We start from the raw sequence: 111,002 nt of genomic DNA, 5'->3' as shown, positions 1-111,002 counted from the left end.
GCGGCGGCCGCCCACAAGGGCGAGAAGCTGGAATGGCGCACCTCGATCGTCGACCTCATGAAGGCGCTCGACATCGATTCCAGCCTCGCTGCGCGCAAGGATCTTGCCAAGGAGCTCGGGTACGGCGGCGACATGAACGACTCGGCCAGCATGAACGTCTGGCTGCACAAGCAGGTAATGTCCAAGCTCGCCGCCAACGGCGGCAAGCTGCCGCCGGAGATCAAGCACTGACCCGCGCCGGGTCGTGCCGCAGGGGCCCGCGATCTCACGGGCCCTTTTGCACTCAGGCGACCAGATCTGCATCCTCCGGATGCCTGTCGAGATAGTCGACGACGAAGCCGCAGCCGGCGATCACCTTCCTGCCGTCGCGCCGGATCAGGTCCAGTGCCCCCTTGACCAGTTCGGAGCCGATGCCACGGCCGCGCAGCGCGCGCGGCGTCTCGGTATGGGTGATGATGACGGCCGACGGCGTCAGCCGGTAATTGGCGAAGGCGACGTCGCTGCCGACATCGAGCTCGAAGCGGCTCCTGTCCTTGTTGTCGCGTACCGATGCCGCCATCAGGGATCCTTCCGAAATGCAGATTGCCTTGTGATCTAGGAGGCGAATTCCGTCCTTGCCAAGGTGAGACCAAGGCAGATTGGCGCAGAGGAGATATCCGCAAATGGGTGCGGCCGTGACCGCAGTGCAGTATGGAAATCGTGTTCTGCGAGCATGGTGCGGCGACCGCAAATAATCCTCGATACGGCTCTTGCAAGCCGAACTTCGGTTCCCACGTCCTGGAGAGGACATACGCCCGAATGCGGCCGGCAGGTCGCCAGACATTCGGAGTGTCGTGATCGCCAGCCGCAGACGTATGCCTCTTTTGCAGGAGGGTACGATGTCGGACTCTGGTTTCTTGAAGACTCATCGAACATGGGAGGACTGGTGCGGGATGCTGCTTGGTGCGGCGATCGTGGCTTCGCCGTGGTTTCCCGTTCAGGATCCGGCGATCACCGGGCACCAGACGGCCATCCTCAACACCGTCGCGATCGGTCTGATCGTGTTTGGCCTCAGCCAGCTCGAATACGTCGCCTTGCAGCGGTGGCAAGAGGTGACCACGATCCTGGTCGGGTTGTGGCTCATCGCCTCGCCTTACGTGATCGGCTATTCCGCCGACGGCTTCCTCCGCATCTATCACACGACCCTCGGTGCGGTGGTGGTGCTGCTCGGCATACTCCAGCTGTGGCAGGACTGGGATCAGACTGACCAGGACCTGCTCAAGCATGGGCAATAAGCCGTAGATGCCGGCAGGCCCGCCGGTCATGGGCGGCGGGCCCGTGCACTCATCTTGTTACGAGATCTGCATAGTCCGGGTGCTTGTCGATCCACGCCTTCACGAAAGGGCATTGTGGGATCAGCTTCAATCCGGCGGCGCGGACCTGGTCGAGTGCGCCTTGTACCAGCTTCGAGCCAATGCCCTTGCCACCAAGTTCCTTCGGCACGTCCGTATGCTCGAACGTGATCACGTCGCCATCGAGCTTGTAATGTTCGGTCGCGAGATGACCTTCCACTGCGAGCTCGTAGCGGTGTTGCGCCTTGTTGTTGATGACGTCGCTCATGTCGTGGCCCTCCAGCTGCCAGCCTCGCGCACGAGGCCGTAACGCGCGGTCGGGTCGGCAGGTTTCCGATGCGGTCGTTCGGTTCAATCGGTCGCTTTGGCCAGCCTGGCATCTTCGGGCTGCGGCGGCTGGCGAAGGCAACCCTGGCAGATGACCAGGGAGCGGTTGACCCTGGCGTCCTGCTCGGCCTCGATGCCGTCCTGCGCCTGCCACCATTCCTTCGAATAGGGCTGACCGCCGGCTTGCGACCTGTTGCGCTCGGAGTGGGCGGCGGTGCGCGTTGGTCGTGAAGCAGCGCGCGGGCTGTTGGGATCCTCGCCGGCGCCATCCCAGGCATAACGCGCAGGCTTGAAGGCGGGATCGGAAGCCAGATGCGCCTGTGGCGCAACGGCACATCCGGCAAGCGCCAGCGTGAGCAGGAGGACGGCGGGCGCTTTGATCATGGAATGCACTCTGTACGCGGAGACGGATGGAGGGTGCGCCGATCATGTTTAAAATTCACTGAACAATTGCAGTCGTGGCTGCGACCAACGCCAATGCGATCTCTGATCCTCCTGCTCACATTGCTCGTGGCCAGTGCGCGCGCCGACGACGCAAAGCCGTTCAATCCGGCCGACTATCCACCGGGCGTACAGACCGCGCTGCACTACGCCAATGAGGAATGCGACGCCCAGGAGGGCGGCGAGGTGACCTTCGCGCCAAACACCGTGCGCAAGATCGACCTCACCGGCGATGGCCGCGAAGACTACATCGTCGATTTCCAGGACACCAAATGCGGCGACCGCGAGACGACGTATTGCGGAACCGGCGGCTGCGTCATGAAGATCCTGGTGACGCTGCCGGAGGGCAGGGTGCGCGAGGTGTTTGGCGGCCATGTTCTCCGCTATAGGATCATGGCGCCGCCGTCGAAGCGCGGCGCCGCCCGCACCATCCGCTTCGATCTGCATGGCAGCTTCTGCGGCGGCTTCGGTCCGCAGACCTGCATCAAGCAGAAGACCATCGCGGCGCCGCCGTTTGCGTTCAGGCAGCCGTAGAGCTCGTTCGCAGCCGCCGGCCTTGCAGGGGCGCTGGCGATGGCGATAAATGGGCGGCAATGAGCGGGCAGCTTGTGCGCCGCCCGTCGTCGAAGAGGAAGCCCGATGCAGCCCCTGCGCATGTCCCGCCGCGTCATGAATCTCGCCTACATGCTGACCCAGAATGCGCGGCGGCATGGATCGCGCCCCGGCTTCGTCTGGGGTGACAAGTCCTGGACCTGGCGCGAGATCGATGCACAGGTCTCGGCGCTGGCCGCGGCGCTCGCCGCTCGCGGCATTGCCAGGGGTGATCGCATCCTCGTCCATTCCAAAAATGGCGATGAGATGTTCGTCTCGATGTTCGCCGCGTTCCGGCTCGGCGCGGTCTGGGTGCCCACCAATTTCCGCCTGATGCCGGACGAGGTCAGCTATCTCGCGCAGGCCTCCGGCGCCAAGGCGTTTCTGTGCCATGTCGATTTCTCCGAGCACGCTGCGGCCGTGAGCGGCGGCGCGCTTGAGTTCATCTGGAGCATCGACGGCAAGGCGCCATTCGCGGATATGTCGGTTGCCGAGGCCATGGCCTCGCGGGCAGGAACGGCAGTCGAGAACGTCGCCGTCGAACACGACGACCCCTGCTGGTTCTTCTTCACGTCCGGCACCACCGGCCGTTCCAAGGCGGCCGTGCTCACCCACGGCCAGATGGGGTTCGTCGTCACCAATCATCTCGCCGATCTGACGCCCGGTACGACGGAGCAGGATGCCTCGCTGGTGGTGGCGCCGTTGTCGCACGGCGCCGGCGTGCACCAGCTGATGCAGACCGCGCGTGGCGCATGTACCGTGCTGCTGCCGACCGAAAAATTCGACATCAACGAGGCGTTCCGCCTGATCGAGGCGCATCGCGTCAGCAATCTCTTCACGGTGCCGACGATCCTCAAGATGATGGTCGAGCATCCCGCCGCCGACAAATACGATCATTCCTCGCTGCGCCAGGTGATCTATGCGGGCGCGCCGATGTATCGCGAGGACCAAAAGGCCGCGTTGAGGAAGCTCGGCAAGGTCATCGTGCAGTATTTCGGCCTTGGCGAGGTCACCGGCAACATCACCGTGCTGCCGGCCGCGCTGCACGATCCCGAGGACGGCCCGAACGCGAAGATCGGCACCTGTGGCTTCGAGCGCACCGGCATGCAGGTCTCGATCCAGGACGACGAGGGACGGGAGCTCAAAGCCAACCAGAGCGGCGAGATCTGCGTGATCGGGCCTGCCGTGTTCGCCGGCTACTACGACAATCCCGAAGCCAATGCGAAGGCATTTCGCAACGGCTGGTTCCGCACCGGCGATCTCGGCCACATGGACGAGGAGGGATTCGTCTACATCACGGGACGTGCCTCCGACATGTACATCTCCGGCGGCTCCAACATCTATCCGCGCGAGATCGAGGAGAAGATCCTGACGCATCCGGCGGTGGGCGAGGTCGCCGTGCTCGGCGTGCCCGATGCGACCTGGGGCGAGGTCGGAATAGCTGTCTGCGTTGCGCGCGAAGGCGCGAAGCCAGTGAGCGAAGCGGAGATGGCGGCGTTCCTCTCGCCGAAAGTGCCGCGCTACAAGATGCCGAAGCGGTTCTTCTTCTGGGAGGCGCTGCCGAAGTCCGGGTACGGCAAGGTGCCGAAGCGGATGGTGCGTGACGAACTCGAGGCGCGCGGGCTGCTCGACCTCGACAAAGCGAAGACGGGCTGAGCGCAGGTGATGCGCAGTATCAAGCAGCCGGGCGCGCCAGTCCCGGAACGCATTCAATGGATGGAGGCGAGGGGGCGCGCTTTCGCATTCACGCTTCAAGCGGATCTGCCGCTGCTGGAAGCCGCGCGGCGCGGTTTTGCCGCGGAAGGTTTTGCCGGCGGCGTGCTGAACTTCCGGCGCGGCACGCTTGGACCGTTCGCCTATGTCATGCCGGCGCTGTCGAAGACCGGCGAGAACGCCGCGTTCTACAGCGACACTTACCGGCCCGGCGGCGTGACCCGCACGAAGCTCGGCAGCATGACGCTCGGCATGCGCGACGGCGCGCCGTTCTTTCATTGCCATGGGCTGTGGACCGAGGCCGATGGCAAGGCGAGCGGCGGCCACATGATGCCGGATGAGACCATGGTTGCCGAACCGTTCGAGGTCGAGGCCTTCGGCATCGACGGCGCGATGTTCACCGCCGAACCCGATCCGGAGACCAATTTCAAGCTGTTCGGGCCGGTGTCGGCCGAAAGCACCGGCGCGCGGACGACGAGCCGCGCCTTCGCGCTGCGGCTGCGGCCCAATCAGGACTTTGCCTTCTGCCTCGAAGATTTCTGCCGCGCGCACGGCATCGCGCGCGCGAGGATTCATGGCGGCGTCGGCTCGACCATCGGCGCGCGCTTCACCCATGGCGGCATGACCGAGCCTTTTGCGACGGAGCTTGCCATAACAGCCGGGGCGATCGCGCCCGGCGCCTCCGGCGCGCCGGAAGCCGCGCTCGAAGTTGCCCTGATCGACTACACCGGCGGCATTGCGGAGGGACGGCTGATCCGTGGCGATAATCCTGTGTTGATGACCATGGAGCTGGTGCTCGAGGTGCTGGACTAGTTGCGGCGAGCGGTCAGTGAGCACGTAGCTTGGCAATGGCCAAGAACGTCGATTGACTTATCCCTGAGCCTGATCCCTGAAACAGGTTGAGCAAGGGAGATTGAGCCTGGCCGGTGCTCTGGCTGTTCTTGATGTCATACATGGCGGAGAAACGATTCAACAGCTTTGCAACCTTCGCAGGATCGGACAGGTCCTTGAGCTTCATGAATTTGTCCACGTACTTGGCTTGCCGGTCGATCGGCATCGCCGCCATCTGATCAGGCAAATTGAAGGTGGTCCTGAACACCTCCGAAAGCGCCTTGTCGGCGAGGATGTCGTATGCCGACGTGATGTCGCCCGCCTTTCGCTGGAAGTAGAGCGCCAGGCGCACGCCGGGATTCGTGTCTCCTTGCTGCTGCTCCAGGCTTTGCTGGAGATAGTTCGCCTGTGTTTCCCGGAATTGATCCCGCTTCTGGGGGCCCATCATCGGGAGGCGTGCGACGTTGCCCTTGCCGTCGAAGTTGAACGACGCCACGATGTCGGCAAAGCGGGGATCGCTCTGCGTGTTCGCAAAGCTCTTTGAGTCGTTCAGGTCGGAGGCGAAGATCTTCTTGAGAAAATCGGTGCTGACCTTCCTGGGATCCAAACCCTTGGCCAAGAGAATGAAATCGACCATCGGCCTGTTTGCAAGAAGATCGGACACGCTGTCGATGCCTGCAATCGCCTCCTGATAATCCGTCGCATCCTTGGTCGCCTGTGCCCGAACTGCCGCCTGCTGCTGGGTGCTCGCCGTGCTTGCGCTCTTCACCGCTGAAATGACGTAGTCCTTTGTGATCTTGAGCACTTCAGCAGGGTCCTGGGCTACCAGGGGGGTCGTCAGATTGCCCTTTGCATCGAAATTGAAGGCGCGCGCGAGCTGGACATAGCGATCGTCCTTGAGGGTATGGACGTAGCTCTTGGGATCGCTGAGGTCGCTTTCGAGAACGGCCTTGATCGTGGCCTGGGAGACCTCCTTGGGATCGAGGCCGACGGCGCCCAGCGCAAAGACATACACATCCGGCGTCGATACGAACGCGTCGACCGAATTGACGGTGAGGAGAGCCGTTCTGAATTGCCTGATTGCGAAAGCTTCGTTCAGCGGGCTTGCCGCCGAATAGACGGCCGCCTTGCTGTCGTCGAACCGCTGTTTCGTGATCGTGACATTTGCAGCAGTCTGTGCGGACACGCCTGACGGAAGCGATCCGTCGGGCGAAAACTCGAAGGCGCCGGCCACGTCCACGAACCCGTTAATGGTCGCGATCTGGCCGCTGAGGCCGGAAATGCTGCTCGCGTAAGACTCCAGGTGATGTTTTTCGACCAGTATCTGGACCTTCAACTGGGTCACATTGGCTCCCGGTTGCGATAGTTGCGCCGTGTAGTCGGCTATCCTTGAATTTGCGGCGCTGACATCGGATTGGGCTTGAGCAAGCTGGGCCTTGAGGCCATTCAACTGGGAAGCAAAGGTGGTGTTGACGTAGCTGGTTGGATCGGATGGATCGCTGCGCAGGACCTGACTGATCGTATCACGAGGCCACTTGCTTTGATCGATCCCGTATGCCGAATAGACATAGTCGCGCAGACGGTCGTCGTTCAGGAGTTGGTCTGCGCTTGTGATACTACCGATATGGGCGCTGTAGTATTTCGAGTCGTCAGCAAGTGCATCCACCTGGCTTTTCTTGGTCGCCGTATACAGGCCGATCATCTCATCGGTCTGGTGCTCCGATTGTGCGACCGGCGTGGTGCCGCCGGCGAAGGAGAATGCCGCGGCAAACTCCCGGTACCGCTTGTCGACGAGCTTGTTGACGAAGCTTTTTGAGTCGTTGAGGTCGCTCTCGAGCACTTGCTTCATGAAAGCCTTGGCATACGCCATGTCCTCCAGGCCATATGCCTTCATCGCATAATGATACAGGCGATAGTCCTTCATGAAATCGTCAATGGTTTTCACCTTGCCGATGTTGGCTTTGTAATAGGCGGCCTCCCGCGCGACGTCCGGTTGCTGTTCGACCCGGGTGAGGGACTGCTTGAGATTGTGCGTGATGTAGCTGTAGCTGAAATACGTTGTCACCATCGTGCATTCCTCGCGGCTTTGCAGTCCCGGACGTCCGTCAATCATTGCGGGGTCGCGAGGTGGAAGCTGGCCTCATGCCAGCAAGACTGTCTCGTGGTCACGTTTTTCCAAGACGATTCCGAACTGCAATCTGAGATTTTTCAGCTCGCGCCCAAATTGCGCAGATCAGGTAACGCAGATCGAGTTTATCTCCGGTTGTTTCTGGATGTTTCCCAAATGCAGCTTTCGCGAGGGTTGTGTTCCTGATATGTCCCAATTCAGGGATGGGTCCGAATTGGGAGCTAGCATGAGCCGAAGAAGCGCTCGAACGATCAACCTGCCTGCGCCGTATCTGAAGCGGGTCTGGCTCGATCCGTCGCAAGTTCACCATCGCGAAGCCTATCCGTTTTGCCTGCCTATCTTCCCCGATGATTTCGAGCTCAACTTCGATGCGGCCATCACCATCATCGTGGGAGAGAACGGGACCGGGAAATCGACGATCCTCGAAGGCATCGCAGCGCTCGCCGGCTATGACGATGCCGGTGGCGGCAAGGGGTACAGGCCGGTCGATCATTCCGAAGCGCGCGAGAAGATGGGCGGCCAGCTCTCCAGGGCGCTGCGCGCAAGCTGGCTGCCGAAGATCACCAATGGCTGGTTTTTCCGTGCGGAGAGCTTTTTCTCGGTCGCGCGATATCTGGACAAGGCTGCGCGTGATGCCGGCCAGGTCGGTCCCGATTTCCTCTCGCACTCCCACGGTGAAGGCTTTCTGCGCTTCTTCGAAGAACGCTGCCAACGCCAGGGCATCTTCATCTTCGACGAGCCGGAATCGGCGCTGTCGCCGGCGCGCCAGATCGAATTCCTGAAGCTGCTGCGTCGCATGGAAGAGTCCCGCATCTGCCAGGTGATCATGGCAACGCATTCGCCGGTGCTGATGGCCTATCCAAACGCGCGGCTGCTGCGGCTCGGGAAATACGGCCTGGAGCCAACCACGGTGGAGCAGACTGATCATTACCGGGTGATGCGGGAGTTTTTTGCCGATCCACGCGGGTTCGTGGAGGCGACGCTGGCGGAGTAGGGGCGCACCCGACGCCCACACGCGTGTCCCGGACAAGCTGCAACGCGCGAGCGTTGCGGCGCAGAGCCGGGACCCATATAGCGCCAGGTAAGCTGCGGTGAGATGGGCCCCGGCTCTGCAGCGCACCGCCAAGGGGCGCTGCGCAGCGTCCGGGGCACGAAACCGGTGTTCATCTGTATACTCGAATCTAAATGTCACGCGTGGCTTCGCATTCTCGCGGCACACCGTGCCCGAGCTTTGCGTTAATCGCCGCCCTCAAGAGTGCCGAGGGCGCAGGGAAGGCCGGGTGCCGGCTGGCACCCGCGGTCCACTGTGCGAAAGCGTGTGCTAAAAACACTGCACAGCGGCATACAGGTGAAGCCAAACATCCGGCCTTCCCTGCGCAGTGGTTTTACGGCTTATGTCGTGATCTCCTCGGGGAGCGATGCACTATTGCCCCCGTCGCCTTGCGGATAAGCGACGGTGCGAACCCGGTCGGGCCGCAACGTCACCGCAAGCCTTGGCGCACAGACCCCGGGCGCCAGGACCACACGATTTTGCCGTACGCTGGCTGCGCCCGTCGTGTGCGCGCCTCGTCTGCTCACGGAGTGACCCGCCCTGCAAACCGCCTGCGCGCGACGCTGCCTGCGTCCACCACATTCCCATCCCGCGTTCGTGACGATCGCGATCCGCCCCTCGGCCCGGGCTGGGATGGCCAAAACATGCGACAATTCCGAATTCGAGTAAAGCGAATTGTTTTTGCCGGAGGGAATTGACCCTGGTCTGGCGTGTTTTGCCCGTCGCGCACCGCAACAGGTGGTGTGAATGGCAGGGCCATTGCATGTGCACATTTGGCAGAGGTCGTCATGCCCGGGCTTGTCCCGGGCATCCACGTTCTTGTGCCGAGCGGAAACGCGTGGATGGCCGGGACAAGCCCGGCCATGACGCTGTAGAAGCAGTCGGTGCCCCACAACTCACACCTCACATGCGATTGCCCTGGTGTGAATGGGAGGAGGCCCCGCCACAGCCGCGCCACGAACCGGTCTCCCCACCGTCCAAAAATGCGCTACGATGCTTCCAGCGCGCGTCAAGTCGCGCAGGATCAAGTGAGGAAACGACATGAGGATGACGATGGGACCGGCGATTACCGGGGTGGCGGCGCTGGCGGTGGCGGGGATGGCACTGACGACGGCGTTCGAGCCGGTCTGGGCGCACGGGCCGACCCGGCAGAAGGTGAGGGAATCCATCGAGATCAACGCGGCCCCGGCCAAGGTATGGGCGGCGATCGGCAATTTTCAGGACATGAGCTGGCTCCAGCCCGTCACCAAGACCACGGGCGAGAAGGGCAACGAGATCGGCGCGACGCGGACGCTGACGCTGACTGGCGGCGCAACGGTCGAGGAGGAGCTCTACAAATACGAGCCCGACATGCTGAGCTATTCGTACCGGATCACCAAGGTCGACGTGAAGGTGCTGCCGGTGACCAACTATTCCTCGACGCTGACGGTGTCGCCGGCGCCGGACGGCAAGGCGAAGCTGGAATGGGCCGGCGCGTTCTATCGCGGCTATCCCAACAACGATCCGCCGCCGGAGCTGAGCGACGAGGCCGCCAGGACCGCGGTGAGCGGTCTGTACAAGACCGGGCTCGAGGCGCTCAAGAAGAAGATCGAGAGCGGAAGCTGACAGTGCGGGAGCTGGTCCTGGCGGCGCTCGCCGCCGGCCTTTGCCTCGTCGCTCCTGGCGGCGCGTTCGCTGAGGAGGCGTTCGTCACCAACCAGCTGAGCGAAGACTTGATGGTCGTGGACCTCGCGACGTCGCGCAGCGTTGCGACCATTCCGATCGGCGGCAAGCCGGCCGGTGTCGCCGTCAGCGCGGACGGGCGCTTTGCCTATGTGACGGGTCCCGACGCCAAGGCGGTCACGGTGGTGGACGCGGCCGCGCGGCAAGTCGCCGGGCGGATCGCGGTCGGCGGCGGGCCGCTCGGCATTGCCGTCGCGCCCGACGGCCGCACCGTCTATGTCGCCGACTGGTATGCCGCCGCGGTGCGCGTGATCGATACGGCTTCGCGCAGCGTCACGGCCAGCATCGCGGTCGGCGCCTCGCCATCGGGCCTCGCCGTGACGCCGGACGGCAGGCTGCTGCTCTCGGCCGACCGTGACGACGACAGCGTCTCGGTGGTGGACACCGCGACGCGCCAGCGCAAGGCGATCATCAAGGTGGGTACGCGTCCCTTCGGCGTGACCATCGACGCCGAGGGCAAGCGCGCCTACACCGCCAATGTCGGCTCCGACGATGTCTCCGTGATCGATATCGCGGAGGCCCGCGAGATCGATCGCGTGCCGGTGGGGATGCGGCCCTATGCGGTGGCGCTGACGCAAGGGCGCGGCTTCGTCACGGACCAGTATGGCGGCACCGTCAGCGTGTTCGATCTGGCGAGCCTGAAGCCGATCAAGCGCATCAATGTCGGCGACTATCCCGAGGGCATTGCCGCCACCGCTGACGGCAAGCGCATCATCGTCGCGTGCTGGGAGAGCAACACGCTCAGCATCATCGATGCGGCCGAGCTGAAGGTGATCGGCGAGGTCAAGACCGGCGACGGCCCGCGCGCGTTCGGGGCGTTCTTGCGCAGGACGGAGTAGGGGTGTGTAGGGTGGGTTAGCCTTGCGGCTGCGCGAAGCGCAGTCGGAAGGCGTAACCCACCTCTTTGGATTCCGCGGAGACAGAAGTGGTGGGTTACGCTGCGCAGATGCGCTTTGCGCATCTGCAGGGCTAACCCACCCTACCAGTCTGCGCTAGCGTCGGCGCAATCTCATCCATCCGCTCGAACACATGATCCGGCTCCAGCGCCCGCAGCGCCGCCGGCGCCGCATAGCCCCAGCACACGGCCCCGCAGGCAATTCCCGCGGCCCGCGCCGCCTCGATGTCGCGGACCTCGTCGCCGATCGCGATCACCTTGCCTGGCTCGACACCCGCGCGGCGGATGACTCGGCGGAATTTCGCGGGCTTGCCGAACAGTGACGCAGAGCAATCGAAATGCGCGAACAACGACGCAGCCTCGCCGAGCTTCTCGCGCGCATTGGCTTCGCTGTCCGAGGTCACCAGCGCCAGCTGCACGCCGTTGTCAGCCAGCGTCCGCAGCATCGCCTCGACGCCCGCGAACAGCGCGATCTCGCTGGTTGCCTCGGCCTTCAGCCGCCGCGCATGCCGCGCGATCGCCGGCAGCTTCCATGAGGGGACTTCGAGCCGGGCAAGAATCTCCCGCGTCGAAGCATGCCGCAGCCCCTCGACGTCCTCATCGGCGACGCGGCGAAAGCCGAAGCGATCGGCGACATCGTTGATGGTGCGCAGGAACCAGGGGAAGCTGTCGGCGAGCGTGCCGTCGAGATCGAAGATGGCGAGGGAGTAGGGCATGGAGGTGGAGGTGCCGAGCGGATCGTGCGTCAGGCTGGCCGCGACGCGCTGACAGATATCATTTGAGGTGCTATATTGACGTTCCTAGAGGTGACAGATGTCGGACCTACTGGCAAGGATTACGGTCGATCCGCAGCGCATGCACGGGCGCCCGTGCATTCGCGACCTGCGCATCACGGTTGCCGACGTCCTGGAATTGCTGTCCGCGGGACAGTCGCGCGAGAGCATTCTCGAGGATTATCCATATTTGGAAGAGGCCGACATCGACGCGGTGCTTGTTTATGCCGCCCGTCAGGTCGACCACCCGATCATAGTGGCCAAATAGCTTGCTTTATTTGATCGATGCTCAGCTTCCTCCGGCACTGGCAGAAGCCTTGCGTCGCGCTGGATACGACGCGGCTCATGTGGCCGAGTTCGGGATGGCAAACGCGATCGACGGGGTGATCTGGAACGAAGCCATTTCTCGATCGGCCGTTCTCGTCACCAAGGATCGCGACTTTTCGCTTCTCCGCGTTGCGAAGAGTCAGGGGACCGATCGTGCTGTGGGTGCGCGTGGGCAACATCGACAATCGCACGCTGATCCGCCGGTTTCTAGGCGCCATGCCGCAAATTGCGGAAGCCGTCGCGCGGGGCGAGGCGGTGATTGAATTCGTCGGCAGCTAGCGGGACCGCAATCCGCGGATGTCAACGTTGATATCGAGATCGATGTCGCTGACGCAAGTCTGAGTGGTTCGATGCGAGCCACCTTCATACCAGCGGCCGTCCCGCGCCCGGGCACCACTGACATTTGCCAGCTTCAGGCAGCGCCATTGCGGCAGCGATCCGCTGCTCTCTCCGGCAAATTGCCAGGCCAGCACGGCCTCCTCGCCGGACTTGTTGGTGCCGATGATATGCGGACAGAGCTCGCGATGGCGCCCCTCGTAGACGCAGGTCACCTGGCGTTCGGCGAGGATGGCGTTCCGAAATAGCGCATAGGTCCGGCTTGGCATGGAGATCCCTCCACCTCGCCTTGATTCCGGCTGGTCAAGGCAGCGGTGTTACTCCGCCGCCTCGCTCGTGCTCCTCCGCTTCGGCTTCCTTGCCTTCTTCAGCACCGGCTCCAGGAACTTCCCCGTGTAGCTCCGCGGCGCTTTCGCGATGTCCTCCGGCGGGCCCCAGGCGACGATCTCGCCGCCGCCGTCGCCGCCTTCGGGCCCCAAGTCGATCACCCAGTCGGCGGTCTTGATGACTTCGAGATTGTGCTCGATCACGACGACCGTGTTGCCCTGCGCGACCAGCTCGTGCAGCACCTCAAGCAGCTTCTTGACGTCGTGGAAGTGCAGGCCGGTGGTGGGCTCGTCCAGGATGTAGAGCGTGCGGCCGGTGGCGCGCTTGGACAGCTCCTTGGCCAGCTTCACGCGCTGGGCTTCACCACCCGATAGGGTGGTCGCTTGTTGGCCTACGTGGATGTAATCGAGCCCGACGCGGTGCAATGTCTGAAAAGTCTCGCGGACGCGCGGCACCGCCTTGAAGAACTCGGCGGCCTCCTCAACGGTCATGTCGAGCACGTCGGCGATGCTCTTGCCCTTGAACAGGACCTCGAGCGTCTCGCGGTTGTAGCGCTTGCCCTTGCAGACGTCGCAGGTGACGTAGACGTCGGGCAGGAAGTGCATCTCGATCTTGATGACGCCGTCGCCCTGGCAGGCCTCGCAGCGGCCGCCCTTGACGTTAAAGGAGAAGCGGCCCGGCTCGTAGCCGCGCGCCTTCGCTTCCGGCAGGCCGGCGAACCATTCGCGGATCGGCGTGAAGGCGCCGGTGTAGGTTGCAGGATTCGAGCGCGGGGTGCGGCCGATCGGCGACTGGTCGATGTCGATGATCTTGTCGATGTGCTCGAGGCCCTCGATGCGGTCGTGCGGCGCGGCGCCCTCGCTGGCATTGTTGAGCTTGCGGGCGATGGCGCGGTAGAGCGTGTCTATCAGCAGCGTCGACTTGCCGCCGCCGGAGACGCCGGTGACGCAGGTGAACAGGCCGAGCGGAATCTCCGCCGTGACGTTCTTGAGGTTGTTGCCGCGCGCGTTGACCACCTTGATGGTGCGGCGATGGTTCGGCGGGCGCCGCTCCGGCACCTCGACCTCGAGCTCGCCGGTCAGATACTTGCCGGTCAGCGATTTCGGGTTGCGCATGATCTCGGCGGGCGTGCCTTCGGCGACGATGTGGCCGCCATGCATGCCGGCGCCGGGTCCGATGTCGAGGACGTAGTCGGCGAGGCGGATGGCGTCCTCGTCATGCTCGACCACGACCACGGTGTTGCCGAGGTCGCGCAGCCGCTTGAGCGTGTCGAGCAGGCGGGCGTTGTCGCGCTGGTGAAGGCCGATCGAAGGCTCGTCCAGCACGTAGAGCACGCCTGTGAGCCCCGAGCCGATCTGCGAGGCGAGGCGGATGCGCTGGCTCTCGCCGCCTGACAGCGTGCCGGAGGAGCGGGACAGCGTGAGATAGTTGAGGCCGACGTCGAGCAGGAAGGTCAGGCGCTCGCGGATCTCTTTCAGGATGCGGCCGGCGATCTCGTTCTGCTGCGTGTTCAGCGTCTCCGGCACGTCCGCGAACCATTCGCCGGCCTTCTTGACGGAGAGCTCCGAGATCTCGCCGATATGCTTGCCGCCGATCTTGACGCAGAGCGCCTCGGGCTTGAGGCGAAAGCCCTTGCAGCCCTCGCAGGGGACGTCATGGAAATATTTCGCCAGCTCCTCGCGGGCCCACTCGCTCTCGGTCTCGCGATAGCGGCGGTTGATGTTGGTGATGACGCCCTCGAACGGCTTCTTGGTGTCGTAGGAGCGGACCCCGTCCTCGTAGGAGAACTTGATCTCGTCCTCGCCGGAGCCGTAGAGGATCGCGTCTTTCGTCTTCTTCGGCAGATCCTTCCACTTGGTGTCGAGCGTGAACTTGTAGTGCTTGCCGAGCGCGGTCAGCGTCTGCACGTAATAGGGCGATGAGGATTTGGCCCAGGGCGCGATCGCGCCCTTGCGCAGCGTCAGGTCCTTTTCGGGGATGACGAGGTCCTCGTCGACATGCTGCTCGACGCCGAGGCCGCCGCAGGCGGGGCAGGCGCCATAGGGATTGTTGAACGAGAACAGGCGCGGCTCGATCTCGGGGATGGTGAAGCCGGAGACCGGGCAGGCGAACTTTTCCGAGAACAGGATGCGTTCGGGGCCGCTCTTGTCGTGGATCTTCGCGGTCTTCTTTTTCTCTTTCTCTTCGGCAGGCGCGGCCGCCGGCGTGTCGGCGAACTCGACCACGGCGAGGCCCTCGGCGAGCTTCAGCGCGGTCTCGAAGCTTTCGGCGAGGCGCTGGCCGATGTCGGCGCGCACCACGATGCGGTCGACCACGACGTCGATGTCGTGCGGGAATTTCTTGTCCAGCGTCGGCGCCTCGCTGAGCTCATGGAAGGTGCCGTCGATCTTGACGCGCTGGAAGCCCTTCTTGAGCCATTCGGCGAGCTCCTTCCGATACTCGCCCTTGCGGCCGCGCACGACCGGCGCGAGCAGATAGAGGCGGGTGCCTTCGGGCAGCGCCAGCACGCGGTCGACCATCTGCGAGACGGTCTGGCTCTCGATCGGCAGGCCCGTGGCCGGCGAATAGGGCACGCCGACGCGGGCCCAGAGCAGGCGCATGTAGTCGTAGATCTCGGTCACCGTGCCCACCGTGGAGCGCGGGTTCTTCGACGTCGTCTTCTGCTCGATCGAGATCGCCGGCGACAGGCCGTCGATCTGGTCGACGTCAGGCTTCTGCATCATCTCCAGGAACTGGCGGGCATAGGCCGACAGCGATTCGACGTAGCGGCGCTGGCCCTCGGCATAGATGGTGTCGAAGGCGAGCGAGGATTTGCCGGACCCGGAGAGGCCCGTAAACACCACCAGCTTGTCGCGGGGGATCTCCACGTCGATGTTCTTGAGATTGTGCTCGCGCGCGCCACGGATCGTAATTGCGCGCAGGCTCGACCCCGCGTTCTGTTGTTGGCGCTTCGCCTTGATCACTTCGTCCATCCCGCTGGTCCTTAAGGAATCCAAAGACGCGCGATCGCGCCAATGTTGAAGGCGCGCTTCGCCCGGAACCGGGAACGGCGCCGATGGGTATGGCTGCGAACGTAGGTAGAACGGGGGCGGATTTCCAGTGCGACTTGCGAACCGTCAACGGATTGTTGGCGCGCTGGCGGCATCTGGCAGCAGCGGGCGTGCGGAACTGCGCTGGAGCGTGCCGCCCAAACAAAAAGGCCGGCGCGAGGCCGGCCTTTCGTGACGATGCGACGTCAGTCGTGATCAGTACTTCGCAACCACCGGCGCGCCGAAGTGATAGTTCACGCCGACCTGCACGGTGTGGAAGTTGAGCGTGCCGGAGTCACCAGGGGCGCCAATGCCACCGAAATAGGTCTCGCTGCCGAGGCTGCGATAGAGGTACTCGCCCTTGACCGACCACTGCGGCGCGAAGAATGCTTCGACGCCAGCGCCGACGGTCCAGCCGGAGTGGAACTTGCTGTCCGAGATGGTCAAGGCGCCCGCGGTGCCGCTGATCTTGTTGTCGATCCAGGCGTAACCACCGGTGCCGTAGAACAGGACGTTGTTGACGGCCCAGCCGATGCGGCCGCGCACGGTGCCCATCGCCTCGGTCTTTGAGCTCACGTTCACGAGACCAAGGCCGGGAACGACGCCTGCGACGGAGGCGCTGACGTCCGCCCAGGCGGCGTCGGCCTCAAGGCCGAACACGACGTTGCCGGTCTGCCAGTTGTAGCCGGCGGTGCCGCCGACGAACCCGCCCTTCATTTTCGGGTCGGCGTCGGACTGCCAAGCGCCGCCGCCGACGATACCAAGGTAGAAGCCGGTCCAGTTGTAGACCGAGGCCACAGGCACAGGCGCCTTGGTGTAGGGGCGGGCTGCCAGATCGGCAGCCGAAGCGGGGGCCGCAAGAGCGAATACACAGGCCGAAGCCAACAAAACCTTCTTCATCTTCAACTAAATCCCAGTCCCAGTTTCTGTTATTGCCTTCCGTGACCGGAAGGGCAGCGGACTCAAACGGCCCAACTGGGGTTGTGCTTACACCACCAAAGCCGCAAGTTGTGTCTCCGAAAAGCCACAACGACGCAAAAGGTAATGGTTACTGACTCGTTTCCCCGCGATCAGTGCGCGCCCAAAACAGAAAGGCCGGCGCGAGGCCGGCCTTTGATCTCCAAACAATATCAGCGGGATATCAGTACCTCGCGATCATCGGGCCGCCCCAGCGATAGTTCAACCGGATGAGACCGATATCGACGTCCTGGCCGATGCGATTGGAGGCCGTGAAAACACCGAGCGGAGCCGTGACAAAATTGCCGGATCCGGTGAAGTCGATTGTGCGGTGGCCGAGGAAGATGTGATCGTACTCGAAGCCGACCGACCAGTTCGGCGCGAATCCGAACTCGACGCCCACGCCCACCGTGCCGCCCCAACGGGTCTCGTTGGCCCGGTCGAACTCAAGGCCGGTCGCCACATCGTAGGTCCGATAGCGATCACCGACGACGGCGGCGCCGCCCTTTACGTAGAGCAACACGTTGTTCCAGGCATAGCCGATCTGCCCCGTGATCAAACCGAAAGAGTCGATCGTGGACTGGTTGCGAAGGCCGGACACCGCGCTGATGTTGTCGCCGGTAAAGTCGGCCCAGTTGCCCTGGCCCTCGAAGCCGAACACCCAGTTCGTCGACTGCCAGCGGTAGCCGACCTGGCCACCGACGGTGCCGCCCGTCGCATTGTGGCAGCCCTCGCCGACCAGAACGCCGGTTGCCGGGGTCACGAAGTCCCAGCACTTGCGGCTTGTGCCGCCACCGCCGTTGATACCGATGTAGAAGCCGCTCCAGTCGTAGATGGTGGCAACCGGAGCTGGAGCCTTGGTGTAGGGACGGGCGGCGAGATCGGCCGCGCTTGCGGGGGCCGCCAGCCCCAACGCCATTGCACTGATTGCACCAAAAAGAATCTTATTCATTGCAGTCTCCCCAGTTTCGCCCGCTTCTCGAAGTCCCCGAAGTGGGCTGATCAGGCGCGACGCCCATATGAATTAATTCCGAGGCAACGATAGCCCAAGGAAAGGGCAAAGTCCGTCGCCGAAATGCCACACTCGCGCACTGATCGAAATAGCTGCAACTTGATGAATGTTAAGCGGTTTTCCTTCTTCTCGGGAACCCGGGAAAGTTCCATCGGGTTCCGCGCCATCGGCGTGTGACCAATATCTGTTCAGTGCTTTTGGCGCGAAGAACAAATCTGGAACATAGTCGGGCGGGATGCTATATGTGGGGATAACCTTGGGGGTGGCGGGCTGATCGATGTCCGCAAGCGTATAGGGTCGCACCAACGGGGTGCAGAGGAACGCGGGCAGCGGGATTCGCCCTTTTGAAATTCAGTGGCATTCGGAGTGGAGAGCGGCGATGGCGGGAAGCGTCAACAAGGTCATTCTGGTTGGAAATCTCGGCAAGGATCCTGAAATCCGCCGCACCCAGGACGGGCGGCCGATCGCGAATTTGAGCATCGCCACCTCCGAGACCTGGCGCGACAAAAACACGGGCGAGCGCAAGGAGAAGACCGAGTGGCACCGCGTCGTGATCTTCAATGAAGGGCTCTGCAAGGTCGCCGAACAGTATCTGAAGAAGGGCGCGAAGGTTTACATCGAGGGCGCGCTGCAGACCCGCAAATGGACCGACCAGAGCGGCGTCGAGAAGTACTCGACCGAGGTCGTGCTCCAGGGCTTCAACTCGACGCTGACGATGCTCGATGGCCGCGGTGGCGGCGGGGGAGGCGGCAGCTTCGGCGACGAGCCGGGCGGCGATTTCGGCTCCTCCGGTCCCGTCAGCAGCGCACCGCGCCGTCCCGTCGCCGCCGGCGGCGGCCGCAACAGCGACATGGACGACGATATCCCGTTCTGAGGCTTTGCAATCCCAAGCCTCGACAATCCCAAGCCTCGGCAGTCCCAAGGGCTCGGCAGTCCAAAGGCTTTGCAAACCGAAGCCTTGACAGTCCTAAGGCTCGGTCCGGGACAGGAAGCGGCCGGCTCGGTTTTCGAGCAACCGGACCAGCATGGGGTCCATAAACTCATAGTCGTCGGGAATATCGAGGCAGATGACCCGCTTGCCATGCAGGCTGGACCGGAATCTCCGATTCAGCTTGTTGCGGTGGGCCTTCTCCATGACGAAGATGATGTCGGCCCATTCGACCTGTTCGGAGGACAACAACACGTCTGCGCCGTTCGAGAGGCCGGCCGAGTCGGTCTCGATTCCGGGCCATGTCGAAAAAACCTGCTCTGCGGTCGGGCTCCGGAGGCGGTTGGCGCTGCAGACAAAAAGGACGTTGGTCACCTGACCGCTCCAAGAGAATGATCGGTAGTTTCGGCCGGGTGCCGAACGCTTGCCACTTACACGGCTTTCGATCGGCGCTGGAAGTGCGACGTTCCGTGCCGAACCAAGCAGGAAGCGTTTGCCTTGCACACAGGCTTCGCGCGATGCGGCAGAGCTTCTTACCAAACGACCGGCAGAGCTCGGGTTTCCGGGCTAGCTTCATGCACTGTATGAGCGCTTTGACGGCACGCGATGTGAATGATATTAACTTTATGTTAAGCCTCTTCACATGGTCGGTTTGCCGTTCTGGGGACTCTCCGCATGAGCCTTGCGCCGCTCTTTGAGGCTGCTCCTGCCGTTCCGCTGCACGCTTTCGCAGCCATGGCTGCGTTCGCCCTCGGGATCCTCCAGTTGGCCGCGCCGAAGGGAACGCTGCCGCACCGGGCTCTGGGCTGGGTCTGGGTCGGGTTGATGCTTGTCGTTGCGCTCAGCTCGTTCTGGATCCACCAGATCCGTTTGATTGGTCCGTGGAGTCCGATCCATCTGCTCTCGATCTTCGCGCTCGTGATGCTAGCGTGGGGCGTTTTGGCCGCGCGAAGCCACCGGGTTCGCCGCCACAAGATCACGATGATCTCGGTCTTCTTCGGCGCCCTGGTTATCGCCGGGCTGTTCACCTTCCTGCCGGGGCGGATCATGCATGCGGTGGTTTTCGGGCCATAGCGCGATGGCAAATCGGTCGCCTTGCGCGGCTGTCGCAGGGCTGAAACCGGGCGCGGGAACCATCTCCGAGGCACCCGGTAAGTCCATGAAAAAACGAAGGGAAAAAGCGCTTCCCTTGGCCTTGCAAGGGTGGTTATCAGGGGGGCGATGCGCTATATGATTCCCAGATAAAATCTCACCGGATTCCCCCTTGGCTGACGACGACGACAAGCCCGGCGACCAGCCGGCGCAACCCTCGGACATTCGCCCCGTCTCCATCTTCGAGGAGATGAAGAAGTCGTACCTCGACTACGCCATGAGCGTGATCGTGGCGCGCGCGCTGCCCGATGCCCGGGACGGCTTGAAGCCGGTGCACCGCCGCATCCTGTTCTCGATGAACGAGCAGGGGCACACGCCCGACAAGAAGTACGTCAAGTCCGCCCGCGTGGTTGGCGACGTCATCGGTAAGTATCATCCGCACGGCGACCAGTCGATCTACGACGCCATGGTCCGCATGGCGCAGGACTTCTCGATGCGCGTGCCGCTGATCGACGGTCAGGGCAATTTCGGCTCGGTCGACGGTGATCCCGCGGCTGCCTATCGTTACACCGAGGCGCGCCTGACGAAGGCGGCGCTGGCCCTGCTGGCCGACATCGACAAGGACACCGTCGACTTCCAGCCGAACTACGACAACAACGAGACCGAGCCGTCGGTCCTGCCGGCCAAGTTCCCGAACCTGCTCGTCAATGGCGCGGGCGGCATCGCGGTCGGCATGGCGACCAACATCCCGCCGCACAATCTCGGCGAGGTCATCGATGCCTGCGTTGCTCTGATCGACAACCCTGCGCTCACCATTGAAGAACTCATCAACATCGTGCCGGGACCTGACTTCCCGACCGGCGGTGTCATTCTCGGACGTGCGGGCATCCGCGCCGCCTATCACCTCGGCCGCGGCTCGATCGTCATGCGCGGGAAGGTCGCGATCGAGACCATCCGCAAGGAGCGCGAGGCGCTCATCATCACCGAGATTCCGTACCAGGTGAACAAGGCGACGATGGTCGAGCGCATCGCCGAGTTGGTGAAGGAAAAGAAGATCGAGGGCATCGGCGACCTGCGCGATGAATCCGACCGCGAAGGCTACCGCGTCGTCGTCGAGTTGAAGCGCGACGCCGTGCCGGATGTGGTGCTGAACCAGCTGTACAGATTCACGCCGCTGCAGACGAGCTTCGGCGTCAACATGGTGGCGCTCGACAGCGGCCGTCCGCGGATCATGCATCTGAAGGACCTGCTGGCGATCTTCGTCGACTTCCGTGAGCGGGTCGTCACGCGGCGCACCAAGTACCTGCTCGCCAAGGCGCGCGATCGGGCGCATATCCTGGTCGGTCTTGCGATCGCAGTCGCCAATATCGACGAGATGATCCGCGTCATCCGGAGCTCGCCCGACCCGACTACCGCCCGCGACACCCTGATGTCGCGCGACTGGCCGGCCCGGGACGTCGAGGACATGCTGACGCTGATCGACGATCCGCGTCACCGCATGAGTGCGGATGGCACGATCCGGCTGTCGATGGAACAAGCGAGAGCTATTCTCGATCTGCGCCTTCAGCGCCTGACCGCACTCGGCCGTGACGAAATCCGCGACGAGCTCGACAAGCTCGCCAGCGAGATCGCCGATTATCTCGACATCCTGCGCTCGCGCGAGCGCGTGCTTGATATCATCAAGACCGAGCTTGCCGAGGTGAAGGCGGAGTTCGCCACGCCGCGCCGCACCGTGATCATGGAGCAGGAAGGCGAGGTCGAGGACGAGGACCTGATCCAGCGCGAGGACATGGTCGTCACCGTCTCCCACGCCGGCTACGTCAAGCGCGTGCCGCTGTCGGCCTACCGCGCCCAGCGCCGCGGCGGCAAGGGCCGTTCCGGCATGCAGACCCGCGACGAGGATTTCGTCAGCCGGCTCTTTGTCGCCTCGACCCATACTCCGGTGCTATTCTTCTCCTCGCGCGGCCAGGTCTACAAGGAAAAGGTCTGGCGGCTGCCGATGGCGGCGCCGAACGCGCGCGGCAAGGCGATGATCAATATCCTGCCGCTGGAGCAGGGCGAGCGCATCACCACCATCATGCCGCTGCCGGAGGATGAATCGACCTGGGGCAATCTCGACGTGATGTTTGCCACCACCGGCGGCAACGTCCGCCGCAACAAGCTGTCCGACTTCGTCGACGTCCGCCGCTCCGGCATCATCGCGATGAAGCTCGACGACAACGAGGCGATCGTCGACGTGCAGATATGCACCGAGCGCGACGACGTGCTGCTGACGGCGGCCGGCGGCCAGTGCATCCGCTTCCCCGTCACCGACGTGCGCGTGTTCACCGGGCGAACCTCGATGGGAGTGCGTGGCATCGCGCTTGCCGAGGGCGACAAGGTGATCTCGCTGGCGATCCTACGCCACGTCGAAACCACCTCAGACGAGCGCTCGGCGTACCTGAAGATGCGCCGAGCGGTGGCCGGCGAAGCCGTGGCGGAAGAGGTTCCGGCCGATGCCGAGGCCGAGGAGACGTCCGGCAGCTTCCAGCTGCCGCAGGAGCGCTATGTCGAGATGTCGGCGGCCGAACAGGTCGTGCTGACGGTCTCCGTCAACGGCTACGGCAAGCGGACCTCGTCCTACGAGTACCGCACCACCGGCCGCGGCGGCAAAGGCATCGTCGCCATGAGCGTCAACAACCGCAACGGCAATCTGGTGGCTTCCTTCCCGGTGGAGGATGCCGACCAGATCATGCTGGTCACCGACAAGGGCCAGCTGATCCGCTGCCCGGTCGAAGGCATCCGCATCGCCGGCCGCTCGACCCAGGGCGTGATCGTGTTCGACACCGCCGAGGACGAGCATGTGGTGTCGGTCGAGCACATCACGGAAGAGGCGGAGAGCGGCAATGGCGAGAACGGGAACGGCTCGTAGCTCAAGCAGATCCCGTTAGCTCTCGGTTCTCTGTCGACGGCTGCAATCGATTTGACAGGACCGGCATGGCGCGACGTGCCGGTGTCCGGCCTATGATCGTGGAAGATGCGGCCGGCGCGATGCCTTCCAGCCGAGCACGGCTAGCGGAATTGCCAGTGCTGCCCAGGACAGCGCGTCCCAGCCATCGTCTCCGAACAGCGCTGACGCCAGCCCGACAAGGATGAGCACTCCGAGCAGGAGCGGCCAGCGAAAGATCTCGCCCGTGGTGTGGCGCTTGCGAGTCATGGACGAATTCCGGATGTCGCTGCGGCAGGCGGCCGGTCCTGCGCGCGCGTGGTGATCCGAAGTGATTTGCGCCTGCCGAGCCAGAGATAGACGCCGCTCGCGAGCACGACGATGGCGGCGATGTCGAGAAGCGCCCAGATGATCTTGAGCGGCAGGCCGCCGTAATCCCCGAAATGCAGTGGGCGTGACACCTGCAACGCCCGGAGATACCACGGCAGGCCCTGCGCGGTGACGAGCTGCCCAGTTTCGGCGTCCAGCATCGCGGGCGTGAACAGGCGCGAGGTGATTGGCGTCGATCCCTTGGTCCAGACGATGAAGTGCCGTGGTGTCCCGAACCGCGCGACCGTCGGAAAGATGATGCTGGCCGGCGTATTGCCGTCGATCGCCCGGCGTGCCGTCGCCGCGACGTCATCGACGTCGGCCCATTTTCCAAGCGGCGACTTGCCCAAATGCGGCGCGATCAGCTCCGGCATCACCTCCGCGCGCCAAGCGGAAAACAGCGGCAAGGATATCGTGTTGATGACACCGGTGATGCCGACGGCGAGCAGCCACACCAGCGCCACCCCGCCGATCAAATTATGCAGGTCGAGCCATTTGACCCGCGGAGCGCCCGCACGACGCACCGCGCCGAAGCTGAGCCGACGCATGAAGGGCGCGTACAGCACGATGCCGGAAACGATCGCTACGACGAACAGCAGGCCCATGACGCCGAGAAACAGTTCACCCGGCAACCCCAGGAACATGTCGCGGTGGAATATGCGGATCGCGCTCATCAGGCCGCCCTGCTGCGCGTCCTCACCGATCAGCTCCGCGGTTCTAGAATCGAACGATAGCTTCAGGAAGCGCTGCCCGGGGGGCGCTTCCGGCGTACTCGAGAGGAACACGTTGACGACGTTGGCACGGTCATCGTCCCAGCCGAGCACTTGAAGGTAACGCTGCGGATAGCGCGCTTTGGCGGCGTCGATCAGCCGGCTTAGCGGAGCTTGCGGAGTATCCGCCGGGAGATTCCGGGCTGAGGCCTCCGACTTGAAGAGGTCGTCGATCTCGTCATGAAAGATCAGAGGCAACCCGGTGATGCACAACATCAGCAGGAACAGCGTGCAGATCAGGCTGGTCCATTTGTGGACCAGTGACCACCATTTGACTGACTGTGCCGTCATTCCCATCACCACCGGTAGGTCAGCGTCCCCAACACCGTTCGTCCCAGCGCCCAGCGGCAACCACCGGCCGTGCAGAACGAGACATAGGTCTTGTCGAACACGTTGTTGACGTTCAGCGCCGCGCTGAGGCCCTTCCACTCCTTGCGCCGCATTCCGAAATCGTAGGAGAGCGCTGCGTCGAACACAGTGCTGGCCGGGATCACATTGGCGGGCACGGAGACGCCGGGAACGATGGTGGGAACGGTAAGGTTGTTCGCATTGGTCGTGTACATCTCGTGAATGTATCGGACGCCGCCGCCGAAGCCAAAGCCGGCAGCCAGGCCGTTTTGCACCACGTAGTTGGCCCACAGCGAGGCCGTGTGCATCGGCGTGAGGGCGAGCCGCTTGCCGAAATCGGCGTCCTGGGGCGCGGTGATCCGGTTGTCGAGATAGGTATATTGCCCACGCAGGCTCAGGCCGGGCAGGGGGCTTCCGACCACCGATCCCTCGAAGCCGCGCGAGCTGACCTCGCCGATCTGTGCGGTGGTGTTGGGCGGAACGCCGGGGCCGGTGATGGTGGTCAGGACATTCCGCTGCTTGAGGTCGTAGATGGCAGCCGTGAACATCAAATTGGTGCCGACCGGCTGGTATTTTACCCCGGCCTCATACTGCTCGCCGGTGGTTGGTTTGCCGGGCTGGCCGTTGACCAGCGTGCCGACGCTGGTCGGTTGGAATGACGTCGAGTAACTGACATAGGGCGCGACGCCGCTATCAAAATTGTAGATCGCGCCGATACGGCCGGTCGGTTTCTGATCGTCGTTGAGGACGCGCACGCCAGTATTTTGGGCCAGCGTGTTGCCCTCGGCCCAGTCGTAGCGGATGCCGCCGAGCACGGTCAGCCGCCCGAGCTTCGCCTCGTCCTGAACATAGAGGCCGCGCTGTTGCAGGTGCTGGTCGAGGTTCTGGAACGGCGCGGTCGGAACCAGGATGTTCTGGGTGTAATTCGGTGCCGGAATGTCGAGTGTGTTGGTAGCGGCGAAGCGGGCGAAATTGTTGAAGTCGAATCGCTGGTAGTCGAAGCCGGCGAGCACGGTGTGCTGCAACGGTCCCATGTTGAATTTGGCCTGCAGCTGGTTGTCGGCGGCAAACGTGTCGAGATTCTCGTTGGTCGAGAAGAAGTTTCGCCTGATGGTGCGGCCGTCGACCAACCGAAGCGTGGCACCGGCGCCCGTCGTCGTGAAGGCGCTGGGCTGCACTTCGACATAGTTGAGCTCATTGTGCAGATAGCGCACGTTCTGCCGCACGGTGAAGACGTCGTCGAAGCGGTGCTCGAATTCGTAGCCGGCGGTTGCCTGCTTGTATTTGAGGCTCTCATAGTTGAGGTCGCCGGCGAAGAAATTCCTCGGAATTTGCCCGTAGGTGCCGGGCACCAGCGTGCCCTGGATCGGCAACAGTGCGAAAGCTCCGCCCTTCGGGTCCTGCCGGTAGCTGGTCAGGAAGGTGATCGTCGTGTCGACATTCGGACGCCAGGTCCAGGCTGGCGCAATCGCGAACCTTTGCTCGCCGATATTGTCGACCTGCGTGTTGGCGTTGAGCCCGATGCCGGTGATCCGATAGAGCAGGGTCTTGTCCTTGTCCACGGGGCCGCCAACGTCGAACGCACCCTGAATGCGGTCGAACGAGCCGGTTTGCAGCGAGACCTCGCCGAAGGCCTTTTCGGTCGGGCGCTTGCTCACCATGTTGAGGATGCCGCCCGGCGAGGCCGCACCGTACAGGATCGACGCTGGTCCAGTGATGAGTTCGGCGCGCTCGATAAGATAGGGATCGACGCGCGGAAAGCCGAACGGTCCGCCCTGCAGGCGCAAACCGTCCAGATATTGCTCGACGGTGAATCCACGCGCCCTGACCTCCTGGAAGCGAAAGTCGGTATCGTTGCTGAAATAGATGCCGGGTGCGTAGCGCATGAGATCGCGGACGCTCTGTGCGCGCCGCACGTCGATTTCGTCGCGGGTGATGACGGCGATCGATGCCGGCGTCGAGATGATCGGTGAATCCGTCTTGGTCGCGCCGGAGGCTCGCGTCGCGAGGAAGCCCTTGGTCCCGGCATTGACGCGCGCTGCGGTCTCCACCAGTGCGGAAGGCGCGGGCTGCTGCGATGAGCTGCTCTGCTGAGCGGGGCGCCGGCTTGCATTGCCTCGCGCCGTGGCGTCGCGGCGCGGCTGCACCGGACGTTGTGCGCGTTGAACGGGAGCGTCGACCGTCACCGGCGGCAAGGTGGACGCGCCGGACGGGCCGGCGCTCTGCGCGTTGCCAGGCGTGGCCGCCATCAGCAAGCAGCCGAGTGCGAGTAAGCTCGTGGTGTTCTTGAAAGTGTTACTCGAAAGATGATCCGCACGACCACGCGGGCCGTGTTCAGCGCAGTCCATGTCAGCACCCCATCCGGCGATCGCCGCGCCGGCGGGATGATCATTCTGACCTCACGCGACCTCGCACCCTTGCGCGTGGTAGATGGTCGATATCCGGGGTGTCGAGGTGATCGAATTTTGAATCGCTCGAAGCGTCAAAATTGGAAGCATTCTTAGAATTTCTAAAATACCGAAGCTAACCGATCGAAAGGATGTGGGAATTTGTTGCTGCGCATGTCCAGAAGCGGAGTCAGCAACGATTCAGGCGCGCTCAAATGTCGCACATGCTCGGGACGCGGTTTGATCGAGTTCTATCTCTCGGTGTCGACCAATCATGACCGCAGTCTGCATCGCCTCCAATGGAGCCACCGGCGCGAATGTCAATCGCAACGTGGCAGCGGACCGATCAGATCTCCAACTCGGGCCCGAACTCCGCCACCTGCTTGATCCGGAAGCAAGAGCGCGACCGAGCGTTCGGCGTTGCGCTGGAGGAGGGCGACACACCTTCGCCCGGACCACATGCCCGGAACGTTCTCGCTTGGCAGAATGACCTCGCGCCGATGGAATCAGTAATCCCGGAGAGATCGATGTCGGACGGCTCGCCCTGGCGACCCGATGGCGTGGTGCCAGATGGCGCTATGACGTCGCAGACGTCACAGGCGTCAGAATGGGAGAACTGCAGAATTGGCTAACCGGCTACGGGGTCCGATCGGCAGTCACGAGGCGCGCCTCGCGGACATTGGTCTTCGTGCCGGCGGTGCGCAGGCAGGAGGCCTCGAAGTTCGGCCAGGCCTGCTGCGAGCAGTCCTTTCCAATGTTGCGGATGTCGAGCCGGTCACTCTTGGCCAGCGGCTGCGGCACGCTGGCTTCGACGGTGGGGGCAAAGCCGGGCAGGAGGGTGAGCGCTCCGGCAACACATGCAGAGAGTGCGATCGCTGAAAGGGTCTTGATCATTGACGGTCCCCTGTGATGCGGCCGCTCACGCCCGGTGTGCGGCCCGTCATTCGTTGGCCGGATTAGTAACCATGGCCAGTTTCCGGACGTCTTCGCCGATGCGGGAAATGGTTTCGTTCTCGCTCCGTTTTGTTTCGTGGCTGCCCGGGGACGAAACAAACCAGCCATTGCCGACACGTCCGGCGAGACATTTCCGGGCGACGTGCCAGGAAGCGGGCAAGAAACGGGGCAAGGAACCTGCCCGGCTTGCCGGGCCGGGCCGGGCGCGGTAGGAGGGAGCCATGCCGCGCATTGCCTTCTATCCCGGTTCCTTCGATCCCATCACCAACGGCCACCTGGACGTGGTCCGGCACAGCGCTTCGCTGTGCGACAGGCTCGTGGTCGCGATTGGGGTGCACCCGGGCAAGAAGCCGCTGTTCTCGACCGAGGAGCGGTTGAAGATGCTCCATGACGTCTGCGGGCCCGTGGCAGCCCAGGCTGGCTGCGTGCTCGAGGCTGTGACCTTCGACGATCTGTCGGTCACCTCGGCGCGCAAGCACGGCGCGACGATCATGATCCGGGGCCTGCGCGACGGCACCGACCTCGACTACGAGATGCAGCTCGCCGGCATGAACGAGGCGATGGCGCCCGAGGTGCATACGGTCTTCCTGCCGGCCTCTCCCATGGTCCGCCCGATCACCGCCACTTTGGTGCGCCAGATCGCCGGCATGGGCGGGGATGTCTCGGCCTTCGTCCCGCCGCAGGTCGCGGCACAGCTCAAGGCCAAATTCACGGGATAACGGCCCGCTTCCTTCCTTGATCCCGACCGGAGTTGTCATGATCCGAATTCTCGCAGTTCTTGCCGCGCTTCTGTTCGCGGTGCCGGCGGTGGCGCAGCAATTGCCGGCGAACCTCGACAAGGCCAACGCCATCGTCATCGACAGCACCAAGGGCCGCATCGTCATCAAGCTCAGGACCGACATCGCGCCGCAGCACGCCGAGCGCATCAAGCAGCTCGCGCGGGAGGGCTTCTACAACAACGTGCCGTTTCATCGCGTCATGGACGGCTTCATGGCGCAGACCGGCGACGGCCAGAATTTCAACGGCACCGGCGGCTCGAAGTACCCGAATCTGAAGCAGGAATTCTCCAAGGTGCATTTCGCCCGCGGCATCGTCGGCATGGCCCGGCGCGGCGACAGTGTCGACAGCGCCAACTCGCAGTTCTTCATCATGTTCGCCGATGGCGGCAGCCTCGACGGCCAGTACACCGTGATCGGCGAGGTCGTGCAGGGCATGGATGTCGTCGACAAGCTGAAGAAGGCGCCCCCGGGCTCGGCAGGCGGCTCCGTCACCGATCCCGACAAGATGGTGAAGGTTCAGGTCGCCTCCGACATCAAATAGGAGCGACCATGTCGCGCCGCGGTGGCAAGCTGCTGCTGGTTGCCGCGATGCTGCTGCTCGGCGTCTCCAGCACGGCCGCGGAGGACGCGCAGGTCAACACCATCCAGGACATTTTCCGGCACTTGCTTACCTGCTGGAGACCGCCATCGCCGGCTAAGGCCCGCCCACTCGACATCACCGTCGTGGTGAGCTTTAACCGGGCCGGAAACATCCTGGGCCATCCGAGGATTACCTATGAATCCGCGGAGGCCTCCGACAATGACCGGCTGCAATACCGGATCGCGGTGATGGAGGCGTTGCAACGCTGCACGCCGATGCCATTTACCGATGCAATGGCCGGCGCCGCCGCGGGACGTCCGTTCGCGATCCAGTTCCGCAATCGGAAGACTTCACCCCCAACACAAGAGAGACGAGCATGAGCGTCACCGAAAACACCCTGATCCTCGAGACCACGCAGGGCCCCGTCACTATCGAGATGCGGCCGGATCTCGCGCCCGGCCACGTCGCGCGCATCAAGGAGCTCGTGCGCGAGGGCTTCTATGACGGCATCGTGTTCCACCGCGTGATCGAGGGCTTTATGGCGCAGACCGGCTGCCCGCACGGCACCGGCACCGGCGGCTCCGGCAAGAAGCTGAAGGCCGAGTTCAGCAAGGAGCCGCATGTGCGCGGCACCGCCTCGATGGCCCGCGCCGCCAACCCCGATTCCGGCGACAGCCAGTTCTTCATCTGCTTCGACGACGCCCGCTTCCTCGACAACCAGTACACGGTCTGGGGCAAGGTCACCGAGGGCATGGAGAACGTCGACAAGATCAAGCGCGGCGAGCCGGTGATGAATCCGGACAAGATCGTCAAGGCGCGGATGGCGGCCGACAAGGAATAGTCACTCATTCCGGGGCGCACCTTGGCATGAACCATGGTGCGCAATTGGGCTCCCGAGAATCTCGCGCCACAATCTCGGGATTCCGGATCGCCGCGCTCGAGGCGCGGCGTCCGGAATGACGGCGCTAGTGACACATGCGCACCGACGTCTTCGACTTCGACCTGCCGCCCGAGCGCATCGCGTTGCGTCCGGCGAGCCCGCGCGACTCCGCGAGAATGCTGGTGGTCGAGAAAGGCGCGCTGCGGGATCAGGTCATTTCCGACCTGCCGCAATGGCTGAAGCCGGGCGATCAGCTCGTCGTCAACGACACCAAGGTGATCGCGGCGCAGCTGAAAGGCCGCCGCATCGGCCGCGAGACCGAGCCGAAGATCGAGGCGACCCTGATCAAGCGGCTCGACGGCTCGCGCTGGCAGGCGCTGGTGAAGCCGGCGAAGAAGCTCGCAGCCGGCGACCGCATCCGTTTCGGTAACGAGGGCAAGGTGTGCCTGCTCGGCCATCTCGATGCCGAGGTCGAGGCCAAGGGCGGCGAGGGCGAGGTGACGCTGTCGTTCTCGTTTCATGGCCCGGCGCTCGACCAGGCGATCGCCGATCTCGGCGGCCCGCCGCTGCCGCCCTACATCGCCTCCAAGCGCACGCCTGACGACCAGGATCTTGCCGACTACCAGACCATGTTCGCGGAGAACGAAGGCGCGGTCGCTGCGCCCACCGCCGGGCTGCATTTCACCCCGGCGCTGGAGCAGGCGCTGCGCGCGCGCGGCGTCGGTCTCAACCGCGTCACGCTGCATGTCGGCGCAGGGACGTTCCTGCCGGTGAAGGTGGATGACACCGAAGCCCACAAGATGCACGCCGAGTGGGGCACGATCTCGGCCGAGACGGCGGAGCGCCTCAACGCGGCGCGAAAAAATGGCGGCCGCATCATCGCCGTCGGCACCACGTCATTGCGCCTGCTCGAAAGCGCCGCGAGCGAGGACGGCACGATCCAGCCCTTCGCGGCAGAGACGTCGATCTTCATCACGCCCGGCTATCGCTTTCGCGCGGTCGATGTCCTGATGACCAATTTTCATCTGCCGAAGTCGACGCTGTTCATGCTGGTGTCGGCCTTCGCGGGGCTCGCGACGATGAAGCAGGCCTATGCGCACGCGATCGCGAGCGGATACCGGTTCTATTCGTACGGCGATGCATGCCTGTTGTTTCGGGCGGAGCGGTAGGGTGGGTTAGCCGCAAGGCGTAACCCACCGCCGCGGCCGACCAGGACGTCGTCCTGGCCCGAGGCGTCGATCGGCATCGGGAAGTAGTTCCTGGCGCGATCGTCGACGACCTTCACGCCGGGCGCCTGCGCCATGATGGCGCGGACCTGGTCTTCGGTGATCGGCCTCTCGCATTCGAAGGTGATGGCCTCGCAATGTGCGCGCAGCACCGGCACGCGGACGCAGGTGACGCCGACCGCGATGGTGTCGTCCTCGAAGATCTTGCGGGTTTCCTTGATGACCTTGGTCTCTTCGTCGTTGTAGCCGGTGTCGGGATCGACGGCGGTGTTGTGGTTGAAGAGATTGAAGGCGTAGGGGTGCGGCATCACCCTGGGCGTATAGACCTGCCCGTTGAGGTTGGCGCGGGTGGATTCGACGAGCTCGTCCATCGCGGCGGCACCTGCGCCGGAGGCTGCCTGGTAGGTCGAGATGATGACGCGCTTGATGCGGTTCTGCTGATGGATCGGCCACAGCGGCACCAGCGCGGTGATTGCGGCGCAGTTGGGGTTGGCGATGATGCCCTTGTGGTCGCGGATACGGCTGGCGTTGATCTCGGGGATCACCAGCGGCACGTTCGGGTCCATGCGAAAGGCGGAGGAGTTGTCGACCACCACCGCGCCGGCCTTGACCGCGATCGGCGCGAACTTCCTGGAGATGCTGCCGCCGGCGGAGAACAGGGCGATGTCGACGCCCTCGAAAGACTGCTCGGTCAGCTCCTCGATGACGACGCTCTGGCTACGGAACGACACCGTCTTGCCGGCCGAGCGGGCACTGGCGAGCGCCTTGAGCCTGCTGACGCGAAAGCCGCGCTTGTCCATGGTGGCGATGAATTCGGCGCCCACCGCGCCGGTGACGCCGACAATCGCGACGACGGGATCGTTACTCACTTTGTCCTCCATTGCTTTTGAAATCCAGACAACAAAAAAGCCCCGGACCATCGAGGGCGGGGCTTGCCGTAGAGCTGATGCGTTTTCGTCGACGACTACGCGCGCACGCCTCCCCGGGCCCCTGAGGCCGTGGTGGTTTTGGTCGTGCGTTTGGTGGTCGTGAACATGGCGGCGACTTATGGGGGAGAGTCTTGCGGCCGTCAATGGCTTTTCGCCCCGGTTGGGACCGGGGGAAATTCGTCGCTATCGGGCCCGGGCGCCCGGCGGCTCCAGGATGACCTCCTTGAGGTCGTCGCCGCTGATCACCACGATCGCAAAATTGAGCCGGCCGCGTTCGCGCACGAGGCCGCCGCTGATGGCCTTGCCCGAGGCTGCGCGCTCGGCGACGCGCACGGCATCGGCAAGGCGGTGCCTGATCGCACCGAGCGCTGCGAGGTTGCTGCGGTCCTCGTTGTCGAGCTCGCTGAGGGGCAGGGCGGCCTCGCCACCGACGAGCTCGCCGGTCGCGGCATTGATGGTGTGGCGCCAGATCCGGTCGTTGTGCAGGGTCTTGACCCGGTAGACAGGGACGCCTGAAGCGCCGTCGAAACTCACGTCGGCGGTGGTGGCGCCGGCATGGCGGGCTTCCGCGATCGCCATGGCCTGGCTGATCGTGATCGACGAGCTGCGGAAGCGTTCGATCTCGCGGGTGACTGCCTGGCGGTCTGCTTCGGCATCACCATCTATGTCGTTGTGGAGCGCGGTCGGCGTGTCCGCGGTCACGATCGCCTGCGACGGCGCGGCGAGGAGCAGCGCGGGCAAGGCGATCGCAAGCAGTTGCAAGGTCCGTCGTCTGGCTGTCGTCATGCTCGAAACCTTCGGCCTGCGAGTGTGCCGGATGAACGTAAAGAATTCGCGGCCGGCCTGGGCAAGGCCGGCCGCGGAACGCCACGGCGGGCTCTGCCTGCCGTGACGATCGAAGCGGTCCGGACCTCTTCGGGGCTGGTGAAAAAGCGGCCCGTACCAACTTATAACTAAACAATACCGTATCGTTTTGTTTCGGTCAATGCCGTTGCGACGGCCCCTTGGGGGAAAGAGCGTCAGTTCACGGAATCGTCAGCGGGAGGAGCGGCGGCGTGCCGGACCCTTTGCGGCGTCCCGGACCCGGTCGGCAGGACCCAGGGCACCGGCAAGGAACAGTCTGATCGCGATGCGCATGCGCTTTTCGGCCGATTTCGGCTCGAGCGCCGTTCCGAATGTCGCCAGGCGGTGGGTGTGTCCAACGACGACGTCGAGGAACACCTCGGCTGCGATGGTGGTGTCTTCGACATCGAGCGCACCTTGCGCCACCAGATGGTCGAAGAAGCGCGCGGTGGTGGCGACGGCCTTGAGCCAGCCTTCCTCCTTGCCGAGCTTGGCGACGTCGGGGAAGTTGATGGCCTGCGACGTCATCATGCGGCTGAAGGCGACGGCGTCGGGGCCACAGGTGAATGAGAGCATCTCGCGCCCGATCTCGACCAGCCGCTGCTCGACCGAGATGTCGGCGGCGCTGCTCAGCTGGGTCTCTGCCGCGGCCGACAGCGGCGCGAGCCAGCGCGCGATCTCCCGCCTCAGTACGGCCGCGAACAGCCCGCGCTTGTCGCCATAGCGCGAATAGACCGTGGGCTTGCTCACCCGGGCCGCTTCCGCGACCGCATCGAGCGAGGTCGCCTCGAAGCCGCGATCCAGGAAAAGGCGGGTGGCGACCTCGATCAGCCGCTGGTCGCGCTCGATCGCGGCTGACTTCGTCGGCCGGCCGCCGCGGGATTTCGGCACCTCGCGCCGTGGTGCTGCCGGTTTTGTCCTGGTCGCAGTCAATCCCATGCCCAATGATTCCTGCGCGGTCGTGATATCGGTCATTCGCTCTATATCGCGCAGGAGCGGAGGCGTCATCGCGAATCTGGCCGAATTGGCCATATCGTCAACGGTTTCGGTATTACCTCGTTCCGTCACGCGCATTCACGGAAGCGTCGAGGTCCAGGCCTGGCCGGATGCAGCCTTCTCGTATCCGTACTGATACAGCGCCCGCATATAGGTGGTATCGAACCCTTCGGACGGCGGGGCGGGGTAGTCGCGCGCGATGTAGGAGAGATGGAATCCCAGTCGGTTGCGCTTGGCGAAATCGTACGTCGAGAAGATGATCGAGCGCGTCTGCGATTGGGTGATTGCCGACAGGCTGCGTGAGGCAACGTCGATGGTGCCGTTGGAGACGAGCTCGAAGTTGCGCTCGATCTTCTTGTTGACGAGGATGTAGATGTCCATCATCGCACTGCCGGGCATGCGGCCGCTCTGGAACAGCAGGGCTTCCGGCAATGTCAGCACCGGGGCCGTCACGCCGCCGTCGACATGCATCTCCTGAAACTTGCGGCCCTGGCCTTCGGCATCGATCATGATCGGCGGAAACACCAGGGGAATGCTGGCCGAGGCCGCCATCACGTCGCGAAACAGCTTCAGGGCCTCAGGCGTTCCGACCGCGGCGATCTTGCCCATGTCCCAGATCGCGGTGCGCTGGGTGTCGAGGTCGGTCGTCACCACGAGCAGCTTCCTACCCTTCGCATTTTCGCGCGCGACTTGCGCCAGGATCTCCGGACCGACATAGCGCGCGACCAGCTCGCGCAGCCGCGTGTTGCCGAACAGGCCGGATCCGAACAGCACGCGCATGATGCTGGGATCGTTCAGGAGGCTCTCCGCGATGCCGCTGGTGTAGACCTCCTTCAGCGTGTCGTCATATTGCGGGCCGAGGAACGCAAACGGCGCGATCAGGCCGCCGGTGCTGACGCCCGAGACGACGGTGAAGGTGGGGCGGGTTCTCGCCGCGGTCCAGCCGTTGAGCACGCCGACGCCATAGGCGCCGTCGGCACCGCCGCCGGACAGCGCCAGATAGGATCTCGTCGCGGTGCTGTTGGCCTTCTCGAAGCTGAACTTCGTGACGGGATCGTCGGCGTAGCGCCGGAGGCCGTCGATATCGAGCACGCGCGACGTGCTGGCTTCCGCGGCCGTATAGGGCGTGCGGGGCAGGGAGGTGCAGGCGCCGAGCGCCAAGCTGCACACCAGGACCAGCGATCTGGTCAGGCGGACGATAGTCTGCCTGATCCGGTCACACGTGGAGACGGATGCGTCGGTCGAACATGAAGGGGTGGGCATTGTCGGTGGCTGGCGATCACGCATGTACGACCGCCGGCAAATTCGCCTGCGGCATCCCGTCCAGTCCCCAAGACAAAACTACACGGTATCGTTTTGTTTGGCAAGGGTGGAGAGCGCCGATCCCTCGTGCGAATTGCTGTCCCAGTCTGGAGCATAAATCGGCGGGAGCGCGGTCTGGCGGGTTGATCGGCCTGCCCCGACACGCAATAAGCACCGCCATGAATCCGGACAATGATCTCCCCAATCACTTTGAAGTGCTCGCCGCCGATGGGGCCGCGCGCACCGGGCGGCTGACCACGCCGCATGGCGTTGTGCGGACGCCGGCCTTCATGCCGGTCGGCACCGCCGGTGCCATGAAGGGGATGCATTGGCGCGAGGTGCGCGATGCCGGCGCCGACATCGTGCTGGGCAACACCTACCACCTGATGCTGCGTCCGAGCGCGGAGCGGATCGCCGCGCTCGGTGGATTGCAGCGGTTCACCGGCTGGAACGGACCGATGCTGACGGATTCCGGCGGCTTCCAGGTGATGTCGCTGGCGGATTTGCGCAAGGTCAGCGAGAACGCCGTCACCTTCCGCTCGCATATCGACGGTGCCAAGGTCGAGCTGTCGCCGGAGCGGTCGATCGAGGTGCAGCGTTTGCTCGGCTCCGACATCGCCATGCAGATGGACGAATGCGTGCGGCTTCCGGCCGAGCGCGCCGACATCGAGCGCGCGATGCAATTGTCGCTGCGCTGGGCCGAGAGAAGCAAGCGCGCCTTCGAGAGCGCCCCGGACGGCTACATGCTGTTCGGTATCGTGCAGGGCGGCGACATCCCCCAACTACGTCATGCGAGCGCCGAAGGCCTCGTTACGATCGGCTTCCATGGCTATGCGATCGGCGGTCTTGCGGTTGGCGAACCGCAGGCAGTGATGCTGGCGATGATCGACGAGACCGCACCATTGCTGCCGAGAGAACGCCCGCGCTACCTGATGGGCGTCGGCACGCCGGACGACATCCTCGAAGCCGTGAAGCGCGGCATCGACATGTTCGATTGCGTGATGCCGACGCGCAATGGCCGGCATGGCGTCGCCTTCACGCGCTTCGGCCAGGTGAATCTGCGCAATGCGCGCCACGCCGACGATCCGCGTCCGCTCGACGAAGAGAGCTCATGGCCTGCGGCGCGCAACTACGCGCGTGCCTATCTGCATCATCTCGTCAAGGCGGGCGAGACGTTGGGCGCGATGCTGCTGTCCGAGATCAATATCGCTTATTACCAGTTCCTGATGCAGGGCATCAGAGGTGCGATCGCGCAGGGACAATTTGACGAGTTCTATCAGCGCACGCGCGAGGACTGGGCGAGGGGCGACATCGCCCCGCGCTAGATCAGTTGCAAGTCAACATCAGTTGCAGGTGAAGCGTTGCTTCAGGGCGTGCTTGGTCACGAAGCCATAGCCGCAATTGTCGCAGGTCCAGAGATAGCTGATCATGTGGTCCGAGACGTAGGCTGAAGCTTCGGCGGCGACCATGGAGTCGGCGCAGACGGGACACGTAGGCAACTCGCTGCAACGCGGATCACGCCTTAGCGCTACGGTCGACATCACTTCAGCAACCGCTGACATCGTGGTGACCTCCCTGCTTTGAGACCTAAGTCTAACATAAGCAGAATCAGTTGACGAGGTCGCAACACAAATGCGTAGGTTTTCTGATTTTACCGCTCACGTGATTTTGCGATGCAGCGTATTTAACATGTGCCGCATTGTCGCTTGCGTGTCGCCGCAAGCTGTCTGTAACTGCGCAATGGCCGCGATGGAAGTGCAGATCGTTGCCACAGGGAGTTCATCATGGACGCATCTTCCGCTACGGGTGCAGCGCACCAAGCCGGCCGCGGCCGGATCTATGACTCGATCGTCGACGCGTTCGGCAACACGCCCATCGTGCGCTTGCGCCGGCTGCCCGGCATGCACGGCGTAAACGCGACCATTTTGGCAAAACTTGAATATTTCAATCCTGCAGCAAGTGTGAAGGACCGCATCGGCGCGGCCATGATCATCGCGATGGAGAAGGCGGGCATCGTCAAGCCCGACACCGTGCTGATCGAGCCGACCTCCGGCAATACCGGTATTGCGCTCGCCTTCGTGGCGGCCTCGCGCGGCTACCGGCTCAAGCTGGTGATGCCGGAGTCGATGTCGATCGAGCGGCGCAAGATGCTGGCTTTTCTCGGCGCCGAACTGGTGCTGACGCCGGCGGCGCAAGGCATGAAGGGCGCGATCGCAGCCGCCGAGGAGCTGGTGAAGACGACGCCGAACTCGGTGATGCCGCAGCAATTCAAGAACCTCGCCAATCCCGAGGTGCACCGCCGCACCACCGCGGAGGAAATCTGGAACGACACCGGCGGCAACATCGATTTCTTCGTGGCCGGCGTCGGCACAGGCGGAACGATCACTGGCGTCGGCCAGGTGCTCAAGCCACGCAGGGCCTCGCTGCGGGTGATTGCGGTCGAACCGGAGGAGAGCCCGGTGCTGTCCGGCGGACAGCACACGCCGCACAAGATCCAGGGGATCGGCGCCGGCTTTGTTCCTGACATCCTCGACCGTTCCGTGATCGACGAGATCGTGAAGATCAACTCGACGACGGCAATCGAAACCTCGCGCGCGCTGTCACGGCATGAAGGCATCCCGGGCGGCATCTCCTCGGGTGCGGCGATTGCGGCCGCGCTGCAGATCGGCAAGCGTCCGGAAGCGGCGGGAAAAACCATCCTGGCGATCGTGCCGTCTTTCTCCGAGCGCTATCTCTCGACGGCGCTGTTCGAAGGAATCTAGCAGATGGCGGATCAACCGAGACGACCGCGCACGCTTGGCGATGCCAGGACGGAAGCGGAGGCGGCGTTCAAGAAGGTGACGGCAAAGGTCGCCGTGGCGCCGCCGAAACAAAGCGCCGTTCCCGGCATCAAGGAGCAGGTCACCCTGCGCATCGACCAGGACGTGCTGGAGTTCTTTCAGGAGGGCGGTCCCGGCTGGCAGGACCGCATCAACGAGGCGCTGCGGAAAGCTGCGGGGAAGTAGGCACCAACTCGACACCACTGCGAGGACGACCAAAGAAAAAAGCCCGGCGTGAGCCGGGCTTTGTGTTGTCGATCTCGCCTCGGCTCAGCGGCGGAACATGCCGCCCATCATGCCGCCGACGACACCGCCGACGAAGGCCGCACCGGCGGCGTCGCCGGGGCTGCTGCGGTGTTGCGGAGCCGGCGCGCTGCTGGGAGGCGGAGCGCTGGCGCGCCGGGCTGGCTTCTGGCTGGTGTCGCTGGCGGCCGCCGGGGCAGCGACGATCTCCGCGAGCAGGGCCTTGTGCTGGTTCTTGTTGAGATAACCCGACGAGGGATAGCCGCGCGCGGTCTGCCAGCGCTTGAGCACGGACCGCGTCTCGTCGTTGAATACGCCAGTCTGCTTGGTGTCGAACCCTAGCGCCGTCAGTCGACGCTGCACGTCGCGGCGTTTGTTCTTGTCGAGGCCGATCTGGTCCTCCGTGACTTGCGTGGCTTCGTCGGTGAAGGTCGCAGGATCGACGCCGGCGTTGAGCGTGCGGGTCGCGGTCGAGGCGCCGCTCTTGATCGCCGCGAGGCGCGCCAGCGCCAGCGCCTTGAACTGGCCGTTCGGGTAGGCGGTGAGGTAGGCGTTGAGCTCTTCGGGCTTGTTGGACTCCTTGACCGAGCGCCAGTATTCGAGCTCGACACCATCCCCGGCCGCCGCCGGCACGATGCCGGACGCGGTCGGCGCCGCATTGGCGACCTGGGTCGTCGGCGCCTGATTGAGATAGACGGAGCCCGTCAGGTTGGTGTGGCCCCAGGGCAGCTGGCCTTTGCGGGTCTCTTCATTGACCTGGGCGCGCACCGACGTCATCGCCTGCTGGATCTCGACGCCGGGCTTGGTGATGTTGTCGATCAGCGCGCGGGTGAACGGGCTGTTGTTACCCTCCTGGCCGTCGAGCGCGGTCTGGCCGGGACCGGTGGCGAAGGCGATCAGGGTGCCTTCACCGGACTTCATCTCGGCGAGACCGCTCTGCACGTTGACGCTGCGCGTCGCCGCGTTCGACTTGATCTTGGCGGCGAACGGATTGTCGCGGCAGGCATCGAGGAAGACGAGCTTGACCTTGGCATCGCCCATGGTCTGCTCGAGCGTCAGGTCGATGTTGATGGCGGCCCCTAGCTTGACGTCCATCTCCGATTTGATGTCGGCATCGACCGGGAGAAGATAGTTGGTGCCGCTGACGGCGATGCCGTGGCCGGCATAATAGAACAGCGCGATGTCGGAGCCCTGCGCCTTGCGGCCGAAATCGAGCAGCTTCTCCGTCATCTGGTCGCGGCTGAGATTGGAGCCTTCGATGACCTCGAAGCCGACGTTGCGCAGCGTGGCTGCCATCGCCTTGGCGTCGATCGGCGGGTTCGGCAATTGCGCGACATTCTTGTAGGAGCCGTTGCCGACGACGAAGGCGACGCGGCGGTCAGCCTTTGCGGCACCGATCGACAGTGCCATGCACACCAGCGAAGTGAGGAGGGTGAGATAGCGCATTCTGAAATCCCCAGAATCGAATTGCAGGCAGCAACAAATTGGCAACGAACCTACACGAAGTGCCCGACGTCACGCCACCAAAACGGCCGGTCCGCTGCGTCAACCCGCTGCTGTGTGGCCGAATGTGCACGATGGAGTGCCCCTCCAACGTGATCCAGATCACACGGCCACTTCGTTTTGTCGCGCGAGGCGGCGCGAGGTTCACTGCGCGCGAGCGACAACGGGCGAAGCGGGCTTCAAATTCAGCAGATTACCGCCCAGGATCAGCGCCGCGCCGAGGACGGTCCAGGCGTCGAGCCGCTCGGAATACAGGAGCCAGCCGGCGGTCGCGGTCAGGGGGACGCGCAGGAAGTCCATAGGAACCACGATCGTCGCGTCGGCGTAGCGCATCGCGCTGGCGAGGCAATAATGTGAAAATGTGCCGCAGACGGCGATCACGCCGACCCAGGCCCAGACATAGACCGATGGCCAGGTCCAGACGAACAATGTCGGAACGAAGCCCGCGGCCGATTGTACCACCAGCATCCAGAACAGGATCGAGAGCGCGCTTTCGGTGCGGGTCAACGATTTGACCAGCGCCATCGACACGCCAAATCCCATGGCGGCTCCCAGCGCGATGAGCTGGCCCGGATTGATCTCCCCGGTCGCGGGTCGGACGATGACGATCACCCCGACGAGTCCGAGCACGATGGCGGCGATCTTCCATGGCGTCATCCGCTCCGACAGGAAGCTTGCCGCGAGGATCGCCGTCCAGATCGGCATTGTGAACTCGATCGCCACCACCTGGCCGATCGGAATCAGCGTCAGCGCAAAGAACCAGCCGAGCTAGGCGACATAGTGCACCAGGTTGCGCCCGACATGCTCCGTCAGGCGCGATGTCTTGAGCACCTTCAAGCCGCCCGCGCGGTAGATGATCGGCGAGAGCAACACGAAGCCGACCAGCGACCTCACTTCCATGATTTGAAAAACATTGAGTTCGCGCGTCGTCTCGCGACCGGCAACCGCCATGACCAGCATCAGCGACAGCCAGCCGGCCATCCACAGTGCAGCCATCGTTCTGGACGGTGTCGCGCTCATTGGGGCAGGATGCCGGAGGAAGGAAACACGAAGGGACGGCCGGTATCGGCGACATCACCGGCGTTTGCAACGGCCAAATCAGCGGATGCAGCGATGCAGGGTGCGTGGTAGGCATCTCTGGACAACGAGAAGATCGGGAGAGCGTCGCTCATGCATATCTTGCAGCCGGCCGAGTGGAAAAAACCGCGCGGCTTTTCCCATGGGGTCGTAGTCGAGGGGCCAGGGCGCTGGGTGGTTCTGGCCGGCCAGACCGGCGGCGACGAAGCCGGCAATTACGCGTCCGACATGGCAGCGCAGGTCGCGACTGCGCTGAAACGGATCATCAAGCTCCTGGGCGAGGCCGGCGCCGGCCCCGAGCACATCGTCCGCCTGACCTGGTACCTGACCAGCCGCAACGAGTATGAAGCGGCTGGTGCTGGCATCGGTGCGGCCTGGAAGGAAACGCTCGGACGAAATTTCCCGCCCTCGACGCTGCTCTATATCGGCGGCCTCGTGGACGACCGGGCCAAGGTCGAGATCGAGGTCACGGCGTTCGTGCCGGGTGCATAAAAAAGACCCGGCGAGACCGCCGGGCCGATTGTGATAATTGTGGTCCGCCTTAGCGCGACATCGAGATGTTGGCGCCGCGGAACTGGCTGTCCGCGCGCATCGTGACGGTCTGCTTGTTGCCGTGCGTCCTCAGCGCGATGTTGGCGTTGAAGCCGGCGGCAGAGGCTACCACCTCGAAGTTTCCGCCGCCACCGCGGCCCTGGAGCGAGCCGGAGATGTTGCGGCTGGCTTCGCTCCAACTTCCCGTAATGGCATTTCCCGCCGACTGAACGTTGGCGGAGAGGATGAACTTGTAGGCGTCGCTGGCGCAGGTCAGCGTCATTTCCATTGTGGGGCCGACGGGAGCGTATTTGGCCCGGCAACGGATGCGTTCCGTCGATCCGTCCTCGAGGCTGACCGTGCCGCCGCCGCTCCAGCTTCCTGCCATCGGAGCGAATGGACCGGATTGCGCCTTGCTTTCGGAATTGGCGGCCGCAGCCGCAAACAAAACGGAGGCCGCGATCAACAGCCGCCGATTTCGGGCACGAACCTGCGTTGGTTTATTGGCGCGATGCTTCCCAGCGCCCGCTGCAAGGTATGCCTGCTGATGCTCCATTCCACTTCCCCGATCCGGCGTTGCCGTTGAGTTGACCGTTGGCATATGCACCATTGATCGAAACTTTCACAAGTCCCTCGCGGCCGATGGTGCCGGAAACGTTAGCGCCGGGCGCGGTGATCTTGCCATCGGCAACCGTCAGCATGGAACTCGCGGTCGGCTCGCACGAGCCGCTCTTGGTCACGATCGTGACGTGCCAATTGCCGTCATAGGGGCTCTGGGCGAAAGCGGGGGCGGCGAGGGTGCCTGTGAAAACTGAAGCGGCACAGAACACCGCAATGCGACCAAAACGCATAAATCCCATCCTTGAATTTGTCTGATATGCTGACGCTTATTCGGACGAAATGTGACGGAAATTTGTTGCAATGCCAAATCGAAAATTGTTCCTGTTGGTACAATGGTTTATTTGAGATTCCGACTCCGATTTTCGAAGCAGAATCAACGCGGGCTCACATTAAGGGTAAACGTCAGGACAGACTCGGCGCGGAGGTCGCGAACTGTTCGTCCTGGACTTTGGCAGGCAGCGCCTTGTGGACCTTGGCGTAGTCGATCACATCGGCCAGCAGCTTGAGCCCGAGCGGCGCCAGCGCGCGCTCCCAAAGCTCCCGTGCGGTCTCGCCCCTCTTGACGAAGCACCAGTCCTGGGCCGCGATGGCGCCAGCGTCCATACGGTCGGCGAGATGATAGATCGTGCCGCCGGCGATCGGATCGCCTTCCTTGATGGTCCATTCCACGGCGGCCTTGCCGCGATGGCGCGGCAGCAGCGAGGGATGATATCCGATCCCGCCGAGCTTGGCGGCGGCGAGCGCGTCCTTGCCGATCCGGGCGTGGCTGTGGGCCGTGATGATCAGATCGGTGTCGGGGGCAATCTCGGCAGCCACCACCAGCTTCGGATTGGCCTGGACCACGACTTCGATTCCGGCGGCCCTCGCCGTCGCGGCGAGGCGATCCTCGGCATCGGCTACCACGACCCGGACGACCGAGACGCTGTGCTCCCGGAGCATGTTCAGGGTGGTCACGCCGAAATGGCGGGAGCCGACGAGGGTAATGCGCATGGGTGTCCGATCCGTTTCGCAACTGCGTCATTCCCCGATAACACGTCAGCACGCCCTGTCACCACCCGCGCCGCGTTTGCGCGGGTTATCAACAATGCGCCGGGCGCGAGCCGCCGGTGCACCTATTTCTGCGTCACGGACTAGCGTTGCCGCGCCGCCACGGTCGGACGATAAGTGACCGATAAGCGGTTCCTGTGTTTCGATTTTAACAAAGATGTCCTTGATCGGCTGATAATGTGCCCCGACCGGGGCTGGCTACATTTCAACCCGCATCCATTTTCGAACCCGGCTTAGGCCGTCGGCGTGATCGCCGGCGGCCTTTTCACGCCACGCATCACGAAATCGTCCGGCGGTAACGCGATCTCAACCAGCTTGGCGTATCGACGAATCCGTCGCGGATTTGTATTGCGTACCGCGACACTGAAAACATCTGCCGGCGTGGGCGCGCAGCCGGGCCTTTTCGACGGGACAGATTTCATGCCGAGCGCAATCGAGCAGATCGTCGACGCCTATGTGCGTCTGAAGAACCGCCGCGGGCTCGACGAGCTGATGATGCACCGGCAGCGGCTCGCGGTCGACCTGAAGAGCAGGTCTGGCTATGATTTCAGCCTGCCGATTGGCCAGATCGACGAGGAGATCGCGATCATCGAGGCGGGACTCAGCCGGCTCAAGGCGGAGAAGTCCACGGCGACCTAGTGGTCTGCGGCGCGTGCGCCTGACATGTCTGCGCGCTGACCGATGGCGGGTCTAAAATGTCTGTCGCTCAATCGCGACGGCCGCCGTCGATGACCGTGAACAGCGGCCGCGCCGGGGTCGGCTCGACCAGCAGCTCCTCCACCAGCGCGGTTGCCGCATCGACATATTTGCGCGTCGGCTTGTCGAGAGGGCGCCTGGCCTCGTCATCGAGCGCGACCTTCGCGGCCTCGACCAGCTTGCGCATGCGTGCCGCGTGGTCGTCGCCGGCCGTCAGCGTCGCGCGTGCCAGCGAGCGCAGCACGAACAGCTCGCCCTCGAGGCGGAGCAGACGGTCGTTGAGCCTGGTCAGGACGGCGTTGAGGTCGGCCATGATTGGGGTTTGGCGCGGAGGATCCTTGCTGATCTAGCTAGCGCCGACCGGTGAACGGAGTGCAAACGGCGGCGGTGCAATTGGGCGGATCCTGCGACGCTGCGGACGGCTTACCACCCGACGCCCGCCCAGCGCTTCCCGAACACCGGCGGTTTCGTCTTCACGGCCTGCCAGCCGAAGAAATGGTGCTTGCCCGACCAGGCGTGCACGACGCCGCTACAGATGCCGCACTTGAAACTGCCGGTATGGGCCTCGCTGTGCTCCTCCCTGGTCGCGGTGTAGTTCATGCCGCAACCCGCACAGGTGAACTCTTCAATCGTCCAGATGCTGTTGGCCATTGCACAGAATGCGTTTCGGTGACCTCGATCCACGATAGCCGCCAGCGTTTGCAGCGGCGTAAACCGGCGCGGGGAAATCCGGTTAACGGTCGTTAGCCAAGCCGGGCTGGGGCGCAGGCCGGGATGGTGCATCATCGTCGCGCGATGGGGGCCTGATCGAGGCGCGGTCGGTTCCGGTCGTCTTGACGCCGGATGCGTTGCTGGCAATAACGGCCGGGCCGTGCAAGCGCCGGAAGCTGCGTTCATGCCGCAAGGAAAGCCGTGCCCGTGAAAAGTCTCCGTCAGCTCCTGACGGGAGAGGATGTCATCCAGCTCGTGATCCGGCTTGGCCTGCTCGCCCTGCTGATCATCTGGACCTTCCTGATTATCCGCCCGTTCGTGCCGATCCTGGCCTGGAGCGGCGTGCTCGCGGTCGCGTTCTATCCGGCGTTCAGCTGGGTCGCCAAGATCCTCGGCGGCCGGCCCAAGACTGCAGCAGCGATCCTAACCCTGATCACGCTCGGCATCGTCATTGGTCCGGCGACTTGGCTCGGTATCAGCGCGGTGGACGGCGTGCGCGAGCTGGCGCACCAGCTCGGCACCGGCGACCTCGCGCTCCAGTCGGCGCCGGAGCAGCTCAAATCGTGGCCCCTCGTCGGGCCCTGGCTCTACGAGCTCTGGGACCAGGCCTACAACAACATCCGGGCGGTGGTGCGCGAGGTGGCGCCGTATCTCCAGCCACTGGCAGGCCCGCTGCTCTCGCTCGCGGGCGACGCCGGCCTTGGCACGCTGCAGTTTCTCGTCTCCGTGTTCGTGGCCGGATTCCTGTTTCCGCACGGGCCGCGCCTGGTCGGCGCCGGCCGCAGCTTCCTGTTCCGCATCGTGCCGGAGCAGAGCGAGCATTTCCTCTCGCTTGCGGGAGCGACCATTCGCGCCGTGGCGCAGGGCGTGATCGGCGTCGCGATCGTACAGGCGCTGCTCGCCGGCATCGGATTCAAGCTCGCCGAGGTGCCCAGTGCGGGCCTTCTCGCCTTCATCGTGCTGCTGCTCTCGATCGTGCAGATCGGTGCCTTCCTCGTGCTGCTGCCGGTGATCATCTGGATCTGGACCGCCAAGGACGTCACCACGGCGTTGCTGCTGACCGTGTTTTTCGTCCTCGTCGGCTTCATCGACACCATGCTGAAGCCGCTCGTCATGGGGCGGGGACTGACCACTCCGACCATCGTGATCTTCGTCGGCGTGATCGGCGGCACGCTGGCCCACGGCATCGTCGGACTGTTCATCGGGCCGATCATCCTATCGGTGGCCTGGGAGATCATGATGGCCTGGATCAGGACCGAGGATCAGGCGGAGGCGGGCGAGGGCTGATCTCGCGGCCCGAACGTGCATTCTTCCGGCCGTGCCGCGCCAGGACCCGATGGCTTGTGGCCTGTGATCAAAGCATGCCGCGAACTTGTCTGTTCGACTAGACAAGTTACGATCAGGTCGATTCTGTTTTCGATAACGGCAGCAATGGCAAAGTCTTCCAAGCTAGTTGCCGCCAGGCGCGGCAAGGTATTGTTGGTCAGGCGCCGGTCGGATGGCCTCTGGATGTTTCCGGGCGGCCGCAAGCGTCCGCGCGAGTCGGAGAAGGACTGTCTGCGGCGGGAGATCAAGGAGGAGCTTCCAAAGCTGAAGCTCGGCAGGATCACCCTCTGGAAGGAAGTCAAGACGAGGAACAAGCGCTCCGGCCGCAAGATGAATGACGCGATCTTCATCGCCAAGTCCGCCAAGGGCAGGCTGGCGATCGGCGACAAGAAGGAGATCGACCGCGCCGCCTGGCAGAAGCCCCGCGGCATCCGCCTGACGCCGACCTCGCGCTACATCCGCGACCGCCTGTTTCCGCGAAAGCGGCGGCGGAGCTGAGCTTGGTCCTCTCGCACCGCCGATCGCGTCCGCCCGGCAAATGACCGCGGACCATGCGCGCATCGCGCCAAGACGCCGGTTGGAACGGTCAGCCGTTATTGCTTGGCCGCCATCGCTTCCAGGCAATGGTTGAGAAAGGCGGTGCGATCCCTAGGCAGCACCTTCTCGAGATCGGCCTTCAGCGCGCATTCACGCTGGCGCAACTGCTCGGCGCGGCGTTTCTCGGCTGCCTCGCGGTATTCGGGAGCGACCTTGTTGGGATCGACCAGCGTCTGTGCGTGGGCGGCCGTCGCGAGCAGTGCGATGGCGCCGATGAAAATGAATGACCTCAAATGAGCCTCCGTAAAAACGGGCATCCTAACGCGTGCCGGGTGCGCACTCAAACCGGGAGATGAGGTACTCCGTTCCGGCATGATTGGAGCGCCCCAGCCGGTTGGGCGTGGATCATTGGAACGACTCTGCGTGGCGTGCGTCGAATCCAGGCTCACGGCCCATCCCCAAGCCCCAACGCCCCCGGGCCGCGAGAAAACCTTACCCATAAAGGTTGGCGACCTCAGGGCCTCTCGCGCTGAGGTCGTTTGCTCGACGCAAAGCGTGTGAACCAGTTCACAAGCACGCGGCGAAACCGCTGCTATGAAGACGTCATTGCTTAACCTATTCATGTTGACCGAAACGCCCCAGTGTGGCTCCAAGCGCTGGGGCTTTTTCGTGGCTGCATGCGCGCACGACGTCTTCGATCGTCGCAATGCTTGTATCGAGCGATGCCGATCGCGGGCCGCATGAGTTCCGCGCTGCAGGCCCAGCAAACCGCCAGATTGTCGGGATCGCGGCGCCGCCCTTGAACGTTGCGACGAGGGGTGCGTTCGCGGTGCAAATCCCATATGCATGGCGGCGAGCTGCCGATTCGAGATGAGGGCGGCTCGCATTCTGTTGGCTACAATGCAAGACCAGAAACGGGTTCAAGTGAGGCTTTCGAAGAAGACAGGGGTGGCCAGGAAGGCGCCGAAGAAGAGCAAAGGATCGCAGCGCGCCACGATCTCGTCTTCGTCGCCCCTCGGCATGATGGCTCTTCACCTGCTTGCACAATGGAAGCAGTCCGGACGCAGCGGGATCGTCTTCCTCGCCGAGAGCGAGAACAGGGCGGAGCGGCTGGGCAGCGTCATTCACGCACTCGACCCGTCCTGCGAGGTGCTGGTGTTTCCGCGATTGAACACCTTGCCGTTCGACCAGCTCGAGCCGTCGCACGAGCTAGCGGGGCGCAGAGCCTCGGTGCTGAGGCGCCTTGCAAAATCCAGGAAGCCGTTGTTTCTCGTGTCGACCGCGGAAGCGGTGATGGAGCGCCTGCCGCCGCCGGCGAGCCTGTCGCGCCTGAGCCTGAGCTTGAAGGTGGGCGGCGCGTTCTCCGAGCGGGACCTCGAGAGCCGCCTCCAGGCCCTCGGATACGATCTCGACGACGAGCCGGACTATCCGGGCGGCGCGCTGTTCCACGGCCAGACCTTCGAGATATTTCCCGCAGGCGCGCTGGGGCCGTTCCGGATCGAGCATTCGGAGCGTGCGATCAGGCGGATCGTAGCCTTCGACCCGAACGAGCACAGGATCATCTTCGAGACCAAGGAGCTGCTCGTCGATCCGATGTCGGAGCGGCTCGGCCTCGCCGGCAAACGCGGCAAGCGCGCGAGCCTGTTCGACTATTGCGGGGGCGCCAAATGGATCGCGGATGCCGGCGTCCCGTTGCATGCTGACGCCTGGCTGGACACGATCGAGGAGGCCGCAGGCCGATCGGAGCGGGAGCGCGAATATCTCGCACGGCGCGACTGGAAGCAGCTCTCCAAGAGCATGAAGGTGCTGCCGCGGATTGCGTCCTTCCAGCACATCCCCGAGTTTTCGAAGCTGACGTCCACCAGGAAGGCGCTGCGCGCCTTCGTCGAGGAGACACGCCGGGCCGGATCGCGACTGATGCTCGTCGCCGCGCACGAGGACGATCTGCGCGTGATGGAGCGGATGAGCGGCGTCAAGGCGGAGCGCTGCGACGACTGGGACGAGGCGGCGCGTGGGCGGGGCGGCGAGGCGACGCTGCTGGCCGATCTCGATGCCGGCTTCGTCGTGCCGGGGAAGAAGCCTCTGGTCGTGGTGACGGCGTCGGACGTGCTCGGCAGCCGCGCGCATCATCCGCAACCGATGGCGCGCGCCTGGAGTGCGGCCTTCGACCATGCCGATGTGCCTGAGCAGGGCACGGTGGTCGTCCACCTCCAGCGCGGCCTTGCCGTGCTCGACGGCTTGCAGACCGTCAACACCGGCGGCGGCGCCATGCGCGAGATGATCCGCCTGAAGTTCGCAGGCGACAATGCGGTTCTGGTGCCGCCGGCCGATCTCGCCTTGATGTGGCCTTACGCGACCGAGCTCGGCAAACTCGCGCTCGACAAGGCGGATGGCAGCACATGGTGGGCCCGCCGCGGCGAGGCCGAGCGCGAGATCCAGGCCGCGGGCAAGGTGCTGGCCAAGCACATCAGCCAGCGCCGGCGGCGGCGCGCCGAAAAGCTGGTGCCGCCGGGATCGGCCTACGAGAAGTTCGTCGCGCGCTTCCCTTACTTCACGACGATCGACCAGGCCCAGGCCATCAGCGACGTGCTGGACGATCTTGCATCCGGTCATCCCATGGACCGGGTGATCTGCGGCGACGTCGGCTTTGGCAAGACCGAGGTGGCGCTGCGCGCGGCGGCCGCGGTGGTGCTGTCGGGCAAGCAGGTGGCGGTCGCGGTGCCGACGACGGTGCTGGCCAGGCAGCACGTCGCGACGTTCCAGAAACGCTTTGCGCCGTTCGGCATCGAGGTGGGAAACCTGTCGCGGGCAACGTCCGGCGCGCAGCTGCGGGAGACCAGGGAGGGCCTGCGCAGCGGCCGGATCAAGGTCGTGATCGGCACCCAGGCGCTCACCGGCAAGGACGTCAAATTCGACGATCTCGGTCTCGTCATCATCGACGAGGAGCAGCATTTCGGCGCAGCCGAGAAGGCCAGGCTCGCCGGCCTCGCCAGGAACGTCCACGTGCTGATGATGAGCGCGACGCCGATCCCGCGGACGCTCGCCGCCGGGCTTGCCGGCTTCCGCGATCTCAGCGTGATCGCCTCGCCGCCGGTGCACCGGCTTCCGGTCGCGACCCGGATTGCGCCGCTGTCGGATGCCGCCATCGCCTCGGCGCTGCTGCGCGAGCAGCGCCGCCACGGCCAGAGCTTCCTGATCTGTCCGCGCATCCATGATCTCGATCCGATGCTGGCGCGGGTGCAGGCGGTGGCGCCGGATCTGCGCATCGTCTGTCTGCACGGCAAGCTGCCTGCCGACGAGATCGACGACCGGATGATGAGCTTCGTCGAGGGCGGTGCCGATGTCCTGCTCGCGACCAACATCGTCGAGAGCGGCCTCGACATTCCCCGCGCCAACACCATCGTGGTGTGCTGGCCGGAAAAGTTCGGCCTTGCCCAGCTGCACCAGCTGCGCGGACGTGTCGGCCGCAGCGGCATCCGCGCCTTCGCCCATCTCTTGACCGAGACGGAGTCGGGACAATCCGAGAAGCGGCTGGCCGTGCTCGAGGAGTTCAGCCGGCCGGGCGCCGGCTTCGCCATCAGCGAGCGCGACCTCGATCTCAGGGGCGCGGGCGATTTGTTCTCGGAGCAGCAGTCCGGCCATGTCCAGGTGTTCGGGCCCGTGCTCTACAGCCACCTCCTGAAGATGGCCTCGGAGAAGGCCGACGAGGAGCGCGCCGCGGTGTGGGTGCCCGACCTGAACCTGCCGGTCGGGGACATGCTGCCCGAGACCTATGTGCAGTCCGAGCCCGTGCGGCTCGAGCTCTATGCGCGCGCCGCAAGATGCAATGGCGAGGACGACCTCGAAGACCTCGAAGAGGAGACCTCCCGCCGCTTCGGACCCTTGCCGAAGGTGGCGCGCGATTTCTTCGCCGCAGCCAGGCTCAGGATCGAGTGCAAGCGCAGAGGCATCATCCGCCTCGACGTCGGTCCCGAGGCTGTGGCTGCGACGTTCCTGCCGGGGCGCCTGCGCAAATCGAGAGGCAAGTCGCTGCAACGCGACGGCGATCGGGTGGTCCATCACAGTGCGATGCGCGATGCGCCGTTCGAGCGGGTGGAGGCGCTGTTCGAGGTGCTCGACGAGGGGTGATCTGTAAAGAAACGCGAAAACAACCCCATGCACAGTAGCCAAGTGCTTCTGCCACAACGCTTTCTGCATCAGGCGCCAAAAGCCCGTTTGACCTGTCGGGCAAAACAGTGGCATGATGCCAACTTCGGAAAATCCGTCGGTCGGAAGCCGCCGCTGCGGAGCGCGTGCTCGGCGTTCCAGAGCGAGTGCGCAGCACACGGATCCGTAGTCGGCCGGGGGCGTCGGGCCCGTCGGCCGGCCAGGCCGCTAACGTGGAATTAATCCGAAAAGCCTACAATTTTAGGCAGTTGGAGATGGGTGCTGCGTATAGGAGCCGTCACGAGGACGTTCCGGCGATGGCGTCCTGTTGCTCGCTCATTGGGGTCAACGCAGATGACCACGTCCCTGGAAACGCCAAGCTTCGCCGAAGAACTCGACGCGGTGGCCCTTGCGGCCGCCGCAGCCGCGCACGATCCTGCGGCCCCGGAAGCTCCAGTGCCGCACACGCGGCCCGGCCGGAAAACGGTGCTGCTCCTGGCGGTGTGTGCGCTGGCCATCAACGGCGCGGCGGCCGTCTATACGTCGCCGTCCGGCTTGCCGTCGCTGAATGTCGGCAGCCTGGCTCAGCTGCTTCCGCGCCAGGAAGCGCCCGCGCCGAAACGGGATCCGGTCGTCGCTGCCCTGAAGGACATTCAGTTCGCCCAGCAGCAACACACGGATTCGTTGCAGGCAAACAACCATGCCTTGCAGCAGAATGCGGCCCTGCTGCAGCAGGATTCACTGGTGCTGCTGTCCCTGCGGCAGAGCATCACGGACGAACGGGTCGATGTGAAGAAGATATCTTCGCAGTTGACCACGCTGATCGCGAAGGTCGACTCGCTGCAAAATGTGATGATGTCGGACGTCACGTCCTCGATCCGGCGCGCGAATGCTCGCTATGGGCTGTCCGCAGCGATGCGCAAACGGCTGGTCCGGCCGTCGAAGCCCCTGGGGCCGGTTTCGGTGGGAGGGGCGCCGTTGACCGTGCCGGCTGCGACGTCGGTTCCGGAAAGCTGAAGACAGGTCAACGATCGTCGATCCGCCGGTTCAGGGCAAGCATTCTGTGAGGACCGCGGTCTCGATCAGTTGAGCCCGCAGCATTTTTTGTATTTCTTGCCTGAGCCGCATGGGCACGGCTTGTTGCGACCGACCTTTGTTCCCGGGGCCGTGAAGGTCGTTGGGCCGCTATCCTGAATCGGCTGGTGGTTGGCAAGACGCCATTCGTTGAGGATGACGACCCAGTCGGCGATCTTGTCAGGTGCTGCGGTCAGGATGGGATCGTCGAACTCAACCTCCTTGTCTCCCCGGGCGATCTCGGCAAGCAGCAGCATCCCGCTCATCGCCGCCGCCGTATCAGCGTCGGCGTCGAGCAGCTCTTTCCAGGCTGCCGGGCGTAGCGCGACGGCCTTCTCGAAGCCCCCGATCCAAAGCTCCCAGAGCACGTCGTCATTACGGGTGTCGACACAGAATAACGGACCGTACCGCTCGGGGCGTTCCATCAGCGTGCGCGCGACGTTGTTGTAGTGCTCCATGACGAGCCCGAGAACCCGATTGGCATGATCACGATTCTCGAAGACCGGCGCTTGGTCTGCGCTGTCCTCATGCCAGACGACAGGGAGCCAGTCGCTGGGCATGATCAGCTCCGGGCAGGTCAGCAGGCCGGCGATGAAGCCATCAAGCTCGTCGAGCAGCATGGTGCCCTCGCCGAGGGCGAGCAGTTCTTCGTCAAGCTGCTTGGCGCGGCGCGGGGTTGTCAGCGGGCTTTGGGGGGCTCGCCTGGAACGGTCCAGGCGTGCTTTTCAGAAATCCGTGACTTGTTCCAGCGATGTCCGCACCCCAGTTGGACAATGTGCGATCAGATGTGCGGAGGACAAAATGCGCGGATTATTGGTGATGTTCCTCGCGGTGGCTTCGCTGAGCCAGGCCCACGCAGAGGCGAAGGTGAACGCTCAGGACGCCTCGTGCAGCTATACGCTGGCGAACGGGGATACGTACCAGATACCAGCGGGCCAGAATCTCTGCTGGCGCGTCCCGCCGCCCTCCTACAGAGTGTACACGCTCCTGCGTTGTGATCCGCCGTTTCAGGAGCTCAGCCGGGTCCAACATGGCGATGGCCGCTGCAACAAGTATGAGGAACGCCAGTAACTGGTGCTGGATGTGCGCCTTTGATGGCTGCTCTCACCGCGAGGCCTCACTTCAAGGCGTGATCGATCTTGTGCCCCAGATGCCCGGTGTCGTGATCGCGACGCAGCTGGCTCAGCGATGTCTCGTTGAGCTGGGCCAGGACCTCGCTGAGCTGCGCCGCATCGGGATAGCCGGCCGCAAAACCCTTTCCGTAGATCTTGCGCAATGTGCCGACCAGCGTGTTGCCGTGCTTCTTGCTGATCTGGCCATCCCTGTCCCGATGGCGACCATCCAGGCCCGATTCCTTCATGTGTCTCTCCCGTGCGGCGTCTGAAGCGCCTGGAGAGAGCGTGCGCCCAAACGAATAGACTGGCAATGGGAGCGCGCGCCCGCGTCACCGATTGCCGGCGCCGGTGCCGGTGCCCGTGCAAGAGCCCGCGCTTGTCTCGCCTGCTTGTGAAGGCGCGGTCGATTGTGGCGAACCGACAGGTGCAACACATGACGGAACGATTGCTCGATTGGAGCTGATGCGATGCGCTCGCTTTTTGCCTTGTGTCTCATGGGTCTGTCGCTCGTGCTGTGCACCGCCGCAGACGCAGCAACGGTGCATCGCCCGCGCGCACGCCCTGTTGCGGTGGACCGGCCACGCCCGAATGCGACGCCACCGGCGCGCTTCGCGGTCCCCGGCTGGAGTGACGAAGCAACACGGCGCTGGCTCGACAATGCCTCGTCGAACGTCGGCCGCGGCGGATAGCGGCGACAGGCGCGGGCGATCGCTCGGAACTAGGCGGCTTGCTCGTCGAACGAAGTATAGATGCGGCCGCTGGGGTCAACGACCCGAACGTCCCGGCATCCGTCCTGAACAAGCTCCTTGGCCTTCTTGAGGGCGGCGGTGAGTGACGGCCGCTTGAGTTTGACGACGCCCGCCGTGTCGAAACCGTTGATTTCAAACATGCTGTCCCTCCGGTTTTGGAGAAGCGTACACGTTTCCGGCGGGGTGTCTTCCGATTTCTGGGGTGGGAGGGCTTTGGGAACAGCAGCCAAGTGCCAAGCAGGAGCGGTAAGCGCAATCGTTGTGTGCACTGTCACCGCAACTCCAACCCGTTCGGAAATGATGACATCAGTGCAGCATCCAGAGGCGCAGAGCTATCGCTGTGCGGCATCGATCGCATCGGGGACGAGGGATTTTCCTTTTGAGAGACGGGAGGTCGGACGACCACCTTATCTCGCCCGGCACTCCCGGCGCTCTGATCCGCAATTGAATCGGCAGCCGGGAGCATTTGGGGGCTGGAACCCGAGCCGTGCCACATTCGCATCTGGGCGGCAATGCGTAGAACATCGCATTCCGGTAGTTATACGGAATCCATTTTCGGAACGGGGTGTTCTATAGAAAGAACACCGGCGCGATTTAAGTACTTGGTTCTATTTCTGCCGGGAATGCCGCAGTGGGGGCTGGAACCACGCTGCGGCTTTTCCCATTTATTCGTTCGCGTGATCAGTCGCCGTGAGGGCCATCGGCGGCTTACTCCGGCCGAACATCGGCGCCGCGCCGACCGCACGCTCTACAGACAAACCGCCGCTCGAGATCTGACAGCCGCATGTTGGCGGGCCATCGGTCAGCATGAGAGCCAAGCGTTGGCTGCACCAATAGTCGGCGCAACAAGCGAAGACGCCGCGCAACGCCCATCTCGCGCATCTGACGAAGGTGCGACGCCAACTGGCACGCTTCGCGGTCCCCGGCTGGAGTGACGAAGCAGAGGCAACACGGCACTGGCTCGACAATGCCTCGTCGAACGTCGGCCGAGGCGGATCGCGGCGACAGGCACGGATGATCGCTCGGAACTAGGCGGCCTGCTCTGCAGGCGGCACGTTATTGGTCTCCGGGATAAATTTCGAAGCGATGGAGTTCAAGAAGTGCGTAGGATGGGTTGAGCCCTTGCGAAACCCATCGCCGGCAATTCGGTCGGCCACTCCGCCGTCCTTCGAGGATTGCTCCGATAATCGATCGCGGATCGCAGCGGCGCTGATCGCAACGAGCGATGGGTTTCGCAAGAGCTCGACCCGTCCTACGGGCTGGTCATAGCAGGTAGAGTGCACTGTCACCGTAAGATACGGGACTCTGTCGGAATTTGGCACGCTCGGTTGCGAGCAAGGCGGCGATCCTACGTGCTAACCGGCCGCAGTGCCAATTCGGTGCATCCCTCCGCAGCCCTTTTGAGGATCGCTCAGATGATCGATGGCGGATCAGTATTGGCGCTTACCGCAACGCGTACTGCGTTCGCAAGAGCTCGACCCGTCCTACGCGATAGAACTTGACGGATCGCAAAATCGCAGGTGAACAAGCCGCATACCTTATTGGTAGTCGATCTCCGGCCTAGCCCAGGCTTGGGATCGGCGAGGCCCGGTGGCGCACACGCCACAACACCAATACCAGCCACCGGGTCGCCCATAATTCGGTCGCGCCGAAGTCTTGCGATTTATCGAGCCTTGAACAGCAAGTTGATCAGAAAACATTCTCGTCGTTCGGAAGACGCTGCTTGAAACCAGCTGATCGCCTGGCGAGCGTTTGAAATGTGCAGCTGGACTTGGGTCGCCGTGTAGGGACACACAGTGCTGTAATCCGCAAGGATCCGCTGCTCGTAAAGACTGGCAACTATACCTGCATAATCACCAACCTCACCAAGCCCGCTAGCAGGCAAGCCGATTACCTTGGTCGGCTGAGTGCTGATGGTCTTGCACAGGGCCGCGAACGCCTTGTGATCAATACTCCGATAAACCAGTTCATAAATGGCGCTGGAACTAGAAGCGGCACCGACGACCTTGTCGGCCGCTGCCTGCAATGTGAAATGAAACAGGGCGTAGTAGGTGTCCGATACGGCTCGCCTGAGATTGGTTTCCGTTGCTCCTGAATCTGCCGCCGTTTCATCCGCCCGCCGTAAAAGTTCGTTGGGATCGGGTGGCACGCTATTCCTCGTACTGGACGATCGGGAATCGGTCTTCGCCAGCATCCGCGAGCTTTTGCATGATCTGGACGATCGTATTCGCAGAGCGCTGTCCCATGATCGCGGCAGACGACCCGGGTGTAAGGACGAATCTAATCTCCATCGCAGGTGCCCCAGTGGAGTCGACTGCGGGAGCCGTCCGGACGTCGGTGAAGCTAACGCCGTTTGACGCCGCGACAGTCTTTGCAATGTTGATAACTTGATTTTCCGGAAGGGTGCTCATTTGGCTCTCTCGTGCTCGGAAATGTACAGCCTATCTGGCCGGCTGTCTGCTCCAGCTGCACCGCAAGATCAACCGGCTTGAATTCAGATCAGCACCACAGAAGCCCAAATGGGCGTCTAATCGCTGGTTCATAGGTAATTTGGTGAGCGCGCTGGGGCTCGAACCCAGGACCCCGTGATTAAAAGTCACGTGCTCTACCGGCTGAGCTACGCGCTCCCATGGCCGCCGATGGCTAAGATTAAGAGATCGCCATCGTGGTCGGACATTCGAGAAGCATGTCTTGCCGCTGCGCTCTTGAGCTTGCGTCGCGGGGAAAAACCGGCTGTTTCCGGATCATGCTCTCGGCCCGCGCTGTGTAGGGGGAGTGGCTGCGGAGGTCAATAGTGCGGATGGTTGCCGAAGATAGCCGCAGGAGCGGGGATTTGCTCGCTGCTTCCGCTGGTTAGGCCGGGAATTTCAACCTGATTGGCGGCTCGTCGTCCACGCTGAACAGCGATGAGCTCCTGCGCGAGGGGAGGAGGCTGCCGCAAGAGCCGGGCCTTCCATGGTTCGAGACGCCCGCTTTGGCGGGCTCCTCACCATGAGGGTCTGGCAGTCTCGCCGCACAGTACGGCCGCACCCTGAGGGCCCGCCGCAGACGGGCGTCTCGAGGATGGCCACAGGCGAGCTTTTCGCCCGTCAGTTCGTCTCGCGCCGCACTTCGCTCGGCACGGTTTGCGGCGCGCCGACGGGGGGCAGGGCGACCGGGCGCAGGCCGATCAGCTCGGCGGTGCGGATCGCGCTGTCGCGCCAGAACTGGAAGGAGTTGATCCGGCTGAGCTCGAGGATGGCAATGGCGACCGCGGCGAGGAACGGCAGGCTCTGCAGCACCAGCACGCCGGCGAAGATGTAGATCTCGGTGATCTGCCGGAAGCTGTTGGAGGCGACCAGCACGCCGGCGCCGATCAAGAGCAGGGCGCCGATCACGGCTTCCCAGAACGCCTGGAACTCGATCGACATCCGGCTGAGGCCGCCCTTGGAGGTGCGGGCGAACGCGATGTGCTCGGTGATCAGGCCCTGCGCCACCGCGCGCGACACCGTCCACTGCACGCTCATCGCCGCGATCATCGCGCCCAGCATCTGGCCCGGCTTGATCGCGACGCGGGCGCGATACATCGACAGGAAGTGCGCCAGCGAGACGACGAAGGCGCCGATGATCGGCAGCGTCAGGATCTTGTCGGGAATGGCGATGTCGGCGAAGGCGACGATCGGCACCCAGACGAGGTTGAGCAGCGCCACGACCACGCCGAGGCTTTCGGCGCCCAGCCAATTTAGCCAGCCAAGGCCATATTCGCGCTTCTGGTCGGGCGTCAGCCGGCTCGCGCCAGGCAGGAAGCGGCGCCAGTGCTTCTTGACGATCTGCAGGCCGCCATAGGCCCAGCGGTGCCGCTGCTTCTTGAAGGCCTCGTAGGTGTCGGGCAGCAGGCCTGCGCCGTAGCGGGTGTTGGTGTAGTGGGTGGTCCAGCCGAGCTCCTGGATCGCAAGGCCGAGATCCGAATCCTCGCAGATCGTATCGGACGACCAGCCGCCGGCCATGTCCATCGCGGCGCGGCGGATCAGGCACATCGTGCCGTGCACGATGATGGCGTTGGCCTCGTTGCGCTGGACCATGCCGATGTCGAAGAAGCCGGCATATTCGCCGTTCATGATGTAGTGCATGATCGACAGGTCGCCGTCGCGATGCTCCTGCGGCGCCTGCACGAGGCCGACGCGCGGGTCGGCGAAGGCCGGCACGAGGTCCTTGAGCCAATCGGGCTCGACGACATAGTCGGCATCGAGGATGCCGATGATCTCGGCATCGGCGGCGGTGCGGTCCATCGCGATGCGCAGCGCGCCGGCCTTGAAGCCCTGCACCTTCTCGGCGTTGATGAACTTGAAGCGTTCACCGAGCGCGCGGCAATGGTCCTGGATCGGCTGCCAGAAGGCGGGATCCGGCGTGTTGTTGATGATGACCACGCATTCGTAGTTCGGATAGTTCAGCCGCGACAGCGCATCCAGCGTCTGCTTGAGCATGTCGACCGGCTCGAAGTACGCCGGGATATGGATCGAGACCTTCGGATAGTAGTTCTCGGGCACGTTCGCGACCGGCTTGCTCCTGGTGAGAAGCCGCTGCGGCGGCCGGCCGAAGGCGACCGCGGCGATCTCGTCGATGCGCGCCATCGCAATGAGAACAAGAGGAACAAGGAGGATCATGCCGAGCGTCAGCGCGAAGGCCGAGCCGAAGATGAAGTAGTGGCTGTTCCAGAAGGCGAACACGGTCGCGGCCCAGGCGCCGACGCCGTTGGCGGTCGCCGAGAGCAGGAAGGCCTGCTTTGCGGTCGCCTTCTGGATCCGCAGGATCGGCAGCGACAGCAGGATGCCGACCAGCAGCGCGATGCCCATGAGCTTCCAATAGTCGGGGTTCTCCACCGGACCGGTCCAGGCGAATTTCGGCTCGCGGCTGGCGTTGAGGATGCCCCAGTACGGACCGACGCCGCCTTCGAAGAACTTCCAGGGCTGATCGATGGCTTCGACGATGTTGTATTCCATGCCGATGGCCTCGGCACGCGTGACGAAGTTGCGCAGGATCAGCGCCTGCTGGAACGGACCCGGGTCGGCGTTGCGCAGATTGTAGCCCTGGCTCGGCCAGCCGAACTCGGCGATCACGATGCGCTTGCCCGGGAACAGGTTGCGCAGCAGGTTGTAGCGGTCGACGGCCTGGTCCACCGCCTGGTCAGAGCGGAAGTTTTCCCAGTAGGGCAGCACGTGGGCGGCAATGAAATCGACGTTGGAGGCAAGGTCGGGATTGTCGCGCCAGATGTTCCAGATCTCGCCGGTGGTCACGGGCACGCGGACCGCGCCCTTCACCTTCTTGATCATGTCGATGAGGTCTTCGACCTTCTGCTCGCCGCGGTAGATCACCTCGTTGCCGACGACGACACCGACGACGTTGCTGTTCTTGCGGGCAAGCTCGATCGCGGCCTTGATCTCGCGCTCGTTGCGGTCCTTGTCCTTGTCGATCCAGGCGCCGACGGTGACCTTGAGGCCGAACTCGGCCGCGATCGGCGGCACCAGTTCCACGCCGCCCGTGGACGAATAGAGGCGGATCGCGCGCGTCATGGTCGACAGCGTCTTGAGGTCGGCGCGGATTTTCTCGACGGTCGGAATGTTGTCGATGTCGGGATGGGCCGAGCCTTCGAACGGGGCGTAGGAAACGCTGGGCAGCAGGCCCTTGAAGTCAGGCGCGGGTTCCTTGTCGCGCAAGACCCCCCAGACTCCTGCATGGAGCACAGACACGAGCAACAGAACGGCGGCGACAACGCGCATCGCGGCTAAACCAAAAGGGGCTGAGGTGGCAGGGAAGCGGATCCGACCCCTAGATCCGACCGAGTCCGCGGCAAAGGGAGCATACCTCTGCCGCGCGGTTTCACAACTGTCATGGCCTCATGTCCTTATGAGGGCATGCCTTTTGGGATGCGTGGCAGTGCCAACCGTCTCTATCGCCGATCGTTCCTGAACGGCAGCTGAAACGATCGCGCTATTTCGAGGGGGCCGGGGACGGGCTTGCCGCAGGCGAGGGGCTCGCGGCCGGCTGCGGTGCCGGAGAGTTGCCTGCGGCCGGCGCTGCCGGCGAGGAGGCCGCGGCGGCCTGCTGCGGCTGGGCGTTCGGGTTGATCCAGCACGCGTGCACGCGGCTGTCCAGGGTCTCGGCGACCTTCGGATCGATCTGGCCACCGAACCGGGTCAGGCAGCGGAACGCGGCCTGGATGTGACCGCCGGGACAGCCGAAGCGGTCGTAGAGGTCGAGATGGCGGAACGCTGTATCGAGGTCGTCCCGCCACATCAGCCGCACCACGCGCCGGCCGAGCCAGACGCATTCGGGGTTGCCGGCCGGGCCGTTGATGACCTGCGCTGCTTCCGCGAACTCGTCGGTGCGGCGCTGATTCTGGGCTGCGTCCTTGGCGGCGTCGGCGGGCTGGGCGGCCGCCTTGCCTTGGTCAGGAGCCGGCGTGCCGCTCTGGGCGGAGGCGCCGCCGACACCGATCAGAACGAGCAAGGAGGAGACGGCCAAGGTGGCGGCGAACTGCCGCAGGACCGCATTTCGTAACTCGAACACCCGTTGCCGCATGAATTCCCCAATATATCCGCTGACCGTCCGCGCCGAGACCTCGCGGACGCGCTAGCTGATGGCGTCCAAATGGGTCTCCAATGCGGCGGAAAATTCCCGTCGAATCCCATGACCTGTATTTCGAATTTTGTCCAGCAAAGTCACGATCCTAGCCCACGGCTGAAGGGCCGCAGCCAAATTCCGCAGGGTGAGGAGCGGGTCGGTCGCCTGTTACCCCTTGGCAGAAGGCGTGCGAGCAGGTAATCGACGGACCCTTCGCGGAGGACGGAACCGATTTCTCTTCGTACGCCACTGGCGCTTCTGCTCGTTTCATTGGGTGCGATCGCTGCCGTGTGGTGGTGGCTTGCCACGCCGATCACGCTCGCGCGCGCCCCGATCGATCCCGCCGACAAGGTTCAGTGCGTCTCCTACGCGCCGTTCCGCGGCGAGCAGACGCCGCTGGAGGCGTGGACCCATATCGAGGCCGAGCAGATCGAGCAGGATCTCCGCCAGCTCAAAGAGATCACCGACTGCATTCGCACCTACTCGATGGAGAACGGGCTCGACCAGGTGCCGGCGGTTGCCGCCAAGGTTGGCGGGCTGAAAGTGCTCCAGGGCATCTGGCTTTCCAGCAACCGCACCAAGAATTTCGAGCAGGCCGCGCTCGCCGTTCGCCTCACCAAGGAATTCCCCGACATCATCAGCGCGGTGATCGTCGGCAACGAGGTGCTGCTGCGCGGCGAGATGACGACGGCGGACCTCGTCTCGATCATCCGCTCGGTGAAGGCGCAGGTCAGCGTGCCCGTCACCTATGCCGATGTCTGGGAATACTGGCTGAAGAACCGCGAGGTCTATGACGCCGTCGACTTCGTCACGATCCACATCCTGCCCTATTGGGAGGATTTCCCCGTCAGGGCGAAATTCGCCGCCGCCCATGTCGAGCAGATCCGCGAGCGCATGGTGGTGGCGTTTCCCGGCAAGGAGATCCTGATCGGCGAAACCGGCTGGCCGAGCGCGGGCCGGATGCGCGACGGCGCGCTGCCGTCGCGGACCAATCAGGCGCGCGTCGTCTCGGAAATCCTGAGCCTTGCGAAGACGCAGAAGTTCCGCGTCAATCTGATCGAGTCCTACGACCAGCCGTGGAAGCGCAAGCTGGAAGGCACCGTCGGCGGCTATTGGGGCCTGTATGATTCGGTGCGCCGAAACCTGAAATATCCGCCGGGACAGCCGATCAGCAATTTCCCGTACTGGAAATGGTACATGGGCGCGGGCATGGGCCTCAGCGTGCTGGTGTTCGCGGTCGCGCTCATCACACTGCGCCGGCGGCCGTGGACGCCGCGCTTCCCGGCCTGGCTCGGCGTCGGCATCTCGGCGACGACGGCGGGCAGCCTGCTCGGTATCGGCATCGACAAGATGTACTACGAGAGCTACGGCATCGGCGGCTGGCTGCTGTGGGGCGCGCTGCTGCTGGCCGGCATCCTGTCGCCGATCTTCTGCGCGCAGGCGATGGTGATCGGCCGCAGCCTTCCGACCTTCCTCGATCTGCTTGGCCCGCGTGAGGGCCGGAAATGGTCTAAGCTCACCGCGGTGCTCGGCTTGACGCTGGCCGTGACGGCGGTGATCGCTTCCGCGACCGCGCTCGGCTTCGTGTTCGACCCGCGCTACAAGGATTTTCCCTACGCCGCGCTGACGATGGCGGTGGTGCCGTTTGCGCTGCTGATGCTGAACCGGCCCCAGATCGGCCAGCGTCCGATCGCCGAAGCGGTGTTCGCGGGCGTGCTGACGCTTTCGGCGGCCTATGTGCTGGTCAACGAAGGCCGCGACAATTGGCAGTCGCTGTGGACCTGCGCGATCTATCTGTTGTTCGCGCTCACGCTGTGGCGGGCGCGGGCCGAGCAAACCCAAGAATGAACAGGCCGATCGCAAGGCCGGACAGCACGACGTTGTAGAGCACGATGCCGAGGCCGGCGGCGACGATGCCGACGGTGAGCAGCACGATCGACGGCCGCATCAGGTTCAGCGTCGCCACCACCAGTGCGACGATGCCGAACACCGAATTCTTGAACAGGACGGTCGCGACCGAACGCGCCTTGCAGATTGCGGTCTGCAGGCCGGCGTCGCAGGCAAGCGCGACCGTCGAGAGCTCGATGCCGAGATAGCGCAGGTAACTGGCATAGCCGACGGAGACGAAGCCGACGACGATCAGGAACTGCACCTGGTAGGGCGTGAGGCGAAAGGGCTTCTTTGTCATGGGCGCAATATGGTCGGGATGGGGCGGACAGGCAACAGGGCAGGCGATGTTTCCGCTGATCCGATCCGGGCGGACGTGTCATGCCGACGCCAGGATTATTTCAACCCCAGCCGGCGCTCGACCCAGCCCAGCACGAACAGCACGAGCAACGTCACCGCGATGGCTGCTCCGACGAGCAGCCAGGCTCCCAACGCGCAGGCAATGCCGAGGCCGGCCGCGATCCAGACCGTCGCGGCCGTGGTGAGGCCGTGAACCGTCTTTGCCTTGGCGTCGTGCAGGATGACGCCTGCCCCGATGAAGCCGACACCGGTCAACACGCCGGCAACGACGCCCTGAATGACCCTGGAGATCGCATCCGGGTGGTCGCGCAGGTTCTGGAACTCGATCACGGAGATCGAAACCAGCGCGGAGCCGAGAGCCACCAGCGCCAGGGTTCGCATGCCCACCGGCTTGTCGTTCATGTCGCGGTCGATGCCGATCAGCAGCCCTGTTCCGGCCGCGACGAGAAGCCTCAGGACATCATCCAGCTCGTTCATCAAAACCCACGAGTTCGGAAACAGGGCGACATTCGGATTGCGCCGGAAACGACTGCAAGCTTGCTGCGAAAGAGCGGCTCACGTCCAAGCGTCCGTTGGTCGCATGCAAGGTCGCGCGATCATCGGGATCGTGCGGTGCGGGCCGTCTCTGACAGCGCGACGGCGCCGGCCGGGTCGGTCGGCGCCGTCTGCCAGAGTGGACGACTTTGGCCTTGCACCGTCACTTCCTTGTGGTGCTCGAACCCGTGGTGTTCTGCATCTTCTGTCCGGGAGCACTTTCCGAGTGGCCGGGTCCGGCGGTGGTATTGGTCTGATGGCCCGGCGCGTATTCGGAGGCACCGGGACCTGTCGAAGGCTTCGTCGTGTTCTGCATCTGCTGGCCCGGCGCGTTGCTCGAGGCGCCCGGCGATTTTGTCGTTTGCGCAAGCGCCGAGGACGCCGCGAGAACAGCGGCCGTTGCGATGATGAATGTCTTCACGCGTGTCTCCTTTGGTCCATGGAGGCGGGCACGAGTGCTTCTGCCAGTCGGCCGCTCCGGTTCACGACCGGGATAACTTGGCAGTCGGCGGCTGGTTCGATGACGGGCTGAAAATTAAGCCCGTCTGCGCGCGCGACGACATGCTGTCATTCACCGCGGGTTCAGGTGGAAGCGGAGTCCGCCCCAAAGCGCGATGCGATCAGGATGAATCGTTCGCGCTCTAGGTTGTTCTTAAAGCATGATCTCTTCGGAAAACCGCTGCGCACTTTCCGGATGATGCTTTAGCGTCTGAAGAACGACGATAGCGTCGATCCCGCTGACGTCGATGCTGCCTCTGGTTTCGCCGGCGCCGGCGCAGGCTGCGCCGCGGGAGCAGGCGCGGGCTCCTCGCGCTTGGATCGTTTCGAGGAGTAGTTGCGGCGGCGCTGCGGCTTCTCGGGCTTTGCGCCCGGCGCAGCTTCGGCCTGCGGCACCGCGTCCTGATTCTTCTCCGGGCTCTTCTCTTGAACCCTGTCCTGGGTTTTCTCTTGCGCTTTTTCCTGGCCCTTCTCTTGTCCCTTTTCTTGTCCCTTTTCCTGGCCGCCACGCATCGACAAACGTTGACCATCGAACACGGTGGTCTCGCAGTGACGGTCGTTCTCGGCGAGGCTCGCGCAGAATTTTGCGGCGACGGCGGCGTTGACCAGCGGGCCGGCCCCCAAGCGGAGCTGCATGCCGAGGCCGGTGGTGCCTTCCTTGATCATGATGATCGGCCGCAGCGCCGCGATCTCCGGATGGGACTTGGTCAGGCCGCGCCAGAGCGCGCGCAGGCCGTCGATCGAGTTGGCGCCGCCGAGATCGATCGCAAAACGCGTCTGCTGAACCGCGATCGCAGGAGATTCGTTCTCGGCTGCTTCCGGTGACTTTGTTGCTGCCGCGACGACCTCGGCCGGGGCGGGCGCCGGCTCGGCTTTCTTCTCGGCGGCCTTCTCGGCTGCCTCGGGTTGAATCAGTTTCGATGCGGACGGATCCGGCGGCGCCATGAGCGGCTTGGACGGCACCAGCGGAATGGCCGGCAGCGCCGAGTTCATTGCGGGCGTCTGTTGCACGAGCGAGGCGGCAGCGGCGGTCTGCGGCGGTGGGCTCGGCGGCTCCTTCAGCGATTCCTTCGGAGCGTCCTTCTGAGAATCCTTGGCGGCTTCCGTGCGCGGCTTGTCGTTTGCCGGAGCTGGGGTCGAGGCGACCGGCGCGACGCTGGGAGCTGCGGGTGCCGGGTCCTGCGGCTTCGCGCCCTGCTGCGGTGTGGCGGTCTGCTTTGCAATGGCGCCGGTGACGGAATCGAGCCCTTGCTCCAGCACGGTGACGCGCGAATAGAGCCGGTCGCGATCGGTGTTCAGCGTCTCGATGGCGGCGGCGAGCCGGCGGGCCTCGTTCTGGCTCTCCCTGGTCAGCATCTGGAGCCGGTCGGCCTGGCGCGCGAGATCGGTGGCGGCAGCCTGGTCGCGCCGCCAGCCGAGCTGGGCCTGGTTGGCCATCACCGCGATGACGACCGCGCCCACGGCCGCTACGCCCCACGAGCCCAGCCGCCACATCATGCGACGGTCGAACGCGCTTTCCTCCGCCAAAAGTCCGGAGAACAGCCCGCCGGTCTCCTTGGTGCCGAAGGCATCCGCCAGTCGGTCGGAATCCTTTGCCATGTACGTTAAGTGCCCAGCCCCGGTCCGGGCTTCCCCGAATCAATCAGGGAACATTAACAGGAAAAGCGCCTCGCACTTGAATTCCGGGCGTTTGCGGGGGTAGCAAGGCGATAGCCTTCCGAGGGCGCTCGCTGCCCGTTGCGCCAATTGATTCGGCTATATCTGACAGGATTTCGATGACCGCCCGTTCCAGCCTCACGATCGTGCTCGCCGCCGGTGAAGGCACGCGCATGCGATCGAGCCTGCCGAAGGTGCTGCATCCCGTAGCTTCCCAGACGCTGCTCGCCCACGTGCTCGCCGCCGCACCGAAGGGAGCCGGCACCTCGCTCGCGGTCGTGATCGGCCCCGATCACCAGGCGGTCGCGGATGAGGCGAAGCGCATCCGTCCCGACGTGCTCACCTTCGTGCAGAACGAACGCCTTGGCACCGCGCACGCGGTGCTGGCGGCGCGCGAGGCGATCGCGCGCGGCGTTGACGATCTCCTCATCGCCTTCGGCGACACGCCGCTGATCTCGGCCGAGACCTTTGCGCGGCTGCGCGCGCCGCTCGCCGGCGGCGCCGCGATCGCCGCGCTCGGCTTTCGCGCCGCCGATCCGACCGGCTACGGCCGGCTCATCGTCGAGGGCGACCGCCTGGTCGCGATCCGCGAACAGGCCGACGCCAGTGCGGATGAGCGCAAGATCGATCTGTGCAACGCTGGCGTGATGGCGATCGACGGCCGCCGCGCGCTCGACATCCTCGGGCAAATCGGCAATGCGAATTCCAAGGGCGAATATTATCTGACGGACGCAGTCGAAATCGTCCGCGAAAAGGGATGGGAGTCCGTCGTGATCGAGACCAGCGAGGACGAGGTGCGCGGCATCAACACCAAGGCGCAGCTCGCCGAAGCGGAAGGCGTGATCCAGGCGCGCTTGCGCAAGGCGGCGATGGAGGCCGGCGTCACACTGATCGCGCCGGAGACGGTTTATCTCTCCGCGGACACGGTGTTCGGCAAGGACGTGACCATCGAGCCGTTCGTGGTGATCGGCCCCGGCGTGTCGATCGCGGACGGCACCGTGATCCATTCCTTCTCGCACATCGTGCAGACCACGCTCGGCAAGAACGTCTCGATCGGCCCCTATGCGCGGCTTCGTCCCGGCACCTCGCTCGGCGACGGCGCCCGCATCGGCAATTTCGTGGAGACCAAGGCGGCGACGCTGGAGGCCGGCGTCAAGGTCAACCATCTCTCCTACATCGGCGATGCCACCGTCGGCGCCAACTCCAACATCGGCGCCGGCACCATCACCTGCAACTACGACGGCTTCAAGAAGCACAAGACGGTGATCGGGCAGGGCGCGTTCGTCGGCACCAACTCCTCGCTGGTCGCTCCCGTGAAAATCGGCAATGGCGCCTATATCGGCTCCGGCTCGGTGATCACGAAGGATGTACCCGACGACGCCATGGCGCTGGAGCGCAGCCAGCAGGTCATCAGGGAAGGCGGCGCGGCGCGCTATCGCGAGCTGAAGACGGGCGGCAAGAAGCCGGAGAAATGACGGCGCTATTCGTCGTCGGCGAATTCGGAGAAGATGGCGCGGGTCAGGCGCCAGCCGCGCGGCTTGGCGCGCTTCACCGGCTCGCCTTCGGCATGCTTGACGAAGACGGGCTTGCTTTCCTTGCCGCGCATGGGCGGCGGCCAATGCGCAAGGCGAGTGCCCGTGGTCTCGCTGGCGCGGACGGACATCGATGTCAGGCCTTTGCGGTCGGACGAGCCTTTCATGACCCTGTATCTCCTGGATGGAAATCGTTGGCTAAACCAGTTGACAACAAGTTAATGCGCGCGGTTTAACGCCGGCCAATTCGACGCAGGCGAAGTGCAGGGCGCCCGGTCCTGTCTCAATCGGCAATAATTATTGAGTATCTGGTTCGTCGGGAATTTCGCTAAAAACTGAGCGCGTCGTTTAGGCGATTTTTCGACGATTTGGGGGATAGTGATCCGCATGTGCGGGATTGTCGGCATTCTCGGGCGCGAGCCGGTTGCAGAGCAATTGGTGGATTCGCTCAAACGTCTTGAATATCGCGGCTATGATTCCGCGGGCGTGGCCACGCTCGAAGGTGCGCACCTCGAGCGCTGCCGCGCCGAGGGCAAGCTCAAGAACCTGGAGAAGCGGCTCGAAGCCGAGCCTCTGAAGGGCACCACCGGGATCGGCCACACGCGCTGGGCCACCCACGGCAAGCCGACCGTCAACAATGCCCATCCGCACGCGACCGAGCGCGTCGCTGTCGTTCACAACGGCATCATCGAGAATTTCCGCGAACTGCGCGAGGAGCTCGAGAAGAACGGTACGGTGTTCCACACCGAGACCGACACCGAGATCGTGCTGCATCTCGTCGACGATCTGCTCACACGCGGCAACAAGCCGGTCGAAGCCGTCAAGCTGACGCTGGCGCGGCTGCGCGGCGCCTTCGCGCTCGGTTTCATCTTCGCCGGCGACAACGACCTCATGATCGGGGCCCGCAACGGACCGCCGCTGGCGATCGGCTACGGCGACGGCGAGATGTATCTCGGCTCCGACGCCATCGCGCTCGGCCCGTTCACCGACACGATCAGCTATCTCGAAGACGGCGACTGGGTCGTGCTGACCCGCAAGAGCGCGACGATCTTCGACAAGGACGGCTACACCGTCCAGCGCGACAAGATCAGGCACGCCGCCTCGACCTCGCTGGTCGACAAGGCCAATTACCGCCACTTCATGGCAAAGGAGATCCACGAGCAGCCGGAAGTGGTCGGCCACACGCTGGCGCGCTACGTCGACATGGCGACCGAGCGCGTCGCGCTGCCCGTCAAGCTCCCGTTCGACCTCAAGACCATCCAGCGCATCAACATCACCGCTTGCGGCACAGCGAGCTATGCCGGGTTCGTTGCCAAATACTGGTTCGAGCGCTTTGCGCGCCTGCCGGTCGAGGTCGATGTCGCGTCCGAATTCCGCTACCGCGAGGCGCCCTTGCGCAAGGGCGATCTCGCCATCTTCATCTCGCAGTCCGGCGAGACCGCCGACACCCTGGCCGCGCTGCGCTATGCCAAGGCGCAAGGCGTGCACACGGTCGCCGTCGTCAACGTGCCGACCTCCACGATCGCGCGCGAGAGCGAGACCGTGCTGCAAACGCTGGCGGGACCGGAGATCGGCGTCGCCTCGACCAAGGCTTTCACCTGCCAGCTCATGGTGCTGGCAAACCTTGCGATCGCGGCCGGCAAGGCGAGAGGCGAATTGTCCGACGAGGACGAGACCAGGCTGGTCCATGGCCTCGTCGAGGTCCCGCGCCTGATGGCAGACGCGCTCACCACCGAGCCCCAGATCGAAAAGCTCGCGCACCGGATCGCCAAGTCGCGCGACGTGCTCTATCTCGGCCGGGGCACCAGCTTCCCGCTGGCGCTCGAAGGCGCGCTGAAGCTGAAGGAGATCTCCTACATCCACGCCGAAGGCTATGCCGCCGGCGAGCTCAAGCACGGGCCGATCGCGCTGATCGACGAGACCATGCCTGTCGTCGTCATCGCGCCTTACGACCGGGTGTTCGAAAAGACCGTCTCGAACATGCAGGAGGTCGCCGCGCGTGGCGGCAATATCATCCTGATGACGGACGCCAAGGGCGCGGAGGAGGCGACCGTCGAGTCCCTCGTCACCATCGTCATGCCCGACATGGCGGCGGCCTTCACACCAATGGTCTATGCCGTCCCGGTGCAGCTGCTCGCCTATCACACGGCCGTCGTGATGGGCACCGATGTCGACCAGCCGCGCAACCTCGCCAAATCGGTGACCGTGGAATAGGCAAAACGGACATCGGTCGGTCGCTTCGTGGTCTTCCAAAACCTGCTAGAAGATCCTAGCTTGTTGCTAGCGACGACCTGGAACCCGAATGACCCCCCGCGACGACGCGCCCGCGCCTCTTGATCCCGTCCCGGAACCACATACCGGCCTGATGGGCCGCTTCCGCAATTATTTCCTGACCGGGCTCGTCGTGACCGGGCCGATCGCGATCACGCTGTATCTGGTCTGGTGGTTCGTCACCTGGGTCGACGGCGTGGTGCGGCCCTTCGTGCCGCTGGCCTACCGGCCCGAAACCTATCTGCCTTACGTCATTCCCGGCTGGGGACTGGTCGTCGCATTCTTCACGCTGACGCTGGTCGGTTTCCTGGCGGCCAATCTGATCGGCCGGACGCTGGTCGATGTCGGCGAGACCTTGCTGGGCCGGATCCCGGCGGTGCGCGCCATCTATCGCGGCCTGAAGCAGGTGTTCGAGACGCTGTTCTCGGGCAAGGGCTCGAGCTTCCGCAAGGTCGGCCTCGTCGAGTTTCCCTCGCCGGGCATGTGGTCGATCGTGCTGATCTCGCAATCGCCGAACGAGGACATCGCGCGCAGCCTCCCAGGGCAGGAGGAGCACGTCTCGGTGTTCCTGCCGTGCTCGCCGAACCCGACCACCGGCTTCTTCTTCTATGTCCCGAAGAGCAAGATCATCGAGGTCGATCTCACTGCCGAGGATGCCGCGACGCTGATCATGTCGGCCGGCGTGGTGCAGCCGGGCTCGACCCCCGATCCGAAGAAGGTGGCGGCGCTTGCCGGCGTGGCGAATGCCGCGCGTATCGCCAATGCCTCCAAGCTCCAGCCCGAACCTGCGAAGGCGGAGTAGGGCCATTCCCCCGCGGGATGGCCACGTTCACGCAGGCGTTTTCGTCCTCTGCTATTCTCCGGTTGAACCCGAGCCTGCCGCCCGGAATTCGATCTGGAGTGCATGATGTCCAAAACGACGTCGAAGACCATTGCGATCCTCGCCCCCGGTGCCATGGGCAGCGCCGTGGCCCGCCGTCTCAGCGAGAACGGAGCGCGCGTGCTGACGTCGCTGAAGGGACGGAGCGAGGCGACGCTGAAACGCGCGGCAGATGCCGGCATGGTCGGCGCCGAGGACGAGGCGATCGCCGAGGCCGACATCATCCTCTCGATCGTGCCCCCGGGCGAAGCCGTCGCGCTGGCTGAGCGGCTGGCCGCGCTGATCGTCAGGCGCGCAAAGAAGCCTGTTGTCGTCGACTGCAACGCCGTCAATGTCGACACGGTGCAAAGGATCGAGGAGATCATCGGCTCAGCCCAGGCGCCGTTCGTCGATGCCGGCATTATCGGCTTCCCTCCGCAGCCGGGCGGCAAGAGCCCGGCCTTCTACATGTCCGGCGAGTTCGCCAGCGAGGTCGCCGTGCTGAAGGACCTCGGCCTCGACGTGCGGATCGTCGAAGGCCCGGTCGGCGCGGCGTCGGCGCTGAAGATGTCCTATGCCGGCATCGTCAAGGGCCTCGCCGGCATCGGCTCGGCCATGGTGATCGCGGCCACGAAAGCGGGCGCGGCCGATGCGCTACGCGACGAGCTTGCGCTCAGCCAGCCGGCGATCCTGGCGCGGCTCGAAGTGGCGCTGCCCGACATGATTCCGAAAGCGTATCGCTGGGTCGCGGAGATGCGGGAGATTTCAGGTTTCCTCGGGCCCAATCATCCGGCGAGCCAGATCTATGAGGGCTTTGCGCGCTGGTTCGAGCATCTCGCGGAGGATGCGAAGGGCGAGGCGTTGGATGCGGAGCTGATGAAGGCGTTTGCGGTGAGCGCGGGCCAGAAGCGTGCGGCACGGGGCTCTTGAACCGCCCACTGATTAAGCAACAGGCCGACCTCTTCGGATAGCCTGCTTGAGCGCGGTGAACAGTTCGGGCAACCTTTCAATTACTTCTGCGAGATGGTTGGGGGAAAATTCGACAGAAGTCGGTAACAAGCTCGCTTCGACGTAGCCGCTAGGATGCCCCCAAACGACGTCAGCGGATTGAATCGATGGGCTCTTATCTAAGTGCTTGAGCGATATCGACAGCGCTACGTTGTCGGGCCATTCCGGCACGACGTTTTTGAAGACGCATTCGATTCCAATATCGTGACCTTGCCAACTTGTGAGTCTGCCGATCGGCCAATCGTAGATTTTCGTTGTAATGTTTGGATTATCTCTTCGGAGCTCTTGCTCCCATCTTTGCAAGATTGGCATTAGCCTGGCACGTAGCTTTGACGCGGGATCCATCATGAACAATCCTAACCCGCCCCGATCAACGGGATCGCCTCGTCTCGTTCGTATAGGTACAACAGGCACCGTAGCGCCTCGCCGCGCTCGCCCTTCAGCTTGGGATCGTCCTTGAGGATGCGCAGCGCCTCGTCTCTAACCTGGGCGATCAGCTGGCCGTGCACCTCCGGGCGCGCGATGCGGTAGCCGGGCAGGCCGCTCTGGCGTACGCCGAGCACGTCGCCTTCGCCGCGCAGCTTCAAATCTTCCTCGGCGATGCGGAAGCCGTCGGTGGTCTCGCGGATCACTTTCAGCCGTGCCTTCGACATCTCGCCGAGCGGCTCACCGTAGAGCAGAATGCAGGTCGAGGCTTCCGAGCCGCGGCCGATGCGCCCGCGCAGCTGGTGCAGCTGGGCAAGGCCAAAGCGCTCGGCGTTCTCGATCACCATGATGGTTGCGGCGGGCACGTCGACGCCGACCTCGACCACGGTGGTGGCGACAAGGAGCCCGATCTCGTGGGCGGCGAACTGGCCCATCACGCGATCCTTCTCGGTGCCCTTCATCTGGCCGTGGACGAGGCCAACACGCTCGCCGAAACGTTTTTGCAGGCTCTCGAAACGCTTGGTCGCGTTGGTGAGATGCTCGGTGCCTTCCGCCTCCGACTCCTCGACCAGCGGGCAGATCCAGTAGACCAGCTTGCCGGATTGGAGAGCGCGGCCGACGCCGTCCATGACCTCGCCAAGCCGGTTCATGGCGACGGCGCGGGTATCGATCGGCTGGCGGCCGGCGGGCTTCTCGCGCAGCTCGCTGATGTCCATGTCGCCGAAATAGGTCAGCACCAGCGTGCGCGGGATCGGCGTCGCGCTCAGCACCAGCACGTCGACGGCTTCGCCCTTGGACGTCAGCGCAAGCCGTTCGCGCACGCCGAAGCGGTGCTGCTCGTCGACGACGGCGAGCGCGAGATCATGGAAGATCACGTCGTCCTGGATCAGCGCATGGGTACCGACGAGCAGATCGATCTCGCCTGCGGCGAGCCGGGCGATGATCTCGCGCCGTTCCTTGCCCTTTTCCCGGCCGGTGAGGATGGCAACGCGCATGCCGGCGCGCTCGGCGAGCGGGGCAATGGTCTTGATGTGCTGGCGCGCCAGAATTTCCGTCGGCGCCATCAGCGCGGCCTGCTTGCCGACCTCGGCGACGGCGGCAGCCGCGAGCAGCGCCACGACTGTTTTGCCCGAGCCAACGTCGCCCTGAAGCAGCCGCAGCATGCGCACCGGCTGCTTCAGATCGTCGGCGATTGCCGCGGCAGCGTTGCGCTGGGATGGCGTGAGCGCGTAAGGAAGGGCATCGATGATCTTGTTGCGCAAGTGTCCGTCGCCGGCGTTGCGCACGCCGGCGGGGCGGCGCAGTTGCGCACGGATCAGCGCGAGCGCGAGCTGGCCGGCCAGCAGCTCGTCGAAAGCGAGGCGCGACCAGAACGGCTGGTCCGGCAATATGTCGGTCAGCTCGACCGGCTGGTGCACGCGATTGAGCGCTTCCGCGATCGGCGGGAAGTGGCAGCGGCGCAGCACCTCGGGGCTGATCCACTCCGGCAAGGCAGGAAGCTTCAGCAGCGCCTGCGCGATCGCGCGGCGGAGCGAGCCGAGCGCGAGACCCTCGGTCAGAGGATAGACCGGATCGATGCCCGACAGTTTCGAGATCGCCTCCTCGTCGAGCACGCGGTCCGGATGCACGATCTGCGGGATGCCGTCGTACATCTGGAGCGTGCCGGAGACGTAGCGCTTCTCGCCGACCGGCAGCAGTTTTTCGACATAGCCCGGCTTGGCGCGGAAGAAGGTGAGCACGACATCGCCGGTGTCGTCGCTGGCGTAGACGAGATACGGCGCGCGCGCATTGCGCGGCGGGGGCGGGCGGTGGCGATCGACGGTGACCTCCAGCGTCACCATGGTTCCGACGGCCGCATCGCGGATCTTCGGCCGGGCCCGGCGGTCGATGACCTGGCTCGGCAGATGCAGCAGCAGGTCGACCAGCCGTGGCGTCTCGCTGCGGCTGAGCAGGTACTGCAGCAGCTTGTCCTGCTTCGGACCGACGCCGGGCAGGGTGGTCACGGGAGCAAACAGCGGATTGAGCAGGCTGGGGCGCATCAGTGGAATCTAAGATTGTTCCTGGCCGTCATGCCCGGCTTTATGCCGGGCATCCACGTCTTTTTTGCAGCCCCACGTGGATGGCCGGGCCTTCGCCTCGTCGAAGCGGCTTCGGCCGCGCAGGCGGGACGGGCCCGGCCATGACGGACGGGATGAGCGACTTGTCGCAACAAAAGGCTGACACGGGCACCCCGAGTGGCTATATCACCCCCGCCCGGCACGTCCGGGCTTTCTGCGTTTGACTGGATTTGAGACATGACGGGAACGACACGATCGAGCAGCGGGCTGGACGACCGGCGCAAGCGGCTTCTGTTCCGCTGCTGGCACCGCGGTACGCGCGAGATGGACCTGATCCTCGGCCGTTTCGCGGATGCCGAGATCGGCAATCTGTCCGAGGTCGAGCTCGGCGAGCTCGAGCGCCTGCTCGAGGTCAACGATCCCGATCTCTATGCCGCCATCACCGGCGACAAGGTGCTGCCCGCCGATGTCACCGGCGCGCTGTTCGCCCGCATCAAGGCGTTTCCGATCACGGACGGCAATCTATGAAGCAGGGGATGAAGTCGCCGGCCGAGCTGCTCACGCCCGGCCGCGCGCTGACGCTTGCCAATGTCGCGGAGGGCGCGGAAGGCCTCGTCGTCTCCGATCTCGCCCGCGCCATCGCGGCGCGGCCGAAGAAGCCGGCCGTCAGTCTCGCCGTGGTCTGCCGCGACGGCGGGCGCATGCAGCAGCTCGAACGCGCGCTGAGATTCTTCGCTCCGGATCTGCCGGTGCTGACCTTTCCGGCCTGGGACTGCCAGCCCTATGACCGCGTCTCGCCGCATGGCGGCATTCTCGCGCAGCGCCTGACCACGCTGGCGCGGCTGGCTTCGCTGACCGGCAGCGACAAGCCGCTGATCGTGCTGACCACCGTGAACGCCGTCGTGCAGCGTGTGCCCGCGCGCGAGCTCGTTGCGGCGCAGGCGCTGTCGGTCGCACCCGGCAATGTCGTGCCGATGGACACTATCGTCGCCTGGCTCGAGCACAACGGCTACAACCGCTCCTCGACCGTGCGCGAGCCCGGCGAATACGCCGTGCGCGGCGGCATCCTCGATCTGTTTCCGGCCGGCCTCGAACAGCCCGTGCGGTTCGACTTCTTCGGCGACAGCCTGGAATCGATCCGGTCCTTCGATGCCGAGACCCAGCGCACGCTGCTCGACATGCGTTCGCTCGACCTCGTGCCGGTGTCCGAGTTCCAGCTTGTCACCGACACCATCCGCCGTTTCCGCATGGGCTATGTCGCCGAGTTCGGCGCGCCCGAGCGCGACGATGCGCTGTACGAGGCGGTCAGCGAAGGCCGCCGCCATCCCGGCATGGAGCACTGGCTGCCGCTGTTCCAGGACCGCATGGACACGCTGTTCGACTATCTGCAAGGCGCTGTGGTCGCGATCGAGCCGCAGGCCGAGGACGCCGTGCGCGAGCGCTTCAAGCAGATCCGCGATTATTACGAGGCTAGGCGCGAGGCGATGGAGCATCCCGGCGGCGGCGCCATCTACAAGCCGCTGCCGCCCGATCGGCTCTATCTGACCGACGAGGAATGGAGCAAGCGCCTCGGCGATATCCCGCTGGCACGGCTGACGCCGTTCTCCGTGCCGACCGACGGCACTGGAGTCGTCGACGCCGGCGCGCGCAAGGGCCGCGACTTCGCCCCGGAGCGCAACGACACCAAGGTCAACGTGTTCGAATCCGTCGTCGCGCATGTGATGGCCTTGCAGGCCCAGCGCAAGAAGGTCGTGATCGCGCTTTGGACGGAGGGCTCGCGCGACCGCATGACGTCGATGCTGCGCGATCACAAGCTGACCCACACCACCAGCGTCAACAGCTGGCGGACCGTACAGGCGACGCCGCGCAACGAGACCATGCTCGCCGTGCTCGGCCTCGAAAGCGGCTTCGAGACCGACGAGATCGCGCTCATCAGCGAGCAGGATATCCTCGGCGACCGCCTGGTGCGGCCGCGCAAGGCCAGCCGCAAGCTCGACAATTTCATCTCGGAGGTGACGAGCCTCAATGCCGGCGACATCGTCGTGCATGTCGATCACGGCATCGGCCGCTTCATCGGCCTGCAGACGCTCGACGTCGCCGGCGCGCCGCATGACTGCCTCGAGCTGCATTACGCCGCCGAGACCAAGCTGTTTCTCCCCGTCGAGAACATCGAGCTGCTGTCGCGCTACGGCTCCGACCAGACCGACGTCGAGCTGGATCGACTGGGCGGCTCGGGCTGGCAGACCCGCAAAGCGAAGCTGAAGAACCGCATCCGCGAGATCGCGGGCGAGCTGATCAAGATCGCCGCCGAACGCATGCTGCACGAGGCGCCGAAGCTGCCGGTGCAGCAAGGCCTCTACGACGAATTCTGCGCGCGATTCCCCTATGACGAGACCGAGGACCAGCTCGGCGCCATCGAATCCACGCTGAAGGATCTCGAAAAGGGCCGGCCCATGGACCGGCTGATCTGCGGCGACGTCGGTTTCGGCAAGACGGAAGTCGCGCTGCGCGCCGCCTTCGCGGTCGCGCTCGACGGCAAGCAGGTTGCGGTCGTGGTGCCGACCACGCTGCTCGCGCGCCAGCACCACCGGACCTTCAGCGAGCGGTTCAAAGGATTCCCGGTCAATGTGGCCCAGGCCTCGCGCCTGATCCCCACGAAACAGCTCAACCAGGTCAAGAAGGGGCTCACCGACGGCTCCGTCGACATCGTCGTCGGCACTCATGCGCTGCTCGGCAAGGCGATCAAATTCCGCGACCTTGGCCTGCTCATCGTCGACGAGGAGCAGCATTTCGGCGTCAGCCACAAGGAGCGGCTGAAGGCGCTGCGCGCCGAGGTGCACGTGCTGACGCTGTCGGCGACGCCGATCCCGCGTACGCTGCAGCTGGCGCTCACCGGCGTCCGCGAACTCTCGATCATTGCCTCGCCCCCGGTGGATCGCCTCGCGGTGCGCACCTTCGTCGCTCCGCATGATCCGCTGATGATCCGCGAGGCGCTGCTCCGCGAGCGCTATCGCGGCGGCCAGGCTTTCTATGTCGTGCCGCGCATCGACGACCTCGCCGAGGTCAAGGACTTCCTCGACAAGAACGTGCCGGAGATGAAGGTCGCGGTCGCGCACGGCCAGATGCCGCCCGCGGTGATCGAGGACATCATGACCGCGTTCTACGACGGCAAGTTCGACATCCTGCTGTCGACCACGATCGTCGAGTCCGGCCTCGACATCCCCAACGCCAACACGCTGATCGTGCACCGCGCCGACATGTTCGGCCTGGCCCAGCTCTACCAGCTCCGCGGCCGCGTCGGCCGCTCCAAGCTGCGGGCCTATGCGCTGTTCACGCTGCCGGCGCAGCAGAAGATCACGGCGCAGGCCGAGCGCCGGCTCACCGTGCTGCAATCGCTGGAGACGCTGGGCGCAGGCTTCCAGCTCGCATCCCACGACCTCGACATCCGCGGCGCCGGCAATCTCCTGGGCGAGGAGCAGTCCGGCCACATCAAGGAGGTCGGCTTCGAGCTCTATCAATCGATGCTGGAGGAGGCGATCGTCAACCTCAAGGCCGGCGTTTCCGAGCCCGCTGCCGACCGCTGGTCGCCGCAGATCACCATCGGCATGCCCGTGCTGATTCCGGACGACTATGTCAGCGACCTCTCGGTGCGGCTGTCGCTGTACCGGCGCCTTGCCGATCTCGACACCGAGGACGAGATCGAGAACTTTGGCGCCGAGATGCGCGACCGCTTCGGCGTGCTGCCGGACGAGGTGCGTTATCTCTTCAAGGTCGCCGCGATCAAGGCGTTCTGCCGCAGGGCCAATGTCGAGAAGATCGATGCCGGTCCGAAGGGGGCCGTCATTGCCTTCCGCGACAATTCCTTCGCCTATCCGGACCGCCTCGTGACCTTCATCCGCAGCCACGGCCAGGCCGCCAAGGTGCGGCCCGACATGAAGGTTGTGTTCCTGCAGGACTGGGAAACCCCGGAAGAGCGCCTCGCCGGCACGACGGAGATCATGCGGCAACTGGCGCAGCTCGCCGAGAGCAAGAAGGCGGCGTAAGCGGTTACGTTCAGCCAAGTGCGGCGCAGCGCACCGCACTTGGGCCCGAAGGGGGCGACATATCGTCACTTGCGGAATGACCAATAAATAGCCATGTTCAAATCTTCGAGTTTCGGCCGAACGACTTGGCCTCGCCGCTATTTGCGCGCCTGACTGATGACCCTCCCTCCAGATCTCGAATTCGCTGACCGCACCCCTGTGCGGCTCTAAAGACTTATCTATCTCAAAGGACGCTCCCCATGACGACGGGAACTGTGAAGTGGTTCAACGGCCAAAAGGGTTTCGGCTTCATTCAGCCGGACGAGGGAGGCCAGGATGTTTTCGTTCATATCAGCGCGGTTGAACGTGCCGGCATGAGTTCCCTCAACGAGGGTCAGAAGGTTTCCTTCGACGTCGTTGCAGACCGCCGGACCGGCAAGTCTGCTGCGGACAATCTGCGCGCGGCATAAGCTGCCGCAGCCGGCGCCTGTCGCTTTGACCATGGATGTATTGGCAGAGCTTCAGGTTCTTGCGACCCGCGACTGGTTTACCGGCCGCGGGTTTTTTGCACTGCATGCGCGGTGGTCCGCCCACCGCAACAGCTGAGGTTCGAGCGTGTCTGCGAATATCGAGTTAGATGAGGAACATGACGACGTCATGTATCCGCAGGTTCTGCCGTTCTTGTTGATCCACGTCGGATGTGTCGCGGCGATCTGGTCGGGTGTTTCGTGGCAGGCGGCCGGGCTTTGCGTCGCGCTGTATTGGCTGCGCATGTTTGCGATCACGGCCGGATATCACCGGTACTTCTCGCACCGGGCCTACGCGACGAGCCGGGTGTTCCAATTCGTCCTTGCCTTCCTTGCCCAGAGCAGCGCCCAGAAGAGCGTGCTGTGGTGGGCCGCCAAGCACCGCCATCATCACCTGCACTCGGATACGACGCAGGATGTGCATTCGCCCCGGCACAAGGGCTTCCTCTACAGCCATGTCGGCTGGATCTTCTATCGGCAGCACGACGGGACCGACCTGGTGAAAGTGTCGGATCTGGCGTCGTATCCCGAGTTGATGTGGCTGCACCGACTGGAGCTTTTGCCGGCGGTCGTGCTCGCGGGGCTCTGCTTCCTCATCGGCGGGTGGTCGGGACTCGTGGTCGGATTCCTCTGGAGCACCGTGGTTCTGTATCACGCCACGTTCTGCATCAACTCGCTCGCACATGTTCATGGACGCAAACGGTATGTGACGGGCGATGACTCTCGAAACAACTGGCTGCTCGCATTCCTGACGATGGGTGAGGGGTGGCACAACAACCACCACGCCTACCAGGCCAGCGCCCGGCAGGGCTTCTACTGGTACGAAATCGATCTGACCTATTATGTTCTGGTGGCGATGTCCTGGCTCGGAATTGTCTGGGATCTGAAGACGCCACCCATGCAGGTTCTGCGCAACGAGCATCGGCTGGGATCGCGCGCAATAAGGCAAGCGGCCGAGCAGCTTGCCGGCCGCTTCAATCCCGAACACATCGCGTCGGCGATCAAGACATCGATTCATGAAACCGAATTGTCGCTGCGGGACGCGCTCCTTCTGTTGCAGCAGCGTGCCGACTTGCGTCTGCCCAGCGTGCCGACTCGCGACCAGCTGCTGGCCGAAGCGCAGCGCATGTTCGCGAAGACGATCTCTCTGGAGGACATTGTCGACCGGGCCCACGAACTCCTGAGCGACTCCGTCAGCTTTCTCCTGGTCACTCCCGCCCAACCGGTCCACGCGAAATCGACGGCGAATGGTGGCGTTTAGCGCGGGCGATACCCATATAGGGGTATGACACATTGGCAGAAGTCCAGTCCGCGACAAGCACCCAGATCCAAGGCCGAACTCCGGGAGATGCTGACCGAAGCGGTCCGCAACACGCGCCCCGTCCTTGACCGAAACCGGGCGAATGCGCCGACGATCGCCGAAGGCCCGTCTGTTTCCAGTCAGGCGTTCAAGATCCTTCCGGCGGTTCGCTGACCGGGAGCAGGTGCTGCATGCGCAAGTTTCCCGATCCTACCGAACAAGAGCTGAGCGAGGGCCCGCAAGCCGTGGCCTTCCAGATCGCGAATGGGAATAGGCGGCAGAACTGCATCCTGCAGACGAACTTGCCGACCAAGATGCAGGCGCAGCGATATCTTCTCGCGAACTGGCCGATCGTCGAGAAGATGGCCCGCGACGCTCTCGCGCTGGGGAAGGTCGAGAACGGCGAGATCAGGCTCGTGATGCCGCCGATGTAATCGCATCGCGCTTCAGGATGCCGCCCGCGACGCATCCGCCGATAGTCGCGCCAGCAGCGACCGCGCCGTATCCGACGGGGACAGCGAATCCACACTGACCACGGGATCGCTGCGCATCTCGTGCTTGCCATTGGACGTGTGCCGCATCACCGCCGACAGACGGCGGGCGATCATGTGCGCCGTGCGGAAGTCGGTCTCCGCGAACACGACGATCACTGAACCGTCCTTCTGCGCCGTACCGAAATCCATCTGCCGCATCAGGCGGCTGAGAATCCGTGCGGCATCGAGCTGGGCACGGGAATTGCCGGGATCGAAAGCGAAGCGCGCGACCGAGAGGCCGCCGCCGCGGGCGAGCGCCTGCTCGACCGCCTTGGCAAAATCGCGGGCAAAGGCCTCGACCGTGAGCAGGCCGCTGCGCGGATCGAGCCAGCCGCCCGCATCGATCGAGCGCAGCGTGCGGCTCAGCTGCGCTTCCATCGCGTGCTGGCGGATCAAGGGCAGCGCATTGGCGGCGACCTTCGCAGGCTCGCCGGGGATCAGCTCGAGATTGGGAAGGTCGTAGGCCTGCGTCAGCTGGTGGGCGGTGACGACCACGGGCAGGCTGCGGAAGCGGGTGTCCTCGGCCAGCACTGTGAGGAATGCATCCGTCACGCGGGCGGTAAAACCTTCGGCGAGCACGACGCCGTCGAGGTCGCGGGTATTGAGATGCTTTGCGGCGGCCTCGATCGAGAGCGCGCCGACCACGCCGAAGCGCTCGCCCAGCGCGACGGAGAGCGCGGGATAGGCTGCGCCGCGACCGATCAGGAGCACGGTGGCATCGCGTGCGGGATCGCCCTCCGGCAGCGCGAGCTTCGCTTCCGGCAGCCGGCGCAGAACCGTTGCATGCAGTGTGCGCACGCGTAGCGCGGCACGGAGCCGCGCGATCAGGCGCTCGGGATTGCCGCCGTGCGAGGAGAAGGGCAGCGCGTTGTGCGGCAGCGTGCCCGCCGCATCCAGGGTCACAAAGGGAACGTAAGGCGATTGGTCGGCGATCTTCTTTGCGAGCGCCGTCACAGGCGGCTCGTGTTCGGCATGCATTGCACCGAGAACCGCGGCCGGCTGCACCTCGTCGACCGCGCGCGCTGCGCTGGCCCAATCCGTGTCGACGACGGGAAAGAGCCGGGCCTCGTCCAGCGCGGCCACGAAGGCGGGGCGCTGGGCATCGGACACAAACAGGATCGGGCCCGCCTGGGACATCGACAAACTCTGATCACGCGACAGATGCCGCGCAGCCTAGTTCGGCCGCCTTAATGCAGCGTCAACGGAACGGGCAAAACTGTGCCTAGACCGAGCCGGAGCGGTCGCGAAAGGCCTCGACCATCAGGGGGTTAAGCCCGAGCTCGCTGAGCGCCTCGCGGGCGCGGGCATTGTCCTGGGCGCGTCCCGCCAGCCGGTGACCCGAGAGGCGGTCGGGCAGCGCCGTGAGCAGGGCGCCCTGGCCGAGCCGGCGCGCCCATTCCTGGAGATCGTTGGAGAGGAAGCGGTAGCCGCCGACGGCCATGATGCCGGAGGGCGGCGCAGTGATGCAGATCGCGCCGCTCGGTCGGTCGAGCCGCGCGGCGTAACCGGTGTCGACATAGTCGCGCGGCGGCTGCGCGGTCAGCGTCTCGCCGACCGGCTGCGGCGGGGCGTAGGCCGCGATCGGCACCATCGCGCCGCGCAGGCCGAGCGTGCCCTTCGGCGTCAGCAGGATTTCCCCGGCAATGGAGGAGCCCGACTGCTCGCGCGGGGCGCCGTGCGGCCCTGGCATGACCGGCACCGGCATGCCGTCCTCGCCGCGGCGGGTGCCGAACAGTCCGGCCTCGCCGAACAGATAGACGTCGGTCAGCGGCGCATGCGGCGCGATCCAGGCATCGCTCGCCGCGACCTGCTCGGGCGCGCGCCACAGGCCGATGACGTTGCGCAACGAGGGCATCCGTGCCGCGAGGTCGGCGTCACCGAGCCGCAACGCGAGCTGCGCCGGCGCAATCAGCACCTCGCATTCGTGCGCGTTGATCTGCTGCTCCAGCACCTCGTTCTCGAAAGGGTGATGCAGCGCCAGCGTGCCGCCCGAGAGCAGCCATACAGCGAGCGAGGAGGCGAGGCCCGCGAAAGACATCGGGGCGAACGCCGCCATCACGGTGGCTCCCTGCCGGATGTCGGCCTCCAGCGACATGGCGAGCCCCCCGGCGATCAGGCTGAAATGCGGCCGCGGCACCGGACGGAAGCCCTCGGCGGTGACGTCGAAGGAGATCATCGCCGCCTTGCGGCCGTCCTGGATCACGGCGCGCGTCAGGCCGGGCGGGCGCGCGAGGACGTCGTCGAGCGACGCCATGCCTTCCGGCAGATCGCCTCCGAAGCCGCAGACGTGACGGATGGAGAAGGCTTCGGCGGCCGCATGCATCGCCAGGTCGGCATAGCTGACGCCGTCGACCGTGCTCATGGTGACGATGGCGCGCGCAGCGGTGCGGTTGAGCGCGGCGGTCAGTTCCGCATGCCGCCAGAGCAGCGGCAGCACCGCGACGACGAGGCCGGCGCGATGGGCGGCGAGCACGGTGAGCACGAACTCGACGGTATTCGGCAGCTGGATCGCGATGACGGAATTGGCCGGCAGGCCCGATTCGACGAAATGTGCCGACAGCGCCTCGATGGCCGTGTCGGCCTCGGCATAGGTCATCCGCCGCGGCTGGTGCCCGGTCACGCGCGCCTTGTTGAGGGGATCGAGCAGAGCGAGCGCGTGCGGCTGCCGCATCAGCGTGCGCTGAAACAGCGTGTCGAGCGTCGGCGATATTGCTGGCTGGTTCACGGCGTCACTTTGCCTGATGAGCTTGCGGCTGCCCCTTCGCCCACCAGGTCTCCGGCAAATAGCCCGAGAGCGAGGTGGCCTTGGGCCGTTCTATCCGATTCCAGCGCGCGATCCATTGCTCCGATACGTTAAACAGCGGGATTGTGTAGAAGCCCGCGATCAGAGCGCGGTCGAGCGACCGCACCGCCGGGACGAAATCCGTATGTTCACGGGCCTCCAGCAGGGCGGCGATCATGGCATCCACCGCGGGATCCCTGGCGCCCATGTAATTGCGCGTGCCGGGATTGTCCGCGGCAGCACTGCCCCAATAGAAATATTGCTCGTTGCCGGGCGAGAGCGACTGGTCCCAGCGGTTCTGGATCATGTCGAACTCGTAAGCGAGCCGGCGCTGGTCGAACTGCACGGGATCGACCGAGCGAACGGTCGGCTCGATGCCGGCGCGCTTGAGGTCGCGCTGGAAGGCGAGCGCGATGCGCTCCTGGTCGCGGGTCGACACCATGATCTCGAAGGTGAAGGGCGCCTTGGTCGCGCGATTGCGCAGCACGGTGCCGTCGAGATCGTAGCCGGCCTCCGACAACAGCTTCAGCGCGGCGCGCAGCGTCGTGCGGTCGCGGCCCGAACCGTCGGTGACCGGCAGGCGATAGCTGCCATCCATGATATCGGGCGGAATCCGTGCGGCGAACGGCTTGAGCAGCTCGCGTTCGCGTGCATCCGCCGGGCGGCCATAGGCCGACAGGTCCGAGCCGGCGAAATAGCCGGCAGCGCGCGAATAGAGCCCGAAGAAGTAATTGCGGTTGACCAGCTCGAAATCGAACAGCAGCGTCAGGGCCTGGCGCACCCGGATGTCGGCGAAGATCGGACGGCGGGTGTTGAACACCAGGAATTCGGAAGGTTGCGGCACGCCGGGCTTGGCGGTGTCGCGGATCACTTCGCCGCTCCGTGCGGCCGGAAAAACGTAGCCGTCGTGCCAGCGCAGCGGCTCGTGCTCGATGCGAAAATCGTAGAGGCCGCGCTTGAAGGCTTCGAACTGGCCGTTGGCCTCGCGAAAATAGTCGAGCCGGATCTCATCGAAATTGTAGAGCCCGCGATTGATGGCGAGGTCGCGGCCCCAATAGTCGGGATTGCGGGTCAGCGTCACGCTGGCTCCGGGCTTCACGGCTGTCACCCGATAAGGGCCCGAGCCGACCGGCGCCGTCAGCGTCGTCTCCTCGAAGGCCGCGACGTCGACTGCGTGCTTCGGCAGGACCGGCATCAGGCCGAGAATCAACGGCAGTTCGCGGTCGTTGGCGCCTGTGAGATCGAAGCGGACGGTGAGGGGATCGGTCGCCCAGGCCTTGGCAACTTTGGCGTAGTACTGCCGGTGGTTGGGGCGGCCGTGGTCGCGCAGCAGCTGCCAGGAGAACAGCACGTCCTCGGCCGTTACCTGCTTGCCGTCGGAGAAGCGGGCGCGCGGATCGAGGCGGAAGGTGACGAAGCTCCGCTCGTCGTCGGTTTCGACCGTCCTGGCGAGCAGGCCATAGAGCGTGAACGGCTCGTCATTGCCGCGTGCGAGCAGGCTCTCGACCACGTAGCTTCGCATCTGCTGCACGGCCAATCCTCTCACGATGAAGGGATTGAGGCTGTCGAAGGTTCCGAGAATCCCCCAGGTCAAGCGGCCCCCCTTGGGGGCGTCGGGGTTGGCGTAGGGCATGTGGGTGAAGTCGGCCGGCATCGCCGGCTTGCCGTGCATGGCGATGGCATGAGCCTCCTCAGCCCGGGCGGCGCCTGCCGAAAGTCCGGTGACCACAGCAAGGGCGAGGGCGAGGACGCAGAGGCGGACGCCGAAGCCTTCGAGGAGGCGCTGGAACATGAACATCGGCACACGGTGATTCGACGACCGGCGGGACTGAATCCTATCACAGGGAATTTGGTGGGGCGTTGGCGCCAAGCCGGCCAAAGGCGGTTGTCGGCATTGATCTTTTCGTCGGCCACGTTAAAAGGCGGGCAATCGCGCAAGAGCGTCGAGCCCGTCACCTATCCGCCTCAATTGACGGGGAGAGAGCCGCGCCCAAGGCGGCCAGGTTCGGCGCTTCGGAGCGGTTCGGGCACTTCCCGTTCAGAAAGGGTTTTCCGCAATGAATTTCCGTTACTTGGCCGCGTCCGTCCGGCCGCGCGGGCGACTTCTCGCCCTGTTGACGGCGACGGCGTTGGCCATTCCGTTTGCCGCCGAGGCCCAGACCCCTGCGCCAGCCCCGGGCGCACCCAAGGCGGCTCCGGCCCCGAAAGCGGCTCCCAAGGCTGCCCCCAAGGCTCCGGCACCGGCAGCGTCTCCGCAGGCCCAGCAGGCTCCCGCCCAGGGCGCTCCCGGGCAGCAGGGCGCGGCCCAGCCCGCTGACCAGCAGATCCAGCTGATCTACGCGCCCTGGACCAAGTTCTGCCTCAAGGGCCAGGACGCCAACGCCAAGCAGGTCTGCTTCACCGGCAAGGACGGCCGCATCGAGTCGGGCCAGCCGGTCATTGCCGCCGTCATCATCGAGCCGGAAGGCGAGCCCAAGAAGATCCTGCGCGTGACGCTGCCGCTCGGCATGCAACTCGTGCACGGCACCCGCATCATCGTCGACAATAATCCGCCGCTGCAGAGCCCGTATGTGATCTGCTTCCAGAACGGCTGCATGTCCGACTACGAGGCCTCGCCCGAGCTCATCAACAACATGAAGAAGGGCCAGAATCTCGTTGTCCAGGCGATCAACGCCAACGGCGCGCCGCTGACCCTGCCGCTGCCGCTCGCCGGCGAATTCCAGAAGGCCTATGACGGTCCGCCGACCGACCCGAAGGTGTTCGAGGAAAACCAGAAGAAGCTTCAGGAAGAACTTCAGAAGAAGGCCGACGAGCAGCGCAAGAAGCTCGAGCAGCAGGGTGGCGCGCCCGGGGCACCTCCGACTGCACAGAAGTAATCAGGCCAGATTCCAATATGAAAAAGGCGCTCGTTTCGAGCGCCTTTTTTGCTAGCCGCCCACCGGCGACGATCAGTTCAGTGATGAGTTGCGGGGGCGATAGCCGCCGGCCTTGTCCTTGATGAAGATCTCGGCGACCTGGGAATGCCGGACCGGCTCGCCGGAATCGTCCGGCAACAGGTTCTGCTCCGAGACATAGGCGACGTATTCCGATTCCGCGTTCTCCGCGAGCAGGTGATAGAACGGCTGGTCCTTGTTGGGCCGCACCTCCTCGGGGATCGACAGCCACCACTCCTCGGTGTTGTTGAATTCGGGATCGATGTCGAAGATCACCCCCCGGAACGAGAAGATCCGGTGGCGAACGACCTGTCCGATCTGGAATTTCGCGGTCCGCGCTTTAATCATTCCCCGTCGATAGACCAGGATTGTGGCCGATGCTAGTGCCCTCGTCTGGAATTAACCTTCGATTCCGGGGCGGATAGCCCCCAAGCCTTCAGAAAACACTTCATCAATGGTCGATATCCTCAATCTGGCGTTGCCTTATTTTGGCTTGATCTTCGTCGGTTTCGCCTGCGGCAAGGTCAAATCCCTCCCGGAATCGGGCCTCGCCTGGATGAACTTCTTCCTACTCTACGTGTCGCTGCCGGCGCTGCTGTTCGCGATCATGTCGAAGACACCGTTTTCGGAATTGAATAACCCGCCATTCCTGATCGCGACCACGCTGTCGACGGTTGCCGCGTTCACGCTGGCGCTGGTCGTCGGCAAGGTCTTGGGCCGGCTGACGCTGCGCGAGGCGACGCTCGCGGGTCTGTCTGGCGGCTACGGCAATATCGGCTACATGGGGCCGGGTCTGGCGCTCGCGGTGCTGGGGCCGAAGGCGTCGGCGCCGACGGCGCTGATCTTCTGCTGCGACAGCATCTTCCTGTTCACGATCGTGCCGCTCTTGATCGAACTCTCCGACCGCGACCATCCTTCGCTCGTGCACGCTTTCGGCGTCGTGCTGAAGCAGATCGTGCTCAACCCGCTGATCATGTCCGCCTGCTTCGGCGCGGCTGTGGCTGCATTGCATATCGAGCTGCCGGTCGCACTCGACCGCACCATCACCTTCCTCCAGAACGCAGCCGCTCCGACCGCGCTGTTCGTGCTCGGTGTGACCGTGGCGCTGCGTCCGTTCGATCGGGTGCCGTGGGAAGTGCCTGCTGTGATCGCGGTCAAGCTCCTGATTCATCCGCTCGCAGCGTTCGGCCTGATGCTGGCGTTCGGTCCGTTCGCACAGCCCTGGGCGGCCACCGCCGTGCTGATGGCCTCGCTGCCGCCGGCGCTGAACGTGTTCGTGATCGCCCGGCAGAACGATGCCTGGATCGAGTCCGCCTCCGTCGCGGTGCTGCTCGGCACCTTCGCCTCGGTGGTCACGCTGACCAGCGTGATGTGGCTGCTCCAGACCGGACGGCTGGCATTTCCGTGAGGAGGCTTATCGCCGCCAGGTCGGCGTCAAGCCTTCGCGCATCGCAAAACGCCGGAGCGGGCCGATGGCGCCGAGCAGGTGCATGCCGACGGCGCGGACCGGCTGGAGCGGCAGGAAATCGTTGAGCAAGGAGCGGTTGGCGATGTCGATCGCAAAGGTGCGGCTCAAAATGTCCGGCCGCCGCGCACGGTCGTAACGCCTGAGGATCTCGTCCGCGCCGGGATCCTGCCCCGAGGCGATGGCATCGTTCGCGAGCCGGGCAATGTCGGCGGCGTCGCGCAGGCCGAGATTGAGGCCCTGGGCACCGATCGGCGGAACCACATGGGCGGCTTCGCCGACCAGCCCGATGCGGTCGCAGCCGAAGGATTTTGGACGTTCGATCGCGAGCGGGAACAGGTTGCGGCCGGGCTCGACTGTCATGCGGCCGAGGATCGAATGCGACTGCTTCTCGATCGCGCCGGACAGCTGCTCGTCGCTCAAGCCGCGAAGCCGCTCGGCGTCCGCGGGCGCCGAGACCCAGACGATGCTGGAGCGGTCGCCGGGCAAGGGCACGAATACGCAAGGCCCGTGCGGCGTGTGGAACTCGGTCGAGACATTGCGATGCGGCCGTGCGTGGCCGACGTTGAAGGTCAGGGCGGTCTGGTTCAGCTCCCGCCGTGTCACCTCGATGCCGGCGGCCTCGCGGCACAGCGAGTGCCGGCCGTCGGCGCCGACCACGAGGCGAGCCGAGAGAAATTGTCCGGAGGCCGTGCGCACCGCGACGTCGTCGGCTTCGATGACGACGCTCTCGGCCTCGTCGTCGAAGCGGACGAGGTTGGGCAGCTCGCCCGCGCGCTCTTCCAGCGCCAGCATCAGCGAGCGGTTGTCGATGTTGTAGCCGAACGCGTCGAGGCCGATTTCGTGACTGGAGAAGCGCACCTCCGGCGCACGGAACAGCCGGCCGGTGTCGTCGACGAGGCGCATGACTTCCAGCGCAGCCGCCTTGTCCCTGCAGCGCGACCAGACGTCGAGGCTTTCCAATAGATCGATGGAGGCGCCGAGCAATGCGGTGGTGCGATTGTCGGCATAGGGAACGCGCCGCGCCACCAGTGCAGTCCGGGCACCCGCCTGCGCCAGGGCGATTGCCGCGGCAAGGCCGGCAGGTCCGCCGCCGATCACGGCCGCGTCATGGAATGTCGATGCGTCTGTCATGGAACGACATTTGACACGCCGGGCGGCAAATTCAAGCCCACCTATATTTCCCTGATTTTATCGCGAATTGTGCGATCGTGCGCCGCAATGGCGGATGTGCAAACCGGTCGCATTCTGATAGCAGAAGCCATGGATACGCAGCAGGATTCCCTGAAGCCGAGACCGGCGATCCGCGCCGCAGCCTTCTCGGTGCACATCTTCACCGCGTTCGGCGCGGCGATCGCGCTCCTGGCGATGCTGGAGGCCGTGCGCGAGCACTGGTCCGCGATGTTTCAGTGGCTGGGCGTCGCCCTCATCATCGATGCGATCGACGGGCCGATCGCGCGCCGGCTCGACGTCAAGAACGTGCAGCCGAACTGGTCGGGTGACGTGCTCGATCTCGTGGTCGACTTCGTCACCTATGTCTTCGTGCCGGCCTACGCGATCGTGGCGAGCGGGCTGTTGCTGCCGGTCGCGGCTCCCTTGCTCGGCGTCGCCATCATCGTCACCAGCGCACTATATTTCGCCGATCTGCGCATGAAGGCCGACGACAATCATTTCCGCGGCTTCCCGGCGCTGTGGAATGCGGCGGCGTTCTATCTGTTCCTGCTGCACTGGCCGCCGCTCTGGTCGACGCTGCTGGTGGCCGCACTCGTCGTGCTGACCTTCGTGCCGTTCCACGTGCTGCATCCGGTCCGCGTCGTGCGGCTGCGCTGGCTGACGATGTCGCTGATCGCGATCTGGGCGGTCCTCGGCCTCTACACGCTGGCGATGGATTTCCGCGTCGGCACCGGCGTGACCGTCGTGCTCTGCGCCATCGCGCTCTGGATCAGCTTCAGCGACGCCTTGATCCGCCTGGTGAGATCCTTGGCGAGATCCTTGGCGTGATGCACCTGTTGACCAGCCCGGAAGCCTGGGCAGCGCTGCTTACCTTGACGGCGCTCGAGATCGTGCTCGGCATCGACAACGTCATCTTCATCTCGGTGATCGTCTCGCGCATCCCGGAGCAGCAGGCGTACCGCGCCCGCCAGATCGGGCTGGCGCTGGCGCTGGTGTTCCGCATCCTCCTGCTCAGCGTGCTGGTCTGGCTGATCGGCCTGACTGCGCCGGTGTTCTCGTTTGCAAGTTACGACTTCTCCTGGCGCGACCTCATCCTGATCGGCGGCGGCCTGTTCCTGATCGCCAAGGCGACGCACGAGATTCACGCCGAGGTCGAGGCCGATGACGGCGAGGGCGACCACAAGTCCGGCGGGAGCGCCTTCTTCTGGGTGATCGTCCAGATCGTCGTCATCGATATCGTGTTCTCGCTGGATTCGATCATCACCGCGATCGGCATGGCGCAGGACATCGAGATCATGGTCGCGGCTGTCGTGATCGCATGCCTGATCATGTACATTTCGTCGGGCCCGGTGTCGCGATTCGTCGCGGAGCATCCGACGACGAAGATGCTGGCGCTGGCGTTCCTGGTGCTGATCGGCGTTGCGCTGGTCGCGGACGGATTGGCGTTTCACATTCCACGCGGCTACATCTATTTCGCGATTGTATTTTCGGCGGCGGTGGAATTCTTCAACGTGCTGGCCAAGCGCAACCGCAGGAAGGCCGGCAAGTCGTCTGCTTGATCGTTGCGGCCGGCCCCGAGTTGACAAGGCTGGCGCGATGGCTTTCGCTCAGCCGCGAGAAGAGGAGGTCAAATGATGACCAAAGCCATCCGCGTGCACAAGGTCGGAGGCCCCGAGGCCCTGGTCTATGAGAGCGTCGACGTGCCGGCGCCCGGGCCGGGCGAGGTGCGCGTCCGCCAGCATGCGGTCGGCCTCAACTTCATCGACGTCTATTACCGCACCGGCCTCTACAAGGCGCCGGGGCTGCCCTTCATCGCGGGCAACGAGGCCTCGGGCGAGGTCGTCGCGGTCGGGGCGGGCGTCACGAATTTTCATCCCGGCGACCGCGTCGCCTATTATCACAATCTCGGCGCCTATACCGGCGAGCGCAACATCCCCTGGGAGAAGCTTGTCAAGCTGCCCGACCACATCACCTACGAGCAAGGCGCCGTGCTGATGCTGAAGGGATTGACGGTCTGGTATCTGCTGCACAAGACCTTCAAGGTCGAGCCGCATCACCGCGTGCTGATTCATGCAGCCGCCGGCGGCATCGGCTTGCTTGCCTGCCAATGGGCGAGGGCGCTCGGCGCGCATGTCATCGGCACGGTCGGCTCGCGCGAGAAGGCCGAGCTTGCGGAGGCCAATGGCTGCGATCACGTTATCCTCTACAACGAGGAGGATTTCGTCGCCCGCGTGAAGCAGATCAGCCGCAACGAGGGCTGCGACGTCGTCTATGACGGCGTCGGCAAGGCGACGTTCCCGGGCTCACTGTCCTGCCTGAAGCCGCGCGGCATGTTCGTCTCGTTCGGCAATGCCTCGGGCCCGGTGCCGCCGTTCTCGATCGCCGAGTTGAACAATCACGGCTCGCTGTTCGCGACGCGACCGAAGCTCAATGACTATGTCGGCACCCGCAAGGAACTGCTGGAGGGCGCCGACACCCTGTTCGCCGCCGTCATCAACGGCAAGCTGCACGTTCCGATCAACCACGCCTACGCGCTCAAGGACGCCGCCAAGGCGCATATCGATCTCGAAAGCCGCAAGACCACGGGGGCTTCGATCCTGAAGCCCTGAGGCGCCGGCGCGCGCACCCGCAATACGGCGATTTGTCGGTACGGTATCGGACCGTTCGCATCCTGTGCCCGATTGTATCCGCTTTTGCGGCGCATCAAGTTCTCGGGGCGGCCACGATTCGATCCTGATTGTGGCGGGTGGAATGCCGACGATCTGTTGCGGGGGCAATATGTCAAACACTGCAAAATCCGAATTCAAACATCCTGAGGCGCAATGCGTGGTCTGCTCGGCGCGGACGCCGCATCTGCACGAACGGCGTGCGGTCGCGGGGCGCATCGTCGTGCGATCCGTTTGTCTTGCGTGCAACTCCGAAAGGCCCTCGGACTCGGTCAAGAACTAGGCCTACGCCCGTCGATAGGCGTGGGCCGTACGCCCTTGGTCATGAAACGCAATGCTCGCACGCTCGCAATGGCAGATCAGTACGTTTCCGAGGAGTTGCGCGACTTCATCTTGGAGCGGATCGATTCCGTGGCACAGATCGAGGCGCTTCTTCTCATTCGATCCGATCCTCGATCGCAGTGGAGCGCCACACGGCTCGCGGAGCGGCTGTACATCAGCAAGTCGGAGGCAGCAGAGGCCTTGAGCCGCCTTTGCGCCTCCGAGCTGTTGTCCTGCACCGACGAAATCTACCGCCTTGAAGGCGTGCCCGATCAGAATCGGATGTTGATCGAGCAACTGGTGGAGGTGTACTCGCACCATCTTATTGCAGTCACGAACCTCGTTCACTCGAAACCTCGCAGGATCGGCTCATTCGCCGACGCGCTCAAATTCCGGAAGGGGTCGTGACCTTGTCCTCCGTCATCTATGGACTGTGTGCGCCGACATCGCTGATCAATGCCGCAGTCACGGTCAAGAACCGGTCGCATTGAAGTCATGCCGATCCGGCTCAGGGATTTCCTCCGCTTCGGCGTGTTCGGCGTTGCCGTCGCCCTGATCGTTGCGTTCGGCATCTCTCCGTTCACGGGTGGAGTCGTTCAGCAATGGTCGCGCAGCGATGTGGAGGCGCGTTCGCGGCTCGTCTTCAATGCGATCCAACCCTTCCTCGATCGAGACGTCGAGGATCAGTCCTGGGACCGCCTGAGCGATCTGTTTGGGCGCGTTGCGCAGGACAAGAAGATTCTCGCGGTCGGCTTTTGCAGCTACGCGGGCGCGCTGGTCGCGCCGACGCCGGAAATGCCGCCGAATTTCGGCTGCGACAAGATCGCGAGATCGGAAAACGAGAGCTTTGCGGACATCGCTGTCGGCGGCCGACGAATTCTCGTCGCGGCATTTCCCGTCAACGGTTCCAAGGGCCGATCCTATCTCGTGATCCTGACCGACTTGAGCTTTGCCAGCGCGCGCTCGAGCCAGGTCGTGGCCTATTTGCTGGCCTCCCTGGCCGGTGTCGTGCTGGTTTTGACCGTCGGCTCGATCATCTTTGCCGTGTTCATGCTCAGAAGCTGGATGAGTTCACTCAGGCGCGCGGTCGACGAGGTTCGTCTGGGGACGGCGCGGAAGCATCCTCCGGCAACCGGGTCGGCGCTTGATCGCGAGATTCACAAGCTGCTGCGGCGGACCGAAGATTTCAGCGTGGCGCATCAGATCGACTGGACTCCGAAAGCAGTGCAGGACCTGCTCCATGGCGTGTTGCCGGGCGCCGAGGTTCTGGTCCTCTCGAACCGCGAGCCCTACATTCATAACCGGACGGATCACGGAATTGTCGTCCAGCGTCCGGCAAGTGGGCTGGTCTCCGCGCTGGAGCCCATCATGCGCGCCTGCGGCGGCACATGGGTCGCGCACGGCAGTGGCAGCGCAGACCGGGAAACCGTCGACGCGAACGACAGGATCAGGGTTCCGGAGGGGGCACCCAGCTACACTCTGCGGCGTGTGTGGATATCCGAAGCAGAGCAGGACGGCTATTACTATGGCTTCGCCAATGAAGGGTTGTGGCCGCTCTGTCACATCGTGTTCGTGCGACCGGCCTTTCGAAGCGGCGACTGGCATATGTATCGGGAGATAAACCAACGCTTCGCCGATGCCGTCGTCGCCGAGGCGCGAACCGAAGATCCCGTCGTCCTCGTCCAGGACTATCATTTCGCCCTGGTCCCCAAGATGATCCGTCAGCGTCTGCCGAAAGCGACGATCATCTCGTTCTGGCACATCCCCTGGCCCAACGCCGAGACGTTCAGCATCTGCCCGTGGCGGCGGGAGATCATCGAGGGAATGTTGGGGAGCACGATTCTGGGATTTCACACCCAGTTTCACTGCAACAATTTCATCGAGTGCGTCGATCGCTTCGTGGAGAGCCGGATCGACCGCGAGGTGCAGGCTGTCAGCCTTGGCGGGCACGAAACCAGGATTCGCGCTTATCCGATCTCGATCGAGTGGCCTCCCAGCGCGCTCGCGAGCGTGCCGGCACGGGAGACGTGTCGGGCGGAAGTCTTCAGAGAGTTCGATCTGGCCGAGGGAACAAAGCTGATTGTCGGCGTCGAGCGCTTCGACTACACCAAGGGAATTCCCGATCGCATGAGGGCGATCGACGCGCTCTTGACGCGTGATTCCTCCTGGGAAGGGCGGCTTGCTTTCGTTCAAATTGCAGCCCCGACGCGAAGTAAGCTCGACACGTATTCCAGGCTACAGGCCGAGGCTGAGAGCCTTGCCGATGCGATCAATGCTCGCCATCCGGGCCGACAGACTCCCATTCGACTGGTCGCGCGGCACTATGAAGCGTCCGACGTGCTCAAGCTGTTTCGCGCCGCTGATGTCTGTGTCGTCAGCAGCCTGCACGACGGCATGAATCTCGTCGCCAAGGAGTTCGTCAGCTCCCGCGATGACAACGCCGGCGTCCTCGTTCTCTCCAGCTTTACGGGGGCCTCGCGGGAGATGTCGGAAGCCCTGATCGTGAACCCCTATGACACGGAGGAACTCGCGGCCGCCATCAAGCGTGCGATGAGCATGCCGCTGGACGAGCAAGCCGAACGGATGAAGCTGATGCGGCAGCAAGTCAAGGAGAACAACGTCTATCGTTGGGCCGGCACCATGCTGGTCGATTCCGCGCGAAGTCGCACGCGAGAGCGAATTCTTGCTTTGACGTCATCCGGCGAGAGCGCGCATGCCGGCGCGACGCGTGCGCGGGCACACTGGTCGCAGTCCCGAGAATGAAGCGGGTGAGCGGTTGATGCTGGCTCTCGGTCACGCTGGAGTTTCGTGTGTCGCGCCTGCGCTACTATGTCACAATGCAGCCCGGCGATCGAAGGCTAGTTTGCGGCGAAGTCGATGGTCGCTCCGTCTCGCAGACGACCATCTGCCGATTGCGATACCGGGGCCGGTGTAGGACATGTTCGATCCCGTTTCATCGAAACTTGTCGGCGGGGCGCATACGACGCCTTGCATGGTGCAGAATGCGATCCTCGCGACCTTGCCCGAGCCGCAATTCGAATTGCTACGACCGCATCTCAGGGCCGTCCCGCTGAAGCGGAACGAGATTCTCCAGGATGCTTTGCGCCATCCGGACGCTGCATACTTCATCGAGTCCGGAGTGGTCTCGCGTATGGTGCGAACGGTGAAGGACGGTCTGGTCGAAGTGGCGGTCGTCGGGAAGTTTGGCTTTGTCGGCGTATCGCTGGTGCTTGGTGCGGCGCAGACGGTCCAGAGGAGCATTGTCCGCGTTCCCGGCAGTGCGCTACGCATCGAAGCCGGCGCGTTCCGCGAGATCCTGCATCAAAGCCCCGAGATTCGCGAACACATGCTGGGATATGTCCAGCTGTTGATTGCACTGAACGCGCAGATCGCCCTGTGCAATGCGAGGCACGACATCCCCGAGCGCGTTGCGCGTTGGATGTTGCTCGCCCAGGATCGCATCGGGGGCGACCGCGTTCCCGTGACACACGGGGTCATGGCGGCCGCGCTCGGCGTGAGGCGCCCGAGCGTGTCGAAGGCCCTTTCCGATTTCGAGGCGAAAGGCATCATCGAGGGGAGGCGCGGGGCCATTCGCATCCGGGACATCGATGCGCTGCGCGGGGAGGCCTGCGAATGCGAGCGGATCCTGAAGGACAGGTTTCGCCTTTTCCGCGACATGCCCCATCATCGTCGCGTCATGTGACGGGAAGTCGTGTTCGAGCCGTTGCGCGCCACGTGCGACGGCGCGCCGGCTTGACTCAGTCATGATCGTGGTCCCGCGAGGGCTCGAACCTCGGACCACCGCGCCCGAAACGCGCTGCTCTATCCCCTGAGCTACGGAACCTTGCACCCTCGGTCTAAAGCGCGATGCGATCAGGATGAATCGTCATCGCGCTTTACGTTATTGTTTGAGCATGATCTTTTCGGAAAACCGCCGCGCACTTTTCCGGATCATGCTTTAGGCCACCCGGCGTGCCGCGCCGGCCTTGGTCAGGATGCCGTCGAGGCAATCGATCATCTCGGCGATCTCTGCCTTCGCGACGTTGAGTGCCGGCATGAAGCGCAGCGTGTCGAGTTGCGGCGCGTTCAGGAGCACGCCGGCTTCGAACGCCTGCGCGACGATGCCCGGCGCGATCGGCAGCTTGAGATCGAGCGCGAGCAACAGCCCACGTCCGCGTACGCCGCCGAGCCCGTGCCGGGCCGAGACTTTCTGCAACTCGCTTTCGAGCAGGAGGCCTGTCTCGGTGACCGCTTTCAGGAAGTCCGGCTTGCCGACCTCCTCGAGCACCGCGAGCCCCGCCGCGCACATGATCGGGTTGCCGTTGAACGTGCCGCCCTGGTCGCCATGCTCGAAGCAGGAGGCGCGCTCGGTCGCGAGCAGGGCGGCGAGCGGCACGCCGCCGCCGATGCCCTTGCCGAGCGTCATGATGTCGGGCGCAATCCCGGTGTGCTCGTAGTGGAAGAGCTTTCCGGTCCGACCCATGCCGGTCTGGATCTCGTCGAAGATCAGGAGCAGGCCGTGCGCCTCGGTGAGCGCGCGCAATTGCTGCAGGAACTGGTCGGTCGCGGGCCACACGCCGGATTCCCCCTGGATCGGCTCCAGCATCACGGCGACGGTGTTGTCGTTGATCAGCTTTTCGACCGAGGCGATGTCGTTGAGCCTTGCCTTCTTGAAGCCTGCGACCTTCGGCTCGAACAGCGGCTCGAACGCCTTCTTGCCCGAGGCCGACATCGTCGCCAGCGTCCGGCCGTGGAAGCCGCCTTCGAAGCTGATGATCTCGAACGCACCGCCCTTGTGCACGCTGCCAAATTTGCGCGCCAGCTTGATCGCGCCTTCATTGGCCTCCGCGCCGGAGTTGGCGAAGAACACCTGGTCGAAAGCACTGTTCTCGACGAGTGCTTGCGCGAGCTTGAGGCTCGGCTCGTTGTAGAAAGCCGGGCTCGGCGTCAGCAGCCGCTTGGCTTGCGCGCCAAGCGCGTCAGCGACCGCGGGCGGGGAGTGGCCGAGGCAGTTCACGGCCCAGCCCTGCACGAAATCAAGATAGCGCTTGCGGCTGTCGTCCCAGAGGTAGGAGCCGGCGCCGCGGACGAACACGGTCTTGGGCCGTGCGGTGATGTCCATCAGCGCGTCATACGGATGCGTGGTCATGTCGATCTCCTCTGGAGGCGGGTGGAAAACGGGCGCAAAAAGCAGAAAGGCCGCACCTTGCGGGTGCGGCCTTCTCGAAGACTTGAGCTGAATTCTAGTGGTTCAGCGGCGTCGTCGGACATGGCGCACCCTCTCATCGTCGCGGGAGCGACGACGGAGCATGGCGGTGCGCTGGTTGGTCCGGTTGATCATGGGGCGCGGCAATACATGTGATTGTGGGAGCTTGTCAAGCGGGCGTTTTGCCGAACACCGCGCCTCGCGTGCATCGGTCAGGTCAGGTGGGCGGCTTCCTCGGCGTCTTCGTCGCCCCAATCCGCCTCCGCTATCGCGGTGTCGATCAGTTCGCCGCGCATCAGCTTGAGCGGCGAATTCCAGTACAGCGCGATGTTATGGAACGGGTCGGTCAGCACCTTGAACGCCCATACCAGGCCGGTCGTGAGGTCGCGCGTGACGAAGAGCTGGAGCATGCGCGCCAGTCCGCCGCCGATACCGATCGCGAGCCAGAGCGTGCCGACATGCCGGATGAAGTCGAGACGCCCGGCCGGCGCATCGAAAAGTCCGAACAGCGTCGGATGGAAATACAGCGCGATCGGCGCGCTGCCCCAGACGAAGAGCAAGATGATCTTGCGGGTCTGGTTGTAGCCGACCTTGATCGCTTCCTTGTACTCGTTGCTGACGTCGTTGACGGCGTCATAGCCGTTCGGCTCGAAGAAGAAATGCCCGGTCTGCCGCGTCAGCATCGCAAGCCAGCCGACGATGCCGGCGAGCGCGGGGTCTACGAACAGCAGCGCGTAGCAGAACAGGAAGATCACGGCGCTGAAGAGATGCAGTGTCTGGTTGACGGTGCTCTGGTGGTAGAAGCGGTAATCGTCGAAGCGCTGTGTGCGCAGCATACCCGAGAGGCTCATCCTCGTTCCTCGCTCGCGTTGAAAAGCGCGGGCAGAGTTAGGCCGAGTCCGTGACCTCTGCGTGAATGCACTATAGTGTCACAATACGCTCCGCTGGCTGTCTCGCGCGGAGCGCTGCGGCAGCCGAGACGACGAAGCGTGCGAATGAGGCCGACGCGGTTACCGGCGCGCGCATAGTCCGCGCCGGATACCGCTGGTTTCCCGCCATTTCATTGTCGCCGCGCAGAAACCATCGCGTCGCTGGCGCGTTTGTGATCGAGGTACGCGAATTGGTTCGAACCGGACGCACGGCGGCTCGGACCAAGAGGGCGGGACCAACGAAACAGTTTTCAGCCTTGTCCGACACGCCTTATCCGATCGACCTCGACAGCATTCGCGGCGCATTTCCGCCGGGGATCGAGACGCCGCGGCTGCTGGTCGACTTTGCCGGCTGGCTCGAGGGACGTCCCTGGGGCAGCGTCGGCTGCTTCGCGCTGCAAGGCCAGTTCGCAGATCATGCGCCGATCGTCGACGGCAGTCCCCTGCGCGACAGGTTCTCGCTGTTCATGCGATTGGCGGACGGCTCGGCCGTGGGTGGCTGGTATGGTGCCGGTCTCGACCGCGACGATCCGCCGATCGTGGGGCTGGGATCGGAGGGCCACTACGAACTGCTCGCGCCGAGCCTCGATGCTTTGCTCGGCAAGCTCACATCGCAGGCCTTCGACCGCGCCTGGAGCGATCTGCGGCCGCATGAGGATGTCGCGTGTCAGACGGTCGAGCTCGCGCAATGGCTCGCCGGGCAGCCGGCTGGCGACAAGTCGACAGCTGAAGAAGGTGCGCCGGACCTGCCCGACTTCCGCGGCTTCGTCGAAAAATGGAGCAGGGATCGCGAGGACTATTGGGCCAATCACCGCTTGATGGCCGAGCTCGGCTGGCGGCTTGCCGCGCATCTGCCCAAGGGCAAGAACGCCTGGGACAAGACGCATTTCGACGTCGCGATCGTCGGCAAGCAGTACGAGGCGCGCGTCCTGTCGCGCGGGCCGCAGCCGTTCGAGCAAGCCGCCTCGATCGAATCCCTGCTTCGCGATCTGCGCGAGGAGATGCGCCGCGCGCAGCCCGAACTCGGGCTATGGTATGCGATGAAGTTCGGCCTCTATGCCGACGGCCGCGTCATGCCGAGCTTCGAATACGATGTGCGCCCGACCATCGACGGCGAGCCTGCGCTGCTATCCGAAGCGAAGGCTGATCTCGCCCGCGCTCCAAGGCCGGAGCGCTGGGTGCCGAAATGGCTGGCGTGACTACATCCACATCGCCGTTTCGAGTGCAGCGAACCCGAATGTGACTCCGTCATCCTGAGGTGCTCTGCTTGCGATGCGGACCCATCGCAAGCAGAGCCTCGAAGGATGAGCGGCCGGGATGCAGCCGGGCCGTTATCCTCGAGGCTCGCCCTACGGCGTAGTTGCGCCGCAGAGCGAACGCCTTAGGATGACGGTGATGGAGGGGTAATCTCGCGTGGCTGATTGCCGCGAGCGAAGCAACCTCCGCGAAAAGATACTGATTGCTTCGCCGCGCTCGCAATGACGGAACGCCCTCAGAACCCCGCGACGCTGCCGTGCAGATCGTATTGGTCCGCGCGCTCGATCTTGGCGGTGACGATCTCGCCGACGCGCAAGGGGCGGCGGCTGGTTAGATAGACCGCGCCGTCGATCTCCGGCGCGTCGGCCTTGGAGCGACCTTTGGCGACGGTCGGGCCGACCTCGTCGATGATGACCTGCTGGCGCGTCCCGAGCTTGCGCTTCAGCCTGCGCGCCGAGATCTTCTGCTGGCGGGCCATCAGCGCGTTGTAGCGCTCCTGCTTGACCTCTTCCGGCACCGGGTTCTCGATCGCGTTCGACGTTGCGCCGGCGACCGGCTCGTACTTGAAGCAGCCGAGACGATCGATCTCGGCCTCATCGAGCCAGTCGAGCAGATAGGCAAAGTCAGCATCGGTCTCGCCGGGAAAGCCGACGATGAAGGTCGAACGCAAAGCGAGTTCGGGACATTCCTCGCGCCAGCGCTTGATCCGCGCCAGCGTCTTGTCCTGCGCCGCCGGACGCTTCATCGCCTTCAAGACCTCGGGGCTCGCATGCTGGAACGGGATGTCGAGATAGGGCAGCACCTTGCCCTCGTTCATCAGCGCGATGACCTCGTCGACATGCGGGTAGGGGTAGACATATTGCAGCCGGACCCAGGCGCCCAACTCGCCGAGCTCGCGCGCGAGGTCGAGGAATCTGGCGCGGACCTGGCGGTCCTTCCACGGGCTCTCTGCATATTTGAGATCGACGCCGTAGGCGGAGGTGTCCTGCGAGATCACCAGGAGCTCCTTGACGCCGGCGCCGACCAGGCGCTCGGCCTCGCGCAGCACGTCATTGGCCGGGCGCGAGACCAAGTCGCCGCGCAGCTTCGGGATGATGCAGAAGGTGCAGCGGTTGTTGCAGCCCTCGGAAATCTTCAAATAGGCGTAGTGGCGCGGCGTCAGCTTGATGCCCTGCGGCGGCACCAGGTCGAGATGCGGATTGTGCGCGGGCGGCAGCGCGCGATGCACGGCATCGAGCACGCTCTCGTATTGCTGCGGACCGGTGATCGAGAGCACGCCCGGATAGGCCTGCTCGATCGCTTCCGGTTCCGCGCCCATGCAGCCGGTCACGATCACCTTGCCGTTCTCGGCCATGGCCTCGCCGATCGCCGAAAGCGATTCCTGCTTGGCGCTGTCGAGGAAGCCGCAGGTGTTGACGATGACGATGTCGGCCCCGTCATGCTTGCGGGCGAGCTCATAGCCCTCCGCGCGCAGGCGCGTGATGATGCGCTCGGAATCCACCAATGCCTTGGGACACCCGAGTGACACGAAGCTGACCTTGGGCGCAGCCGTCTGATCCATATCTGAACTGCCTGATTGACCGGCCTGAGCTAGTCCCAATTGCCCATAATTACAACCCTTTGCAGGGCGTACCGGCGTGCTATGGATGAATCACCCGCCGCGAGTGAGCCATGAGCGCCGAACAGTCGCCCAAAATCGTGATCGTCGACGAGAGCCCTGTCAGGGCCGCGATCCTCGAGGAAGGGTTGCGGGACGCCGGGTTCACCCAGGTCGTCCATATCAGCGAGATGCAGAGCCTGCTCGCCCGTATTTATGCGGTGGACCCCGACATCATCCTGATCGACCTGGAGAACCCCAGCCGCGACGTGCTGGAGGCGATGTTCCAGGTCAGCCGCGCGGTGAAGCGGCCGATCGCCATGTTCGTGGACCAGAGCGATTCAGCCTCGATCCAGGCCTCGGTCGAGGCGGGGGTGTCCGCCTACATCGTCGACGGGCTGAAGAAGGAGCGCATCAAGCCGATCCTCGACCTCTGCGTGTCGCGCTTCAACGCCTTCGCCAAGCTCCAGGAAGAGCTGGAGCGGACCAAGTCGCAGCTCGAGGACCGCAAGGTCATCGAGCGCGCCAAGGGCATTCTGATGAAGGTGAAGGGCCTGACCGAGGACGAGGCCTATGTGCTGCTGCGCTCCACCGCGATGCGCGAGAAGAAGAAGATCGGCGAGATCGCGCAGTCGATCATCACCGCGTCGGAGATGCTGAAATGACCGTTCCCCTCCGCATCGGGTTCATTCCGCTGGTCGATGCCGCCGCCCTGATCGTCGCCGTCGACAAGGGATTTGCCGCAGCCGAGGGGCTCGACGTCGAGCTGGTGCGCGAGGTCTCCTGGTCCAACGTCCGCGACAAGCTCAATATCGGCTTGTTCGACGCCGCACATCTGCTGGCGCCGGTGGCGATCGCGTCCTCGCTCGGGCTCGGTCACGTCAAGGTGCCGATCGCTGCGCCCTTCAATCTCGGCATCAACGGCAATGCCATCACGGTGTCGCCGGCGCTCCATGCCGCGCTGATGGAGGTGATCGACGGCGATCGGTTTGACCCGATGGCGACTGCGAAAGCACTGGCGAAGGTCGTTGCCATCAGGCGCAAGGCAGGGGCCGAGCCGCTGACCTTCGGCATGACCTTCCCGTTCTCCACCCACAATTATCAATTGCGGTTCTGGATGGCCGCGGCGGGCGTCGATCCCGACGAGGACGTGCGCCTCGTGGTGCTGCCGCCGCCCTACATGGTCGACAGCCTCAGGAACGGCCATGTCGATGCGTTCTGTGTCGGCGCGCCCTGGAATTCGGTCGCGGTCGATCTCGGCATCGGGCATATCCTGCATTTCGTCTCCGACATCCTGATCCGTGCGGCCGAGAAGGTGCTGGCCGTCCGCCAGGCCTGGGCCGACAAGAATCCGGACCTGGTCGCGGCGCTGGTGCGCGCGGCCGTGAAAGCCGCCGAGTTCATCGAGCATCCAGCGAACCGCACGGAGGTGGCGCAGATCCTGGCCCAGCCGGAGCGGATCGGCGTCGATGCGGAGGTCATCCAGCGCACGCTCGACGGACGCCTCAAGATCTCGCCCGACGGCACCTTCCGCGAAAGCGGCCGCTATCTCCTCGTTGGGCGCGAGGGAGCAGGGCGCCCCGATCCGGTCCAGGCCGCCTGGCTCTATGCCCAGATGGTGCGTTGGGGGCAGACGGCCCTGACCCCGGACGGCGTCAAGACGGCAATGGCGGTGTTCAGGCCCGACCTTTACGACGCAGCCTTGGGCAGCACGGCGCCCGTTGAAGCTCCAGCGGCGTTCGGCGCCTTCGCCGGACCCGCCTTCGATCCCGACAACATCCGGTGGCATCTGGAGGCCTTCGAGGTCGGGCGCTGGAAGGCCTGATTCGGATCTGCTTCGTTTTCGGGCACGTAAGCTCGTTGGCTAATGTTTGGGCTGACTGCTCGAATTTCGGGAGAGCTCTCGGACCAGTATTTCCCATGGGCTGTCCTAATCACCTGATATTTGAAGGTTTTCTATGTCGATCGAGCTGGCACGCAACTTGAATGTTGCGCTGCGGCCAGCTTGTCATAGGTGCCTGCTGAGCCAAGTCCCACAGCAACGAAGCTGAACGGACCGTCGGGTTGCGAAGCGGGCTCTTGAGCCGGCCGAGTTCCCCGCGGGTCGCACAATTCCCGTCGAAGCCACTTTGGTGGCCGCAGGAGCTTCGTTACCGACCATGAAAATCGAAACGCTCTCAGTCGATTTCACCGACGAGCAGAAACGCTATCTCGAAGGCTTCACGACCGGCTTGCAGATCAGCCGGGTCGGCCGCGGTCTCGGCGCGGGTGCCGGCAAGGCGAATGCCGAGCCTGTTGGTCCCGATGCCGTGCACATCAAGGCGCAGGACAAGGTGATCGCGTCGGGCAAGAAGCTCGCCGACCAGGAGAAGTTCAAGCGCGACGAGCATCCCTTCGATGCCTATCCGCGGCTGCGCCAGCAGGCGCTCGACAACACCCCGCCGAATCCGGCGGACAATTTCCGCTGGCGCTATTACGGAATCTTCTACGTCGCGCCGACGCAGGATTCCTACATGTGCCGCCTGCGCATTCCGAACGGCATCATGAAGCACTGGCAGCTGTCGGGCCTTGCCGATCTCGCCGATGAGCTCTGCGGCCCCTACAGCCACGTCACGACGCGCGCCAACCTCCAGCTTCGCGAGATTCCGCCGAAGCATGCGGTGAAGCTGATCGAGGGTATCCAGGACCTCGGCCTGTGCTCGCGCGGCTCCGGCGCCGACAACATCCGCAACGTGACGGGAACGTCGACGGCCGGAATCGATCCGCAGGAGTTGATCGACACGCGGCCCTATGCGCGCGAGTGGCACTACCACATCCTCAACGATCGCTCGCTCTACGGCCTGCCGCGCAAGTTCAACGTCGCCTTCGACGGTGCCGGCAGGATCGCGGTGCTCGAGGAGACCAACGACATCGCCTTCACCGCCTACGAGGTGAAGGACGGGTTCGGCGTTGAGCCCGGCGTCTGGTTCCGCCTCGGCCTCGGCGGCATCACCGGCCACAAGGACTTTGCAAAATATTCCGGCATCATCGTCAGGCCGGAGCAGGCGACCGCCGTCGCCGACGCCATCGTGCGCGTGTTCATCGACCATGGCGACCGCACCAACCGCAACAAGGCGCGACTGAAATACGTGCTCGACGCCATGGGCCATGACGGCTTTCTCAAGCTGGTCGAGGAGCGCTTGAAGACGCCGTTCACGCGCGTGCCGGAAGAGGCGTTTCTCCCGCGCCCCGCGGCGGATCGCATGGCCCATATCGGCGTGCACAAGCAGAAACAGGCCGGCCTCAACTGGATCGGCGTATCGCTGACACTCGGCAAGCTCAGCTCCGATCAGATGCGGGGCCTTGCCAAGGTCGCGCGCGACCTTGGCGACGGCGAGATCCGCCTCACCGTCTGGCAGAACCTCTTGATCCCGGGCGTGCGCGACGAGAATGTCGAGCTTGCGGTCGCGGCGATCAAGCAGATCGGACTCGCCGTGCAGGCCTCGCACATCCGCGCCGGCCTGATCGCGTGCACCGGCAACGCCGGTTGCCGCTTCGCCGCGGCGAACACCAAGCGCCATGCTGCCGAGATCGGCGACTGGTGCGAGCCGCGCGTGGCGATGGACAAGCCGGTCAACATCCACGTCACCGGCTGTCACCATTCCTGCGCGCAGCATTACATCAGCGATATCGGCCTGATCGGCGCGCGTGTGCCGGTCGGCGAGGAAGATACGGTCGAGGGCTACCATCTCTTCACCGGCGGCGGCTTTGGTCCCGACGCCGATGTCGGGCAGGAGGTCTATCACGACCTCAAGGCCGAGGACGCGCCGAAGACGGTCGAAGCGCTGCTCAAGGCCTACATCGCCCATCGCTCATCTCCCGAAGAAACGTTCCTGTCTTTTGCGCGCCGCCATGACGGCGAAACGCTGCGCAAGCTTGCCGATGCACAGGTGTCCGCATGAACCAGATCACCCCTCCACCCAAGCTCGACATCATCCCACCCAGCGCACCGTTCTCGGACGCGCAACGCTCCTGGCTGAACGGCTTCTTCGCCGGCCTGCTGTCGCCCGACGTCGCAACTCCATTGTCGGCGGAGCAGGGCGCTGCCGTCATACAAGCCGGCGACGGCGACGATGGCGAGGCGCCGTGGCACGACCAGACCATGCCGATTGCCGAGCGGATGAAGCTCGCCGAGGGACGGCCCCTGCGTCGCAAGATGATGGCGGCGATGGCGCAGCAGGACTGCGGCCAGTGCGGCTATAATTGCCACGATTATTCGGAGGCGATCGCGAGTCGCAGCGAAGCACGGCTCAACCTCTGCGTTCCCGGCGGCAAGGAAACCGCGCGGATGCTGAAGTCGCTGTACGAAGAGCTCGACAAGGCCCCGGTGGCCAAATCGGCCGACAAGCCGGACGCGGCGGCGCCGGCCGTGACCGTGACGATCGCAGAGCCGGGCCGCTCGCGCGACAACCCCGTGACCGCAACCTTCCTGTCACGCCGCCTTCTCAACAAGGGGAAGTCGGAGAAGGAGACCTATCACGTCGAGTTCGATCTCTCCGACAGCAAGCTCGACTACGTCGTCGGCGACAGTTTCGGCGTGTTCCCGCGCAACGATGTCGGCCTCGTCGACCAGATCATCGCGCTGCTCGGCGCCTCCCATACGACGAAGATCAATGGCAAGACGCTGCGCGAGGTGCTGATCGGCGACGTCTCGCTGTCGCCGGCACCCGACACGCTGTTCGAGCTGATCTCGTTCATCACCGGCGGCGCGGCGCGCGAGAAGGCGCGGGCGCTGGCGCAGGGCGAGGATCCCGACGGCGATGCCGCCACCCTCGACGTGATGGCGGCGCTCCAGAAGTTTTCCGGCACGCGGCCGCATCCCGAGGCCTTCGTCGAGGCGCTGGAGCCGCTGCAGCCGCGACTCTACTCGATCTCGTCTTCGCACAATGCGACGCCCGGAAGGCTGTCGCTGACGGTGGACTCCGTGCGCTACGTCATCGGCAAGCGCAAGCGGCTCGGCGTCGCCTCGACCTTCCTCGGCGAGCGCATCAATGACGGCGACAAGCTCAAGGTCTACGTGCAGAAGGCGCACGGTTTCGGCCTACCGCAGGACCCGAAGACGCCGATCATCATGATCGGCCCCGGCACCGGCATCGCGCCGTTCCGCGCCTTCCTGCTCGACCGCAAGGCGACCGGTGCGCCCGGCAAGAACTGGCTGTTCTTCGGCCATCAGCGCAGCGATTGCGACTTCCTTTACCAGGACGAGCTCAACGCCATGAAGACATCGGGCGTGCTCACGCGCCTGTCGCTGGCCTGGTCGCGCGACGGCGAGAAGAAGTTTTACGTGCAGGACCGCATGCGCGAGGTCGGCCGCGAATTGTGGACCTGGCTTGCCGACGGCGCGCACCTCTACATCTGCGGCGACGCCAAGCGCATGGCCAAGGACGTCGAGCGCGCGCTGGTCGACATCGTCGCCCAGTTCGGCGCACGTTCGACCGACGAAGCCGTCAGCTTCGTCGCCGAGCTGAAGAAGACCGGCCGCTTCCAGGCGGATGTGTACTGACCGCTGCCGCTCACCCTTATCCGAGCCGGTTCCGACTGGCTCGGATTTGAACGAATAAGATTCTCGGAACCCGGGCCCTCAGAGAATTTACGTCTGCGAGACGGCCGCCTCGGAGGAGCCGCATCGCTATTTTTGCCATCATCTTGCCTCCCGCCCTGGTTGATCCCTCATACTCCCGCAAATGGGGCGTTGGAGATCGACCATGCGCGAACTATCGGCGGAAGCCAGGCTGCACTTCTACGCGCGCTCGCTCTCGCGGCAGACCCGGGCGAACGCCCATCATCTGGCGCTCTACAGCGCCTTTGCCGTCATCGCGGCGATCGTGTTCGGCACGCTCTCGGTGCATCCGTTCTGATGTCTCTGTGTAGGGTGGGTTAGCCGAAGGCGTAACCCACCACTGGTATGGCTGCTGCAGAAGAGGTGGATTACGCTTCGCTAATCTACCCTGCGGCACCCGAGTCTGATCACGTCCCGCGCCTGAACGGCGCGACCTCGATCCCCGCATCCTTCAACGCCTGACGCACACCGCGCGCAATCTCGACCGCGCCGGGCGTGTCGCCGTGGATGCAGACCGTGTCCGTGCGCATCTTGATGACCTTGCCGGTGACTGAAATCACCGCGCCGTCCTGCACCATGCGCACCACACGGTCGGCGATCGCCTTGGCATCGTGCAGCACCGCGCCGGGCTTCTTGCGTGAGACGAGGTTGCCGTCGTCCTCATAGGCGCGGTCGGCGAACACCTCGTGCACCATCGGCAGATTGGCCGCTTCGCCGGCCTTCACCAGCTTCGAATTGGCTAGCACGACGAAGATCAGGCTGGGATCGACCGCCTTGATGCCGGCGGCGATCGCCTTCGCCGTCATGTCGTCCTCGCAGGCGACGTTGGAGAGCGCGCCATGCGCCTTCACATGCGTCACCTTGTGGCCGGCCGCGGTCGCGATCGCCTGCAGCGCGCCGATCTGGTAGGCGACGAGGTTCTCGATCTCGGACGCCTTCAGGCCCGCGATCGGGTGCCGGCCGAAGCCGTGCAGGTCGCGGTAGCCGGGATGCGCGCCGACCGAGACGCCGCGCGCTTTCGCCAGCTCCACCGTCCGGCGCATGATGTCGGGGTCGCCGGCGTGGAAGCCGCAGGCGACGTTGACCGAGCTTGCGAGCTCGATCATGGCGGCGTCGTTGCCCATCTCCCACGCGCCGAAACCTTCGCCGAGGTCGCAATTCAGATCGACTGTCTTCATGGGTTGCTCTCCGCCTCTGGTCTTGTTGTCGCTTACGGCTCGGCCGTGACCTGCCAGGTCCCGGCATCGATCGCGCTGACCGCATGGCCCGCCACGTTAGCATCGCTGAGCGCCGCGATGTTGAGCGCGATGGTGTCGGAGGAGCGCAGGCGATCGGGCAGGCTGCGGATCAACCGTGCAAACTTGCGTACCTCATCCTGCGCCTCGGCCATGCTGACGACCTTGAAGCGGAACGCGGTTCCCGCCGAGGTCTGGGCGAGGCGGCCGACGTCGGCCGTAATCACGGTTGCGATCTTCGGATAGCCGCCGGAGGTGCCGCGGTCCATCATCAACGCGATCGGCGCACCATTGCCGGGGACCTGGATGCTGCCGTTGACGGTGCCGTCGGAGACGATGTTGTGGCCGTGCAGGTGCTTGATGGCGGGGCCTTCGAGCCGGTAGCCCATTCGGTCGGAGGTTGCCGATATCTTCCACTCGCTGTTCAGGAACAGCGCCTTGTTGGCCTCGTCGAACTCGTCATCCTGCGGGCCCAGCAGGACCCGGATCGGACCTGTCGCAGGCTTCGGCAATTCGATGCCTCGTTCCGGCGCACCGCTCGCAGCATCGACGCTGAACTCGTCGCCGGCCTGGAGTGGGCGCGGGTAGGGGCTGCCGAGGCCGGCGCGGGCATTGACCGCGAGACTGCCGAACACCGGCTCGCCCTTGATCGCGCCCTCGATCGCGAGATAGGTGAAGGCGCCGCCGCGGGCAAAACCGAGCGTCAAGGTCTCGCCGTCCTTCAGCGTCACCGATGTGTCCATCGCCACCGGGGTTCCGGCGATGTCCGCATTGCGCGGCGCGCCTGATATCCCGACGCGGACGGCGCCGTCGCGGGCAGTGAAGGAGGCGCCGAACGGGCCGATCTCCACGGCGGCCGCGAAAGGCTCGTTGCCGACCAGCGTGTTCGCTGCCGCGAGCGACAGGCGGTCCATCGCCCCGCTGACCGTCAAGCCGTAGCGCTGCGCGCCGAAACGGCCGCCATCCTGGACCGAGCTCGCAGGGCCGATGCTGGCGACGACGAGGCGGCTCATGCGTCCACCTGCTCGGCGACGATCTCGCCGGCTTCCGCGGCGCGGTCCAGGTCCGCGAACGTCTTGTGGTCGATGGCGAAGAACGTCACGCGATCACCGGGCTCGGTGAGGAAGGTCGGCTTGCGGTGGAGCTGATAGGTTCGCACCGGCGTGCGGCCGAGCAGATGCCAGCCGCTCGGCGCGGCGAGGCACTGGATCCCGGCCTGGATGCCGCCGATCGAGATCGTACCGGCCGGCGTCAGCAGCCGCGGATTCTGCCGCCGCGACATGTGCAGCGATTTGTCGAGGCCGCTGAGATAGGACCAGCCCGGCGTGAAGCCGATCATGGCGACCTTGTAGTCGCCACCCGCATGCCGGGCGATGATGTCGTCGGGCGTGGTGTTGAGCGCCTTCGCGACATCGTCGAGGTCGATGCCATGCTCGCCGCCATAGGCCACGGGAATGCGCCAGCGGCGCGCCCTGGTGACCGGCGGCAGCGGCCGGGTGGCGATCGGGAGGATCTTCTCGCCGAGCGCGTCGAAACCGATCTTTTCGGGGTCGTAGTGGACCAGCAACGAGCGATAGGTCGGCACGGTCTCGGTGATGCCGTCGATGGGGCTTGCTGCGAGCGCCTTGTCGAGCGCCAGCACGCGCTGGTTGGCGTCCTCGTCGATGGTGCGGCTGAACTCGACCGTGACGGCGCTGTCGCCACTGGGCAGAAGGCGGGGCGGGGAAAGCGTCGCGGCCATTGAGCTGTCGAAGAGCTGTCGAAATCGGACTTTTGGAAGTGCGCGGGCTCGACGCTGAGTTCCGCGTCACCCCTGCTTCGCGTAAATGCGCCCGCAAGTCCAATAAATTAATGCAAGGGGAGCCGATAAAGCCTTGTTATCGCGTCGCATAACAGCTCAGCGGCCCTGCGTAATTGGGACCCTCTTGGCCCTTGACGCAAGGGCTGCGGCTCGCAACATGCGCGCGTTCTTTCCCGCCTATCCGGAGCTCGTTCTCGTCCATGTCGCTGTCCCCCGAAGCCCGCAAGACCCTCGCCGGCATCACCACCGCCACGATCACCACGGTCCTGCTGAAAAAGGGGCTGCGCAATGTGTGGATGCGCGGAGCCCGTCCGCTCCGCCCGGGCCTGCCGCGCCTGGTGGGTCCGGCCTTCACGCTGCGCTTCGTGCCGGCGCGTGAGGATCTGGCGACGCCGGAATCCTGGTCGTCGCCGATCTCGACCCGCACCGCGATCGAGGCGATGCCGGAAGGATGCATCGCCGTGGTCGACGCCATGGGCATCACCGATGCCGGCATCTTCGGCGACATCCTGTGCGCGCGCATGGTCAAGCGCGGCGTCACCGCGCTGGTCACCGACGGCGTCGTGCGCGACGTCGAGGGCGTGCTCGGCACCAACCTTCCGGTATGGTGCGACGGCTATGCCGCGCCGCCTTCCGTCGCGGGCCTCACCTTCGTCGGCTGGGGCGAGCCGATCGGCTGCGGCGGCGTTGCTGTTTTCCCGAACGACATCGTCGTCGCCGACCAGGACGGCTGCGTCTTGATCCCGCAGGCGATGCTCGATCACGTCCTCGCCGAGGGTGTCGAGCAGGAGCGGATGGAGGCCTGGATCGTCAACGAAGTGAACAACGGCGCGGTGCTGCCGGGCCTCTATCCCATGAATGCCGAAACCAAGGCGCGCTACGCCGCGAGCAAGAAGTAACCGGGAAGAAGAAAGGTCATTTCGATGGAGATCACTGTTGCAGGCACGCGCCCGACCCGCCACGCGCCCAAGGAACACTTCACCGGCACTGTCCTGCAGGACCCCGTGATCATGGCGCCCGCGCCGGCACGGCTGAACTGCTCGCGCGTGTCGTTCGAGCCGGGCGCGCGCACCAACTGGCATCACCATCCGCTCGGGCAGACGCTTTACGTCATTTCCGGTGTCGGCCGCATCCAGTCCAAGGGCGGGCCGATCCGCGAGATCCGTCCCGGCGACACCGTCTGGATTCCGCCGGGTGAACTGCACTGGCACGGGGCATCGCCGACCAACGCCATGTGCCACATCGCCATGCAGGAAGCGCTCGACGGCGTCTATTCGACCTGGCTCGAGCCGGTCACCGACGCGGAGTACGGGGCGGCGGTAGGCTAGAGCCTCGTGTCCCGGACAAGCTGCAGCGCCGTAAGGGGATGCGGCGCCGAGCCGGGACCCAGAGCTGCCCTGTCACGAAGCGTTCTGGTTCCCGGCTCTGCGCGGCAACGCTTCGCGTTGCCACTTGCCCGGGACACGGCAATCTACATCCGATCTGCCGTCCACGTTCCCGCGCACATGGCGCCGCGCCACGTGCCGGAGCCCGAGCTGCCGCTGAGCCGGCCGAAGCCGACGGCGCGCTTGATGCCGGTGCTCAGGGTGACGTTGATGCCGCCGGCATCGGCGACGCGATCGGACGCGTTCACCTCGAGCTTCCGGGTTCACGCTTCGCGTGCCCCGGAATGACTCGGTATTGGAGAGTGCAAAGAACTCAGTTCACGCGTGTCCAGGTCTGGCCGCCGCAGAACATGCCGCCGAAGGCGCAGCCCTGCACACGCAGCCGGTCGGTGCCCTTCATCGCGATCGTGGAATCGTAGGTCGAGCCGGAGTTCGGATCGAGGATGCGGCCGGACCATTTCTGGTCCTTGCCGGGCTTCATGTTGATCAGGACTTGCTCGCCGTTCTGGTTCGATCTGCTGTCGACCGAATAGCCGCAGAGATTACTGCCGCATTGCTCGATGCGGACCTTGCCTTCCTTCTCCTCGGTGAGCCAGACGCCGAGCGGTGAATTGAGATCGCGCGTGGGCGCTGCTGCGGGAGCAGGCGGCGCGACGGCAGCCGCCTGGACGGGGGCGGTTGCCGGGGGTGGAGCGGGCGGAGGCGGCGCCGGAGGGGCCGCAGCGACGGCCGGGGCCGGCGGTGGTGTCACGGCGGGAGCTGCCTGCTGCGTGGCCGGAGCAGGCGCCGGCGGCGGCGCAGGCGGCGGCAGCACGGCAGTCTCTGCCGGCGCATTGCTGGCGGTTGCCGCCGGAGGCGGAGCAGGCGGTGCTGCTGTGGCAGCGGGTGCAGCGGGCACAGGTGCCTGCGCAGCCGCGGGCGGTGGGGCGACGGGAGCGGGGGCTGGCGCTGCCGGCGTTTGCGGCTCGACCGTGGCCTGCTGCGGCGCTTGCTGGCCCGGGGCCGTCTCGTTCTTCTTGGCCTTCTTGGGCTTGCTCTGGCCGGTGTTGTCGTAGACGCCGGGGATCTGCACCGTGCCGCGGTCCGGATCGATGCGGATGGTGCGCCCGCCATATTCGAACGTGTACTGCGCCTGCGCTGCGGTGCTCGCCAAAAGGAATGCGGCCGTGGCCAACAGCTTCCTCATTTCCGTCTCCTGAACAGGTGGTCCCGGACCGACGCTTACGCGCCGGCTCGCTCGCCAAAAGTGATCTAGATCACTGTCGTTGGTATGAGTCGTCTTCCGATA

The 111,002-nt window shown here is 64.5% G+C and carries 106 protein-coding genes, 2 tRNA genes and 3 pseudogenes (1 of these 111 cut by a window edge); 56 read left to right on the top strand and 55 right to left on the bottom strand.

All coding sequences use genetic code 11. From position 1 onward, the window contains the following. Positions 1 to 231, top strand: the 3' portion of a protein-coding gene (locus H1B27_RS13420) for a DUF3597 domain-containing protein (protein ID WP_061881776.1). 168 nt of this gene lie to the left of the window's left edge; 231 of the gene's 399 nt are visible here — the last part of the coding sequence; its start codon lies beyond the left edge, outside the window; the stop codon is at positions 229 to 231. Between the two features lie 52 nt (positions 232 to 283). Here the strand turns inward: H1B27_RS13420 and H1B27_RS13415 are convergent, their stop codons facing one another. Then, on the bottom strand, positions 284 to 559 hold the full coding sequence (locus tag H1B27_RS13415) for a GNAT family N-acetyltransferase (RefSeq protein WP_197966367.1): 276 nt from the start codon (positions 557 to 559) through the stop codon (positions 284 to 286). 319 nt (positions 560 to 878) lie between these two features. On the opposite strand from H1B27_RS13415, the gene H1B27_RS13410 reads away from it, so the two are divergent. Continuing rightward, positions 879 to 1,274, top strand: coding sequence for an SPW repeat protein (locus H1B27_RS13410; protein ID WP_061881860.1), 396 nt, complete (start codon positions 879 to 881; stop codon positions 1,272 to 1,274). 49 nt (positions 1,275 to 1,323) lie between these two features. Here H1B27_RS13410 and H1B27_RS13405 read toward each other — a convergent pair whose 3' ends face one another. Both H1B27_RS13405 and H1B27_RS13400 read right to left on the bottom strand, forming a co-directional pair. Beyond that, positions 1,324 to 1,599 carry a GNAT family N-acetyltransferase gene (locus H1B27_RS13405; protein ID WP_061881774.1) on the bottom strand — a complete coding sequence of 92 codons (276 nt, stop codon included), beginning with the start codon at positions 1,597 to 1,599 and terminating at the stop codon, positions 1,324 to 1,326. A gap of 83 nt (positions 1,600 to 1,682) precedes the next feature. After that, positions 1,683 to 2,042 carry a hypothetical protein gene (locus H1B27_RS13400; RefSeq protein ID WP_061881773.1) on the bottom strand — a complete coding sequence of 120 codons (360 nt, stop codon included), beginning with the start codon at positions 2,040 to 2,042 and terminating at the stop codon, positions 1,683 to 1,685. 93 nt (positions 2,043 to 2,135) lie between these two features. Between H1B27_RS13400 and H1B27_RS13395 the strand changes: the two genes are divergently transcribed. The 3 genes from H1B27_RS13395 to H1B27_RS13385 all read left to right on the top strand — a co-directional run bounded on the left by H1B27_RS13395 (position 2,136) and on the right by H1B27_RS13385 (position 5,216). Beyond that, entirely contained in the window at positions 2,136 to 2,633 is a 498-nt protein-coding gene (locus H1B27_RS13395) for a hypothetical protein (RefSeq protein WP_061881772.1), read from the top strand. A gap of 105 nt (positions 2,634 to 2,738) precedes the next feature. Continuing rightward, positions 2,739 to 4,346 carry an acyl-CoA synthetase gene (locus H1B27_RS13390; RefSeq protein WP_197966366.1) on the top strand — a complete coding sequence of 536 codons (1,608 nt, stop codon included), beginning with the start codon at positions 2,739 to 2,741 and terminating at the stop codon, positions 4,344 to 4,346. Positions 4,347 to 4,355: 9 nt separating this feature from the next. Then, positions 4,356 to 5,216 (top strand): PCC domain-containing protein, encoded by an 861-nt coding sequence (locus H1B27_RS13385; RefSeq protein WP_061881770.1) that lies wholly within the window; start codon positions 4,356 to 4,358, stop codon positions 5,214 to 5,216. Positions 5,217 to 5,229: 13 nt separating this feature from the next. Here H1B27_RS13385 and H1B27_RS13380 read toward each other — a convergent pair whose 3' ends face one another. After that, positions 5,230 to 7,302 carry a DUF1217 domain-containing protein gene (locus H1B27_RS13380; protein ID WP_197966365.1) on the bottom strand — a complete coding sequence of 691 codons (2,073 nt, stop codon included), beginning with the start codon at positions 7,300 to 7,302 and terminating at the stop codon, positions 5,230 to 5,232. Positions 7,303 to 7,588: 286 nt separating this feature from the next. Between H1B27_RS13380 and H1B27_RS13375 the strand changes: the two genes are divergently transcribed. From H1B27_RS13375 to H1B27_RS13365, 3 genes are all read left to right on the top strand, one after another. Further along, on the top strand, positions 7,589 to 8,356 hold the full coding sequence (locus H1B27_RS13375) for an AAA family ATPase (protein WP_061881769.1): 768 nt from the start codon (positions 7,589 to 7,591) through the stop codon (positions 8,354 to 8,356). Positions 8,357 to 9,454: 1,098 nt separating this feature from the next. Continuing rightward, complete coding sequence (locus H1B27_RS13370; protein ID WP_197966364.1) at positions 9,455 to 10,018, top strand: SRPBCC family protein; 564 nt, start codon at positions 9,455 to 9,457, stop codon at positions 10,016 to 10,018. 2 nt (positions 10,019 to 10,020) lie between these two features. After that, positions 10,021 to 10,974, top strand: coding sequence for a YVTN family beta-propeller repeat protein (locus tag H1B27_RS13365; protein ID WP_197966363.1), 954 nt, complete (start codon positions 10,021 to 10,023; stop codon positions 10,972 to 10,974). A 130-nt stretch (positions 10,975 to 11,104) separates the two neighbouring features. On the opposite strand, the gene H1B27_RS13360 is transcribed toward H1B27_RS13365, so the two are convergent. Further along, complete coding sequence (locus tag H1B27_RS13360) at positions 11,105 to 11,746, bottom strand: HAD family hydrolase (RefSeq protein WP_197966362.1); 642 nt, start codon at positions 11,744 to 11,746, stop codon at positions 11,105 to 11,107. A 97-nt stretch (positions 11,747 to 11,843) separates the two neighbouring features. Here H1B27_RS13360 and H1B27_RS13355 point away from each other — a divergent pair, with 97 nt between their 5' ends. The 3 genes and pseudogenes from H1B27_RS13355 to H1B27_RS40795 all read left to right on the top strand — a co-directional run bounded on the left by H1B27_RS13355 (position 11,844) and on the right by H1B27_RS40795 (position 12,409). Next, positions 11,844 to 12,071 (top strand): DUF433 domain-containing protein, encoded by a 228-nt coding sequence (locus H1B27_RS13355; RefSeq protein ID WP_197966361.1) that lies wholly within the window; start codon positions 11,844 to 11,846, stop codon positions 12,069 to 12,071. A gap of 1 nt (position 12,072) precedes the next feature. Further along, positions 12,073 to 12,255 (top strand): annotated as a pseudogene (locus H1B27_RS41195) (DUF5615 family PIN-like protein); the annotation flags it as partial. A gap of 28 nt (positions 12,256 to 12,283) precedes the next feature. Next, positions 12,284 to 12,409, top strand: a complete 126-nt coding sequence (locus H1B27_RS40795) for a hypothetical protein (RefSeq protein ID WP_256469056.1) — start codon at positions 12,284 to 12,286, stop codon at positions 12,407 to 12,409. Here the strand turns inward: H1B27_RS40795 and H1B27_RS13345 are convergent. From H1B27_RS13345 to H1B27_RS13330, 4 genes are all read right to left on the bottom strand, one after another. After that, complete coding sequence (locus H1B27_RS13345) at positions 12,406 to 12,735, bottom strand: hypothetical protein (RefSeq protein WP_197966359.1); 330 nt, start codon at positions 12,733 to 12,735, stop codon at positions 12,406 to 12,408. The genes H1B27_RS40795 and H1B27_RS13345 overlap by 4 nt on opposite strands. Before the next feature lie 48 nt (positions 12,736 to 12,783). After that, positions 12,784 to 15,765: an excinuclease ABC subunit UvrA gene (gene uvrA, locus H1B27_RS13340; RefSeq protein WP_197966358.1), complete on the bottom strand. Its 2,982-nt coding sequence runs from the start codon at positions 15,763 to 15,765 to the stop codon at positions 12,784 to 12,786. A 273-nt stretch (positions 15,766 to 16,038) separates the two neighbouring features. Continuing rightward, positions 16,039 to 16,722, bottom strand: a complete 684-nt coding sequence (locus H1B27_RS13335; protein WP_061881858.1) for an outer membrane protein — start codon at positions 16,720 to 16,722, stop codon at positions 16,039 to 16,041. A gap of 241 nt (positions 16,723 to 16,963) precedes the next feature. Next, the gene (locus H1B27_RS13330) at positions 16,964 to 17,731 is read right to left on the bottom strand and encodes an outer membrane protein (RefSeq protein WP_197966357.1); all 768 of its coding nucleotides are present in this window, start codon (positions 17,729 to 17,731) and stop codon (positions 16,964 to 16,966) included. A gap of 439 nt (positions 17,732 to 18,170) precedes the next feature. Here H1B27_RS13330 and H1B27_RS13325 point away from each other — a divergent pair, with 439 nt between their 5' ends. Next, positions 18,171 to 18,665, top strand: coding sequence for a single-stranded DNA-binding protein (locus tag H1B27_RS13325; protein WP_027575349.1), 495 nt, complete (start codon positions 18,171 to 18,173; stop codon positions 18,663 to 18,665). A 93-nt stretch (positions 18,666 to 18,758) separates the two neighbouring features. Here H1B27_RS13325 and H1B27_RS13320 read toward each other — a convergent pair whose 3' ends face one another. Beyond that, on the bottom strand, positions 18,759 to 19,094 hold the full coding sequence (locus H1B27_RS13320) for a low molecular weight protein tyrosine phosphatase family protein (protein WP_197966356.1): 336 nt from the start codon (positions 19,092 to 19,094) through the stop codon (positions 18,759 to 18,761). Positions 19,095 to 19,394: 300 nt separating this feature from the next. Here H1B27_RS13320 and H1B27_RS13315 point away from each other — a divergent pair, with 300 nt between their 5' ends. Then, complete coding sequence (locus H1B27_RS13315; protein WP_197966355.1) at positions 19,395 to 19,793, top strand: DUF2306 domain-containing protein; 399 nt, start codon at positions 19,395 to 19,397, stop codon at positions 19,791 to 19,793. A 190-nt stretch (positions 19,794 to 19,983) separates the two neighbouring features. Then, on the top strand, positions 19,984 to 22,722 hold the full coding sequence (gyrA, locus tag H1B27_RS13310; protein WP_197966354.1) for a DNA gyrase subunit A: 2,739 nt from the start codon (positions 19,984 to 19,986) through the stop codon (positions 22,720 to 22,722). A gap of 90 nt (positions 22,723 to 22,812) precedes the next feature. Here gyrA and H1B27_RS13305 read toward each other — a convergent pair whose 3' ends face one another. The 4 genes from H1B27_RS13305 to H1B27_RS13290 form a co-directional block, all read right to left on the bottom strand. Next, entirely contained in the window at positions 22,813 to 23,007 is a 195-nt protein-coding gene (locus H1B27_RS13305) for a hypothetical protein (protein ID WP_028180870.1), read from the bottom strand. Further along, the gene (locus tag H1B27_RS13300; protein ID WP_197966353.1) at positions 23,004 to 24,167 is read right to left on the bottom strand and encodes a PepSY-associated TM helix domain-containing protein; all 1,164 of its coding nucleotides are present in this window, start codon (positions 24,165 to 24,167) and stop codon (positions 23,004 to 23,006) included. The genes H1B27_RS13305 and H1B27_RS13300 overlap by 4 nt, the downstream gene beginning before the upstream one ends. 5 nt (positions 24,168 to 24,172) lie before the next feature. After that, the gene (locus H1B27_RS13295) at positions 24,173 to 26,473 is read right to left on the bottom strand and encodes a TonB-dependent siderophore receptor (RefSeq protein ID WP_197966352.1); all 2,301 of its coding nucleotides are present in this window, start codon (positions 26,471 to 26,473) and stop codon (positions 24,173 to 24,175) included. Positions 26,474 to 27,247: 774 nt separating this feature from the next. After that, entirely contained in the window at positions 27,248 to 27,505 is a 258-nt protein-coding gene (locus tag H1B27_RS13290) for a hypothetical protein (RefSeq protein WP_197966351.1), read from the bottom strand. Between the two features lie 281 nt (positions 27,506 to 27,786). Between H1B27_RS13290 and coaD the strand changes: the two genes are divergently transcribed. From coaD to queA, 5 genes are all read left to right on the top strand, one after another. Further along, positions 27,787 to 28,284 carry a pantetheine-phosphate adenylyltransferase gene (gene coaD / locus H1B27_RS13285; RefSeq protein ID WP_197966350.1) on the top strand — a complete coding sequence of 166 codons (498 nt, stop codon included), beginning with the start codon at positions 27,787 to 27,789 and terminating at the stop codon, positions 28,282 to 28,284. A gap of 37 nt (positions 28,285 to 28,321) precedes the next feature. Then, positions 28,322 to 28,885: a peptidylprolyl isomerase gene (locus tag H1B27_RS13280; RefSeq protein WP_197966349.1), complete on the top strand. Its 564-nt coding sequence runs from the start codon at positions 28,322 to 28,324 to the stop codon at positions 28,883 to 28,885. Between the two features lie 8 nt (positions 28,886 to 28,893). Further along, positions 28,894 to 29,304 (top strand): UCP034077 family protein, encoded by a 411-nt coding sequence (locus H1B27_RS13275; RefSeq protein WP_197966348.1) that lies wholly within the window; start codon positions 28,894 to 28,896, stop codon positions 29,302 to 29,304. Further along, positions 29,301 to 29,765, top strand: coding sequence for a peptidylprolyl isomerase (locus H1B27_RS13270; RefSeq protein ID WP_197966347.1), 465 nt, complete (start codon positions 29,301 to 29,303; stop codon positions 29,763 to 29,765). The genes H1B27_RS13275 and H1B27_RS13270 overlap by 4 nt, the downstream gene beginning before the upstream one ends. A 134-nt stretch (positions 29,766 to 29,899) precedes the next feature. Then, positions 29,900 to 30,973 (top strand): tRNA preQ1(34) S-adenosylmethionine ribosyltransferase-isomerase QueA, encoded by a 1,074-nt coding sequence (queA, locus tag H1B27_RS13265; protein WP_197966346.1) that lies wholly within the window; start codon positions 29,900 to 29,902, stop codon positions 30,971 to 30,973. Here queA and H1B27_RS13260 read toward each other — a convergent pair. The 4 genes from H1B27_RS13260 to H1B27_RS13245 all read right to left on the bottom strand — a co-directional run bounded on the left by H1B27_RS13260 (position 30,928) and on the right by H1B27_RS13245 (position 35,085). Next, a complete protein-coding gene (locus H1B27_RS13260; RefSeq protein WP_246515388.1) occupies positions 30,928 to 31,911 on the bottom strand; it encodes an aspartate-semialdehyde dehydrogenase in 984 nt (327 codons plus the stop codon). The genes queA and H1B27_RS13260 overlap by 46 nt on opposite strands. A 231-nt stretch (positions 31,912 to 32,142) precedes the next feature. Then, the gene (locus H1B27_RS13255) at positions 32,143 to 32,745 is read right to left on the bottom strand and encodes a PepSY domain-containing protein (protein WP_197966345.1); all 603 of its coding nucleotides are present in this window, start codon (positions 32,743 to 32,745) and stop codon (positions 32,143 to 32,145) included. Between the two features lie 249 nt (positions 32,746 to 32,994). Further along, positions 32,995 to 33,741 (bottom strand): TetR/AcrR family transcriptional regulator, encoded by a 747-nt coding sequence (locus H1B27_RS13250; RefSeq protein ID WP_061881856.1) that lies wholly within the window; start codon positions 33,739 to 33,741, stop codon positions 32,995 to 32,997. Between the two features lie 135 nt (positions 33,742 to 33,876). After that, positions 33,877 to 35,085, bottom strand: a complete 1,209-nt coding sequence (locus H1B27_RS13245; RefSeq protein WP_197966344.1) for a patatin-like phospholipase family protein — start codon at positions 35,083 to 35,085, stop codon at positions 33,877 to 33,879. A gap of 194 nt (positions 35,086 to 35,279) precedes the next feature. On the opposite strand from H1B27_RS13245, the gene tgt reads away from it, so the two are divergent. Continuing rightward, positions 35,280 to 36,425, top strand: coding sequence for a tRNA guanosine(34) transglycosylase Tgt (gene tgt, locus H1B27_RS13240; RefSeq protein WP_197966343.1), 1,146 nt, complete (start codon positions 35,280 to 35,282; stop codon positions 36,423 to 36,425). Between the two features lie 18 nt (positions 36,426 to 36,443). Here the strand turns inward: tgt and H1B27_RS13235 are convergent, their stop codons facing one another. Then, positions 36,444 to 36,662: a hypothetical protein gene (locus H1B27_RS13235; protein WP_061881748.1), complete on the bottom strand. Its 219-nt coding sequence runs from the start codon at positions 36,660 to 36,662 to the stop codon at positions 36,444 to 36,446. Positions 36,663 to 36,884: 222 nt separating this feature from the next. Here H1B27_RS13235 and cysK point away from each other — a divergent pair, with 222 nt between their 5' ends. Further along, positions 36,885 to 37,862 carry a cysteine synthase A gene (gene cysK / locus H1B27_RS13230; RefSeq protein ID WP_197966342.1) on the top strand — a complete coding sequence of 326 codons (978 nt, stop codon included), beginning with the start codon at positions 36,885 to 36,887 and terminating at the stop codon, positions 37,860 to 37,862. Between the two features lie 3 nt (positions 37,863 to 37,865). Beyond that, entirely contained in the window at positions 37,866 to 38,105 is a 240-nt protein-coding gene (locus tag H1B27_RS13225) for a BrnA antitoxin family protein (protein WP_061881746.1), read from the top strand. An 84-nt stretch (positions 38,106 to 38,189) separates the two neighbouring features. Here the strand turns inward: H1B27_RS13225 and H1B27_RS13220 are convergent, their stop codons facing one another. Further along, positions 38,190 to 39,608, bottom strand: a complete 1,419-nt coding sequence (locus tag H1B27_RS13220; protein WP_197966341.1) for a caspase family protein — start codon at positions 39,606 to 39,608, stop codon at positions 38,190 to 38,192. 201 nt (positions 39,609 to 39,809) lie between these two features. Next, positions 39,810 to 40,685: pseudogene (locus H1B27_RS13215) on the bottom strand (DMT family transporter). Between the two features lie 150 nt (positions 40,686 to 40,835). Between H1B27_RS13215 and H1B27_RS13205 the strand changes: the two are divergent. Further along, positions 40,836 to 41,234 carry a RidA family protein gene (locus H1B27_RS13205; protein WP_197966339.1) on the top strand — a complete coding sequence of 133 codons (399 nt, stop codon included), beginning with the start codon at positions 40,836 to 40,838 and terminating at the stop codon, positions 41,232 to 41,234. Between the two features lie 49 nt (positions 41,235 to 41,283). Here the strand turns inward: H1B27_RS13205 and H1B27_RS13200 are convergent, their stop codons facing one another. From H1B27_RS13200 to H1B27_RS13190, 3 genes are all read right to left on the bottom strand, one after another. Further along, the gene (locus H1B27_RS13200) at positions 41,284 to 41,829 is read right to left on the bottom strand and encodes a hypothetical protein (RefSeq protein ID WP_197966338.1); all 546 of its coding nucleotides are present in this window, start codon (positions 41,827 to 41,829) and stop codon (positions 41,284 to 41,286) included. Next, positions 41,774 to 42,124, bottom strand: a complete 351-nt coding sequence (locus H1B27_RS13195; protein ID WP_197966337.1) for a hypothetical protein — start codon at positions 42,122 to 42,124, stop codon at positions 41,774 to 41,776. Before H1B27_RS13195 ends, H1B27_RS13200 begins: the two co-directional genes overlap by 56 nt. A gap of 172 nt (positions 42,125 to 42,296) precedes the next feature. Beyond that, positions 42,297 to 42,884, bottom strand: coding sequence for a formyltransferase family protein (locus H1B27_RS13190; RefSeq protein WP_197966336.1), 588 nt, complete (start codon positions 42,882 to 42,884; stop codon positions 42,297 to 42,299). Between the two features lie 477 nt (positions 42,885 to 43,361). On the opposite strand from H1B27_RS13190, the gene H1B27_RS13185 reads away from it, so the two are divergent. After that, positions 43,362 to 43,580 (top strand): hypothetical protein, encoded by a 219-nt coding sequence (locus H1B27_RS13185; RefSeq protein WP_061881740.1) that lies wholly within the window; start codon positions 43,362 to 43,364, stop codon positions 43,578 to 43,580. 67 nt (positions 43,581 to 43,647) lie between these two features. Here H1B27_RS13185 and H1B27_RS13180 read toward each other — a convergent pair whose 3' ends face one another. After that, positions 43,648 to 43,950, bottom strand: a complete 303-nt coding sequence (locus H1B27_RS13180) for a hypothetical protein (protein ID WP_028136298.1) — start codon at positions 43,948 to 43,950, stop codon at positions 43,648 to 43,650. 110 nt (positions 43,951 to 44,060) lie between these two features. Then, positions 44,061 to 44,288: a hypothetical protein gene (locus tag H1B27_RS13175; RefSeq protein ID WP_061881739.1), complete on the bottom strand. Its 228-nt coding sequence runs from the start codon at positions 44,286 to 44,288 to the stop codon at positions 44,061 to 44,063. Between the two features lie 261 nt (positions 44,289 to 44,549). Between H1B27_RS13175 and H1B27_RS13170 the strand changes: the two genes are divergently transcribed. Further along, positions 44,550 to 45,635 (top strand): AI-2E family transporter, encoded by a 1,086-nt coding sequence (locus H1B27_RS13170; RefSeq protein WP_061881738.1) that lies wholly within the window; start codon positions 44,550 to 44,552, stop codon positions 45,633 to 45,635. A gap of 144 nt (positions 45,636 to 45,779) precedes the next feature. Continuing rightward, complete coding sequence (locus H1B27_RS13165; RefSeq protein WP_028182320.1) at positions 45,780 to 46,172, top strand: NUDIX hydrolase; 393 nt, start codon at positions 45,780 to 45,782, stop codon at positions 46,170 to 46,172. A 95-nt stretch (positions 46,173 to 46,267) separates the two neighbouring features. Here the strand turns inward: H1B27_RS13165 and H1B27_RS13160 are convergent, their stop codons facing one another. Then, positions 46,268 to 46,504 (bottom strand): hypothetical protein, encoded by a 237-nt coding sequence (locus H1B27_RS13160; protein WP_061881737.1) that lies wholly within the window; start codon positions 46,502 to 46,504, stop codon positions 46,268 to 46,270. 727 nt (positions 46,505 to 47,231) lie between these two features. Here H1B27_RS13160 and H1B27_RS13155 point away from each other — a divergent pair. Next, positions 47,232 to 50,339, top strand: coding sequence for a DEAD/DEAH box helicase (locus H1B27_RS13155; RefSeq protein ID WP_197966454.1), 3,108 nt, complete (start codon positions 47,232 to 47,234; stop codon positions 50,337 to 50,339). A gap of 372 nt (positions 50,340 to 50,711) precedes the next feature. Next, positions 50,712 to 51,374, top strand: a complete 663-nt coding sequence (locus H1B27_RS13150) for a hypothetical protein (protein ID WP_197966335.1) — start codon at positions 50,712 to 50,714, stop codon at positions 51,372 to 51,374. Positions 51,375 to 51,439: 65 nt separating this feature from the next. On the opposite strand, the gene H1B27_RS13145 is transcribed toward H1B27_RS13150, so the two are convergent. Together H1B27_RS13145 and H1B27_RS13140 are read right to left on the bottom strand one after the other, a co-directional pair. Next, positions 51,440 to 52,114, bottom strand: a complete 675-nt coding sequence (locus H1B27_RS13145) for a UPF0149 family protein (RefSeq protein ID WP_283816980.1) — start codon at positions 52,112 to 52,114, stop codon at positions 51,440 to 51,442. Positions 52,115 to 52,548: 434 nt separating this feature from the next. Further along, the gene (locus H1B27_RS13140; protein ID WP_197966333.1) at positions 52,549 to 52,791 is read right to left on the bottom strand and encodes a hypothetical protein; all 243 of its coding nucleotides are present in this window, start codon (positions 52,789 to 52,791) and stop codon (positions 52,549 to 52,551) included. A gap of 222 nt (positions 52,792 to 53,013) precedes the next feature. On the opposite strand from H1B27_RS13140, the gene H1B27_RS13135 reads away from it, so the two are divergent. Continuing rightward, complete coding sequence (locus tag H1B27_RS13135; protein WP_061881731.1) at positions 53,014 to 53,235, top strand: hypothetical protein; 222 nt, start codon at positions 53,014 to 53,016, stop codon at positions 53,233 to 53,235. A gap of 29 nt (positions 53,236 to 53,264) precedes the next feature. Here the strand turns inward: H1B27_RS13135 and H1B27_RS13130 are convergent, their stop codons facing one another. From H1B27_RS13130 to H1B27_RS13110, 5 genes are all read right to left on the bottom strand, one after another. Further along, on the bottom strand, positions 53,265 to 53,435 hold the full coding sequence (locus H1B27_RS13130; RefSeq protein WP_197488764.1) for a hypothetical protein: 171 nt from the start codon (positions 53,433 to 53,435) through the stop codon (positions 53,265 to 53,267). A gap of 1,523 nt (positions 53,436 to 54,958) precedes the next feature. Further along, positions 54,959 to 55,489 (bottom strand): hypothetical protein, encoded by a 531-nt coding sequence (locus tag H1B27_RS13125; protein ID WP_197966332.1) that lies wholly within the window; start codon positions 55,487 to 55,489, stop codon positions 54,959 to 54,961. Positions 55,490 to 55,846: 357 nt separating this feature from the next. Beyond that, positions 55,847 to 55,922 (bottom strand) — tRNA-Lys (locus tag H1B27_RS13120). A gap of 462 nt (positions 55,923 to 56,384) precedes the next feature. After that, a complete protein-coding gene (locus H1B27_RS13115) occupies positions 56,385 to 59,051 on the bottom strand; it encodes a glycosyltransferase (protein ID WP_061881728.1) in 2,667 nt (888 codons plus the stop codon). Positions 59,052 to 59,262: 211 nt separating this feature from the next. After that, positions 59,263 to 59,853, bottom strand: coding sequence for a hypothetical protein (locus H1B27_RS13110; protein ID WP_061881727.1), 591 nt, complete (start codon positions 59,851 to 59,853; stop codon positions 59,263 to 59,265). Positions 59,854 to 60,183: 330 nt separating this feature from the next. On the opposite strand from H1B27_RS13110, the gene H1B27_RS13105 reads away from it, so the two are divergent. Then, positions 60,184 to 61,743 carry a glycoside hydrolase family 17 protein gene (locus H1B27_RS13105; protein WP_247802233.1) on the top strand — a complete coding sequence of 520 codons (1,560 nt, stop codon included), beginning with the start codon at positions 60,184 to 60,186 and terminating at the stop codon, positions 61,741 to 61,743. On the opposite strand, the gene H1B27_RS13100 is transcribed toward H1B27_RS13105, so the two are convergent. The 4 genes from H1B27_RS13100 to H1B27_RS13085 form a co-directional block, all read right to left on the bottom strand. After that, positions 61,703 to 62,083: a hypothetical protein gene (locus H1B27_RS13100; protein WP_028178746.1), complete on the bottom strand. Its 381-nt coding sequence runs from the start codon at positions 62,081 to 62,083 to the stop codon at positions 61,703 to 61,705. The two genes, H1B27_RS13105 and H1B27_RS13100, sit on opposite strands and share 41 nt — an antisense overlap. A gap of 95 nt (positions 62,084 to 62,178) precedes the next feature. After that, complete coding sequence (locus H1B27_RS13095) at positions 62,179 to 62,619, bottom strand: MgtC/SapB family protein (protein WP_028178747.1); 441 nt, start codon at positions 62,617 to 62,619, stop codon at positions 62,179 to 62,181. Between the two features lie 220 nt (positions 62,620 to 62,839). Beyond that, positions 62,840 to 63,097: a hypothetical protein gene (locus H1B27_RS13090; RefSeq protein ID WP_061881726.1), complete on the bottom strand. Its 258-nt coding sequence runs from the start codon at positions 63,095 to 63,097 to the stop codon at positions 62,840 to 62,842. Between the two features lie 281 nt (positions 63,098 to 63,378). Further along, positions 63,379 to 64,773 (bottom strand): hypothetical protein, encoded by a 1,395-nt coding sequence (locus tag H1B27_RS13085; RefSeq protein WP_197966331.1) that lies wholly within the window; start codon positions 64,771 to 64,773, stop codon positions 63,379 to 63,381. 176 nt (positions 64,774 to 64,949) lie between these two features. Here H1B27_RS13085 and glmU point away from each other — a divergent pair, with 176 nt between their 5' ends. Then, positions 64,950 to 66,305, top strand: coding sequence for a bifunctional UDP-N-acetylglucosamine diphosphorylase/glucosamine-1-phosphate N-acetyltransferase GlmU (gene glmU / locus H1B27_RS13080; protein ID WP_197966330.1), 1,356 nt, complete (start codon positions 64,950 to 64,952; stop codon positions 66,303 to 66,305). 5 nt (positions 66,306 to 66,310) lie between these two features. Here glmU and H1B27_RS13075 read toward each other — a convergent pair whose 3' ends face one another. Then, positions 66,311 to 66,529, bottom strand: coding sequence for a hypothetical protein (locus H1B27_RS13075; RefSeq protein WP_197966329.1), 219 nt, complete (start codon positions 66,527 to 66,529; stop codon positions 66,311 to 66,313). 220 nt (positions 66,530 to 66,749) lie between these two features. Here H1B27_RS13075 and glmS point away from each other — a divergent pair, with 220 nt between their 5' ends. From glmS to H1B27_RS13060, 3 genes are all read left to right on the top strand, one after another. Next, positions 66,750 to 68,576, top strand: a complete 1,827-nt coding sequence (gene glmS / locus H1B27_RS13070; RefSeq protein WP_197966328.1) for a glutamine--fructose-6-phosphate transaminase (isomerizing) — start codon at positions 66,750 to 66,752, stop codon at positions 68,574 to 68,576. Between the two features lie 88 nt (positions 68,577 to 68,664). Next, the gene (locus tag H1B27_RS13065; RefSeq protein ID WP_061881720.1) at positions 68,665 to 69,435 is read left to right on the top strand and encodes a DUF502 domain-containing protein; all 771 of its coding nucleotides are present in this window, start codon (positions 68,665 to 68,667) and stop codon (positions 69,433 to 69,435) included. 105 nt (positions 69,436 to 69,540) lie between these two features. Beyond that, positions 69,541 to 70,422, top strand: a complete 882-nt coding sequence (locus H1B27_RS13060) for an NAD(P)-dependent oxidoreductase (RefSeq protein ID WP_197966327.1) — start codon at positions 69,541 to 69,543, stop codon at positions 70,420 to 70,422. Between the two features lie 12 nt (positions 70,423 to 70,434). Here H1B27_RS13060 and H1B27_RS13055 read toward each other — a convergent pair whose 3' ends face one another. After that, entirely contained in the window at positions 70,435 to 70,848 is a 414-nt protein-coding gene (locus H1B27_RS13055; RefSeq protein WP_197966326.1) for a hypothetical protein, read from the bottom strand. Between the two features lie 8 nt (positions 70,849 to 70,856). Further along, positions 70,857 to 72,965, bottom strand: coding sequence for an ATP-dependent DNA helicase RecG (recG, locus tag H1B27_RS13050; protein WP_197966325.1), 2,109 nt, complete (start codon positions 72,963 to 72,965; stop codon positions 70,857 to 70,859). Between the two features lie 255 nt (positions 72,966 to 73,220). On the opposite strand from recG, the gene H1B27_RS13045 reads away from it, so the two are divergent. The 6 genes from H1B27_RS13045 to H1B27_RS13025 all read left to right on the top strand — a co-directional run bounded on the left by H1B27_RS13045 (position 73,221) and on the right by H1B27_RS13025 (position 79,266). Then, positions 73,221 to 73,511 carry an FAD assembly factor SdhE gene (locus H1B27_RS13045; protein WP_061881716.1) on the top strand — a complete coding sequence of 97 codons (291 nt, stop codon included), beginning with the start codon at positions 73,221 to 73,223 and terminating at the stop codon, positions 73,509 to 73,511. Further along, positions 73,508 to 77,026 (top strand): transcription-repair coupling factor, encoded by a 3,519-nt coding sequence (mfd, locus tag H1B27_RS13040; RefSeq protein WP_197966324.1) that lies wholly within the window; start codon positions 73,508 to 73,510, stop codon positions 77,024 to 77,026. The genes H1B27_RS13045 and mfd overlap by 4 nt, the downstream gene beginning before the upstream one ends. Positions 77,027 to 77,265: 239 nt before the next feature. Further along, the gene (locus H1B27_RS13035; RefSeq protein WP_197966323.1) at positions 77,266 to 77,475 is read left to right on the top strand and encodes a cold-shock protein; all 210 of its coding nucleotides are present in this window, start codon (positions 77,266 to 77,268) and stop codon (positions 77,473 to 77,475) included. A 145-nt stretch (positions 77,476 to 77,620) separates the two neighbouring features. Continuing rightward, positions 77,621 to 78,793: an acyl-CoA desaturase gene (locus H1B27_RS13030; RefSeq protein ID WP_376708983.1), complete on the top strand. Its 1,173-nt coding sequence runs from the start codon at positions 77,621 to 77,623 to the stop codon at positions 78,791 to 78,793. Between the two features lie 87 nt (positions 78,794 to 78,880). Continuing rightward, a complete protein-coding gene (locus H1B27_RS40790; RefSeq protein ID WP_283816971.1) occupies positions 78,881 to 79,006 on the top strand; it encodes a hypothetical protein in 126 nt (41 codons plus the stop codon). 17 nt (positions 79,007 to 79,023) lie between these two features. Next, the gene (locus tag H1B27_RS13025; RefSeq protein WP_197966322.1) at positions 79,024 to 79,266 is read left to right on the top strand and encodes a hypothetical protein; all 243 of its coding nucleotides are present in this window, start codon (positions 79,024 to 79,026) and stop codon (positions 79,264 to 79,266) included. A 12-nt stretch (positions 79,267 to 79,278) separates the two neighbouring features. Here H1B27_RS13025 and H1B27_RS13020 read toward each other — a convergent pair whose 3' ends face one another. The 3 genes from H1B27_RS13020 to H1B27_RS13010 form a co-directional block, all read right to left on the bottom strand. Beyond that, the gene (locus H1B27_RS13020) at positions 79,279 to 80,502 is read right to left on the bottom strand and encodes a GGDEF domain-containing protein (protein WP_197966321.1); all 1,224 of its coding nucleotides are present in this window, start codon (positions 80,500 to 80,502) and stop codon (positions 79,279 to 79,281) included. Between the two features lie 85 nt (positions 80,503 to 80,587). Next, positions 80,588 to 82,090: a class I adenylate-forming enzyme family protein gene (locus H1B27_RS13015; RefSeq protein WP_061881711.1), complete on the bottom strand. Its 1,503-nt coding sequence runs from the start codon at positions 82,088 to 82,090 to the stop codon at positions 80,588 to 80,590. Positions 82,091 to 82,094: 4 nt separating this feature from the next. Beyond that, positions 82,095 to 83,945 (bottom strand): extracellular solute-binding protein, encoded by a 1,851-nt coding sequence (locus H1B27_RS13010; protein WP_197966451.1) that lies wholly within the window; start codon positions 83,943 to 83,945, stop codon positions 82,095 to 82,097. A gap of 259 nt (positions 83,946 to 84,204) precedes the next feature. Between H1B27_RS13010 and H1B27_RS13005 the strand changes: the two genes are divergently transcribed. Further along, positions 84,205 to 85,023 (top strand): invasion associated locus B family protein, encoded by an 819-nt coding sequence (locus H1B27_RS13005; protein WP_061881709.1) that lies wholly within the window; start codon positions 84,205 to 84,207, stop codon positions 85,021 to 85,023. Positions 85,024 to 85,095: 72 nt separating this feature from the next. On the opposite strand, the gene hspQ is transcribed toward H1B27_RS13005, so the two are convergent. Next, positions 85,096 to 85,428 (bottom strand): heat shock protein HspQ, encoded by a 333-nt coding sequence (hspQ, locus tag H1B27_RS13000; protein WP_061881708.1) that lies wholly within the window; start codon positions 85,426 to 85,428, stop codon positions 85,096 to 85,098. 106 nt (positions 85,429 to 85,534) lie between these two features. On the opposite strand from hspQ, the gene H1B27_RS12995 reads away from it, so the two are divergent. After that, positions 85,535 to 86,488 (top strand): AEC family transporter, encoded by a 954-nt coding sequence (locus H1B27_RS12995; protein WP_197966320.1) that lies wholly within the window; start codon positions 85,535 to 85,537, stop codon positions 86,486 to 86,488. Between the two features lie 6 nt (positions 86,489 to 86,494). Here H1B27_RS12995 and H1B27_RS12990 read toward each other — a convergent pair whose 3' ends face one another. Further along, positions 86,495 to 87,679, bottom strand: coding sequence for a UbiH/UbiF family hydroxylase (locus H1B27_RS12990; RefSeq protein WP_197966319.1), 1,185 nt, complete (start codon positions 87,677 to 87,679; stop codon positions 86,495 to 86,497). 87 nt (positions 87,680 to 87,766) lie between these two features. Here H1B27_RS12990 and pcsA point away from each other — a divergent pair, with 87 nt between their 5' ends. The 6 genes from pcsA to H1B27_RS40080 all read left to right on the top strand — a co-directional run bounded on the left by pcsA (position 87,767) and on the right by H1B27_RS40080 (position 94,408). Next, positions 87,767 to 88,546, top strand: coding sequence for a phosphatidylcholine synthase (gene pcsA / locus H1B27_RS12985; RefSeq protein ID WP_061881705.1), 780 nt, complete (start codon positions 87,767 to 87,769; stop codon positions 88,544 to 88,546). Next, on the top strand, positions 88,543 to 89,277 hold the full coding sequence (locus H1B27_RS12980; RefSeq protein WP_061881704.1) for a TerC family protein: 735 nt from the start codon (positions 88,543 to 88,545) through the stop codon (positions 89,275 to 89,277). The genes pcsA and H1B27_RS12980 overlap by 4 nt, the downstream gene beginning before the upstream one ends. 75 nt (positions 89,278 to 89,352) lie before the next feature. Further along, positions 89,353 to 90,327 (top strand): quinone oxidoreductase family protein, encoded by a 975-nt coding sequence (locus H1B27_RS12975; protein ID WP_197966450.1) that lies wholly within the window; start codon positions 89,353 to 89,355, stop codon positions 90,325 to 90,327. A gap of 381 nt (positions 90,328 to 90,708) precedes the next feature. Beyond that, entirely contained in the window at positions 90,709 to 91,113 is a 405-nt protein-coding gene (locus tag H1B27_RS12970; RefSeq protein ID WP_197966318.1) for a hypothetical protein, read from the top strand. 87 nt (positions 91,114 to 91,200) lie between these two features. Further along, positions 91,201 to 93,468 carry an alpha,alpha-trehalose-phosphate synthase (UDP-forming) gene (locus H1B27_RS12965; protein WP_197966317.1) on the top strand — a complete coding sequence of 756 codons (2,268 nt, stop codon included), beginning with the start codon at positions 91,201 to 91,203 and terminating at the stop codon, positions 93,466 to 93,468. 400 nt (positions 93,469 to 93,868) lie between these two features. Further along, entirely contained in the window at positions 93,869 to 94,408 is a 540-nt protein-coding gene (locus H1B27_RS40080) for a Crp/Fnr family transcriptional regulator (protein ID WP_197966316.1), read from the top strand. 68 nt (positions 94,409 to 94,476) lie between these two features. On the opposite strand, the gene H1B27_RS12955 is transcribed toward H1B27_RS40080, so the two are convergent. The 3 genes from H1B27_RS12955 to H1B27_RS12945 all read right to left on the bottom strand — a co-directional run bounded on the left by H1B27_RS12955 (position 94,477) and on the right by H1B27_RS12945 (position 96,762). Beyond that, positions 94,477 to 94,549, bottom strand: a tRNA-Arg gene (locus H1B27_RS12955). Between the two features lie 114 nt (positions 94,550 to 94,663). Then, entirely contained in the window at positions 94,664 to 95,854 is a 1,191-nt protein-coding gene (locus H1B27_RS12950; protein ID WP_197966315.1) for an acetylornithine transaminase, read from the bottom strand. Positions 95,855 to 96,123: 269 nt separating this feature from the next. Beyond that, entirely contained in the window at positions 96,124 to 96,762 is a 639-nt protein-coding gene (locus H1B27_RS12945) for a hypothetical protein (RefSeq protein ID WP_197966314.1), read from the bottom strand. A gap of 335 nt (positions 96,763 to 97,097) precedes the next feature. Here H1B27_RS12945 and H1B27_RS12940 point away from each other — a divergent pair, with 335 nt between their 5' ends. Next, a complete protein-coding gene (locus H1B27_RS12940; protein ID WP_197966313.1) occupies positions 97,098 to 98,039 on the top strand; it encodes a hypothetical protein in 942 nt (313 codons plus the stop codon). Positions 98,040 to 98,332: 293 nt separating this feature from the next. Here H1B27_RS12940 and rimO read toward each other — a convergent pair whose 3' ends face one another. Further along, complete coding sequence (gene rimO, locus H1B27_RS12935; protein ID WP_197966312.1) at positions 98,333 to 99,658, bottom strand: 30S ribosomal protein S12 methylthiotransferase RimO; 1,326 nt, start codon at positions 99,656 to 99,658, stop codon at positions 98,333 to 98,335. A 110-nt stretch (positions 99,659 to 99,768) separates the two neighbouring features. On the opposite strand from rimO, the gene H1B27_RS12930 reads away from it, so the two are divergent. From H1B27_RS12930 to H1B27_RS12910, 5 genes are all read left to right on the top strand, one after another. Then, complete coding sequence (locus H1B27_RS12930) at positions 99,769 to 100,359, top strand: ANTAR domain-containing response regulator (protein WP_061881694.1); 591 nt, start codon at positions 99,769 to 99,771, stop codon at positions 100,357 to 100,359. Continuing rightward, positions 100,356 to 101,519 (top strand): CmpA/NrtA family ABC transporter substrate-binding protein, encoded by a 1,164-nt coding sequence (locus H1B27_RS12925; RefSeq protein ID WP_197966311.1) that lies wholly within the window; start codon positions 100,356 to 100,358, stop codon positions 101,517 to 101,519. Before H1B27_RS12930 ends, H1B27_RS12925 begins: the two co-directional genes overlap by 4 nt. A 334-nt stretch (positions 101,520 to 101,853) precedes the next feature. Then, positions 101,854 to 103,635 carry a NirA family protein gene (locus tag H1B27_RS12920; protein WP_197966310.1) on the top strand — a complete coding sequence of 594 codons (1,782 nt, stop codon included), beginning with the start codon at positions 101,854 to 101,856 and terminating at the stop codon, positions 103,633 to 103,635. Continuing rightward, complete coding sequence (locus H1B27_RS12915; RefSeq protein WP_197966309.1) at positions 103,632 to 105,236, top strand: sulfite reductase subunit alpha; 1,605 nt, start codon at positions 103,632 to 103,634, stop codon at positions 105,234 to 105,236. Before H1B27_RS12920 ends, H1B27_RS12915 begins: the two co-directional genes overlap by 4 nt. A 202-nt stretch (positions 105,237 to 105,438) precedes the next feature. Continuing rightward, the gene (locus H1B27_RS12910) at positions 105,439 to 105,591 is read left to right on the top strand and encodes a hypothetical protein (RefSeq protein WP_035677849.1); all 153 of its coding nucleotides are present in this window, start codon (positions 105,439 to 105,441) and stop codon (positions 105,589 to 105,591) included. A gap of 109 nt (positions 105,592 to 105,700) precedes the next feature. On the opposite strand, the gene H1B27_RS12905 is transcribed toward H1B27_RS12910, so the two are convergent. From H1B27_RS12905 to pxpB, 3 genes are read right to left on the bottom strand one after another with little or no spacing between them, the layout of a single operon-like run. Continuing rightward, entirely contained in the window at positions 105,701 to 106,471 is a 771-nt protein-coding gene (locus H1B27_RS12905) for a LamB/YcsF family protein (RefSeq protein WP_197966308.1), read from the bottom strand. A gap of 32 nt (positions 106,472 to 106,503) precedes the next feature. Continuing rightward, positions 106,504 to 107,541 (bottom strand): 5-oxoprolinase subunit C family protein, encoded by a 1,038-nt coding sequence (locus H1B27_RS12900; RefSeq protein ID WP_197966307.1) that lies wholly within the window; start codon positions 107,539 to 107,541, stop codon positions 106,504 to 106,506. Further along, positions 107,538 to 108,269: a 5-oxoprolinase subunit PxpB gene (pxpB, locus tag H1B27_RS12895; protein ID WP_197966306.1), complete on the bottom strand. Its 732-nt coding sequence runs from the start codon at positions 108,267 to 108,269 to the stop codon at positions 107,538 to 107,540. Before pxpB ends, H1B27_RS12900 begins: the two co-directional genes overlap by 4 nt. 260 nt (positions 108,270 to 108,529) lie before the next feature. On the opposite strand from pxpB, the gene H1B27_RS12890 reads away from it, so the two are divergent. Further along, positions 108,530 to 109,228 carry a ribonuclease activity regulator RraA gene (locus tag H1B27_RS12890; protein ID WP_027550912.1) on the top strand — a complete coding sequence of 233 codons (699 nt, stop codon included), beginning with the start codon at positions 108,530 to 108,532 and terminating at the stop codon, positions 109,226 to 109,228. A 24-nt stretch (positions 109,229 to 109,252) separates the two neighbouring features. Then, positions 109,253 to 109,657, top strand: coding sequence for a (R)-mandelonitrile lyase (locus tag H1B27_RS12885; protein ID WP_197966305.1), 405 nt, complete (start codon positions 109,253 to 109,255; stop codon positions 109,655 to 109,657). A 143-nt stretch (positions 109,658 to 109,800) separates the two neighbouring features. Here H1B27_RS12885 and H1B27_RS12880 read toward each other — a convergent pair. Continuing rightward, positions 109,801 to 109,962 (bottom strand): annotated as a pseudogene (locus H1B27_RS12880) (hypothetical protein); the annotation flags it as partial. A gap of 65 nt (positions 109,963 to 110,027) precedes the next feature. Further along, positions 110,028 to 110,900 carry a DUF2147 domain-containing protein gene (locus H1B27_RS12875; protein ID WP_197966304.1) on the bottom strand — a complete coding sequence of 291 codons (873 nt, stop codon included), beginning with the start codon at positions 110,898 to 110,900 and terminating at the stop codon, positions 110,028 to 110,030. Between the last annotated feature and the right edge of the window lie 102 nt (positions 110,901 to 111,002).

It is taken from the genome of Bradyrhizobium diversitatis, assembly GCF_016031635.1.
GTDB lineage: Bacteria > Pseudomonadota > Alphaproteobacteria > Rhizobiales > Xanthobacteraceae > Bradyrhizobium > Bradyrhizobium diversitatis.
This window is presented reverse-complemented; position numbering and strand designations above follow the sequence as displayed.

What these genes read in the sequence shown, in the direction of transcription:
- rimO (WP_197966312.1), bottom strand. Translation starts at nt 99,658, where the DNA reads ATGGATCAGACGGCTGCGCCCAAGGTCAGCTTCGTGTCACTCGGGTGT.
- H1B27_RS13395 (WP_061881772.1), top strand. Translation starts at nt 2,136, where the DNA reads ATGCGATCTCTGATCCTCCTGCTCACATTGCTCGTGGCCAGTGCGCGC.
- H1B27_RS13220 (WP_197966341.1), bottom strand. Translation starts at nt 39,608, where the DNA reads ATGCGCTATCTCACCCTCCTCACTTCGCTGGTGTGCATGGCACTGTCG.
- H1B27_RS13175 (WP_061881739.1), bottom strand. Translation starts at nt 44,288, where the DNA reads ATGGCCAACAGCATCTGGACGATTGAAGAGTTCACCTGTGCGGGTTGC.
- H1B27_RS13375 (WP_061881769.1), top strand. Translation starts at nt 7,589, where the DNA reads ATGAGCCGAAGAAGCGCTCGAACGATCAACCTGCCTGCGCCGTATCTG.
- H1B27_RS13390 (WP_197966366.1), top strand. Translation starts at nt 2,739, where the DNA reads ATGCAGCCCCTGCGCATGTCCCGCCGCGTCATGAATCTCGCCTACATG.
- H1B27_RS13180 (WP_028136298.1), bottom strand. Translation starts at nt 43,950, where the DNA reads ATGGCCGACCTCAACGCCGTCCTGACCAGGCTCAACGACCGTCTGCTC.
- H1B27_RS12975 (WP_197966450.1), top strand. Translation starts at nt 89,353, where the DNA reads ATGACCAAAGCCATCCGCGTGCACAAGGTCGGAGGCCCCGAGGCCCTG.
- H1B27_RS13150 (WP_197966335.1), top strand. Translation starts at nt 50,712, where the DNA reads ATGACCACGTCCCTGGAAACGCCAAGCTTCGCCGAAGAACTCGACGCG.
- H1B27_RS13335 (WP_061881858.1), bottom strand. Translation starts at nt 16,722, where the DNA reads ATGAAGAAGGTTTTGTTGGCTTCGGCCTGTGTATTCGCTCTTGCGGCC.
- H1B27_RS13290 (WP_197966351.1), bottom strand. Translation starts at nt 27,505, where the DNA reads ATGATCAAGACCCTTTCAGCGATCGCACTCTCTGCATGTGTTGCCGGA.
- tgt (WP_197966343.1), top strand. Translation starts at nt 35,280, where the DNA reads ATGAATCCGGACAATGATCTCCCCAATCACTTTGAAGTGCTCGCCGCC.
- H1B27_RS13370 (WP_197966364.1), top strand. Translation starts at nt 9,455, where the DNA reads ATGAGGATGACGATGGGACCGGCGATTACCGGGGTGGCGGCGCTGGCG.
- H1B27_RS40790 (WP_283816971.1), top strand. Translation starts at nt 78,881, where the DNA reads ATGCTGACCGAAGCGGTCCGCAACACGCGCCCCGTCCTTGACCGAAAC.
- H1B27_RS13415 (WP_197966367.1), bottom strand. Translation starts at nt 559, where the DNA reads ATGGCGGCATCGGTACGCGACAACAAGGACAGGAGCCGCTTCGAGCTC.
- H1B27_RS13275 (WP_197966348.1), top strand. Translation starts at nt 28,894, where the DNA reads ATGTCGCGCCGCGGTGGCAAGCTGCTGCTGGTTGCCGCGATGCTGCTG.
- H1B27_RS13190 (WP_197966336.1), bottom strand. Translation starts at nt 42,884, where the DNA reads ATGCGCATTACCCTCGTCGGCTCCCGCCATTTCGGCGTGACCACCCTG.
- H1B27_RS13315 (WP_197966355.1), top strand. Translation starts at nt 19,395, where the DNA reads ATGAGCCTTGCGCCGCTCTTTGAGGCTGCTCCTGCCGTTCCGCTGCAC.
- H1B27_RS13360 (WP_197966362.1), bottom strand. Translation starts at nt 11,746, where the DNA reads ATGCCCTACTCCCTCGCCATCTTCGATCTCGACGGCACGCTCGCCGAC.
- H1B27_RS13185 (WP_061881740.1), top strand. Translation starts at nt 43,362, where the DNA reads ATGCCGAGCGCAATCGAGCAGATCGTCGACGCCTATGTGCGTCTGAAG.
- H1B27_RS13095 (WP_028178747.1), bottom strand. Translation starts at nt 62,619, where the DNA reads ATGAACGAGCTGGATGATGTCCTGAGGCTTCTCGTCGCGGCCGGAACA.
- H1B27_RS12875 (WP_197966304.1), bottom strand. Translation starts at nt 110,900, where the DNA reads ATGAGGAAGCTGTTGGCCACGGCCGCATTCCTTTTGGCGAGCACCGCA.
- H1B27_RS13295 (WP_197966352.1), bottom strand. Translation starts at nt 26,473, where the DNA reads ATGGCGGCCACGCCTGGCAACGCGCAGAGCGCCGGCCCGTCCGGCGCG.
- glmU (WP_197966330.1), top strand. Translation starts at nt 64,950, where the DNA reads ATGACCGCCCGTTCCAGCCTCACGATCGTGCTCGCCGCCGGTGAAGGC.
- H1B27_RS12970 (WP_197966318.1), top strand. Translation starts at nt 90,709, where the DNA reads ATGAAACGCAATGCTCGCACGCTCGCAATGGCAGATCAGTACGTTTCC.
- H1B27_RS13280 (WP_197966349.1), top strand. Translation starts at nt 28,322, where the DNA reads ATGATCCGAATTCTCGCAGTTCTTGCCGCGCTTCTGTTCGCGGTGCCG.
- H1B27_RS13065 (WP_061881720.1), top strand. Translation starts at nt 68,665, where the DNA reads ATGACCCCCCGCGACGACGCGCCCGCGCCTCTTGATCCCGTCCCGGAA.
- pcsA (WP_061881705.1), top strand. Translation starts at nt 87,767, where the DNA reads ATGGCGGATGTGCAAACCGGTCGCATTCTGATAGCAGAAGCCATGGAT.
- uvrA (WP_197966358.1), bottom strand. Translation starts at nt 15,765, where the DNA reads ATGGACGAAGTGATCAAGGCGAAGCGCCAACAACAGAACGCGGGGTCG.
- hspQ (WP_061881708.1), bottom strand. Translation starts at nt 85,428, where the DNA reads ATGATTAAAGCGCGGACCGCGAAATTCCAGATCGGACAGGTCGTTCGC.
- H1B27_RS13200 (WP_197966338.1), bottom strand. Translation starts at nt 41,829, where the DNA reads ATGGAGCATCAGCAGGCATACCTTGCAGCGGGCGCTGGGAAGCATCGC.
- H1B27_RS12965 (WP_197966317.1), top strand. Translation starts at nt 91,201, where the DNA reads ATGCCGATCCGGCTCAGGGATTTCCTCCGCTTCGGCGTGTTCGGCGTT.
- H1B27_RS13010 (WP_197966451.1), bottom strand. Translation starts at nt 83,945, where the DNA reads ATGTTCATGTTCCAGCGCCTCCTCGAAGGCTTCGGCGTCCGCCTCTGC.
- H1B27_RS13060 (WP_197966327.1), top strand. Translation starts at nt 69,541, where the DNA reads ATGTCCAAAACGACGTCGAAGACCATTGCGATCCTCGCCCCCGGTGCC.
- recG (WP_197966325.1), bottom strand. Translation starts at nt 72,965, where the DNA reads ATGCGCCCCAGCCTGCTCAATCCGCTGTTTGCTCCCGTGACCACCCTG.
- H1B27_RS13250 (WP_061881856.1), bottom strand. Translation starts at nt 33,741, where the DNA reads ATGGGATTGACTGCGACCAGGACAAAACCGGCAGCACCACGGCGCGAG.
- H1B27_RS12930 (WP_061881694.1), top strand. Translation starts at nt 99,769, where the DNA reads ATGAGCGCCGAACAGTCGCCCAAAATCGTGATCGTCGACGAGAGCCCT.
- H1B27_RS13245 (WP_197966344.1), bottom strand. Translation starts at nt 35,085, where the DNA reads ATGCGTGATCGCCAGCCACCGACAATGCCCACCCCTTCATGTTCGACC.
- H1B27_RS13205 (WP_197966339.1), top strand. Translation starts at nt 40,836, where the DNA reads ATGCATATCTTGCAGCCGGCCGAGTGGAAAAAACCGCGCGGCTTTTCC.
- H1B27_RS12905 (WP_197966308.1), bottom strand. Translation starts at nt 106,471, where the DNA reads ATGAAGACAGTCGATCTGAATTGCGACCTCGGCGAAGGTTTCGGCGCG.
- H1B27_RS12995 (WP_197966320.1), top strand. Translation starts at nt 85,535, where the DNA reads ATGGTCGATATCCTCAATCTGGCGTTGCCTTATTTTGGCTTGATCTTC.
- H1B27_RS13355 (WP_197966361.1), top strand. Translation starts at nt 11,844, where the DNA reads ATGTCGGACCTACTGGCAAGGATTACGGTCGATCCGCAGCGCATGCAC.
- H1B27_RS13130 (WP_197488764.1), bottom strand. Translation starts at nt 53,435, where the DNA reads ATGTTTGAAATCAACGGTTTCGACACGGCGGGCGTCGTCAAACTCAAG.
- H1B27_RS13100 (WP_028178746.1), bottom strand. Translation starts at nt 62,083, where the DNA reads ATGACAAAGAAGCCCTTTCGCCTCACGCCCTACCAGGTGCAGTTCCTG.
- H1B27_RS13325 (WP_027575349.1), top strand. Translation starts at nt 18,171, where the DNA reads ATGGCGGGAAGCGTCAACAAGGTCATTCTGGTTGGAAATCTCGGCAAG.
- H1B27_RS13115 (WP_061881728.1), bottom strand. Translation starts at nt 59,051, where the DNA reads ATGCGCGTTGTCGCCGCCGTTCTGTTGCTCGTGTCTGTGCTCCATGCA.
- H1B27_RS13405 (WP_061881774.1), bottom strand. Translation starts at nt 1,599, where the DNA reads ATGAGCGACGTCATCAACAACAAGGCGCAACACCGCTACGAGCTCGCA.
- H1B27_RS13270 (WP_197966347.1), top strand. Translation starts at nt 29,301, where the DNA reads ATGAGCGTCACCGAAAACACCCTGATCCTCGAGACCACGCAGGGCCCC.
- H1B27_RS13155 (WP_197966454.1), top strand. Translation starts at nt 47,232, where the DNA reads ATGATGGCTCTTCACCTGCTTGCACAATGGAAGCAGTCCGGACGCAGC.
- H1B27_RS13235 (WP_061881748.1), bottom strand. Translation starts at nt 36,662, where the DNA reads ATGTCAGCGGTTGCTGAAGTGATGTCGACCGTAGCGCTAAGGCGTGAT.
- H1B27_RS12945 (WP_197966314.1), bottom strand. Translation starts at nt 96,762, where the DNA reads ATGAGCCTCTCGGGTATGCTGCGCACACAGCGCTTCGACGATTACCGC.
- H1B27_RS13110 (WP_061881727.1), bottom strand. Translation starts at nt 59,853, where the DNA reads ATGCGGCAACGGGTGTTCGAGTTACGAAATGCGGTCCTGCGGCAGTTC.
- mfd (WP_197966324.1), top strand. Translation starts at nt 73,508, where the DNA reads ATGAAGCAGGGGATGAAGTCGCCGGCCGAGCTGCTCACGCCCGGCCGC.
- H1B27_RS13345 (WP_197966359.1), bottom strand. Translation starts at nt 12,735, where the DNA reads ATGCCAAGCCGGACCTATGCGCTATTTCGGAACGCCATCCTCGCCGAA.
- cysK (WP_197966342.1), top strand. Translation starts at nt 36,885, where the DNA reads ATGGACGCATCTTCCGCTACGGGTGCAGCGCACCAAGCCGGCCGCGGC.
- H1B27_RS12925 (WP_197966311.1), top strand. Translation starts at nt 100,356, where the DNA reads ATGACCGTTCCCCTCCGCATCGGGTTCATTCCGCTGGTCGATGCCGCC.
- H1B27_RS12915 (WP_197966309.1), top strand. Translation starts at nt 103,632, where the DNA reads ATGAACCAGATCACCCCTCCACCCAAGCTCGACATCATCCCACCCAGC.
- H1B27_RS13025 (WP_197966322.1), top strand. Translation starts at nt 79,024, where the DNA reads ATGCGCAAGTTTCCCGATCCTACCGAACAAGAGCTGAGCGAGGGCCCG.
- H1B27_RS12900 (WP_197966307.1), bottom strand. Translation starts at nt 107,541, where the DNA reads ATGAGCCGCCTCGTCGTCGCCAGCATCGGCCCTGCGAGCTCGGTCCAG.
- H1B27_RS13300 (WP_197966353.1), bottom strand. Translation starts at nt 24,167, where the DNA reads ATGACGGCACAGTCAGTCAAATGGTGGTCACTGGTCCACAAATGGACC.
- H1B27_RS13020 (WP_197966321.1), bottom strand. Translation starts at nt 80,502, where the DNA reads ATGTCCCAGGCGGGCCCGATCCTGTTTGTGTCCGATGCCCAGCGCCCC.
- glmS (WP_197966328.1), top strand. Translation starts at nt 66,750, where the DNA reads ATGTGCGGGATTGTCGGCATTCTCGGGCGCGAGCCGGTTGCAGAGCAA.
- H1B27_RS13055 (WP_197966326.1), bottom strand. Translation starts at nt 70,848, where the DNA reads ATGATGGATCCCGCGTCAAAGCTACGTGCCAGGCTAATGCCAATCTTG.
- pxpB (WP_197966306.1), bottom strand. Translation starts at nt 108,269, where the DNA reads ATGGCCGCGACGCTTTCCCCGCCCCGCCTTCTGCCCAGTGGCGACAGC.
- H1B27_RS13400 (WP_061881773.1), bottom strand. Translation starts at nt 2,042, where the DNA reads ATGATCAAAGCGCCCGCCGTCCTCCTGCTCACGCTGGCGCTTGCCGGA.
- H1B27_RS12920 (WP_197966310.1), top strand. Translation starts at nt 101,854, where the DNA reads ATGAAAATCGAAACGCTCTCAGTCGATTTCACCGACGAGCAGAAACGC.
- H1B27_RS13045 (WP_061881716.1), top strand. Translation starts at nt 73,221, where the DNA reads ATGACGGGAACGACACGATCGAGCAGCGGGCTGGACGACCGGCGCAAG.
- H1B27_RS13385 (WP_061881770.1), top strand. Translation starts at nt 4,356, where the DNA reads ATGCGCAGTATCAAGCAGCCGGGCGCGCCAGTCCCGGAACGCATTCAA.
- H1B27_RS13165 (WP_028182320.1), top strand. Translation starts at nt 45,780, where the DNA reads ATGGCAAAGTCTTCCAAGCTAGTTGCCGCCAGGCGCGGCAAGGTATTG.
- H1B27_RS13225 (WP_061881746.1), top strand. Translation starts at nt 37,866, where the DNA reads ATGGCGGATCAACCGAGACGACCGCGCACGCTTGGCGATGCCAGGACG.
- H1B27_RS13255 (WP_197966345.1), bottom strand. Translation starts at nt 32,745, where the DNA reads ATGACGACAGCCAGACGACGGACCTTGCAACTGCTTGCGATCGCCTTG.
- H1B27_RS13330 (WP_197966357.1), bottom strand. Translation starts at nt 17,731, where the DNA reads ATGAATAAGATTCTTTTTGGTGCAATCAGTGCAATGGCGTTGGGGCTG.
- H1B27_RS13035 (WP_197966323.1), top strand. Translation starts at nt 77,266, where the DNA reads ATGACGACGGGAACTGTGAAGTGGTTCAACGGCCAAAAGGGTTTCGGC.
- H1B27_RS13410 (WP_061881860.1), top strand. Translation starts at nt 879, where the DNA reads ATGTCGGACTCTGGTTTCTTGAAGACTCATCGAACATGGGAGGACTGG.
- H1B27_RS12910 (WP_035677849.1), top strand. Translation starts at nt 105,439, where the DNA reads ATGCGCGAACTATCGGCGGAAGCCAGGCTGCACTTCTACGCGCGCTCG.
- H1B27_RS13135 (WP_061881731.1), top strand. Translation starts at nt 53,014, where the DNA reads ATGCGCTCGCTTTTTGCCTTGTGTCTCATGGGTCTGTCGCTCGTGCTG.
- H1B27_RS13125 (WP_197966332.1), bottom strand. Translation starts at nt 55,489, where the DNA reads ATGCTGGCGAAGACCGATTCCCGATCGTCCAGTACGAGGAATAGCGTG.
- H1B27_RS13195 (WP_197966337.1), bottom strand. Translation starts at nt 42,124, where the DNA reads ATGCGTTTTGGTCGCATTGCGGTGTTCTGTGCCGCTTCAGTTTTCACA.
- H1B27_RS12950 (WP_197966315.1), bottom strand. Translation starts at nt 95,854, where the DNA reads ATGACCACGCATCCGTATGACGCGCTGATGGACATCACCGCACGGCCC.
- H1B27_RS13085 (WP_197966331.1), bottom strand. Translation starts at nt 64,773, where the DNA reads ATGGCAAAGGATTCCGACCGACTGGCGGATGCCTTCGGCACCAAGGAG.
- H1B27_RS12990 (WP_197966319.1), bottom strand. Translation starts at nt 87,679, where the DNA reads ATGACAGACGCATCGACATTCCATGACGCGGCCGTGATCGGCGGCGGA.
- H1B27_RS13140 (WP_197966333.1), bottom strand. Translation starts at nt 52,791, where the DNA reads ATGAAGGAATCGGGCCTGGATGGTCGCCATCGGGACAGGGATGGCCAG.
- H1B27_RS13305 (WP_028180870.1), bottom strand. Translation starts at nt 23,007, where the DNA reads ATGACTCGCAAGCGCCACACCACGGGCGAGATCTTTCGCTGGCCGCTC.
- H1B27_RS12885 (WP_197966305.1), top strand. Translation starts at nt 109,253, where the DNA reads ATGGAGATCACTGTTGCAGGCACGCGCCCGACCCGCCACGCGCCCAAG.
- coaD (WP_197966350.1), top strand. Translation starts at nt 27,787, where the DNA reads ATGCCGCGCATTGCCTTCTATCCCGGTTCCTTCGATCCCATCACCAAC.
- H1B27_RS13380 (WP_197966365.1), bottom strand. Translation starts at nt 7,302, where the DNA reads ATGGTGACAACGTATTTCAGCTACAGCTACATCACGCACAATCTCAAG.
- H1B27_RS13260 (WP_246515388.1), bottom strand. Translation starts at nt 31,911, where the DNA reads ATGGAGGACAAAGTGAGTAACGATCCCGTCGTCGCGATTGTCGGCGTC.
- H1B27_RS12890 (WP_027550912.1), top strand. Translation starts at nt 108,530, where the DNA reads ATGTCGCTGTCCCCCGAAGCCCGCAAGACCCTCGCCGGCATCACCACC.
- H1B27_RS13075 (WP_197966329.1), bottom strand. Translation starts at nt 66,529, where the DNA reads ATGAAAGGCTCGTCCGACCGCAAAGGCCTGACATCGATGTCCGTCCGC.
- H1B27_RS13005 (WP_061881709.1), top strand. Translation starts at nt 84,205, where the DNA reads ATGAATTTCCGTTACTTGGCCGCGTCCGTCCGGCCGCGCGGGCGACTT.
- queA (WP_197966346.1), top strand. Translation starts at nt 29,900, where the DNA reads ATGCGCACCGACGTCTTCGACTTCGACCTGCCGCCCGAGCGCATCGCG.